We start from the raw sequence: 115,343 nt of genomic DNA, 5'->3' as shown, positions 1-115,343 counted from the left end.
CGTCTTGATCCGGGTGATCTTGTCGGTGGCCACGTCGTACTCGACCAGCCCGTTGAAGAAGGAGACCTGGAAGTAGAGCTTCGACTCGTCCGGGGTGAACGCGACCGGCCGGACGGAGTCGGACAGGTCCTTGCGGCCGAACGCGTCCAGCCGGGGCCGCATGTCGATCTCCTTCACCTTCTGGAAGGTGGTGGTGTCGACGATGGTGATCTTGCGGTCGCCCTTGGTCCAGTCCAGCCAGGGCTCGTCGAGGGCGGTGTTGACCTCACCGATGGAGCTGGTCCACAGGTACCGGCCGCCGTTGGTGAAGGTGTTCTCGTGCGGCTTGTCGCCGGTCTGGTACGAACCGAGTTGCTGTCCGGTGCGGATGTCGAGCACGTGCACGGTGTTGGAGGTCGACGCGGAGACGGCGACGCGTTCGCCGTCGGGGGAGACGGCCATGTGGTCGGCGCGATAGCCGGACACGGGGAACCGCCAGCCGACCTGGCCGGTGGTGAGGTTGACCGACACCACGTCGGCGAAGCTGGGGCGCGACACCACCACCCAGTTGCCGTCCGGAGTCGTGTACAGGTCGTCGACGTACTGGTCGTGGCCCTCGCCGACCGAGGCGCGAATGCCGAGGAAGTAGCCGAGCCGGATCGGGTCCGCGTAGATCTCGGCCAAGCGTTGATCCTTGTCCGGGATGAGATTGATCCGGCCGAGCTTGGTCAGGTCGGCGGTCGGCGCGACCACATCGGCGGTGCCTTCCCAGTTGTTGCCGACGAACAAGACGGGCTTGGTCGCTGCGGCTGTGGAGGCGGCGGCGGACGGAAGCATGGTGGTGGCGAGGGCGGCGACGGTGAGCCACAGGGCGGTACGGCGAGGCTTCGGCATGGCACCAGGTAACCAACGAGTAGCGTTGGGTTGCTAGGCCGCAGCCGCCAACGAGGACGGGCGTGATTGTGGCTCGTCGACAAACAGGGCCGATCGACAGTGAGGGGTCGCGATGGCCATCGATCAGCAGGGGCGCGCCCTGTTCACGGAGATCGTCCGCGCGATGGCGAGCGACGCCGAGGTGATCGAGGCGGTTGTCGAGGCGGCCAGAAGTGATTCGCCGGCGGTGGCTGGGCTGCCGATCGCCGAGAACCGCCGGCACATCGCGCTGATGGTCACCGCGGGGCTGACCGCGTTCGCCGACCGGGCGAGCCTACGGTCGGAGGATTTCGCCGCTGCTGTCCAACTGGGTGCCGACCGCGCGGCCCAGGGAATCGGCCTGACCGAGCTGCTCCGCGGCGTGCACGCGGGACGGAGCCGGGCCATCGCACTCACCATGGAGCGGAGCCGGGCGTCAGGAGTTCCGGCCGGCCTGCTGGTCGACGTGATGCTCGACTTCGAGCGGTACGCCGGTGAGCTCGAACGCCACGTGGTGAGCGGCTACCACGCCGCCGAGCTGCGCCTGGCCCGCACACCACGCGACACCCGCATCCGCCTGTTGCGCCGGCTCTTCCTCGAAGACCTACCGCTGGAGGAACTCGGCCGTGCCGGCTTGTCACTCGATCGGACCTACTGCTGCGTCGTGACCAACGTCGCCGATCCGGGCCACGCGCAAGCAGTTGAGCGGCGCCTCGCCTGCCCGGACGGACTCTTCGGGCTCGTCGAGGGAAAGCTGGCCGGACTCGTGACGCGCAGTCCATCGCCCGACCAGGTCACTGCCCGAGAACTGGTCGTCGTCGCGCCCCCGACACCGTTGAGAGAGATCCCGAAGGTCTACTCGACCGCTCGGGCGGCTCTTGCCGCAGCAGGCGATCGCCGGGGCCTGCACAACCTGACCGACCTAGCCGTGGAGACTGCGCTGGCCACCCAACCTGTCCTGGCCACCATCCTCGCGCAGGAGCTGATGGGCGTGCTCGACCGAGCCGACCGCTATCACCGCCAACTGGTCAGCACGGCCCTCACCTACCTCGATACGGGCAGACGCCTCGACCAGACCGCCGCCGCCCTGCACCTGCATCCCAACACGGTTCGCTACCGCCTCAGCCGTCTCACCGCTCTCACCGGCTGGTCCCCGGACGGATCAGACCCTGGCCCGTTGCAGGTAGCTCGCGACTGGTGGGCACTCAGGACCTGGCTCGCCACCTCCTAGCCCTTCGTCACATCTCGCCGGCCTGCGTCGTCAGTGGGGTGTGAATGGGTCTCTAGGTGTGAGGAAGGACGTCATGAGTTCAGCGCTGGAAGCACTCCGTCAGGACTTTGGTGGGGACATCGTCGAGCCGGGCGGGGCGGAGTACGAGGCGGTCAGTGGGTCGGTGCTGGTGCCGGGGAGTCCGGCGTACGTGCTTCGGCCGGTGAGTGTTCAGGATGTGCAGGCCGGGGTCCGGTTCGCTGTCGACACCGGGCTGAAGTTGTCGGTGCGTGGTGGCGGACATGCGTTCGCGGGATTCGGCACCAACGACGGTGGGGTGGTGATCGAGCTGAGCCGGCTCGCGAGCGTCGAGGTCGTCGACAAGGAACGGCACCTGGTACGAATCGGCGGTGGCGCCGTCTGGGGTCAGGTCGCGGCCGCGCTCGCCCCGCACGACCTGGCCATCTCGTCGGGCGACACGAAGAGCGTGGGCGTCGGCGGGCTGACCTTGAGTGGCGGCATCGGCTGGAAGGTTCGGAAGTACGGACTGGCCTTGGACAGCCTGGTCGCCGTGGAGCTGGTGACTGCCGACGGCGAGGTTGTGCGGGCGAGTGATGAGGAGAATCAGGAACTGTTCTGGGCGGTCCGTGGTGGCGGCGGCAACTTCGGGATCGTCACCTCCTTCGAGTTCACGGCGCATCCGACCACGGACGTGTTCTTCGGCAAGATCTCCTTCCCTGCAACGGAGTTGACGACCGTGCTGCAGGGCTGGGCGGACTACCTGCGGACGGCGCCCGAGGAGCTGACCAGCATCGTGGACTTCGCCAACCCGTTCCTCGGCGGGCCGAACGCGCCGGTCGAGATCAGCGTCGCGTACGACGGTAACGATCCGGAGCTGGCCGCGCAGGCGATCGACCCGATCCGCCGGCTCGGCACGGTGCTCAGCGACGAGGTGACGCTGAAGCCGTACCCGGACGTCCTGGTGGATGGCATGACTCCGCCGCCGGGCATCCAGATCGTGACTCGCAGCGGCTTCGTGAACACAGAGTCGGTGCCCGAGGTGCTGTCGATCCTCGCCGAGGCCGCAGCGATGGGACGATCGCCGATCATGTCCGTTCGCAGCGTCGGCGGCGCGGTGGCACGGGTTGCCGACGACGCCACCGCCTTCGCGCATCGCGAAGCGGAGTTGATGTTCGCGACCACCGTGATCGGCCCGAAGCCGGCCATCGAGGCGGCCAGTGCAGGGCTGGTCGCGATCTGGGTGAGGCTCGCACCGCACGTCAGCGGCGCCTACGCCAACTTCCTCAGCTCGGCGACCGACGAGGCCGTCGGGACGGTCTATCCCGCCACCACCCGTGAGCGGCTCGCGGCGGTCAAGGCGCAGTACGACGCCGGCAACCTGTTCGCCGGCAACCACAACATCCAGCCTGGGTGAGTTGGCCTGTACGTTGCTGGGGTGGATGAGGAGTTCATCGAGTTGCTGCTCGGCCTGGCCAAGGACGAGCTGGGGGCGGACCTCGACAACTGGCAGCCCGGCCAGCTGACGACCGTCCTGTACGACCTGCTTCCGTACTCCGGCAGCGTCCGGCCCGGCTGGATCGACGAACTGCGGGCCGCGTTCCCGCAGTTCGTCACCATCCTCCGCCAGACCGGGCGGCTTCAGCTGGCAGATCTGCTCGAGGGCGAGGCCGAGGCCGCACTCAACGATCCGGGCCTCGGCCGGACCGATCCGGTGGACTGGTGCCGGTACCGCCGCCGGCAGAACGCGTTGGGCGGGACGGTCGAGGGCCGGGCCGAGCTGCCGGTGGAGCGCCGGGCTGAACTGCCAGCGGAGCCGCTGCCTGGTTCGCCGACGCCGGTTGCTTTGATGCCCAGCCGCCTGGCGGCCGCCGCTGCGGGATCGGAACTGCTCGGCGATCTGCATGAGTTCGCGCTTGAGGTCTACCGGACCAAGAAGGAGCAGCCCGAGCACAGGTTGTGGCGGATCGCGGTGCTGGCCGGGTGGATCTGCCCGAGCCCGGTCAGCCCGCAGTACGGGCCATCGATGCACGCGTGGTCTCCGGACGACCCGGAGCTCACTCCGGCGCGGCCGCTGGTCGCTTGGCTGGAGACGTATCGGGTGGTGCTCACTGAGTCGCCCTCGTTGATCGAGGTGCTGTTGACCGCCTTTCGCGATGGCACGGCGGCTGCTGCGGAGGGGACTGAGCAGCTCGAGCGGCTGGGGGCGGTCACGGTCGTCGAAGGGCGACTGGGGCTGACGGCGATCGGCGTACGGGGGTTGTTCACGCGGGGGAGGTGGGCGGATCCGGAGTACTGGCTGCTCGACCCGGGGCAGTGGTGGGCGAATCTGCGGTCGGAGGATCTGATCGCGTTCATGACCGCGGCGTCGAAGCTGTGCCTGGTCGAGCAGGCGTGGAGTGTGCAGCGCTGGTTCGAGCAGGCTGATCCGCTGGAGTTCGCGTATCAGTTGGTGCGGCTGGGCAGTCAGGTGCATGGCGCGGTGCTCAACACGGTCTTCGGCTATCTGCTGCGGATCGGGCTCGAAGCGGCGCCTGCCGTCGAAGAGTGGCTGGTGACCGAGGAGTTGTCGGGGCTGGGCTGGGTCTGGTTCGACGCGATCGGCGCGCCGATGGCCGGGATCCCCACCGAGCACGCGCAGTACCTGGCGACGACCGAGATGGTGCGATCGCTCGACGACCTGCGAGCACTGCTCGACTGGTACGCCGAGTATCCGCCGGAGCCGCCGTTGCCCGGGACGACGATCGACGAGCTGATGTTCGCCGTCCCGCTGCGGATCGGGACGGCGCGGGTCAACACCTTGGTGCAGCGAGTGCTCAATGCCGAACTGGCCGAGGAGCCCGGCGATCGCGACGAGCTGTTCGGGATCATCGCGGCCGCCCGCGAGCAGTTGCTGGAATAGCAATTTTCTTTGTCGGACCGGAGCCGACCGCAGATGCTGGAGTCATGACTGTGGACGACAGAACCGCCGGAGAGTACTGGAACGACCGCTACCGCGAGAGCACCCGCATCTGGAGCGGCAACCCCAATGTGGAGCTGGTGAAGGAGGTCTCCGGGCTGACGCCGGGCACCGCTCTCGACCTCGGCTCCGGCGAAGGCGGCGACGCCATCTGGCTGGCCAAGCAGGGCTGGCGGGTGACCGCTGTCGATGTGTCGGCGGTGGCGCTGGAGCGCGCGGAGCGGCACGCGGTGGAAGCGGGCGTGGCCGGGCAGATCGACTGGCAACAGCACGAGCTGGGCAAGTCGTTCCCGGAGGGCACCTTCGATCTGGTGTCGGCGCAGTTCCTGCACTCGACCGTCGAGCTGCCCCGCGAGGAGATCTTGCGGACGGCGGCCGGGGCGGTGGCGCCTGGTGGGATCCTGCTGATCGAAGGGCACCTCGACTGGCCGGACTCGCTGCGGCACACCGACCACCCGGACGTGCACTTCCCGACCCCGGACGAGGTGATCTCCGATCTGTCGCTGGACGACGGCCGCTGGGAGATCCTGGTCAGCCGTGCCCACGACCGCGAGCAGATCGTCGACGGCGAGACACTGACCCGTCGTGACTCCACGGTGAAGGCGCGCCGTCTGCCGGGCTGAGGCACCGCCGGGGAGTGGGTGTTCATCCCGCGGCCAGTCCAAGTTCACCGACGACGCGCCTGGTCCGGCGAATGTTGGGGCCATGAGCGCCCCTGATCTGGTCCAGGAATTCGGGTTCCGAGTATTGGACGAGGAAGACGACGACCCGGTGCTGCTGCGCGGCGACGGTACGCCGGTCGACACCTGGCGGGAGGGCTATCCGTACGGCGAACGCCTGGCCCGCGAGGTCTACGACCGGGACAAGCGGCTGCTGCAGATCGAGCTGCTCAAACTCCAGTACTGGGTGAAGCGCTCCAAGCAGAAGCTCGTGATCATCTTCGAAGGCCGGGACGCGGCCGGCAAGGGCGGCACGATCAAACGGTTCATGGAGCACCTGAACCCGCGCGGCGCCCGGATCGTCGCGCTGGAGAAGCCGACCGACCGCGAGCAGACGCAGTGGTACTTCCAGCGGTACGTCGAGCACCTGCCGGCGGCCGGCGAGATGGTGCTGTTCGACCGCTCCTGGTACAACCGGGCGTGCGTCGAGCGGGTGATGGGGTTCTGCAGCGATGCGCAGTACGAGGAGTTCATGCGGCAGGCGCCGGAGTTCGAGCGGATGCTCGTGCGGTCGGACACGCACCTGGTGAAGCTGTGGTTCTCGGTGTCGCAGGCCGAGCAGCAGACCCGCTTCATGATCCGGCAGATCGACCCGGTCCGGCAGTGGAAGCTGTCGCCGACGGACCTGGCGTCACTCGACAAATGGAAGGACTACACCGAGGCGAAGGAGGCGATGTTCCACTACACCGACACGCCGCACGCGCCCTGGACCGTGGTCAAGAGCAACGACAAGAAGCGCGCCCGGCTAGAGGCGATGCGCCACGTGCTGAGCCTCTACGAGTACGACAACAAGGACCACGAGCTGGTCGCCCAAGCTGACCCCAAGATCCTCGGCCCAGCTGCCCAGATCTTCGAACACGGCGAGTCAACCAACCGCCAGTTCCCCCAGCTGTAGTCACCGGCTCCCTGTCGCCAGACGATGACTGGGGAACGTCGGCCTCTCCACCGCTAGGCGATGGTGGGGAGCGCCGGCCTCCCTGTCGTCAGGTGATGATGGGGAGGTGAACGGTGAAGGTGGCGCCGTGGGGGAGAGTGTCGGTGACGGTGACCTTGCCGCCGTGCGCTGCCACCAGGGCGGCGACGATGGAGAGGCCCAGACCTGAGCCGCCGGTGGAGCGGGTCCGGGCGGAGTCGGCGCGGTAGAAGCGTTCGAAGACCTTCACCTTCTGCTCTTCACTGAGACCGGGACCGGTGTCGGCGACCTCGACGATCGCTTCGCCGGCGCGGGTGCCGACCGAGATGGTGATGGGTGCGTCGACCGGCGTGTGATGCAGCGCGTTGCTGACGAGATTGCCGAGTACTTGCCTGAGACGAGCCTCGTCGCCGCTGACGACCGGCGCGCCGGAGTCCGGCAGGATCTGCAGCCTCATCTCGCGACCCGGCTGAACAGCCTGTACGTCGTGCACCGAGTCACCCGCCAGCGTCAGCAGATCCACCGGCTGGTGCTGCAACGGCCGCTGCTGGTCAAGCCGCGCGAGCAGCAACAGGTCGTCGACCAGCAACCCCATCCGCTTCGCCTCGTCCTCGATCCGCTTCATCGTCGCCGGATCGGCCGCCGCGCCCTTCTGCCGGGTCAGCTCCGCAAATCCCCGGATCGACGTCAACGGCGTCCGCAGCTCATGGCTGGCGTCGGCGATGAACCGCCGCATCCGCTCCTCCGACTGCCTCGCGTTCTCCTCCGAACGCCGAGCGGCATCCTCCGACCGCCGAGCCGCGAACTCCGAAGCAGTCCGCTGCGCGAACGCCCCCTCGATCTGCCCCAACATCTGATTCAGCGCCAGCGACAACCGCCCCACCTCAGTCCGGGGATCCCGCTGAGGCACCCGCCTGCTGAGATCCCCACCCGCAATAGCCACCGCCGTATGCTCCACATCCTCAAGCCCCCGAAGACTCCGCCGTACTACGTACGTCCCGACCCCGGCCAGCAAGATCAGCAAGATCACCCCGGCGGCAATCTGCACCCCGACCAGCTTCTGGAGGGTCTGATTCATGTCGCCGAGACTCTGGGCGACCATCAGGTAGCCGCCATCTTGAGTCGGCGTTGCGACGACCCGGAAGGTTTCGTCGCCGGAGGTCGCCGCGGCATTGAACGCCTTGGTGCCGATGCCCTCGACCTGGGTCAGTGTCAGCGTCGGAAACTGCGGTAGCGCGGCGGTCTGGTTGAGCGGTTCACGGATCGGATCGTCGATCCGGGCACCGGTCGAGTCGAAGCGCTGCACCAGGAAGACGCTGGGAAGTCTCGGGCCGCGCGGGCCGGGCTGTTGTGCCTCGTTCTGCCACGGTCGCGGAGGTTTGCTGAGTATCTTCGCGGCGTCCTGCAACTGCCCGTCGACCCGGTCGATCAGGTAGCCCCGCATGATCGTCGTCGCAACCAGACCGGAGGCGAGCAGCGCGGCCGTCACCAACGCGGCCAGCACCAGCACGATCGTGACGCGCAGCGGGTACCGGTCGGTGATGCGGCGGTGGGGGTGCATTAGTTGGGGCCTCGGGGGGTGCGGAGGACGTAGCCGACGCCGCGGACTGTGTGGAGGAGTTTCTGGTCGCCGGTGTCGACCTTGCGGCGGAGGTAGGACATGTAGGACTCGACCACTCCGGCGTCGCCGGCGAAGTCGTAGTTCCAGACGGCCGACAGGATCTGGCCCTTGGACATGACGCGCTCGGCGTTCTCGAGGAGGCAGCGGAGGAGTTTGAACTCGGTCAAGGACAGTTGGACCGCTTCGCCTGCTTTGAAGACTTCGTAGGAGTCTTCGTTGAGCTCTAGGTCGGCGTACCGGAGTACGGCGGGCTCTGTCGTCGTCTGCTCGCGATGGCCCGAGCGGCGCAAGAGGGCGCGGACGCGGGCGACCAGCTCGTCGAGGCTGAACGGTTTGGTGACGTAGTCGTCGCCGCCGGTGTGCAGGCCGAGGACCTTGTCCTCGACCGCGTCGCGCGCGGTGAGGAACAGCACCGGTACGTGCCGGTCCTCACCGCGCAGCCGGCGGACCACCTCGAAGCCGTCCAGGCCGGGCATCATCACGTCCAGCACGACGAGGTCGGGTTCGACCTCGCGGGCCTTGCGCAACGCCTCGGCGCCGTGCGTCGCCGTGGTCACGTCGTACCCGGCGAAGCGCAGACTCGCGGACAGCAGCTCGACGATGTTCGGTTCGTCGTCGACGACCAGCAGGTGCGGGCTCATGGTCCCAGTCTTAACCCCGCACCCTGCCTAACCCTGGGAGATTCCTGGCAATCGACTGTGAGTGTCAGCGTGGATCAGCGCGGCCCGCGCTCGCCGAAGCCGAACTTCTTGTGCGACGCGTCGCGCTGGGTGCCGTCGGAGACGCTGGTCGCCGTCGACTTGCCGTCGGCCACGATCGCCGAGATGTTGACCGTGTTGCCGGTCTTGATGCTGGTGATCCCGTCGCGGGTCGCGTTGACGAGCGTGTCGGCGGTGACCGCGTACTCCTTGCTGTAGCCGTCAGCGCTCTTCACCGTGATCGAGTCCTTGCTGACCGCCGACACGGTGCCGGTCTGGGTCGCGACGGTCTGGTAGCCGCCGCCGTCCTTCTCCACGGTGAACTCGCCGTGGAGCGCCTTCCCGAACCCGAACTCACCGTGCCGCCCGAATCCGCCAGGGCCACCAGGTCCCTCGGGCTTCGGTGGCTTGGCCGGGTTCGCCGGGTCGGCGGGCGCCGACGGCGAGGTGAACGGGCTGGGGGTGGGATCGGCGTTGGTGGCCGCCCAGGCGACTCCACCGGCTCCGGTGGTGACCACGATCGCCGCCACGGTCCCGACCAGCCGCCAGCGGTGGTCGGTGAGCTTCTGCTTCGACGCCATGTGTGTACTGCCTCCCGAGACTGCGTACCAGGCTGATCACCTGGCACTGGTCATCCCACGATCCGCGCCGGACCTGAGACGAGCCTTGGCCGTACCTGGCAAAACCCTGGCAACCCGGGACCTGGGCTCAGACCAGGAAGAGCACGGCGACGAGCCAGACGGCGGCCGCGAGCGAAGTACCGACGAATTCGATCAGGATCGAGAGACCGGTCGCTCGCAGAGCGTGTTTGGTCGACGTCCACGCCTGGTCGTGGGTGCCGAGACGCTGCCGCTCGGACAGGTACACACCGACCGGGAAGCCGACGAACATGCCGACCACCGGGATCACGAAGAACCCGACGATCCCGAGCACCACGCCGACCAGCATCGATCGTCGCGGTACGCCGGACTCGCGCAGCCGCCGCTCCGGGACGATGTACTTGACCACCTGGCTGGCCCCGATCAGCACCACCGCGGCGGCCAGCACGATCCAGCCGGTCGCGCTCTGCACCTCCAGCGCCCAGACCAGGATCGCGGCGAGACTGAGGATGGCGCCGGGCAGCACCGGGATCACGATGCCGAGAATGCCGGCGAAGATCACCACGCCGACCAGGAACGTCGCAACGCTGTTCACGGCCCCCACTCTGCCGTAGTCGGGCGGTCTTAGGGTGGACCTATGCCTGACCTTCACGATCTCGTCACCACGCTCGCCGCTCCCTGGGTGGTGTTGTCACCGCGATCGGGGCAGTTGACCGGTGCCGGAGCCGAAGGCGTGTACGCCCGCGATCGCCGGATCCTGTCGCGGCTGGAGGTGACTGTCGACGGCCGCCCGCCGAAGCCGGTGCACGTGGACGAGCCGGCCACCGGCACCACCCGGTACGGCGCTGTGCTCGACGGCCTGGGCGACGCCGGCCACGACCCGACGGTGACGCTGCGACGTACTCGGCAGGTGGACGGCACCGGTCTCACCGAGGAGATCACGCTCGTGAACCGCTCTCACGAGACCGTCGACTGCGAACTGGTCGTTGCCCTAGGCACCGACCTGGCCGGTACGGCGGCCGTCCGCTCCGGAGCCGCCGCCGACCTCCCGCGCCTCGAGCCGCTGGCTGACGGTGACGGTCTGCGGTGGGAGGACGGTTCAGGGACGCGCGTGAGCGTCACCTTCGACCCGGCCCCAGGCCTCAACCAGAGCTGGAGGTTGAAGGTCGAGCCCGGCCAGTCGGCAACCGTGACGCTCAGGTTGACCGCGAGCTTCCCGGCCACTGAAGGCTTCACCATCGAACCGCCCGCGAGCAGGCCGACGTACGACGAGGTCGAGCTCGACTGCGACGACCAGCGGATCAGCCGCTGGATCCGCCGCTCACTGGACGACGTCGCCGGGCTGCAACTGTCAGCCGACGGGGGAGAGCGCTATCTCGGCGCCGGCCCACCGTGGTACCTGACCCTCTTCGGCCGCGACTCGCTTATCTCCGCCGGCATGCTGATCCCGGTCGACCCGCAACTCGCAGCCGGCACCTTGCGAGCGCTCGCCGCACACCAAGGCACCCGGGTCGACCCAGCAGCGGCCGAGCAGCCTGGCAAGATCCCGCACGAGCTGCGGTCCGAAGTCGCCGACCACGGCGGCGGCCTGGTCCTGCCCGCGGCGTACTACGGGACACACGACGCCACCCAACTCTGGATCACCACGCTGCACAAAGCCTGGCGCTGGGGGATGCCCGCGGACGAAGTACAGGCGTTGCTCCCCAACCTGCAGAGAGCGCTCGCCTGGATCCGCGACTATGCGGACCCCGACGGCGACGGCTTCCTCGAGTACATCGACGAGACCGGCCACGGCCTGGCCAACCAGGGCTGGAAGGACTCCAGCGACTCGGTCCAATGGCCCGACGGCACCATCGCGACCGCGCCGATCGCGCTCTGCGAAGTACAGGGCTATGCCTATGCCGCCGCGATCGCCGGCGCCGACCTGCTGGACGCCTTCGACCTCGAAGGCGGAGCTGACTGGCGGGACTGGGCCGCGACCCTCAAAGAGCGCTTCCGTGCATCCTTCTGGGTGGACGGCTACCCCGCGATCGCCCTGGACTCCGAGAAGCGCCCAGTCGCCGGCCCCGCCTCCAACATGGGTCATCTGCTCGGCACCGGTCTGCTCGACCCGGCCGAGGAGACCGCAGTGGCCGAGCACCTCGCAGACTTCGACCTCAACAGTGGCTTCGGGCTGAGGACGTTGTCCAAGGCAATGACCCACTTCAACCCACTCGGCTACCACACCGGCAGCGTCTGGCCCCACGACACCGCCATGGCCGTCCAGGGCCTGTACGCCGCAGGCCACGCCGCGACCGCAACGTCGTACGTGCAGGGCCTGCTCACCGCCGCCGAAGCCTTCGACTACAGATTGCCGGAGCTGTACGGCGGCGAAGGCACCGACCACGAGCTGACCCCGACGCCCTACCCGCTCTCCTGCCGTCCGCAAGCCTGGGCCGCCGCCTCAGCGATCGCCGTCGTGGTCGCAGCGCTGGGCATCGAACCCAACGTCCCCGCGGGCACCCTCGACCTGACGCCCGCCACCGTCCTGCCATGGAGGCGCATCAAGCTCAAGGGAGTACGCGCCGGCGACCACACCCTGTCGATCGAGCTCAACGACGGCGTACTGACGGTCGCCTAGCGCAGCACGCCCAGTGCGGCGATCGCGGCGATGGTCAGATAGATGCCGGCCACAACGTACTTGCGCAGGCCGGCGAACCGTCCGCCGGTCCGCATCCGGCGACCGATGGCGTCGGCTCCGAGGGCGTAACAGAGATCGAGGGCCAGGCCGATGACCAGGACGGCGAGGCCGAGCAGCAGCATCTCGTCGCGCACTTGCCCGGTACCGGCGCCACGGCTGGTGAACTGGGGGAGGAAGGCAAGGAAGAACAGCGCGGCCTTCGGATTCAGCAGATTGACGAGCACGCCGTCGCGGAAGACCCGGCCGAGCGTGGTGACCTTGATCCCGCCCACACCCTGCGACTCGGAGGCTCGAAGGGTCCGCACTCCCAGGAACGCCAGATAGCCGGCGCCCGCGAGCGAGATCATCGTGAAGACCAGCGGCGATGCCTGCACCACGGCGGCCAGGCCGAGCGCGGCGAGCAGGATGTAGACGATCGAGCCGGTCTCGATCGCGAACGCCGAGACCACTCCCGCGCGCCGGCCCTGGGTGAGGCTGCGGAGGGAGATGTAGATGTTGTTCGGTCCCGGCATCCCGACCAGTACCACCGTCGCTCCGACGAACCCGAGCGCCTGCCCGATCCCCATCCACTGACCTCCACTCTCGAATTGGACTGCCTGCGACTAGCCTGACCAGATCGACAGCAGTCCACCCGAGCCAATGAGGAGAGAAGTGGACCGTTCTGGCGACCCGGCCGCTCTCGCGTCGTTGATCGGGCATCAGCTGACCGAGCACTCGGGCGGGCTCTACCGTCGCCTCGCCGACGCGATCGGTGCGCTGATCGGATCGGCCGAGTTGCCGGTGGGTGCACGGTTGCCGGCCGAGCGGCCGCTGGCCGAAGCGTTGGCGATCAGCCGGTCGACGGTCGTCGCGGCGTACGACGAACTGCGCGCCCGTGGACTCGTCGAGAGCCGCCGAGGCAGTGGTACGACGGTCGCGCCGGCCGCGTCCAAGGGCCGATCGCGCGCCGACAAACGGATGCCCACCGGGTACGGCGAATCGCTCTTCCATCGGATCGCCCACGGCCCGAGCGAAGTGATCGCGATGACGTACGCCGTCGACCCCGGCATCCCCGAGCTGGCCGCCGAAGTGGAAGACCTCGCCCGCACCGAGCTCCCATTGCTCCTCCAAGGAGTCGGCTACCACCCCCGCGGCCTGCAGGTACTCCGTGAGCGCATCGCCGACCACTTCGCGGAATCAGGTCTGCCGACCACCCCCGACGAGATCGTGGTGACGAGTGGAGCGCATCAGGCGATTGCCTTGGTCACCCAGATGTATCTGCGAACGGGTGCCGCCGTCGTGATCGAGCAACCGAGTTGGCCGGGCTGCTTCGACCTGTTCGGGGCCGCGGGCGGTCGCGTGGTCGGCGTACCGCTGGACGATGCCGGCGTGCGGCCTGATCTGCTGGCGGTCGCGTTCCGGGAACATCAGCCGGCGATGCTGTTCGTGATGCCGACCTTCCACAACCCGACCGGTCGATTGATGTCGTCGGCCCGGCGTCGCCAGGTCGCCGAGCTGGCGGCCAGGCATGGCGTGGTGGTTGTCGAGGACAACGCGTACTCGGCGTGGGACCCGGCCGGTCCCGACGTACCGGCGCCGCTCGCCGCGTATGCCCCGAAGGACGCCGAGGTCCTCACGATCGGGTCGGTGTCGAAGGCCGTCTGGGGCGGCCTGCGGATCGGCTGGATCCGCGCGCCGCGCCCGTTGGCCGAACGTCTGGCCCGGCACAAGGCACTCGCCGATCTCGGGAGTCCGGTGATCGAGCAAGCACTCACCGCGCGATTGTTGCCGAGGCTCACCGAACTCACCGCGGCCCGCGCGACAATGGCCACGGTGAGAAAGCAGTTGATGGGTCAGTTGCTGACAAAGCGCCTACCGGAATGGGTTTGGGAAGAACCTGTCGGCGGGTCCGCATTGTGGATCCGGTTGCCGGATACCGATGCGCGAATCTTCGCCCAGGTCGCATTGCGGCATGGCGTCGAGGTGGTGGCCGGCCGGGCGATGGATCCGACGGGGGAGCACGACGACCATCTGCGGGTGCCGTTCAGCTACTCCGCCGAGGTGATGTCGGAGGCGGTCGATCGGCTGGCGTCCGCCTGGCGTGAGCTGCGCCGGCACGGCCCGGCGGACGTAGTACCGGAGATCGTCTGAGAAATGACGGATGGCGGCCACCCTGTCCGGGTGACCGCCATCGAAGACTAGTCGTTGGGAGCGCCCTCGTTGGCGCCGCGAGGCCGGGTTACCGGTCGCCCTCCGCAGGGACCGACTCGGCGGGCTTGTCTTCGAGCTTGCCCGTCTCGTCGTGAATGGTGATCGCGATGTTGCGCAGCTTGTCCGCGTGCTCACGTCCGTGGTGGGCGCAGAAAAGTAGCTCCCCACCGGAGGTCAGGGTCACACGAACGTAGGCCTGCGCGCCGCAGCGGTCACAACGGTCCGCAGCCGACAGGGTCGAACTCGGGGCGAGTGCTGTAGTCACTTGAGGCCTCATCTCATCTAGTTCCGTACTCACCAGATAGCAACATCCTGACATGCGGTTCGCTTCCCGGTAGGGCCAGCGTGTCCGTATGTGAGACGAACCACCTGTTCCCTTATGACGCATATTGACGGGGAATCGTTTCGGATTCGGGTGATCTGCTGTTTCCAACGGGTGTCGGGCGTGTCTTCTTTCACTGTGCGCTACATCTTCGTCACTGCGTGCGCATGAGCGGAGTGTCGTAAAACACGTCGATCGAGTCCGGATCGATATCTGCTGTAACACCTTTCTCTGCCCACCGTATCTGGTGCTGGGTCAGTACCCAGGAGACTGGCCCGATACACCGGCCGCCACAAGGTGACCCTCCCGGATTTTGGGGGCGCGGCTGCGTAGGCTGTTCACGTGCGACGGCTCCCGGGCCGCGCACGCTGTTCTGCTTGTGAACCAGAGAAGGAGCCCTGTGGCCGCCCCGACGCCTCGCAGTACCGAGCTCGACCCGACGTACAACGCCCGCAACCTCTTGGTGCTCGAAGGCCTGGAGGCGGTCCGCAAACGGCCGGGGATGTACATCGGCTCGACCGACAGTCGCGGCCTGATGCACTGCCTGTGGGAGATCATCGACAACGCCGTCGACGAGGCGCTGGCCGGTCACGGCGAGCGGATCGACGTGGTGCTGCACAACGACGGCTCGGTCGAGGTCCGCGACAAGGCCCGCGGCATCCCGGTCGACATCGAGCCGAAGACGCAGCTCAGCGGTGTCGAGGTGGTCTTCACCAAACTGCACGCCGGCGGCAAGTTCGGCGGCGGGTCGTACAACGCCTCCGGTGGTCTGCACGGTGTCGGCGCCTCCGTCGTGAACGCGCTGTCCGCGCGGCTCGACGTCGAGGTCGACCGTGGCGGCGTCACCTGGACCACCTCGTTCCGGCGTGGTGTGGCCGGCGAGTTCGACGGCGAGGGCGCGAACGCGGGCTTCACTCCGTCGGTCGGCCTGCGCAAGGCGGGTCGCGCCAAGCGGGGCTCGGTCGGCACCCGGATCCGGTACTGGGCGGACCGGCAGATCTTCACCAAGGACGCCACCTTCAACTACGACGAGCTGGTCACCCGGGCGCGGCAGACGTCGTTCCTGGTGCCCGGCCTCGAGCTGGTCGTGCGGGACGAGCGCGGCGACGAGCCGACCGAGGAGTCGTTCAAGCACGAGGGCGGGATCAGCGAGTTCTGCGAGTTCCTGGCCACCGACCAGCCGGTCACCGAGGTGGTCCGGCTGACCGGAACCGGTCACTTCACCGAGACCGTGCCGATGCTCGACGACGCCGGCCACATGACGCCGACCGACGTCGAGCGCGACCTCGAGGTCGACATCGCGGTCCGCTGGGGCGACGGCTACGAGACCGAGCTGCGGTCGTTCGTGAACATCGTGGCGACGCCCAAGGGCGGCACCCACGTGGCCGGCTTCGAGCGGGCGCTGCCGAAGGTGTTCACCAGCGCGCTGACCGGCACCCGGCTGCTGAAGAGCGGCGAGGAGCTGATCAAGGACGACGTGCTCGAGGGCATGACGTCGGTGGTGACGGTCCGGCTGTCCGAGCCGCAGTTCGACGGCCAGACCAAGGAAGTACTCGGTACTCCGGCCGCTTCGCGGATCGTCGCGAAGGTCGTGCAGACCGAGCTGGAGGCGTTCCTCAGCTCGACCAAGGGCGCGGCGAAGGCGCAGGCGCGCGCGGTGATGGAGAAGGTCGTCGCGGCCTCCCGGACGCGGGTCGCGGCCCGCCAGCACCGCGAGCTGCAGCGGCGCAAGACGGCGCTGGAGTCGTCGGCGCTGCCGGCCAAGCTCGCCGACTGCCGCAGCAACGACGTCGACCGGTCCGAGCTGTTCATCGTCGAGGGTGATTCGGCCCTCGGTACGGCGAAGCTGGCCCGGAGCTCGGAGTTCCAGGCACTGCTGCCGATCCGGGGCAAGATCCTGAACGTCCAGAAGGCCTCGGTCGGCGACATGCTGAAGAACACCGAGTGCGCCTCCATCATCCAGGTGGTCGGCGCCGGCTCGGGCCGCAGCTTCGACCTGGAGCAGGCGCGCTATGGCAAGATCATCTTCATGGCCGACGCCGACTCCGACGGCGCGCACATCCGCTGCCTGCTGGCGACGCTGTTCTTCCGCTACATGCGCCCGCTGGTCGACGCGGGCCGGGTCTACACCGCCGTACCGCCGCTGCACCGCTTCGAGCTGACCAACCCGAAGAAGGGGCAGGAGAAGTACATCTACACGTACTCCGACGCGGAGTACCAGCGGAAGTCGGCCGAGCTGATGAAGAAGGGCGTCAAGTGGAAAGAGCCCCCGCAGCGCTACAAGGGTCTCGGTGAGATGGACGCCGACCAGCTCGCGGAAACCACCATGGACCCCCGCCACCGCACGCTGCGCCGGATCACCGTCGACGACGGCGAAGCAGCAGCCGGCGTCTTCGACCTGCTGATGGGCAACGACGTGGCCCCCCGCAAGGAGTTCATCGTCCAGGGCGCCTACGAACTGGACGAGAACCGGATCGACGCCTAGGCGTTGTCTTCGGAGCGGTGTGCGGCGTCGAGCCAACTGGTCACGACGCCGTATGCCGCTTGTCTGGCTTCCAGCTGGCTGAGGAAGACGTCGTGGCGGGTGCCGGGGACGACCTCGACGGTCGTCCGCGGGCCGAGGCTGGGTGCCCAGCGGGCGATCTGCTTGACGTCGAGGACGAGGTCGGCCCGGTCCGCGGCCTCGGTGTACGACTTGGTGAAGTGGGTCTTGTCGGAGTGCAGGACGAGGGTCGGCACGCCGGTGTCGATGCCTTGGTGGACCGTGCGGTGGCCTCGGCGGACGGCGTTGAGCCAGCCGACGGTGACCGGGAAGCCGATCAGCGGTTTGAGGGCCGTGTCGAAGTCCCATTCGCCGGTGCCGGAGACGTGGATCGAGTTTCCGTAGACGCCGCCGACGGGGGCGGGCAGGACGCGCTTCGGGATGACGCGGGCCAGGGGGATCAGTGCCCAGGTGATCGGGCCACGGAGCATCGCGCTGCCTTGCTGGTCGAGCCAGGGGCTGTTGAGGACCGCTGAGTCGACGGGAGCCGGGCGGCCGTTGCGGCGTCGGCGGTTCAGCCAGAGCGGGACGATGAGGCCGCCGGTCGAGTGGGCGACGACCGTGATCGGCAGTTCGGGGTGCGCGCTGGTGATGAGCTCGATGCTTTGGTCGAGCTCATCGTCGTACAGGGCCAGGTCTGAGACGTAGTGGGCGATCTGGCCCGGGCGGCGGGCCCGGCCGCACTTGCGGAGGTCGAGCGCGTAGAAGGCCGCGCCGCGGTCGGTGAAGAAATCGGCGAGGCCGGTCTGGAAGAAGTAGTCGGCGAAGCCGTGCACGTAGAGCACCACGCGGCTGGGCTCGGCCGGTGGCGTGCGTCGTACCAGGGTTGCTTCGACCTCGCCTTCGCCGTCCGGGTCGGCGCCGAGGGCGATGGTGTGCTGCTGGTAGTCGTCGCCGAGGACGTCAGGCTTCCAGGTGGGAGTCATCGGGAACTTTCTCGCTCGATGGACCGGACAAGGGGGAGGAAGATCTCGTCCACGATCTCTGTGATCACGTCGTCCGGGACCGGTTTGAGGGTCATCAGGGCTTCGTGGCGGTACAGGTCGAAGGGTAGGGAGCGGATCCGCGGGGTGAGGCAGGCGGGGTCCAGCTCGCCGCGGGCGGCCGCACGGTCAAGGATCACGTCCGTGCCGGTCGCCCTGTCCTGGAAGGCGTTCTCGCGCAGGTCGGCCGGGCTGGTGCCGGTCTCCTGGAAGTACGGGCCGAGGTAGTACGTGAGCAACACCGTGAAGCCTGCCCGGTGCTGGTTGGCGAAATGCATCAGCTCGATCAGGTCTCCGCGCAGCGAGCCGGTGTCGGGTGGCAGTGGGAGGTCGCGCAGCATCCTGTGGTCGACGGCGGCGCGGACCAGGTCGGCCTTGGTCGGCCAGCGACGGTAGATGACCGGGCGGCTGGTGCCGGCCCGGTGGGCCACGGCGTCGATGGTCAGCGCGGCGTACCCGGTCTCGATGAGCTCGTCCCAGGCGGCCGCCAGCAGCGCCTGTTCGAGTTCGGCACCACGGCGGCGGCGTACCGGCTCTGTCTCAAGATCCACTTGCGTATCTTATCGCATCGACCTATCGTAGGGATAAGAAACAGTCGCGTATCTAATAGGGGCCGCCACGTGTCCGAGCAAACCGCCACCACCGGCATCGATCCACAGCTCAAGAAGCTGGCGATCGCCCTCGTGACGGGGGTGATGGCGGTCATCCTCGACACGACGATCGTCAGCGTCGGGCTGCACGACCTGGGTGCAGCGCTCGGCGCGTCGGTGTCGACCTTGCAGTGGGTCAGTACGGCGTACCTGATCGCCATGTTCGTCACGATGCCGATCACCGGCTGGGCGCAGAGCCGGCTGGGCAGCAAGCGGCTGTGGTTGATCGCGCTGAGCGTCTTCACCATCGGCTCGCTGCTGTGCGCGCTGGCCTGGGATGTGACGAGCCTGATCGTGTTCCGCGCTCTGCAAGGCGTCGGTGGCGGCGTGATGCTGCCGCTGATGTCGACGATCCTGATGCAGGCGGCGAAGGGCCGGAACCTCGGTCGCTTGATGGCAGCCGTCAGCCTGCCCGCCGCTATCGGCCCGATCCTCGGTCCGGTGGTCGGCGGCATCATCCTGCACTACGTCAGCTGGCACTGGATGTTCCTCGTCAACCTCCCGCTCGGGGTCGCCGGTCTGCTGCTCGCGCTCCGGTTGTTCCCGGCGGGGGAGCCGGGCCGGCGGGTGCGGCTGGACGTCGTCGGGCTCTTGCTGGTCTCGCCGGGTGTGGTCGGGGTGATCTACGGGCTCAGCAAGGTCGGCGAGAGCGGCGGGTTCGGCCATTCCGAAGTACTGGTGCCGATGATCGCCGGGCTCGCTCTGCTGGTGGCGTTCTGGTGGTGGGCGGCTCGGCGTGGCGAGCAGGCTCTCATCGATCTGCAGTTGTTTCGCCATCGCGCGCTCGCCGTCTCGACCGCCTTGCTGTTCCTCACCGGCATCGCCCTGTACGGCGCGATGCTGTTGCTCCCGCTGTACTGGCAACAGATCCGGGGCGAGGACGCGTTGGGCGCCGGCCTCCTCTTGGTGCCGCAGGGGATCGGCGCGCTGGCCTCTCGCTCGCTGGCCGGCCGGCTGACCGACAAGATCGGCGGACGCTGGGTGGCCGTCACCGGCTTCGCGGTGATGACGATCGCGACCGTGCCGTTCGCCTTCGCGTCGGAAGAGACGAACACCTGGTTCCTGATGGTGGTCCTGCTCGTCCGCGGCCTGGGCCTGGGAGCAGTCGTCATCCCGCTGATGACCGGAGCGTACGTCGGCCTCGACCATGACGAGATGCCGGACGCCAGCATCATCACCCGGATCGCCCAGCAGGTCGGCGGCTCGTTCGGCACCGCAGTCCTGGCCGTCATCCTCACCACCGCGGCGACCACATCCGCCAAACTCTCCGATGCCTACGGCACAGCCTTCTGGTGGGCCACCGGCTTCACAGCCGTCGCAGCGTTACTCTCCCTGCTCCTCCCGAAACAGAGTGTGAAACCCTGAGCAGGTGCCCCGCCTCGCCTGCTTCGACCTGGACAACACGCTGATCGATCGGGATCGGGCCTTCCGCGACTGGGTCGAGTGGTGGGTGCGGCGCGAAGGGCTCGGGCCGGAGGCGGTGGACTGGCTGCACGAGCACGACGGCGGTGGATACCGGCCGCGCGAAGAACTGTTCGCGAGCGTGAAAGAACGCTTCGGGCTCGAAGCCGACATCGCCACGCTGGTCGATGCCTACGACCGCGAGTACCCGGTGTTCGCCTCGATCGACCCTGCCGTGGTGCCCGGACTGGCCTCGCTCCGTACTGCGGGGTGGCGCGTCGCCGTGATCACCAACGGCGGCGTTGCTCAGCAATCGATCAAACTGGAGCGGACCGGGATCGCGGCGGTCGTCGACTACTGCTGCATCTCCGAGGCGGTCGGGGTGCGGAAGCCCGATCCGCGGATCTTCAAGATCGCCGCCGCTCGGACGGGCGCGACGGTGGCCGATGGCTGGATGGTGGGGGACCACCCCGCGTATGACATCGCCGGCGGGATCGCGGCTGGGCTGTCCACGATCCTGATCGGCAACCATCATCCGGCAGCGGCTACGCCGGATCGGGTGCCCACGCATCACTTCGCGTCGGTGCTGCAGGCGTTCCCGGTGATTCTCGCGTCCTGAGCCGTGGTCGAGGGCGGCCCGGCTGGTACAGGATGTCCGCCATGAGCTACCTGCCGCCGCATGGGCGTGTGCTGACGCCGTACTTGTGTTGCCGCGATGCTGCCAAGGCGATCGACTGGTACGGCGAGGTGTTCGGCGCGCGGCCGACCGAGACGCCGTTCGTCGGTGCGGACGGCCGGATCGGTCATGCCGAACTGGAGATCGACGGGACCGCCTTCATGCTGTCCGACAGCTACCCCGAAGCCGGTGTCGAGGCACCTGCCACGGACAGCCTGCCGACCTATGCGTTGAACCTGTACGTCCCGGATGTCGACGCTACGGTCGCCGCTGCCGAGAAGGCCGGCGCGGTGATCGAGAAGCCGCCGGCCGACACCTTCTTCGGAGCCCGGTCCGCCACCTTGCGCGATCCCTTCGGCATCCGCTGGTCGGTGGCCACTCACCTTCGCGACGTCGGGCAGGAGGCCCTGGATGCCGCGAAGGCGAGTTTCGCCGGGGGTTAGCCGAGGGCGGCACGCAGTACCGCGTGGGCGCCTTCGACGATCTGGTCGCGGTTGGCTTCGTACGTCGGGTCGGTGATCGCCGTCGTGTTGGCGGCGTCGAACTTGAGCACCGGCACGTGCAGATGACCGGCCGGCATCGACGGATCGCGAAGGTCGCGCTGCAGGGTGTTGCGGTACGCGACCTCGTTGCTGAGGTAGCCACCACCGGCGCCCTCGGAGGCGATCGAGCCCGGGGTCGGACCGTCGGGGCGGCGTACCGGGAGAGTCTCGCCGGCCGGGATCTCCAGGACCGAGGTGTTCACGCGGGTCCGGAACTGGGCCGGCACCGTCGCGCCCGCCATCCGGGCGAGCGGCAGGCTCGAGGTGAGCCACTCCGGTCCGGCCGGCATGCTCGGTGAGACGACCGGCGCGTTGATCGTGCCGCCACCCCACAGGTTGTTGTTGTCGCCGATCGAGCTGACCGAGCGGCGACGCCCGTTGAACGCCTCCAGGTCGAAGATCCCGACCCGGCCCTGGCTCATCGTCACCACGAGATCCGCGTGCTGGGGACCGCCGCGGTAGTGCGGGGCGAGCGCGTTCTCGACCATGTTCTCGTCGAAGTCGGTGTAGCGGACCGGGAAGACGACGGTCTGGATCTCGTAGGTCTTGCCGTTCACCTTCCAGCGCTGACCGTCGAGCGTGAGCGCGTTCGCGCCGGACGGGTTGCCGATCCGGATGTCCGCGTCGAGCGTGAACGGATCGAACCCGGTGACCAGGATCTTCTGGACGCCGGGGGAGAACCGCGTGCTGGTGATGCCACGCGACGAGTACTCGAGGGTGCGGATCAGCTCCGCGCGTTCCGCCGTACCGAGGGTGAAGTGGTCCGGCTGCCACTGGCGGAGTGCGAGCGCCATCGAGATGCGGGCCCAGTACAGGCCGCGGTCGTCGGTGGACGGCAGGGCTGGCGCAGCCTGCGGGTGCTGGGCTCGGTGGGTGGCAGTGCGCCACAGCACCTCACCCTGGACGCGCACGAGAGCGCTCGCGGCGGCGCGGTTCGGCGCTGCGCACAGCAGCTTGCTGAACAAGGCCACCTGGTGGTCGAATCCGGACCGGGCCAGGATCTCGGCCGGTACCGAGGGGCCACCGGCGACACCGCGGCCGAGGCGCTGCTCCTCGACCGTCCCGGCGGTGCCGGAGTCGAAGCAGGTGGGCTTGAGGGTCTGGTCGGCCACCGGGGTCGCGGTGGCGACGGGAGCGGTGGTCAGCGCGGTCGTGAGGGCCAGCGCGCCGAGCAGGACGAGGCGGGGAAGAGAGCTTGGGCGGAGTCTCATACGTGATGTCTATCAGATTCCGGGAGCGATACCGAGAGATCCGAACAGACTTGTCTATGGCAGACAGTATGCAACGCATTACCGTCTGAGGTGGCGTCGCCCAACGCCGTGTGTCCTGTGAGGAGCTTTCCGTGACCGAACCTGCCCCGACCCGCCGCCACTTCCTGACGGCAACCGCCCTGGCCGCCGCCGGTACGACGCTCGGCGCCGCCGCCCTGACCGCGTGCGCCGCCAACGACCAAGGCGCCAAGAGCAACACGACCCAGACCCCGGCGGCTGCAGCGCCCGCCGGAGGTGGTGGACCGGCCGTCGAGCCACCGGTCACGACCGGCGAGCAAGCCCTGGAACGGCTCCAGGAGGGCAACGCCCGATTCGTCTCCGACCAGGCCGGACATGACGACGAGGGCACCGAGCGCCGGGTCGCCGTGAGTCAGGCCCAGCACCCGTTCGCGACGGTGCTCGGCTGCGTCGACTCCCGGGTGCCGATCGAGCTGGTCTTCGACCGTGGCCTCGGCGATCTCGTCGTGGTGCGCAGCGCCGGCGAAGTACTCGACCACTCGGTCACCGGCAGTCTGGAGTTCGGTGTCGCCGAGCTCGGTACACCGCTCCTGTTGGTGCTCGGCCATCAACGCTGCGGTGCAGTCGACGCCACCATCAAGGCCCTCGACGCCGAAGGCGACATCAGCTACCTCGTGAAAGCACTCCAGCCGGCCGTCCAGCAAGCCGCCGGCCGCCCGGGCGACCGGCTCACCAACGCGATCCACGCCAACGTAGAACTCGTGCTTGCCCAACTCCGCAAGTCCGCCGTCATCGGCCCACTGGAGAAGTCGGGCAAGCTCAAACTCGCCGGCGCGTACTACGAACTCGACACCGGCAAGGTGATCATCAGCTGACCGGCCCGAACCGCGCCCTGGTCGCCGCCGAGTACACGTCATCCATCCGGGTCAGCGACTCCTGGGTGGTGAGTCGCTGGGCGTCCCTGCCCGCCTTCGGTGGCAGGAAGTCGACCAGCGGCGGCTCCACCCAATCGAGGGCACCGGTCAGCTTGCGGGCGACCGTGGTGCAGGTCAACGTGATCCGTGCGCCGGCCGGGATCGCAGCAGGCGCCGTCCAGGTGGCGACCGGACGGCCGACCACCTCGGTGCGCCGGGGAAGCCCGTTGACCTTGTGCCCGAGTGAATCGCTCGCGGCGCTGACTGAAACCGACTCGAAGACGGCGCCGTCGAGGGTGACGCGAATCCGGGAACCGGCGGGGATCGCACCCGGGCCGACCGAGTGGACCGTGATTGTTGCCGGGTGCCACGCGTAGTACTGGTCACTCCAAGCCGCTTGCAGCCAGCCGGCGCCCAGCTGAACTCCCCAGGGCAGCCCGGCCTTGGCTGCTGGCTTGCTGAGGGTCTGGGCGGTGACGGCGCCACCAGGCTCAGAGAGCTTGACAGCGGTTGGCCGTGGGTCCGTGATCAGGTCGGTGGGGTACCGGTCGCGAACGAGCCCGCCGGCCCGGACCGTGTAGATACCCGCCGACAACTCAGGGAGACGCAGCTCAAGCTGCCCGCTGGCCGTGCTGGAAGCAACAGGGTGAGCCCGCACCGGGATGACCCGCTCACCACTGACGAGGACGGCACTCGGCGCGGCGGAGTAGAGGCGGCTGTCGTACGTGATCGTGAGGGCCGTGCCCGCGGCTACACCACTCGCGCCAACCGTGAGCAATGCCCCCAGCTCAGCCGGCATCCGGACAGCAGAGCCGTCCTTGCTGTGAACCAGCGCTGCAGCCTGCGAGCCAAGGCCATTCACGCCAGGCCCCGCAACAGCCGTCGCCGCGGCGAGCGCCGGCTCGAGCACAGGCACGGCAACCACCGCAGTACCAGCCAGCGCGCCGGCCAGAACCGTACGGCGCTGGACTCCATCGGTAGAAATAGTCATCAGCAGCCTTCCGTGTGGATCGTCGTCGTCATCCCTGCGCCGCCAGCATCCGCGCGAACACCTGTCCACAGATCCGCGCTTCCTCGGGAGTAGGCAGGGAGTCCGCGCCGGCGGCCTGCAGCAGCAGGAAATCCGTGACCGGGAAGTTGTGCCCGATGAGGTCGATGCCGTCGGCCACCTTGCTGAAGGCGGCGATCACGTTCGCCTCCGACCGGTCGAAGCGATCGGCGTAGAACTTGGCGACCCGGGCGCCGGCACCGAGCTTCAGCACCTCGCGCGACGCCGCGGACAACCCCTGGCTGTGTTCGACGATCGGGCGGCCGATCAGGTACGCGTCGCAATCGGCGACGACGTCCGCCCACTCGAACCCGCCGGCGCCCTTCGGAACACCGATCCGTGCCGTCAGATACTGCGCCAGGTCGAGGCCCGGGTCTGTCTTCCGGTCCCGGTCGTACGATCCCCAGACCTGCAGCAGATCCAGCGGCCAGCCGCCCAGGTCGCCATAGCTGTAGTCGTCCTTGGCAGTGGAGACTCCCCAGTTGGTGTACCCACGCAGGGTCGCCGCGAAATGCTCGAAATCGCGGGCCGTGGCCGGCTTGTTCGGGCTGAGCCGGCCGAGCTCCGCTTCGCACGCGGACCGGGCGAGCACCTCGAGGCCGTCGTCCTGGGTCGCCGTGTAGACCGGCCAGAGCGCGCCGCCCCAGTACCGCGGCTTCTGCATCCAGTGCGCGATGTAGTCGTGGATCCGGTGGGCGAACTGTTTGATGTCCTGCCCGGGTGTACTGCCCTCGATCAGGGCGCGCTCGCAGGCGATCTCTGCGCGGCAGACCCACTCGAAGAAGGCGTCGAAACCGGTGGGGCTGGCTGAGCCGTCGCGCTCGATCGGGGGTGAGACGACCGAGGACAGGTTGATCGGGGTGGCCCGGTTCGACACCACGTCCTTGTCGATCCCGAACGGCCGGCTGCCCGGGAAGTTGTTGTCGATCTCGACGATCTGGTTGTAGTGCCACTTGGCCGGCATCGGGAAGCCCATGTTGCCGGAGAAGCCGGTGGACATCCCGGCGACGAAAGCACCCTCGGCCAGTTGCTTGTCATCGATGATGATCGAGCAGACGTTCCGGGTGCCGTAGACGCCGACCCGCAGGTGCATGCTGAGCGAGGTCTCGAAGGCGTCGTTGACGCCCTGGAAGTAGTCGGCCACCGGTCCGTGGATCGTCTCGCCCAGGGCATCGAAGTCGACCGAGAAGAACACCAGGCTGTCGGCCGGCAGCCCGAGCGTGCGGCAGCGCTCGAGCGCTTCGATGCCGTGCGTATGGCCGTTGATCCAGTTCATCTCGGCGGGTGAGTCGTTGAAGCGCTGGTGGATGGGCAGCAGGGTGAGGCCCGCGTCGCGCAGCCCGTCGAGCTCGGCCGCGGTGATGAACTTGCCCGCTCCCACCGTGTAGCGCCCGACCGTGGTGTACCCGGCCTGCACGGCGCCGACCGCCTCGGACGGCGTGAGCTGCTGGTTGGTGTCGAACCCCTTGGTGGCGATGTTGGTGTCGCCGGAGGAGACGACCAGCGCACACCAGGTGCTGTAGTCGCCGGCCAGGGTGACGGGCAACTCCATGAACGACTGGAAGCTGCGGGTGTGTTCGAGGGTGGCGTTGTCGAAGGTCCCGTTGAAGGGGCTGTCGTACCCGTTGAACCGCAGGCTCGCCTGGTACAGCCGGACGAACCGCTTGGGGCCGTCGGTGGCGCCCGGGGTGACGGTCGCCTTGGTCCGGATGCCTTCCCGGGTCCCCGGCCCGAAGTTGCCGTTGGCAACACCGTCGGCCATCCCGATCTCGTACTGCAGCGCGTACAGCATCGCGGTCTGCACCGCGCGGCCGTAGATCCCGTCGCAGGGCACGACCGCGAAGTCGGCACGGTCGAGGTACGTCCCGTTCAGCCAGCGCTGGACGTCGCGCACCGACGCGCTGCCCGGGCCGAGCTTGATGTAGGCGTCCATCGTCAGCAGCGAGGCCATCAGCTTCACGTCGACGTACGGGTTCGAGTCGCCGAGACCGATGTCGTCACGGACCCAGCCGACCGACTGGGCCAGCGGCCCCCAGCTGACCGTGGTGCCGGGCAGACCCGGATAGCCCTTGCACCACAGCGCCGCGCTGAGCAGCCGCAGGACGTTCTCGCTGGTCGTCCCGCCGTCGATCCGGCCGATCTGGGACTTGAACCGCGCGGTCGTCGTCGGCCCGAACCCGGACGTGACCGGCGAGATGCCGAGCTCGTGCTGCAGCCCGCGGGTCAGTCCGTACATCGTCGGCCAGCCGGTCTGTCCGTCCTGGTCCAGGGTCACCCACCCGTCGACGCCGCCGTAGGTCTGGTTGAGCCATTGCTGCGCCGCTAGTACCTGGGAATCCACCTATGCACCTTTCCAGCTGGGAAGTCGACAGACTGTAACCAGCTGGTCCGGATGCGTGGGAGGCGTTTCGAGCCAGATCTAAGCGTTCGATTCAGGTGATCTGGTCGAGCAGGCCGGTGTCGACGTCGTACATGAAACCGCCGACCAGGATGTCGTCGCCGATCAGCGGGTGCTCGCGGACGGCGGCCACGTCGTGGCGCAGCGCCTCGAGCTGATCCGGGATGACGTTGAGCGGCAGGTAGCCGGCCGGTTTGCCGGCCGCCAGCTCGACCTTGGCGCGCATCTCGTCCTCGGTCATCGAGGCCATCGCGCAGCGGGTGTGCGGCACGACCATGATCCGCTTCACGCCGAGCAGCTGGACGCCGAGCACCAGGCCGGTCAGGGTCAGCTCGGTGACCCGGGCGCCGGCGCTGCGCAGTACCTTCATGTCGCCCGGCTTCAGGCCGAGCAACTCCAGCGGCGGGATCCGGGAGTCCATACAGGTGACGAAACCGATGCCCGCGTGGGCGATCCCGTCGAAGCCGCTGTACTGGAAGTTCCTGCTGTACTCCGCGTTGGCGGCCAGCAGATCGTCGAAGTTGCGGGGCGTCGGGCTCATCGGACTGGTCCGGGGGTGACTGATGCGGCACGCAGGATCGACATGGCGAAGGGTTCCTTTCCGCAGGACTCCGGGCGGGGTGGATCGGCGGACTCGCTGATCACCTCGACGGTCCACAGCCGCCCGTCGCGGTGCCTGACCGTCACGGTCTCCAGGTCTTCCGCCACGACGCGGAGGGCGTCGAGTCCGGCCTCGCCGATGAGGTCGCGGACAGTGATCTCGGCGAGCTGGCCGCGCTTGGTCCAGGTGGACCGGCCGCGCAGCTTCTCGAGGACGGTCTCACCGCGGTCGGCCGCGGTGAGAATGGCTCCGGCCGTCTCCACGTCGAGCTGGCCGTACATGATCCCTGCGGGCAGCAGAGTAGCGGTCGGCGCGAACCGGTGCCCGCCGAGGTGGTTCGCCTCCCACACCCGGCCGGGCGCCTGGGCGGCCAGCGCCGTGACGATCGGCCGGCCGAGCAGAGCGCAGCATTCGTCGCGCTTGCCGTTGGTACAGACCAGCAGGATCGGTTCGTTGACCGGGGCAAGCTCTGGCAGCGACCGGATCGCCGCGTCGCGGTCGCCGCGGCTGACGGCTTGGAGGTCGAGCGCCAGGAGCTGCTTCGGGTCGGCGACGCAGCCGCCGAGCAGCCAGGTCTGGCCCGGCACCGTGCTCGCGACGTACACCTGGTGTGAGCGCGGTACGGCGTCCGCGTGCCTGCCGGGGGAGCGGATCAGCCCGAAGCGCAGGTCCGCCTTCTTGGCGTCGGCGTCGATCTTGGCGCCGAACCCCGGATCGAGGTGGCTCTGGGTGGGTGCCTTGTTACCCCACGGGCCCGGTTGCTCGACGACCAGCCAGCCGGTGGCGACCACCGCCGTACCGGGCATCGGCTCCCGCAGGTCACGGCAGAACGTCGAGCACAGGCCCGGTCTGCCGCTGACTGTTGCACTCACAAGCATCACGGTACGCGAGCGGACACCTTGTCCCCATGACCACCGTCACCTGTGGACAGCGCCACGCCGTCCGAGCAGGAGGACGGCAAGTACCGCGGCCGCGAACGCGCAGACCGCCGCTCCGGCGAAGATCGTGTGAACTTGTGAAATGGCCGCGTCCTGCAGTGCGTCGATGAACGGACGGCAGCTGGTCGGGGCCTTGCCCGGGCACAGGTCGTTCGGCGCCGGCAGGTCGTCGACGATCGTGTAGTAGCGGCGCAGCCCGAGGGCGGTCAGCGCCGAGACTCCGATCAGCATGCCGACCATCCGGGCGACGACGACCAGGGCGCTGACGAGTCCGTGGCTGTCTGGTCTCGTGGCGCCGAGGATGGCGGTGTTGACCGGTGACAGGGCGAGACCGAAGCCGAAGCCGCAGACGAGCAGCGCGATGGTGGCCGGTGCGTGCTTGAGCGCGTCCTTGTCCCACAACGCCATCAGGACGAACATGGCCCCGGCCAGGCTGAGTCCTGCGCCGGTGATGAGGCCTAGTCCGTACCGACGGGTCAGCCAGCCGCCGACTACTGCGCCGATGGGCAATGCGATCAGGAAGCGCAGCAGGACGAGCGCGGCCGCGAGTTGGCCGCCGCGCTGCGTAGTACGGGCGAAGACGGGGACGTCGACCAATGCAGCGATCAGGGCCGAGCCGATGAGGAAGCTGACCACCAGGGAACCCCAGGCCGGCCTGGCGCTGAGCAGACCGGGCGGGACGATCGCCAGTGGGCTGCGGCGCTGCCAGAGCGCGAAGAGGCCGGCGAAGACTGCAGCGCCGGCCAGTAGCCACGGTCCGGCGGGTGCCATGACCTCACGCTCAGGATCAGCGGTAGCGAAGGCCAGCACGACGCCCGCCAACGCGCAGGCGAGGAGGAGCGCGCCTAGCAGATCCACGCGCTTCACCAGGTCCTTCAGGCTCCCGCGCGCTTTGAAGAGGATCAGAGCGAGCCACAGGACCAGCAGTACGAGTGAGACGACACCGATGGGCGTAAGCAGCCGGGAGTCGCCAGTGAACGGTACGAAGGGCAGGCCTAATGTGATGCCGGTGGCTAGTCGCTCTGGTGCCGTCAGTGTGAGCCCGAGAGCTATGCAGGCCAGCAACCCGACTGCTGCCGACAGCGGCGGTCGCTGGAGCCCGCGGAGCAGCAGGGCGAGGACGACGGCGACTGTGAGGTTGAGCCAGAAGATGTAGCGCCAGTCGGCGATAGCGAGCACGGCTGCACCCAGCAACGGACCCAGGACCGAGCCGAGCTCCTGGACCGCTCCCACGATGCCCAGTGGGAGTCCTCGCTTCTCCGCAGGCCAGAGGTCGGCCACGAGGGCAAGCGTCGCCGGTACGAGACCACCGCCGCCGACACCTTGCAGGAAGCGGCCGGTGACCACCAACGACAGGTCGTAGGCGCTTGCGGTGATGAGGGAGCCCACTGCGAAGAGGACCAGCGCGCCGACCAGTACCGGCGTACGGCCGACCACGTCCGCGATCCGGCCGATCAGGGGGAGTACTGCTATGTAGCCGAGCAGGAAGCCCGACAGGATCGGGGCGGCCCGCTGCAGTTCGTCCGCAGACAAGCCGACCCCGGACATCATGTCGGGCAATGCCAGGACGACGACGTAGGTGTCCGCCGCCGCGAAGGCGACCGCGACCGACGCGAGAGTCAGCCGCGCCCTGGGGCTCGCCGTCACGGCTTGGTGATCTCTACCTGCTCGCCGTACTTGTCGAAGGTCACGTCATAGCTGCTGGTGGCGCCGTCGTAGTACGGGCCGGTGATCGTCGCCGACACCAGCTGCTTGGTGTCCTTGTCGATCTTGAAGGTGCTCGGGAAGTCCTGGTCGCCCGGCGCCTTCGGGAAGATGCCTTGCAGCGTCTTGCCTTCGACTGAGCCGGTGACCTCGGTCAGCACCTTCGCGCCGTCGCGGGTCTCGCCCTTGATCTTGGCGTCCTTCAGCGTCGGCAGCACCGACGTGAGGCCCTTGGCCGGGTCGAGCAGGACGGCCGGGTCAGGCGCGCCCAGACCCGCCAGCTGCGACGGCGGTAGTTCGGTGTACTTCGGCAGGAACGGCAGCTTGGCGTAGACCTTGCTGCCGACCGCGACGACCTCCGCGTCGATCGGCGAGCCTGCGGTACGTACCGTCAGCTTGCCCTTGAACGCCGGAGCGTGGGTGGCGACGCCGTCGCCGCTGGCGAGCACCTGACCGGTGCTCGGCAGATCCCGTCCGGTGATCACGATGTGCACGCTCGCGGCGTCGTCGATCGTCTTCTTGACGTCGGTCAGCAGGGAGACCGCGTCGTCACCGGTCTTGGCCCCGGCATCGTCCTTCTTGTCGCTGCAGCCGGCCAGTGACACCGTCAGCACGAGGGCCGCGCCGAGCGCGACGAGCTTCTTCATGGGGTCAGCCTGCCAGGTCTGCGGCGACCGCCGCGATCGGCTGAGCCACCGGTACGCCGGAACCGTCGCGGCGGGGGTCCAGCGGGGGAAGGTCGACCGGGGCGCCGCTGTTGGCGCTGGCCTTGACCGGGGCCGCGCCGGCGAAGGCGAGCAGCAGCCCGTCCTCGCCCTTGAGCAGCCGGTGGCACCGGACACCGCCGGTCGCCCGGCCCTTGCCCGGGTACTCGCTGAAGGGCGTCACCTTGACCTGGCCGACCTCGGTGCCCGGCAGCGCCGACGACGAGCCCGAGATGGTGACCAGGACCGACTCCTTGGCCGGGTCGACGGCGCCGAAGTACACGACCTTCTGGCCGGCCGCCAACCGGATGCCGGCCATACCGCCCGCGGTCCGGCCCTGCGGACGTACCGCGGAAGCGCTGTAGTGCAGCAGTTGCGCGTCGCTGGAGACGAAGACGAGCTCTTCCTCACCCGTGGTCAGCTCGACCGCGCCGACGACCTCGTCGCCGTCGTTGAGCCGGATGATCTCCCACGAGTCGCGGTTGCTCAGGTGATCCGGAGTGACCCGCTTGACGACACCTGTCGCCGTACCGAGCGCGACGCCGACCGATTCCGGGTCCATCGTGGTGAGCGCCAGCGCCTTCTCGCCCGCGTCCAGCGAGATGAACTCGGCAACCGGCGCACCGCCTTGCAGGTTCGGCGCGGAGGCGGTCGTGGGGATCCCGGGCAGGTCGAGCGACTCCAACCGGATCAACCGCCCGGCACTGGTGATCAGCCCGTACTGACCGCGCGCGGTGCTCTTGATCGCGGAGACGATCGCATCGTGCTTGGCGCGGCCTTCGCCGGTACCGAACGGCTCGACGCCGTTGGTCCGCGCGAGCAACCCGGTGGAGCTCAGCAGCACCCAGCACGGGTCGTCGGTGACCTCGAGCGGCACGGCGGCGGTCTTGGTCGCGCCGGACGACTCCAGCAGGACCGTCCGCCGGGGAGTGCCGTAGGTCTTGGCGACGTCGGCGAGCTCCTCGGAGACGGTCTTCTTCAGCAGCGTCTCGTCGTCCAGGATCGCCGACAGCTTCTCGATCTCGCGCTCGAGCTCGCCCTTCTCGGTCTCCAGTTCGAGCTTGGAGAACTTGGTCAGCCGGCGCAGCGGCATGTCCAGGATGTAGTTGGTCTGCACCTCGGACAGGTCGTAGATGTCCATCAACCGGGTCCGCGCGGCGGCCGCGTCGTCGCTGGTCCGGATGATCTGGATGACCTCGTCGATGTCGAGGATCGCGACCAGCAGACCGTCGACGATGTGCAGCCGGTCCTGCGCCTTCTTGCGGCGGAACTCGGTGCGCCGGCGCGTCACGTCGTAGCGGTGGCCCAGGTAGACCTCGAGCAGTTCCTTCAGGCCGAGGGTGCGCGGCTGGCCGTCGACCAGGCAGACCGCGTTGATGGAGAACGAGTCCTCCAGCGGCGTCATCTTGTAGAGCTGCTCGAGCAGCGCCTCGGGCACGAAGCCGTTCTTGACCTCGATCACCAGCTGGGTGCCGTGCGCCCGGTCGGTCAGGTCCTTGACGTCCGCGATGCCCTGCAGCTTCTTGGCCTGGACCAGCGTCTTGATCTTCTCGATCACCTTCTCCGGGCCGACCGTGTAGGGCAGCTCGGTGACCACGATGCCCTTGCGCCGCGGGGTGACGTTCTCGATCCGGGCGGTGGCGCGCATCTTGAAGCTGCCGCGGCCGGTCAGGTAGGCGTCCTTGATGCCTTCCAGGCCGACGATCTTGCCGCCGGTCGGCAGATCCGGGCCGGGGATGAAACGCATCAGGTCGTCGACATCGGCGCCCGGCGTCTTGATCAGGTGCCGCAGCGCCTGGATCACCTCGACCAGGTTGTGCGGGGCCATGTTGGTCGCCATGCCCACCGCGATGCCGGCGGCGCCGTTGACCAGCAGGTTCGGGAAGGCGGCCGGGAGTACGGACGGCTCTTCCTCGCGGCCGTCGTAGTTCGGCTTGTAGTCGACGACGTTCTCGTCCAGGCCGTTCGTCATCGCGATCGCGGACGGGGCCATCCGGCACTCCGTGTACCGCATCGCGGCGGGGCCGTCGTCGAGCGAGCCGAAGTTCCCGTGGCCGTCGATCAGCGGCAGCCGCATCGACCACGGCTGCGCGGTCCGGACCAGCGCGTCGTAGATCGCGCCGTCACCGTGCGGGTGGTACTTACCCATCACCTCGCCGACGACGCGGGCGCTCTTGACGTGACCGCGGTCGGGCCGGATGTTGTTCTCGGCCATCGAGAACAGGATCCGGCGCTGGACCGGCTTCAGTCCGTCGCGGGCGTCCGGCAGGGCCCGGGAGTAGATCACCGAGTAGGCGTACTCCAGGAAACTGCTGCGCATCTCGTCGGAGACGTCGACATCGAGGATGTGCTCCTCGAAGTCCTCGGGTTCGGCGGTGCTGCTGGTACGGCGTGCCATGCGGGTCTACGTACTCCTCAATGACAGCAACTCGGCGCGAGCTGCTTGGCGGCTGGGGGCCATTGTCACCGGCCGGGGTGCCCGATCCCAGCACCGACCCGGCCATCCGGCGGATTCGGTCGCCCAGCGTACGCCGTACCGGCTGATCCGGCCGCTTAAACCAGACAGCTGTTGCTTTGTCAATCACTTAGATGGAGATGGTAGCGATACGGCGCTGGACCATTTCGATTGGTCTACTTCCTCCCGAATTCATCAGGGGAGGATGCGAATGCGTACGAGATCTGTCCGGAGCAGGTGGGCCAAGGCCGTCACCGGCTCGATCGTGCTGGCGCTGGCAGCGGTCACGCTGCCGGTGGGAAACGCCGGCGCCGTCCAGCCACCGAAGCCACCTACCGTCGCGCCGAAGGCCGAGCCCATACCGAAGGTGAAGGCGGCGCCGAACGAGGCGCAGGCCCGCGCGGCCGCCGACCGGCAGGGCACGCCGGTGGAGGTGTCGGCGCTGCGCACCGAGACGCGCACGGTGGTCGCCGAGCCGAACGGTGAACTGAGCCTGGAGATCAGCGCCGTCCCGGTCCGCGCCAGGAAAGGCGACGCCTGGGCGGCGGTCGAGACCGGCCTGGTACGCCGTACCGACGGCGCCTGGGCTCCGAGGTCGACGACCGTCGACCTCGCCTTCAGCGGGGGCGGGTCGAAGCTCCCGATGGTGAGCTACGCCAAGGACGGCAAGCGACTCGCGCTGACCTGGCCGGGCAGCCTGCCCAAACCCACGGTCAGTGACGACACCGCGACGTACGCCGAAGTCCTCCCCGGCACTGACCTGGTCCTCAAGGCCACCGCGACCGGCTACACCCAGCACCTGGTGGTCAAGACCGCGGTGGCGGCGAAGAACCCGGCGCTGGAACGCATCCGGCTCGGACTGACCACCACCAGCCTGGCGATCAGCAGCACCACCAACGGCGGGCTGGAAGCGCGCGATCCCAAGGGAGCGGTCGTCTTCACGGCACCGCCGTCGGCGATGTGGGACGCCGGCACTGGTCGAGCGGTGGCGGGCGTCAAGGTCGACGCTCGGTCGCTGACGCTGCTCCCGGACCTGGCGCTGCTGCGTGGCTCGAAGACCGTCTACCCGGTGACGATCGACCCGGACTGGCGGACGTTCGACAAGACGTACTGGACCTCGGTGGTCTCGGGTAACGGTGGTACGGCGTACCCCAACACCAGCCCGGGCGGCAGTGATGTCGCACAGGTCGGCCTGTGTAACTTCAGTGGCTGCAACGGCATCGGAGTCGCCCGGTCGTACTTCCAGTTCGACACCGGTGCCTGGGGCTTCCTGCAGGGCAAGCGGATCATGGGCGGCACGCTCGACAGCGCGGTGGTCCACAGCGGTGCCTGCGTGGACAGCCGGCACAACCTGTACGGCAGCTCCGCGGTCGGTGGTGGCACGACCTGGAACAACAAGCCCAGCGGACCGCACCTGGCCGGTGTGGACGTACCGCGGTCGAACGCGGCCGGCAACTGTGGCGGCTGGAAGGAGGTGCATTTCCCCGTACCGGCCAGCGCGATCAGCACGGTCGGCCTGTCGACGTACTACATCCAGGCGGGCAGCGAGTCCGACAGCAGCTACTGGCGCAAGTACGACCCAGGCGCGACCAAGCTGCGCGTCCGCTACAACACTGCTCCGACCACCCCGCAGGACACCGCCACCGAGCCGACGCTGCCCGCGCCGTGCAAGTGGTGTGAGGGCAAGGTCTACTTCAGCGGCAACACGATCAGCCTCAAGACGACTTTGTCGGATCCCGACAACAACGCGGTGCAGCCGCAGTGGGACATCTACACCAACGGCGTCGTGGAGAACCGGTACGGCAGCTTCCAGGGGTCAGGTTTCCGGCACGACACCAGCGTCGCGCTGACCGACGGCGCCGAGATGGACTGGTACGTCCGCGGCTGGGACGCCGACGAGGACAACGGGAACCGGCTGGACTACGGCCCGTGGGTGCGCGGTCCGGGGCCGTTCACGGTCGACAAGACCGCACCGAGCTCGATGCCCAAGGTCACCGGCTCGCTGTATCGCGAGGACAACCAGTGGCACGGCGGCGTCGGCGTACCGGGCATCTTCACCCTCGAGCGGACCGAGAAGGCACTGCCCGACGAGGGGACCAAGGACGTCGACCACTACTTGTGGGGCACCACCTTCCCGCCGACCAGGCCGGCCGAGGCGAACGGTCTGGGCGGCTCGGCGAGCTTCGAGTTCGTCCCGGAGGCCGACGGGCCGCAGGACATCTTCGTGCAGTCCGTCGACCGGGCCGGCAACCGCAGTGAGACCAAGACCGTCCACGTGTACGTCCGGGCCGGTAACGGCGCGCTCAGCGCGTACCCGTTCAACGGCAGCACCACGGACGATGCCTACCTCGGGGACAAGGACGGGACGCTGCAGGGCGCACCGACGTACGGACCGGGCGCGGTCGGCAACGCACTGCGGCTCGACGGGGTGAACGACTACTTCACCGCGCCGAGTGCCGCGCGGACCGACAACAGCTTCACCGTGTCGGCATGGGTGAAGCCTGAGTCGCAGTCGGACACCCGTGGGATGGCGATCGCCTCCCAGCAGGGCAACCGGGCCAGTGGCTTCTACCTGAACTACCGCGGTGACACCAAGAAGACCACCTTCATGCTGGCTGCCTCGGACACCGACAACCCGGCTACCGCCGCCGCTGAGGGTCCGGCCCTGCAGCGTGGCGTGTGGACCCAGGTGACCGGCGTCTACGACAAGCCGGCCAACCGCCTCCGCCTCTACCACAACGGCGTCAAGGTGGGCGACACCCAGCTCCCCGCGAACTTCACCACGTGGCATGCGGCTGGGCCGTTGACGGTCGGCCGCGAGAAGTGGAACGGCCTGATCGGCAGCCCTTGGCAAGGTGCGATCGACGAGGTCCAGGTCTTCGACCGGGTGCTCAGCGACGCCGAGGTGCGGGCCGCTGTCGGCCGGGACAACGTCCGTACCGCGCACTGGAAGTTCGACGAGCTCACCGGCAAGACCGCCCGCAACGACGTCGACGGCAGCCCTGACCTGGTGCTGTCCGGCAAGGCGGCATTCACCGGGACAACGGGCGGAGCGCTCTCCGGTGCGCTGCGGCTGCCCGGCAGCGACCCGCTGGACTTCGCCTCCGGTGGTCCGGTGGTCCGTACCGACCAGAGCTTCACCACTGCTGCCTGGGTCAACCTGGCCGAGGCTCCGTCCGATGGCAACAACCGGACGGCGCTGTCGGTGGAGGGGGACGTCAACAGCGCGCTCTTCCTCGGCTACCGCGCGGCGGACGGTGGCAAGTGGGAGGCCCACATGCCGTCCGAGGACAAGGTCAGGCCGAGACTCGCCGACGCCGTGGTCCGCTCCGACGTCGCCGCGAGCCTGAACACCTGGACCCACCTCGCCGCGGTGTACGACGCGCCCGCACACCAGTTGCGGATCTACGTGAACGGCAAGCACGCCGGGACTGTGGCCCAGAACAACGGCTACAACGCGTCCGGCCCGCTGACCATCGGCCGGGGCAAATACGAAGGCGCCCAGACCAACCCCTGGAAGGGCCTGGTCGACGACGTCCGCGCCTACAACCGGGAACTGTCCGAGGCCGAGCTCGCCGGAATCGTTGCTAGAAGCAACGTCACGGTCGCGAACTGGAAGCTGGACGGCAACCCGAACGAGAGCTCCGGCCGGACGCCGCCGCTGACCGGTACGCTGGTCGGCTCCCCGGCCTGGACCGGCGGCCAGACGAACGTACCGGCCGATTCCGACCTCGGCCTCAAGCTGACCGGCAATGGCGCCCACTTGTCTGCTTCGAGCCCGCTCCCGGATCTGCGGAACAGCTTCTCGGTGGCCGCGTGGGCCAGGCTCGACACGGACACCGGCCGGGCCTCCGTGGTCTCGCAGGATGCCGGCGGGCTGAGCGTCTTCAATCTGCACGCATCGTGGGACAACCGGTGGGTCGTGGTGATGCGCAGCTGCGACGCCGCTATGAACTGTGCCGAGACCAGAGCCGCCGGTCCCGCGCCGCAGCCCGGCGTCTGGACCCACCTGGCCGCCGTGTACGACGCCTCGGCCGGCCTGCTGTCCCTGTACGTGAACGGCGTGCTCGCCGGCACTCAGGACTATCGGCACACCGGAACGCAGAGCGAGCCGACCATGCGGGTCGGCCGGGCAACCTGGTCGAACGGCGCGGGGGTCGACGCGTTCACGGGAGCGATCGACGACGTCTCCGTCTACAACCGGGTGCTGTTCGCCGACGAGATCCGGACGATGGCCGGTCGCGACCTGACCCTGGCCCATAACTGGCGGCTGGACGAGCCGAGCGGTCCGACCGCCTCGGACGCGGTCGGCGCCCGGGCCGGCACGCTGGCCGGACCCACGCGGGTACCGGGCCGGCTCGGCAACGCGCTGAGCTTCAACGGCACGAGCGACACGGTCAGTACGACCGCCGTCGACGTCGACACCGCCAAGAGCTTCACGGTGTCGTCCTGGGTCAAGCTGCGCGAGCTGTGTGAGCCCGGAGCCGACCAGGTTTGCCACACGACGGCAGTCAGCCTCGATGGCGGTGCCACGAGCAAGTTCCGGCTGGGGCACGTCCGTGACACGGACAACAACCAGTTCGGCGCCTGGACGTTCGAGATGCCAGAGGCCAACGGCACGGTCACCAAGGCGTCTGTCTCCGCGACGGACTCGGACGTGGACCAGTGGGTGCACCTGGTCGGCGTGTACGACGCCCCGGCGCACAGGCTCTGGCTGTACGTGAACGCGACCCGTCAGGGCGACGGCACGCTCCAGACGCCCTGGGCTGCATCTGGTGGACTGCAACTCGGGCGGGGCCGGGTGGCGAACGCTGCTGCCGAGTACTGGCCCGGCGCGATCGATGACGTCCGGGTGTACGCCGGCGCCCTCGACAAATCCCGGATCGAGAGCCTGGTCGCGTCGTACCCGAAGCAAGGCGGTACTCCGGCGCTGCCGACCGACACGGCCGCTCATTGGAAGTTCGACGAGAACCAGGGCACGGTCGGCGCCGACTCGTCCGGTCACGGCCTGACCGCCACAATGAAGGGCGGCAGCGGCTGGATCCCCGGGCGGCAGGGGACGGGCGCATGGTTCGACGGCACCAGCGGGTACGCCGAGACGGCTGCTCCGGTGGTCGACACGACTGCCGGCTTCTCCGCCGGAGCCTGGGTCTACCTGACCCAGACCGACCAGGGGAGCCGGACGGTCCTCGCGCAGGACGGCAACCGGGCCAGCGGCTTCCTCCTGCAGTTCAACGGCGCGTCGGGCAAGTGGGCGGTCGTGGTCCCGTCCGCGGACCAGGACAACCCGGAGAACAACCTCGTGCTGACGTCAGCGCAGAAGGCCGCGGTGGGTCAGTGGGTCCATCTGGGCCTGGTCTACGACGGCCGGGTGAATTCGACGAAGCAGCTCAGGCTGTACGTGAACGGCGTGCTGTCGGCTGCCCAGACAGGTGTGACGATGCCGGCCGCCAACGGGCCGACCACGATCGGCCGGGGCAAGTGGAACGGCGGCGCGACGGACTTCTTCCCGCGGGGCGTCGACGACGTGCGGATCTTCACCCGGGCGCTGTCGGACGGCGAGATGCGCAAGCTGCACGACGACGTCGGCTACCCGGGGATGGGCTTCTGGCGCTTCGACGACGACACGCCACGCGACTGGAACTGGCGCAACAACGCCAGCACGGTGTCCGGCACGGTGTCGTACCCGGTCAGCCCGATCGCGGGCAAGGCACTCCAGCTGGACGGCGCCTCCGCGATCACCACGCAGTGGTGGGCCGCTCAGCCGCAGGACAGCTTCACCGTGTCCGGTTGGGCCAAGCTGGACCGTACGGACAAGGTCGCGACCATTGCGGCTCAGGACGGGGACCAGCTCAGTACCTTCGTCCTGCAGTACCGGCCGACCCTGGGCAAGTGGGTGTTCGGCGCACCGGGCCGTGACGAGGACGGCGCGAAGTCGCGGTACGCGGTGGCGAACCAACTCGCGGCGGCTGGTCAGTGGACACACGTCGCCGGCGTGTACGACTACGCGGCACACCAGTTGCGGCTGTACGTGAACGGGGCACTGTCGGGAACCTTGAACGACATGGTCCTGGGCGACAAGTCGGGACCGTTCAGCATCGGTCGCGCCAAGGTGAACGGTGTCCCCGGCGACTTCTTCACCGGTCAACTGGACGACGTCCGCACGGATCTCGGGATGGTCGCGGACTCTGAGCTGGCTATCCGCGGCGGGTACCCGCGGCCGGCCGACGGGCAGCTGGGTCGCTACGTCAACGACGGGACGGGGGAGCGGTACACGGCGGTCACCGCGGCCAGCGTCCGACCGGGCTTCCGCTTCGAGAGGTCGCTGGGAGCACCGGTCCCGGCCGGCCAGAACACGACCCCACTGGTCGAGGGCGGCCTGGTCTACTCGGTCCGGCCGACCAACGTGCCGGTGCAGCCGGTGTACCGGTGCAAGCAGGGTGCCAATGCGTTCGACTCGCTCGATGTGGGTTGCGAGGGCGGTACCAAGCTGGAACTGGCCGGGTACGCGCTGGCCTACGCCCGAATGGCCCGCTACTACAGCGCGATCGCAGCCGACCACACGAGCACGGTGGACAACCCGCCGGCCGGCCACCGGTACGAGGGTTCTCAGGGGTGGTTGACCAGGGCGACCGGTACTGCCGGTACCCAGCCGCTCTACTCCTGCCGCGACGGCGTGGACAACTTCTTGTCGAACCAGTCCGACTGCGAAGGCAAGCTCGCGCTCGGTGCCATCGGCAACGTCTGGAGCCAGGCTCCCGACGGCCTGACCAGTACGCCGATCGTCCGCTGCAACGTCAACGGGCAGCGCTTCATCTCGCTCTCGACGGCCTGCGAGGGCTTCGCAATGGAGCGCACGCTCGGCTACACCCTCACCGCCCTGCCCACTGTCACCCCGACGTTCGCCTGAGTGCAGAGGACTCCCATGCGTAGATCTCTAGTTCGTCCTGCCCGCAAACCCGCGGCTGTACTGGCCGCGCTGGTGCTGACGGCGACCCTGACCACCACGGTCGCCACCCCGACGGTAGCGGCCGCCACCAGCGGTCCGTCCGTTCCTTTGCCCGGCACCACCTCGGTGCCGTCGACCAAGCAGACGATGTCGGCACGGCCAGAGGACCAGGCCAGCAGCCAAGCCCTGCAGGGTGACCAGGCGACGTCCGCTGCCCCGAAGGAAGGGTCAGGAACCTCCTCGGCCACCTCCTTGTCGCAGTCGGCAACCTGGTCTGTCTCAGCCCAGTCCGGCGACTTCAGGTGGTCCTACCCGCTACGGGTACCGCCTGCGCCGGGTGGGCTCCAGCCGAGCCTGGCGTTGTCGTACTCCAGCTCGGCGGTTGATGGCCGGACCAGCGCCACCAACAACCAGGCGTCCTGGGCCGGCGACGGCTGGTCGCTCGAGCCCGGGTTCATCGAGCGCTCGTACTCGGGCTGCGCCGACGACAAGGAAGGCAGTACCAAGGGTCAGAACACTCCCGACCTCTGCTGGCGCTCCGACAACGCGTCGGCCGTCTACGGCGGCAGCGGCGGCCAGCTGATCCTCGGGGCGAACGGCTGGCGGAGCAAGCAGGACGACGGCTCCCGGATCGAGCGGCTCAATGGCGCGGACAACGGGGACGCCGACAAGGAGTACTGGCGGATCACCGACGTCGGCGGCACGCAGTACTACTTCGGCTCGCGGAAGGAGTCTAAGTCGACCTGGACCGTACCGGTGTACGGCGACGACACCGGCGAGCCCTGCCACGGCGCCACCTTCGAGGCGTCGTCCTGCACACAGGCCTGGCGCTGGCAGCTCGACAAGGTCGTGGACCGGCTCGGCAACGTGATGATCTACAACTACGTGCCGGAGATGGGTACCTACGGGCAGAACCTCAAGGACACCGCCGTCTCCTACACCCGCGGCGGCTACCTGTCTTCGATCGAGTACGGCCTGAACGAGGCGGTCGATGCCCCGGCGACCGGCCGGGTCGACTTCGCAGTGGCGGACCGCTGCGTGCCAGGCAGCACCTGCACGCTGGACAAGAAGGACAACTTCCCGGACGTCCCGCTGGACGAGCAGTGCGCGGCGAACTGCAAGGACCACTATGTCCCGACCTTCTGGACCACCAAGCGGCTCGCCTCGGTCACCACGAGCGTGCGACGTACCGACGGCTTCGCCGAGGTGGACCGCTGGACTCTCGACCACCAGTTCCCAAACCCCGGTGACGGCGAGAAGGCCGCTCTCTGGCTGAAGTCGATCACCCACACCGGCCTGGCCGGCCCAACTGCGATCACCCTGGACCCGGTCACCTTCGAGGGCTCCAAGTTCGCCAACCGGGTGTACCAGGGCGGCGACAACCTGTCCCCGCTGATCCGCTACCGGCTCACCGGCATCGTGTCCGAGGCCGGCGGGGTCACCACGGTCAACTACGCGGCCCCCGACTGCCTGTCGGCGCCCACTAACGCCGAGACCAACACCAAGCGGTGCTTCCCGGTCCGCTGGACCAAGAAGAACTTCGCCGAGCGCACCGACTACTTCAACAAGTACGTCGTCGCCTCGGTGGTGCAGTCCGACCGGATCAGCGCCAACCCACAGCAGCAGACCAGCTACGAGTACCTCGACGGCGCCGCCTGGCACTACGACGACTCCGAGTTCACCCCGGCCGACAAGAAGACCTGGAACGACTACCGCGGCTACGGCCGGGTCCGGATCCGCAGCGGCGTACCCAACGACCCATCCGGCCCGGTGACGATGTCGGAGCAGCGGTTCTACCGGGGCATGCACGACGACCACCTGCCCACCGGCAAACGGACAGTCAACGTCACCGACTCCGAGGGCGTCAATCACTCCGACCATGACTGGCTGAACAGCGCCCCGCTCGAAACCATCACCTACCTGGGCGACAGCGACACCGTAGTCAGCAAGTCGATCACAGAGCCCGTCTGGCAAGGCCCCACCGCCACCCGAGGCGACTACAAGGCCTACATCGTCAACCAAGGCACCACCACGAACTACACCGCACTCGACAACAACCGCGGCTGGCTGAAGGCCAAGGTGTCGACGAAATACGACGACCGCGGTCTGGCGACCGAATCCGACGACCAGGGCGACCTCAGCCGCAGCGACGACGACAAGTGCACCCGGACGACGTACGCCCGGAACACCGACAAGTGGATCCTCGACCTGGCGTCGCGCGTCGAGACCGTCGCTGTCGGCTGCGGCACGGCAGCGACGTACCCGGCCGATGCCTTGTCCGACGTACTGCAGACGTACGACGGGACCGGCAGCCTCACCAAGTCGGAGCGGATGGACAAGTATCCGGCGTCCGGCCCTGTCTACGTCACCGACGAGACTCGCACCTACGACGTGTACGGCCGTCAGCTCACCAGCACCGACGCTCTCGGGGCCACTTCGACGACGACCTACACGCCGGCGACCGGTGGAGCACTGACCCAACTGGTGGCCAGGAACGCCGCCGGCCACACGACGACCCAGACCCTCGACCCCGCCTGGGACAAGCCGCTCACCAACGTCGACCCGAACGAGCGGAAGTCGGAGACCGCGTACGACGCACTGGGCCGCGCCGTCGAGGCGTGGCAACCCAACCGGCTGCGCAGCACCAATCCGACCGGCAGCGAGCGGATCAGCTACACGATCCGCAGCACCGGTCCGTCGGTGATCAGCAGCAGCAAGATCGGCCCGAACGGCATCTACACCACATCGAACCAGCTGTACGACGGCCTGCTCCGGGTACGCCAGGTCCAGTCACCGGCCCCTGGCGGCGGGCGTCTACTCACCGACTCCCGTTACGACTCGCAGGGCCGGACGTACAAGTCCACTCAGCCGTACTTCAACGACGCGCCCGTCGACGACCAGCTGTGGACGGCGAGCAGCGAGGCGGACGTCCCCGGCCTGACAGTGACGCAGTACGACGGCGCCGGGCGTCCGGTCGAGCAGATCTACCAGGGTGGAACGACCGAGAAGTGGCGAACGAGCACCCGCTACGGCGGTGACCGGGTCGACATCACGCCCCCGGCCGGTGGTACTCCGACCACCCGGATCACCGACATGGACGGCCAGACGACCGAGCTGCGGCAGTACAAGGCAGCGACGCCGACCGGTGCGTACGACTCGACCAAATACACCTACACGCGGGCCGGCCGGCTCGCCTCCGTGCAGAACCCCGCTGGCAGTACCTGGAACGTCGAGTACGACCTGGCCGGCCGGCAGACGAAGGTCGACGACCCGGACAAGGGCGTGTCGACCAAGACGTACGACGTCGATGGGCGGCTGCTCACCGAAAGCGACGCCCGGGGCGTCACCGTGACCAACAGCTACGACGTTCTGGGCCGGAAGTTGTCGACCAGCAGCGGCGGCACCGTGCTGGCGAAGTGGACCTACGACACCGCGTCGTTCGGCAAGGGCCTGCCCGCGTCGGAGACCCGGTACGACGGCGGAAAGGCGTACACGAGCGCGGTCACGTCGTACAACGCGCTGAACCAGCCGCTGCAGACCAAGTTCACCATTCCGGAGGAAGAGGCCGAGCTGGCCGGGACCTACACGACGACGACCAAGTACAACGTCGACGGCAGTCAGATGAGCACCACCTACCCGGCCGCCGGGGACCTGCCTGCCGAGACGCTCAACCACACCTACGACGACGCGGGCCGTCCAGTCCAGACCTTCGGCGGTCTCGACGGTGCGACTGTCGAGTACGCGCTCAACACCGAGTACACCCGCTACGGCGAGGTGCAGCGGGTGCATCTGGGGGAGGGCACCCAGCGGGCGTGGCTGTCCTACTACTACGACGATCACACCCGCCAACTGAACCGCAAGATCGTCGACGCCGAGGTCACCCGGCCGATGCAGTCCGACATCCGCTACTCCCGCGACCCGAGCGGCAACCTCACCTCGATCTCCGACACCCCGCAAGACCAGACCGGCGATGTGCAGTGCTTCCGGTACGACTACTTGCAGCGCTTGACGGAGGCATGGACTCCCGGCTCGGATTGCTCGGCCGAACCGACTACTGCTGGGCTCAGCGGCCCCGCGCCGTACTGGCAGTCCTTCGGCTACGACAAGTCGGGCAACCGGGTCACCGAGACCCAACACGCGACCGGCGGCGACGTCACGCGGAACTACACCTACCCGGCCGCCGTCGCCGACCGTCCACATTCGCTGACCTCGGTGACCAGTGGGACCCGCACCGACAGCTACGGGTACGACGCTGCCGGGAACACCACGTCCCGCAAGGTCGGTGCCCGCGACGACACGCTGGCCTGGAACCCCGAAGGCCGGCTCGCCGAGGTCACCGACAAGGCCGGCCGCAAGACGTCCTTCGTCTATGACAACAGCGGCAACCGCCTCATCCGCCGCGAGGCCTCCACGGTGAAGCTGACCTTGCCCGGCCAGGAACTGAAGCTCGATCGGGCCACCGGCACTGTCAAGGCGACGCGCTACTACATGCATGGCGGTGCGACCGTCGCCGCTCGGACGGGCAGCACCCTGACCTGGTTGTCCGACGACCATCAGGGCACTGCTCAGGTCAGCATCGACGCCGCCACCCAGGCGGTGACCAAGCGCAGGCAAACCCCCTTCGGCGCCTCTCGGGGCACCCCGGTCGGCTGGCACGACGAGAAGGGCTTCGTCGGCGGTACGAACGACCCGTCCACCGCACTGACTCACATCGGCGCCCGGGAGTACGAGCCGGAGACCGGCCGCTTCGTCTCGGTCGACCCGATCATGGATGTCGCGGACCCCCAGCAGATGCAGGGCTACGCGTACGCCAACAACAGCCCGATCACCAACTCGGATCCGTCTGGTCAGAAGTTCTGCGGCTCGGAGGAGTGCACCGAGGTGGCCTCGGGTGGCCACTGCTCGTGCAACCCGCCGCCGCGGCCGCTGTCGGTCGACGTCCAGCCGGACATCCCGCAGAAACCCAAGGCGCAGAAGCCGAAGGTGCAGAACCAGCGACTCGACCGCATCCTCACCCACATCTACCCGGAGGCGACGGACAAGAACTGGATCGGCAGCGGCAAACAGGCCGATGCCTTGCGCAACGAACTGCTGACCGGCCGGGCCACCAAGGGCGTCTACCACGCCGACGCCGTGGCCCGTGACCTGTCGGCCCTGGTCACCCTGCTGCAGGACGACGACGTCGACACCAGCAAGGGCCAGCCGCTGCTGACCCAGATCGAGCGTGCGCGCGCCATCTCCGAGGCCAGAGAGTTGCTCGGCGGCCTGAACCAGGAGGATCGCACCGGTATGGTCACCCGGGCGATCAACGAGGATGCGAACAAGAACAAAGGGTTCAGGGACGCGATGAGCAGCGCCAAGGAGAAGCCCGCCTTCCGGCACGTCAGCGACGCGAGCTTCAACCTCGGCGGGCCGAAGGAGAACGGCGTGGTCCGCCAGTGGTACCCCGAGAAGGGCGCCACGACCAGAGGGTTCATCAAGGGGATGGGTGCGCTCGGCGTGGTGCCGACGGTGATCGACCTGGCGAAGATCAACCTGGGCTCGGACGGGAACCAGAAGGAGAAGTTCGTCGGCAACCTGTGCGCGATCGGCGACCCGGTCGGGATCATGTGTGGCCCGGAAGGAATGGGCGCGGTGTTACTTCGGAGCAAGGAGGACATGTCGGGATGACAGCTGACGACGAGATCGAGGTCGACACCGCCGCCGGACCGATGACGGTCAGCCGGCGCAGCCCGACGGCGCAAGCCCTGGCGGCCGGCCGGCTGGCGGCGGTCCAGCACGAGCAGGTCGGCCGCGGGCTGATGGACTGGAGTCTCGGCAGCGAGCTCGCCGACCTGCTGTGGATGACGGTCCCTGTGGCGCGCTCTGCGCTGGCGGCTCTGGCCGGCCGGGAGCTGGCCGACGCCGCAGAGTACGGGCGGTTCCTGAACGGTCCGTTGTACGGCGACGTGGCCAGCCTCGTCCACGCCGACGTACTGCTCCCAGCGCTGGCCGAGGGCCGGCGCGAGGTTGTGGTCGCGACCCTCGCGGTGCTGCACCGGGTGATCGCCGGGTCGGACGGCGACTTCCGCTGGGAGACGATCGACGGCTACGTGATCCGGATGCTCGAGAAGGAGGGGCACGGTGAGGTGCTGCAGGAGATCGACCCGGCCCTGATGGAGCTCGTCCGGGAGACCAGGCGGAGGTTGGGTCAGGACTGAAGGGCGGCTGACGGTTGGGAGCGGCGCAGGATTACTGCTGTGGGGAGTAGCGCCGCTCCGACCGCCAGTGCGAGGCAGACCGTGCCGATGGAGAGCAGGGTGGTCCACGGCACGGTCACCGGTACGTCGGTGAGGCCCACTGACATTGCATGCCGGATCAGTAGGCCCACCGTCACCGTGATCACCGTGCCGAGGGTCAGGGCGACGGCGCCGACGAGGGCGGACTCCCAGAGGACCATGCGGCGGATCTGGGCGGGGGTGGCGCCGAGGAGGCGGGAGGTGACGAACTCGTGGCGGCGTTGGAGGCTGCCCATCAGGAGGGTGTTGGCGATCGCGATGGCGCTGTACAACGCGGCTGGGCCCAGTAGGAGGATCAGGCCGAGTTGGTTGCCCTTGCGCAGGCCCTCGCTCTCGGTCCGCTCCCAGTCGGCAGCCGGTACTACGGCCGCGCCGGTGCCGGTGAGCCTCTCGCCGAGAGTTGTGATCAGCGCGGCGGCCCCGACCCCGTCAGCCGGCTGAACGAACCAGCGGGCCGGCGTGGCCTGCGCAGCGTGCTCCCGGGCCAGGTCCGTCGACACGAACATCAGCGGGTTCACCTCTGGGGCGGCCTTGAGGATCGCGACCACCTCGAGCTGGTCGGTACTCCGGTCGAGGAAGGTGACGCCGATCTTGTCGCCGACCCGGTACTTGTGGCCGTCCGACTCATTGCTCACGGCAACCGATTTGCCGGTCAGCTTCGTCAGGTCCCCGGTGATCGGGATGATAGCCCGGGTCTTGGTGGCGACGGCCGGGTCGATCGCTTCGGCCTCCTCGAGTTCGGCGCTGTCGGTGTCGGTGCGGATGAGCTGGACCGGGATCGCGCCGTCGGCCAGCGCGACTCCCGGCGTACGGCGGATCTGTTCTCCGACTGCCGGGGTGCCCGGCGGCGCGGTGATGACGATCGGGGCTCGAACGGTCTCCCGGATCGTCGCGGTGGAGGCGTCGGCGGCGAAGCTGAGGGTGAGCACCATCGAGCCGGCGATCGCCGAGATGGCCAGGATCGGGGAAGCGAGTGACGCGCTCCGGCGGGGTGCTGCGACCACGTTGCTGCGGGCAAGTCGTCCGGACACCTGGGTCCAGGCGATCAACGGCGTCGCCAGCAGCCGGGCGATCAGCGGAACGACGAGGGGTGCGAGCAGGGTCAGCGCGACGACCAGCAGCATCGGCGTGAACATGGCCAGCGGGACGACCGCGTCGCCGGTGCCGGGGCGGATCAGGGCTAGCAGGACGATGGCTCCGGCCAGGACCAGTACGCCGAAGACCACCCGGACGGGTCCGATGCGGGGTGGCTCCAGGGCCGCCTCACGCAGGGCATCCACGGCACCGACCCGGCCGGCGCGCCTGGCCGCCGACCGGGCGCCGAGCATCGCGACGATCAGCCCGGCCGCGACGGCGATCGCCAACGGCACCCACGGGCTGGCCGGCTCGAGCTTCACCGGCGCCAACTCCGTGTAGGACGCCTTGGCCAGCACCAGGGGAGTAACCAGCTGAGCCAGTATCGCGCCCGTGATCGACGCGGCGAGCGCGACGACCAATGCCTCGCCGAGGACCATCCGCTTGACCTGCCTCGGAGTCGCGCCGATCAGCCGGATCAGGCCGACCTCCCGGCGCCGCGACGCGACGGCGAAGGCGAAGGTGCTCGCGATGACGAAGACGGTGATGAAGCCACAGATCACTCCGACCATGCTCAGGACGACCTGCAGCCCGGACGCGTCCGCACCCGAAGTGAGCACCTTCGCGGTGGTCGGCGGGTCTGCGTTGGGCAGGTTGACGGTGATGGTCTCCATGCCCGGGCCGTGGTAGGCGATGGTGGCGGCGGTTGCGGTAGCGGCCAGCCCGAGGAGGAAGACGCCGACGGCCAGGGCGACGAAGGATCCGGCGTACAGGGACAGATGGCGGCGGACCGTCTGCCGGCTGAGGAAGAACATCAGCGCTCCAGCTCGCTCATGGCCGCGGCGATCTGCGCGGGCGTGCCGCGGTCGATCGAGCCGGCGACCAGGCCGTCGGAGAGGAACAGGACGCGTTCGGCGTACGCCGCGGCGACCGGGTCGTGGGTGACCATGACCACGGTCTGGCCGGCCCGATCGGTTGCCTCACGCAACAACCCGAGGATCTGCCGGCTGGTGCTGCTGTCCAGCGCGCCGGTCGGCTCGTCGGCGAAGAAGACGGCGGGCTGGGTGATCAGGGCCCGGGCGATCGCCACGCGTTGCTGCTGGCCGCCGGAGAGTTCGGCCGGGCGGCGCCGGGCCTTGCCTTCCAGACCGACCTGGTCGAGTACACGGTGTACTTCGTCGCGGCGCGGCTTGCGTCCGGTCAGCCGCAGCGGCAGCGCGATGTTGTCGTAGACGGTGAGCGACGGCAGCAGGTTGTAGGCCTGGAAGACGAAGCCCATCTGCTCCCGGCGCAGCTTGGTGAGCGCTACCTCGTTGAGCCCGCGCAGACTGTTCCCACCCAGCATCACGTCGCCGGAGGTCGGCTGGTCGAGCCCGGCCGCGCACTGCAGCAGGGTCGACTTGCCGGAGCCGGACGGCCCCATGACGGCGGTGAACGAGCCGCGGACGAAGTGGTACGTGACGCCCCGCAGCGCCTCGACCGAGCCGGCCTTGGAGCGGTACGTCTTGGTGATCCCGTCCAGGAGCAGGGCGGGCGGTTCACTCGGTACGACGGAGGGGCGCATCGGCGCGGTGCTGGTCATGGTTCCAGCAAACGTGGTCGGCAGCCACTGCACCCTGGCCTGCGCGGGACACCTGGAGTAGCGCGCACGCTACCGACCTGGGGCCTGTTGCGGACCTAGTGTTGAGCAAGTGGAGCAACCGAAGACGGCCTGGGCCGCCCTGGCATCGAGCCGGTTCCTCGTCTCGTCCTGGCCGTGGCGCAGCTATGCCTACCTGCTCAGTTCGGTTCCCTTCGGCGCCGTGACGATCGTCCTGCTGATGGCTGCGGCTGGTCTGAGCCTGCTGCTCAGCCCACTGATCATCGGCATCATGATGCTGATGGCGTTCCCGCTGGCCGGGACCCTGATCGGCGTCGTCGAGCGATGGCGGGTCCGGTTGATGATCCCGGGTGGGGTGCGGTCGCCGCATGCTGTGATTCCCCCGGGATTCACGGTCCGGGCCCGGCTGACCTTCCGCCGCCGGGAACAGGCGTCGGTGCGGGCGCTCGGGTACGGGCTCTTGCTGGGCGTCTTCGTCTGGCCGTTGAGCGCGATGTTCGCCGGGATCAGCGCGACCGCTCTCGTCCTGTCCTTGGGCGCGCCCTGGATCGCCGCGCACGAAGAGATGGGGATGGGGCCGTGGACGCTGGACACCGCTGGCGAGGGCTGGCTGTTCCTGGTCTTGTTCGCTCCGCCCTTCTACGTTGTCAGCTCGTACATCCTCGGTGCGCTCGCCGGGGCTGAGGCGGAGTTGGCGAAGGCATTGCTCGGGCCGCGTGAGGACGAGTTGCGACGCAACGTGGCCGAGCTGCGCCGGTCCCGGCTCGATCTGGTCGACGCGTTCGAGACCGAGCGGGCGCGGATCGAGAGGCATCTGCACGACGGCGTACAGCAGCGCCTGGTCGGGCTGACGATGACGTTGGGACTCGCTGAACTTGACCTGCCCCAGGGGGAGGGCCGCAGGCTGGTGATCAAGGCGCATGCCGAGGCCGAGGCCGCGTTGGCGGATCTGCGCGAGGCCGTGCGCGGGATCCATCCACGGGTCCTGGTCGACCACGGATTGGAGGCTGCGGTACGAGAGGTTGCCGACCGTAGCCCGCTGCCGGTGAGCGTGCGGATGGCGTTGCCGGGCCGGCTCCCGACGCCGATCGAGGCGGCCGCGTACTTCGTGGTGAGCGAGGCCCTCGGAAACGTGGCCAAGCACGCCCAGGCCACCCGGTGTGAGGTCGAGGGCTGGATCGCCGGCGATCGGCTGGTCGTCGCGATCACCGACGACGGGATCGGTGGCGCGAGCTTCGAGGACAAGCAGGGGACCGGATTGACCGGGCTGGTGACGCGGCTGGATGCGTTGGGAGGCACACTCGACCTGTCCAGCCCACCCGGTGGGCCGACTCGACTGAGGATGGAGTGCCCGTGCCGGCTCGACGACTGAGCATCGTCCTGGCTGAAGACTCACTGCTGTTGCGCGAAGGGCTGGCCAGCATCCTGGACCGGGCCGGCCATGAGGTCCGCGACACCGTCGGCGACGCGGACACGTTGCTGGCCGTCGTCCGCAAGGAGCCGCCGGACGTGGTCATCACGGACGTACGGATGCCACCCGGCCACAGCGACGAAGGGCTGCGGGCGGCTGCGGCGATCCGGGCCGAGTTGCCGCAGATCGGCATCCTGGTGCTCTCGCAGTACGTCGCCGACGCGTACCTGTCCTCGTTGCTGGAGACAACGACCGGCGGCATCGGCTACCTCCTCAAGGACCGAGTCGGCCACGTCACCGAGTTCCTCGCCTCCCTCGACCGGGTCGCCGAAGGCGGAACCGTCGTAGACCCCGAGGTAGTCCGCCAGCTCCTCGCTCGCCGCCGCGACGACGGTCCGCTCTCAGCGTTGACCCCGCGCGAACTCGAAGTACTGGCCCTGATGGCCGAGGGCCGAGTCAACTCCTCGATCGCCTCAGAACTGGTCGTCAGCGAAGCAGCAGTCCGCAAACACGTCGGCAACATCTTCGCCAAACTCCGGCTGGACGACGGGCGGGACCGGCGGGTGTCCGCAGTGCTGACCTATCTGCGGAGCTGACCCTGCCGGTGCTGATCTGCCGGTGCTGACCGGTGCGGGCCGGCTTGTCCGGCGGGGGAGGATTGTGCCGTGACGTGGGCTGATGAGAGTGACATCCGGAAGGTGCTGGCTGACTGCGAGACGTGGGCGGTGGTGGGACTGTCGAACAACACGCAGCGGGCGGCGTACGGGGTGGCCCGGTTCCTGCAGAGCAGGGGCAAGCGGATCGTGCCGGTGCATCCGGCGGCGGAGACCGTGCACGGCGAGCAGGGTTATGCGTCGCTGGCCGACATCCCGTTCCCGGTGGACTGCGTGGATGTCTTCGTACGGTCCGAGCTCGCCGGCTCCGTGGCAGACCAGGCGGTGGGAATCAACGCGCGCGCGGTCTGGTTCCAGCTGGATGTGGTGGATCCGGACGCCTACACCCGGACGACGGCCGCGGGTCTGACGATGGTGATGAACCGCTGCCCGGCGATCGAGTGGAGCCGGCTGGGTCCGTCCTGACCCGTTCCGGCGAGACCTGAGGGGCCCATATGTTCACCATCGACAACTCCACCGAGTTCGGCGCGCGGATCGAGCGCCAACTGAACGACGAGCTGGTCATCTGGCTGACCACCGTCGGCAAGTCCGGTACGCCGCAGCCCAACCCGGTCTGGTTCAGCTGGAACGGTTCGGAGATCCTCGTGTTCAGTCAGCCCGGCAAGGCGAAGGTGCACAACATCGCCGATCAGTCCCGGGTGGCGCTCAACTTCAACGCGACCCACACCGGCGGCGACGTCGGCGTGATCACCGGCGAGGCCGTGCTCGACGGCAAGCCCGCCACGGACGAGGAGTTCGCCGCGTACAACGCGAAGTACGCGGACGGCATGGCCGGCCTCGACCTGACCGCGGACGCATTCCACAGGGACTACTCGGTGCTGATCCGGATCCGCCCGGACAGCCTCCGCGGTTTCTGACTTCGTCACCGGGGTGGGCCTTGCTGAGGCCCACCCCGGTGACGTCCTAGTTGAGGTAACCCTCGACGATCTCGCCCGAGCGGGCCTGGGCATCCTCGGGGTTCTCGCCGAACTCACGCTTGGCACGGCGCTGGCGCAGCAGGTCCCAGCACTGGTCCAGCTCGACCTCGAGCTTGCGCAGGCGGTCCTTCTCGTCAGCGTCGTTGATCTCACCGGCCGCGTGCTTGCTCCGGAGTTCGTGCTCCTCGGCAACAAGCTCATCGATCCGGCTGAAAAGGCTCTTGTCGTCGGTCATGAGGAAACCGTACGCCCGTCCGGAAGGGATGAGCGGGCAAGGAGCTCGGTTGTGATCAGGATGGCGATCGAGCCCGCCGCTAGCAGACCGATCAGTACTACGAGTTGCAACGCCGCAGCAGCTGTCGGTGAAGCGCCGCCCAGGACCATGCCGACGAACGCGCCGGGGAGCGTGACGAGGCCCACTGTGCGGGTCTGGTCGAGAGACGGGAGCAGCGCGTCCCCGGCGACCGGGCCGGCGACGAGTTTGAACGCGTCCGCTTGCATCAGGCCGATCGACAGTCCGGCCTCGAACTCGCCGTACCGGCTGCCGTACTCCGAGAGCAGGCGCCGGCCGGCCAGCGTGGTCGCGTTCATCGCGCCGCCGACGATGATGCCGCCCATGGGCAGGATGCTGCCGGGATTGCGCGGCACCACGCCGGGGAGGACGAGCAGTAGAAGGACCAGGGTTGCGCCACCGGCGATCGAGGCTGCGCAGTACAGGTACTGACGCGGGACCACGGCGACGTGGCGCAGGCGGCGGGCGCTCGTGATCGTGGCGACGACCATCATCAGCAGGACGAAGCCGAGCGTGCCCCAGATCGACTGCAGCGCGAAACCGACGACGGCACCGACCGCGGCCAGCTGGACCAGCGCGCGCAGGGCGGCTGTGACGATGCCCTTCTCGTGGCGCAGGGAGGCCAGCCGTGATGCCACCACCGCGATCGCGACCAGCAGCGGCAGCACCACGACGGCCGCGATGCCGAGGCCCGTGTCGGTAGACATTGGGCCATTGCAGCACGGCGTACCGACAAACCCCGGGATCAGCCCGTCTTGAAGTCCGCTTCGTCGTAGGCGTGCTCGGTGGGCCGGCCGTTCTCGACCTTGGCGGCTTCGTCCGCGCGCAGCTCGACCCGGCGGATCTTGCCCGAGATCGTCTTCGGCAGCTCCGCGAACTCGATCCGCCGGATCCGCTTGTACGGCGCCAGGTGCTCGCGGCAGAACTCGAGGATCTCCTTGGCCAGCTCGCGCGACGGCTCACGCCCGGCCGCCAGTACGACGTACGCCTTGGGCACCGACAGCCGGACCGGGTCTGGTGACGGTACGACGGCTGCTTCCGCCACGGCCGGGTGCTCGATCAGCACCGACTCCAGCTCGAACGGCGAGATCCGGTAGTCGCTCGCCTTGAACACGTCGTCGGAGCGGCCGACATAGGTGATGTAGCCGTCGTCGTCCCGGCTCGCGACGTCGCCGGTGTGGTAGAAACCGCCGCGCATCGCCTCCGCCGTCATCTCCTCGGCGTCGCGGTAGCCACGCATCAACGGGACCGGTGCGGGCGCGAGCTCGATGCAGATCTCGCCGTCGTCGCCGACCTCGTCGGTGGTCGGGTCGACCAAGGCGATCCGGTACCCCGGGAGCGGCCGGCCCATCGAGCCGAGCTTGACCGGCTGGCCGGGCGGGTTGCCGATCTGCGCGGTCGTCTCGGTCTGGCCGTAGCCGTCGCGGATGGTGATGTCCCAGGCGTGGCGGACCTGATCGATCACCTCCGGGTTGAGCGGCTCGCCGGCCGAGATGCACTCGCGGATCTTGATGTCCACCACCGACAGATCGGCCTGGATCAGCATCCGCCAGACGGTCGGCGGCGCGCAGAAGGTCGTCACGCCGTACGTCTGCAGGACCTGCAGCATCTTCTCGGCGTCGAAGCGCGTGTAGTTGTAGAGGAAGACGGTCGCGCCGGCGTTCCAGGGCGCGAAGACATTGCTCCAGGAGTGCTTGGCCCAGCCGGGGGACGAGACGTTGAGGTGCACGTCGCCGGGCTGCAGGCCGATCCAGTACATCGTGGAGAGGTGACCGACCGGGTAGCTGACCTGGGTGTGCTCGACGAGCTTGGGCTGACTCGTCGTACCGGAGGTGAAGTACAGCAGGAGCGAGTCGTCGGCCTTCGTGTCCGGTGCCGGAACAGGGCCGTCGTAGGTCTTCGAATCCTCGTAGTCGAGCCAGTTGTCCACAGCACCGCCGACGCTGACCCGGATGCAGTGATCGGCGATACGTTCGTACCTGGGTGCGTCTTGCGCGGTCGTGACGACGGCCCGTACCGCGCCGCGCGTGATCCGGTCGGCCAGATCGGCGTCGGTGAGCAGCGTCGTCGCGGGGATCATCACGGCGCCGGCCCGGATGCAGCCGAGCATCACCTCCCAGAGCGGGACCATGTTGCCGAGCACGATCAGCACCCGATCGCCTGGCTGCAGCCCGGCCTCGGTGAGCCAGCCGGCCACCTGGCGGGAGCGCTCGGCCATCTCCGCGTAGGTCAGCGAGTTGACCTCGCCGTCCTCCTCGACGATGGTCAGCGCGGCCACCTCGGCCTGCTCGACGGCGAGCGCGTCGAACCAGTCGCGGGCCCAGTTGAAGTGATCGAACGCGGGCCAGCTGAACTCGCGGTACGCGGTGTCGTAGTCCTCGCGATGGGCGACCAGGAAGTCGCGCGCCTCACGGAACGTGCGGGTGTTGTCCGAGGTGCTCTGTTCCTCGCTCATGGTCCGCACTATTGCCGAGCGCACCGAGATCGGCAACGCGACATCCGGTTTGCGCAACGCCACCCGGGGTGACTAAAGTCGAACGCATGTTCGATCCAGCGTCCTTCCCGTGGCTTTGCTGGCAGTCAGGCGAGGCTGACTGCGAGCACGGCACCGGTGAGGACGAGCGGGGTCAGGATCAGCCCGCGCCACAGGAACGACCACCAGGAGATGTGGACTCCGGCGGCACGGCAGCGATCCCGCCACAGGAGGGTGGCGAGCGAGCCCCAGAGGGTGAGCAGGCAGCCGCAGTTGACCCCGATCAGCAGCAGCATCATCCGGGTGCCGTCCGCCGAGGCCACCGGCTCCATCGCCAGGTACGCCGGAAGGTTGTCGACGGCGTTCGCGCCGAGCGCTGCCGTGCCGGTCAGTCGCAGGTGTGCGGCCAGGTTTCCACCGCTGCCGGCGATGTCACTGAGCAGGCCTTCGAGGCCGTGGGCCGTGAGCGCGCCGACGACGAGGAACAGTCCGACCACCGTGATGACGAGGCGCCACGGCACCAGGGCCCAGGTGAGCTGTGTTCGGCGGCGGACGGCGAAGAGCACGACGAGGATGAGCGCGCCGGCGCCGGCCGGCCAGGCGACGTCGATGCCGGTGACGAAGGCGGGGCCGAGCGCCAGGCAGACCGCCGCGGAGCCCCAGAAGAGGACCTTGTCGTCCAGGGCGGGCGTCGGCCGCACGTCGTACGACCGGCGCAGATCCTTGTGGAAGAGCCCGGCCAGGACGGCGACCGTGACCAGGATCGCAGCGATCGCCGGTCGCCAGCTGAGGCCGACGTAGTCGCGCAGCCCCAGACCGAGCCGGTCGAACTGGTGCAGCGCGAGCAGGTTGGTGAGATTCGACACCGGCAGCAGCATCGAAGCGGTGCCGGCCAGCCAGACGGTCGTGAACGCGAACAGCTTCGGCGGGATCTCGAGCTGGCGCGCCATCGCGAGCACCACGGGGGTGAGCAGCACGGCGCAGGTGTCCAGCGACAGAACGATGGTCAGCGCGGTCGCGAGCACGACCACGAGCAGCCAGAGCCGCCACATCCGGCCGCGAGCGAGGTGGGCCGCCTCACGTGCCGCCACGTCGAAGACCTTGGCCGCGTCGGCGAGCCCGGCGATCACCGTGACAGCTATCAGGAAGACGAGCACCGGCGCGATCCGCTCGATCACGTCGAGCGCGTCCGACGGGACCAGCAGACCGGTGGCCAGCGCGACGATGCCACCGAGCGCACTCAGCCACCACATGGAATTGCCATCCTCCGAAGTCCGGTGAGTGAGTACGCTGGCCGCGTGACAGTGCCGGACCAGCCTCAGCGACCGGCCCAGTATGTCCTGGAGTACCCAGAGGGCTATCCAGCGGTGTACGAAGCGGACGTTGTGCTGCGCGACGGGGCGACAGCGCACTTGCGGCCGATCACGCCTGGTGACGCGGACCTGCTGGTGGCGTTCTACGGCCGTGTCTCGGAGCAGTCGAAGTACTACCGGTTCTTCGCTCCGTACCCGCAGCTGTCCGACCGCGACGTGGCGCGCTTCACCCAGGTCGACTACGTGGACAGGCTCGCGCTGATCGTGACGGTCGGCGACGACATGATCGGCGTCGGCCGGTACGAGCGCACCGGCCGGCGGACCGCCGAGGTCGCGTTCCTGATCGAGGACGCGCACCAGGGCCGTGGCCTCGGGCAACTGTTGCTCGAGCACCTCGCCCAGGCGGCCCGCGAGCACGGCATCGCCCGGTTCATCGCCGAGGTGCTGCCGGACAACCGCAAGATGATCACCGTCTTCACGGAGGCCGGCTACAAGGTCGCCCGGGAGTTCGAGGACGGCGTGATCATGGTCGAGTTCGACATCGCGCCGACCGACACCTCGTTCGGGGTGATGCAGGCGCGCGAGCAGCGGTCCGAGGCGCTCTCGATCGCCCGGCTGCTGACCCCGGCCGGGGTCGCGGTGATCGGCGCGTCGCGTCGTGAGGGCACGATCGGCAACGCATTGCTGCGGAATCTTCGGGACGGGGGTTTCCCGGGACGGCTGTACGCGGTCAACACCGACACGCAGGCCAGTGAGATCGACGGCGTACCGGCGTACCCGACGATCCGGGACGTGGACGGGCCGGTCGACCTGGCCGTCGTCGCGGTGCGGGCCGAGATGGTGGCCGACGTGATCCTGGACTGCGCGGCCAAGGGCGTGCGCGGGCTGGTGGTGGTCTCGAGCGGGTTTGCCGAGATCGGTGACGAGGGGCGCAAGCGACAGCGGTACCTGGTCGGCCTCGCCCGGTCGTACGGGATGCGCGTGATCGGCCCGAACGCGCTCGGTGTGATCAACACGGCGCCCGGCGTCAGCCTGAACGCGACGCTCTCGCCGTTGATGCCGAGCCGGGGCCGGGTCGCCTTCTTCTGCCAGTCCGGCGCGCTCGGCGTGTCGATCCTGGCGGACATGGTCGGGCGCGGGCTCGGACTGTCGAGTTTCGTCTCGGCCGGCAACCGTGCCGATGTCTCCGGCAACGACCTGATGCAGTTCTGGTACTCCGACGAGGCGACAGAGGTCGTCCTGCTCTACCTGGAGTCGCTCGGCAACCCGCGCAAGTTCAGCCGGGTGGCGCGACGGCTGGCCGGCCGCAAGCCGGTGGTCGCGCTCAAGTCCGGCCGGGCCACTCAGGGCGTGCCGCTCGGGCACACGGTCCGTCGCAGCACGTTGCCCCCGGCAACGGTCGATTCGCTGTTCCGGCAGAGCGGGCTGATCGGCGTCGACACGCCGGGGGAGCTGTTCGACGTCGCTCAGCTGCTCGCGCACCAGCCGCTGCCGAAGGGTCGCCGGGTGGCGATCGTCAGCAACTCGGACGCGCTGACGCTGCTCGCGCTCGATTCGGTCGCGGCGTGCGGGCTCGCCGTGGCGGGGGAGCCGCGCACGCTCAACGCCGAGGCGACGGCCGCCGATTTCGGCGCAGCGCTGAGCGAGGTGTTCGCGGACGACCGGGTCCACTCGGTCGTGGTGATCTTCACCCCGCCGGTCCAGTCGAACGGTGCCGAGGTCGCGCGCGTCCTCGCCGCGGCGGCTGCTGGGTCCGACAAGCCTGTCGTGTCCACCTTCCTCGCGTCGCGCAGCGTTCCCGAGCAGCTTCGCGTGCCCGATGAGCACGGTGGCGCTGCTCGCGGCTCGATTCCGTCGTTCTCCTCACCGCAGTACGCGGTGGGCGCACTGGCGAAGGCGACGACGTACGCCGAGTGGCGACGACGCGCCGACAGCCGGATCCCCGATCTGCCCGGTATCGACACGGCCGGCGCGGAAGACTTCGTCGCCGAGTTCCTGCAACGGCACCCCCATGGCGCCGACCTGGACGATGCGGACCGCCAGCGCCTCCTGAGCTTCTACGACATCAGCGTGCTGCCCGCCTTCCCCGTCCTGTCCGCCGACGAAGCGGTCGACCGCGCCGCCGACCTCGGCTTCGAGGTCATCCTCAAAGCGACCGCCGAGCAATGGCGGATGCGCCCCGACCTCGCCGACATCTGGCGCCACATCCACGACGAAGACGACATGCGCGAGGCCTGGGCCGAGATGACCCGCACCTTCGGCGTGGCCTCCGACCCCGCCCGAGCCCAATTCGTCGTTCAGAAGATGGCCCCACCCGGCGTCCCCGTAGTCATCTCTGCCCTAGAGGATGTCTCCTACGGCCCGGTGGTCACCTTCGGCCTCTCCGGAGTAGCCACCGACCTACTCGGCGACCGCTCGTACCGCATGCCACCCCTCACCACCACCGACGCCGCCGAAATGGTCCGCGAGGTCCGCGCGGCCCCCCTCCTCTACGGCTACCGAGGCTCCGACCCGGTCGACATCCCAGCCATCGAAAACCTCCTCCACCGAGTCTCCCGCCTGACCCTGGAACTCGAAGAGGTAGTCCGCTGCGACCTCCGCTCAGTCCTGGTAGCAGCCCAAGGCGCCACCGTCCTCGACACCACCATCCGCATAGCCCCCAACGAAAAACCCCGCCAAGACACCCCCGCCCGCCGCCTCACCTGAGCACGACGGTGACGCCGTACCGTTCGAGAAGCCGCACGACCTCCTCGAAGTAGGTCAGGCGCTCGCCCCGGCCACCTGCGAACGCCTGCCGTGCCACATCGGAGTCATGCCAGTTGAGCGTGAACGGCGGCACCACGCCGAATCCACCGCAGAGGCAGTCGCTGAAGGCGTTCCGCTCGCGGCCGAAGTAGCTGCCAGGTCCGAGCAGAGCTTCCGCCATCGCGCAGTGGAGCCCGGGGTGATCCGTGACGAAGCGGCCATCGAGGTGGTACTCGCCTCCGGAGAGATCGGGACCTGGCGGCGGTGTCCGCCAGGCATGGGTGCTGAGTTCGATCCACGCGGATCTGCCTTGCGAGTCGTACGGTGCCCAGAGGTTGGGCTCCGCCGGTGGGCTCTCGTACCACCGGTCCCAGATCGGGCGAACCGCCGGCAGCGGCCGCTCATCACCGCCGTCGGTGAGCGTGATGTCGACGAACGCCGCTCCGATCACGGACGGCCGCACCTCGGCGATGTCCAGCCCCAGGGCGACGGCTGCCATCACGGCACCGTCTCGGTCCAGCACCAGGAGACGACCCCAGCCCGACGTGTCTGCTCGGCCAAGCAGCAACTCAGTCGGTTCGCAGCCGATGAGTTCCAGCGGCACAGCCGCCGGATCTGGACGTGACCTGAACAGACCATCGATAGCGGAGCAGCGGCTGCCACCAACCGTCTGGCCCGGGGCGAACAGTTCGAAACCTGGGGCCTTCGGCGGTCGGCAGGAGTCGGCGTCGGGAACGACGCCCGCTCCGATCACAAGGTCGTACAAGCCCGAGTCGCCTGAATCCGGCAGCTGAGCCAGCACAGCAACGTCCTTGAGCGTCCACCACTGCACTGGCTGGTCACCATCCCAGACATCGACACCGACGTCGCCGAGTCCTTGGTATGAAGCCTCCGCGGCGGCGAGCGCCTCCTTGAACGCGCCGTCAGGTTTGCATCCCCGCACGGTAAGTACCTCGCGTGGCGGCGACGGCGGCGCGACGAACAGGCCCTCGGCGGCCGTACAACTCGCCCAAAGCTGCTCCTCGTCGTCAGCGTCGACGGCGACCAGGAGAAACCTCAACGGCAACGCGTGCTGCCATGTGTGGCGCTTCACCCAACCCCCGGCGTATTCGAGCAATGGTCCGGTCACGATACGTCCCGCACCCGGGCGAGTGACCCTGCCACGAAAGAAGGTAGTGGTGTGGAGATCGCCGCTCACCTTGCCGAGTCATTCGAGATCGGATGGGTGACAGGGTGGCATGAGGTCGCGCGTGGAGCGATGGGAGCTATCTGGCGGCTGGAAACGTCAGCCGGAGTGTTCGCTGCGAAGAACCTGTTCTGGGCCCAAGGTGATGCGGCGTCTCTTCAGACCGAGGTGGCCTTCCGGGCGGCGTGTGCGGAGGCTGGAGTGCGGAGTCCGTTGCCGCTGGTGGCGGTCGACGGGCAGTACGTCGTACAGGTCGGTGATGAGCGGTGGCGGATGTACGAGTGGGTCGACGGCGAGGTCCCGCACTGGCAGGATGCCGAGACAGCCGCTTGGCTTGCCGAGCAGATGGCGGTGATCCACGCTCTCGACTGGCCCGGAGGCTCAACTGAGGTTGTGCCCTGGTACCACCGGGTCGACGTTGACTGGCCGTCGCTGTTCGATGCGGCGGAGACCGCACAGGTCGAGTGGGCGGCGGCCCTCACCAAACTGCACCCACGACTGGACGAACTCACCGCTCTCGTCAACACCGCGCCGATCGGCGACCAGGTCTGGTGTCACCGCGACCTCAGAAACGCGAATGTGCTCCGCTCCGCCACCCGCAACTACCTGGTCGACTGGGACAACGTCGGCACCCTGGCCCCTTGGCGAGAGCTGGGCGCACTGCTGATGCACCACCTCGACCAGCCCAAGAACCTCCGCCAAATCATCATCGCCTACCGAACCGCGGGCGGCCCCGCAAACCTCGACGGCCCGGCCGGTTTCGCGACCGGCGTGGCGATCTCCCTCAACTTCCTCCACGGCCAGGCAAGCGCGGCGCTGGATGTCGGCCTGGCCGACGAGCATCGAGCATTCGCTGCTCGTCAGGTCGCTGACCTGCTCATCTCGCTACCGACCCTCGACTTGCTCGAGCAAGCCGCCGGCGTGGTCCGCTCCACCTAGCCCTGCGGGGCCGCGGCGTCGGGGCGACGGAGGCTGCGGGTGATCAATCCGCCGATCACCAAGCAGCCACCAACGAACAGACCGGCCGCCATCGTGATCAACCCCGCGGTGCTGTGTGGCTTGCTGCTCTCCCCGTGGTTCCGGCTGATGCGCTCCGAAAGGTCCGTCAGCCGACGCTGGTCCGCCTTGTCGACGGTGCCATCGCTCGCCAGCTCCGTGACCAGGTTGACGGCCTCCTCGAGCTCGTCACCGCTGAACCCGTCAACCCCGACAAACCCGCTCCCCTCGCACAGCGAGATGGTGCCGCCGTCCTTGAAGACAAGGTGACGGCTGTCGGTACACATCACCTCGTGCGTGCCGTTGTAGCTGACGGTATGGACCTGCCGCTCGCCCAAGCCGAACAGCCCGACATACACCCCCCCACCAATCGCCAGCAGACACAGCCCAGCCATACCGATCACCACCACCCGGCGCCAGACCAACCGCCCCGACACACCCGCCGAATTCTCCATCCCCGAAGTCAACCGCCTGCCTACCCCCGCAAACGCCCAATAGCAGCTTTAGGCCAGCCAGCTACCAGACATCACCGACCGAGGGGTTATCCGGTGGGCCGGTGGTAGATGCCGTCGGTTCGGGTGAGGAGGCGGTTGTCGACCAGGAGGCGGCGGAGGGCTGCGTGGTCTTCGTGCCACGTGTTGAGGATCGTGTTGACCTCGGACTCCGGGTAGGCGCGGTTCGGCTCGAAGGACTGCACCAAGTACTCGAGCACGATGCGGGTTTTGGCGGGGAAGGTGGGGAAGTGGGTCAGCCGGCCGTCGCGGATGAAGGCGCGCAGGACGGCGTCGCGGGCCGGATCGGGGTCGAGTGGTTCGACCTCGCGGCGACCGCTGCGGGCGACCTCCTTGAAGACGTCCTCGACCGCATGGAACCCATCGGCAGTCGCTGTGAGCAAGCCGGTCTTGATCAGGCGCTGGGCCGACTTGCCGACGACCGCGGGGGAGAGGCCGGTGGCTGCTGCGATCTGGTCCGGCGTACGGGCGCCGAGGACGACGGCGGAGTACGTGCGCAAGCGAGACGGTTCGGCCAAGGAACCACAGAGCAGGTCGGCATTCATACTGTCCAACGTAATGTCGGCAGCAACTGAATTTCGCTGTGGTGCTAGACAGTTCCCATGACGAGTGAGCAGCCGCAGCCCGGTCCGCACAACGCGATCACCGACGTCCCCGGCGTACTGGTCGGTCAGGTCGAGCGCACCGACGCGCCATACCTGACCGGTACTACGGTCATCCATGTCCCCGACACCGCAGTAGCCGGCGTCGACGTCCGCGGTGGCGCCCCCGGCACTCGCGAGACCGACCTGCTCGATCCGGTCAACTCCAATGCCGGCGTGAACGCGATCGTGCTCACCGGCGGCAGCGCGTACGGGCTCGACGCGGCCACCGGTGTGATGGCGGCACTCGAAGAGCGCGGGCAGGGCGTGCGCGTCGGGGCGGGGGAGAAGGACGTCGTACCGATCGTCCCGACCGCGGTGATCTTCGACCTCGGTCGCGGCGGTGGATTCCAGGCCAGGCCGACCGCGGACTGGGGACGCCAGGCGCTCGAGGCAGCCACCGACGGGCCGGTTGCTCAAGGCAACTATGGCGCCGGGGCGGGGGCGTATGTCGGCGGGCTCAAGGGCGGCGTCGGCTCGGCCAGTGTGCGCCTCGCGGACGGTACGACGGTCGGCGCGCTGGTGATCGTCAACGCCGCCGGCTCAGCCGTCGATCCGCAAGGACGCCTGTCGGCCGAGCGCTACGGCTTCCCAGGCGAGTTCCCCGTACTACGAACCCCCACCGACCCGCCCCCGGACCTCCCCGGCCGCATGCCCGGCATGAACACCGTCATCGCCGTAGTCGCCACCGACGCCTCCCTGGACAAGGCCGCCACCAAACGCATGGCGATGATCGCCCACGACGGCCTGGCCCGCGCGATCGACCCGATCCACACCCTGGTCGACGGCGACAGCATCTTCGCCCTGTCCACCGGCAAAGCAACACCACGCCTCGCCGTCACCGACCCAACCACCCTGCTCCAACTCGAAACCATCTTCGCCGCCGGCGCCCGCACCCTCACCCGAGCCATCGCCCACGCCGTCCTGTCCGCCCAAACGGTAGAAACCGCCACCGCCCGCACCCTCAGCTACCGAGACGCCTACCCCTCAGCCTTCCCAACCACCTAGCCCTCACCTCAACGGCGACCAACGCTGGCGACCTTGAACACCATCCGGTGACCTCGGACATGAAATAGCGTGTTCAAGCCCACCAGTTGGTGTTCAAGGTCGCCACAGCTCATCGGGTACGGCCGTGTACGACTCCGGTACTACGGAACGGGGCTCGCTGGCGCCGAAAGGCGCAGGGAAGACCGGTCCCGGGGCCGACGTACCAGCAGGCGGAACCCGGAAAGCTACCGGGTATGAGCTACCCAGGCGTCCCCAGCACCAACCAGAACCCCCAGCCCATCCCAGGCCGGCCCCCAGCCCCGCGGCCAACCGCCCAGCATCCGCACCATGCGCAGCCGTCTACGCAGCAGCTTGCTAGTCAGGGCAACCAGCATCCGGCGTCGCAGGCATACCCTCACGCCGCGCGGCATCCGGCGCCGCAGGCCGACCAGTACTCTGCCCAGCCGCCGGTGCTTGCCGGACGTGGACTCGTCAAGTACTACGGCGACGTAGTCGGCCTAGCCGGCGTTGACGTTCAGGTCCGTGCAGGGGAAGCCCTGGCGGTCATGGGCCCGTCCGGCAACGGTAAGACCACGCTGCTGCATGTGCTGGCCGGCATCCTCAGCCCCGACCAGGGCGAGGTCTGGCTAGGCAACGATCGAGTGGATCAGCTCAACGATGCAGCCCGCACCGTGCTGCGCCGTCGCCGCCTGGGCTTTGTCTTCCAAGACAATCAACTCCTCGCCGAGCTGCCCGCCGACGAGAACGTCGCACTCCCGCTCATGGTCGACGGCGTCTCCCGCCGCGAGGCCATCAAGCGTGCCCGCGCCACCCTCGCCCAGGTCGGCCTCGCCAACGAAGCCGGCCGCCGCCCCGGCGAACTCTCCGGCGGCCAGGCCCAACGCGTAGCCATCGCCCGAGCCCTGGTCGGCGAACCCCAAGCCGTCTTCGCCGACGAACCCACCGGCGCGCTCGACGCCGCCACCGGCGCCCAGGTGATCGACCTCCTGGTCGGCGCCGCCACCCACCGAGGCGCGGCGGTCGTAGTCGTCACCCACGACGACGCCGTAGCCGCCCGCTGCCACCGCGTACTCCGCATCGTCGACGGCCGGGTGAGCGACCGATGAGCCGCTGCGCCGACCTGCGGATCGACGGCAAAGGGAGCGACCGATGAATCCGATGACTGATCTGGGTCTGCGGTTCGTACGCCGCCCAGGCCCCGGCGGACGTGCGGCCAACCTGGCGGCCCTTGGCGCGACCGCGATCGTCGCTCTCCTCGTCACCTTCCTCATCGCCGGATCGCTCGGCCTGACCCATCGCTCCGACCGCATCGGCTGGCGTACCACCGACGACGGCGACCAGAAGACCGCCGTCGGCGTCGTCAACGAGATCGAGGACATGGCCGGCGGTATCCCGATCACCCGGTACGACGTCGCCATCAACAACCCGCAAAAGCAGGTCGCACCACCACCCGGCCTGGCCGCCGCGCCGAAACCCGGCGAGGTGTTCGTCTCGCCCGAGGTCGCCAAGCACTGGTCCGACGACCTGGCCAAGCGCTTCAACACGAAAACGCCGACCGGAGTCATCACCGACAAAGGCCTGTCCTCACCCAACGAGTGGGTGATCATCCACGGCGTCGAGAAGAACTCACCCGGCGTCGCCCCAACCGACCACCCGAAGTACCTCGACAGCTGGAACGGTAAAGCCCTCGATGAGCGCATGGCTGTCCTGCTGGTCCTCGTGGCGTTCGGCATCACCCTCGTCCTCTTCCCGCTCCTCAGCCTGGTCGGCCAAGCAGCAGGAGTCGCCGCCAAACGCCGCGAACACCGCCTAGCCGCACTAAGACTCGCGGGCGCAACCCGCAGCCAGGTCCTCTGGCTGAGCGCAGTAGAGCAAGCAGTACTCGGCCTGCTAGGCGCCATCGCCGGCCTGATCGGCTACACCCTGCTCACCCCGCTCATCGCCCGCATCCCGCTAGGCGGCGGCCGCTGGTACGTCCACGACCTCACCCCCAGCTGGTGGGTCGCACTGATCGTCCTGATCGCAGTACCGGTCCTCTCAGTGATCAGCGCGCTCATCGGCCTAGGCCGCGTCAGCATCACCCCGCTCGGCGTAGTCCGCGGTCAGACCAGGAAGGCAACGAGCGCACTCCGCCTGGGCCTGCTGGTCGTCGGCCCGATCATGCTCGCCATCCTCGGCACCGGCGGCGCGATCATCCCCCTGCTGATCGGCATCGGCCTGGCCGCCCTAGCGGTCCGAATCGTCGGCCCGTTCGCAGTACAGCTCATCGGCAAGTTCATGGCCCGTACTGCGAAAGGCCCCGTCGCCCTCCTGGCTGGCCGACGCCTCGCCGACGACCCCAAAGCAGCGTTCCGCCCGGTCGCCGCGCTGGTCCTGAGCGGCTTCGTCACCGGATTCCTCGCCCTGTTCATGCCGTACGGAATGAACAGCACCGCCGCGGACCAAGCCTTCGAGTTCAGCCCGAAGCAAGGACAAGTAGCCGCCGTCGCCAAGGACGCCAGACAATTGCTGGCAGACGCGAAGATCAGCGGCAAGGTCACTACCGACGACCACTCGGTGATCATCTCCATCCCACCTGCCGACCATGAGAAGGCCCGCACAGCCCTCTACAACCTCGTACCCGGCAAAGTCCCGCTCACCAACGCCGAGCGCGACGAGCAGGACGCCGGGATGTACAAGGACCTGAGACTCGGCGTCGCCCTCCTGCTCGGCCTGGTCTTCGTCACCGGCGCAGCATCCACAGCGGCCGGTGCAGTCGGCACCGCACTCGACCAGGCCGGCCCTGCGAAGGCCCTCAGGCGGTCCGGCGTACCACTCAAGGTGATCGAACGATCCGCCCGCCTCGCGGCCGTCGTACCGGTCATCGGGGTCGGTCTCCCGGTCGTCGGATTCGGAGCGCTGACCGGGCTCGCGTTGAGCGGTGGCGAGGTGCTCACCAAGGGGAGCTCGGGCGTCATCCTGCTCGGTGCCCAGGTGATCATCGGCCTCGTCCTGGTCGCCGTCGCCGGTGCCGCGGGCGCGCCGGTACTGCGCAAAGCCAGCGTCGGCTGACCCCGGACGCACAACTGTCCACAGCCACCAATCGGGCTCCGGGCCCGGCGCATGCAAGGATGAGGTCATGCGTGACCTGAATGCGCCGGTCCCGGAGCTCGTGGACGTCGCGTCCGACCTTCGCGACGCGATCGACCGGTGCGGCTACTACCCAGACGTTGTGACGGACTCTCTCGCCGTGGCCATCGCCGGCGAACCGATCCGGGCTTTCGTGCTGCAACACGAGCCGACCTTCGACCGCGACGAGGTCCGGCGCCACATCACCATCCTGGCGCTGACCCCGAGCCGGCTGATCGTCGGCCATACCGACGAGCATGCCGCCGACGACCTGATCCGGGCGCCCTACGCGTCCACCTCGACCGAGGCGATCCCGCTCAACCGGGTGAACGCGGTCGTGGTGAACCGGGTCGTGCCGAACCCGGCCGGCTACGGCGCCGCCGGCGGCAAGGGCGAGCCGGTGGCGGGCGGCGAGGTCGTACTGACCATCGGCTGGGGCATGGTGAACCGGATCGACCTCGAGCCGGCCGTCTGTGCCGACCCGAACTGCGAGGCCGACCACGGCTACACCGGTTCCGTCGCCGCCGACGACATCTCGCTGCGGATCTCGGCCGCCGCGGACGGCCCGGCGGGGATTCAGCAGGTGCTCGACTTCGCTTCGGCGCTCTCGTTCGCGACGACCAGTAGGTAGTGCGGTGGCCGACCCGACGCCCGTCCTCCCTGCATACGGCGGCGGGTCCCTCGCAGACGTGCTGCCCTCCGTTGCCGGTGCCCTCGCGGTCCCCGGCGAGCAGAACGTGCTCGACTTGCCACCCTCACCCCGGTACGCCGTATTGCTCCTCGACGGCCTCGGCTGGAACCTCCTCCGCCGCAACGCGGAGACGGCGCCCTATCTCTCGTCGCTGGCCGCCCGCAGCCTGACCGCCGGAGTCCCGTCGACGACGGCCGCAAGCCTGACCAGCCTCGGCACCGGACTCCCACCGGGCGCGCACGGAATCGTCGGCTACACGTCGATCGTGCCCGAGACGGGTGCGCTGCTGAACGCGTTGCAGTGGGACGCTCCGGTCGACCCACGCCGCTGGCAACCGCATCAGACCGTGTTCGAGCGGGTCGCAGCGGCTGGTGTCGCGACTCGTAACGTCAGCAAGGCGCGTTTCGACAGCTCCGGACTGACCGCGGCAGCGTTCCGGGGCAGCAAGCATCGCGGCGCCGACACCATCGAGGACCGCCTCGACGCGACCCGATTCGCCAGCCGCGAAGGCTCTTCCTCGCTCGTCTACGTCTACGACTCGCAACTCGACTACACCGGGCACGGGCAGGGGAGTGAGTCGTGGCAGTGGCGCAAGGAGCTCGCTGCGGCTGACGCCTTCGCCAGCCAGGTCAGGTCGGCGTTGCCGCGTGACGCAGTACTGGTCGTCGTCGCCGATCACGGCATGATCGACGTCGCCCCCGAGAACCGGGTCGACCTCGACTCCGAGCCGGCGCTGACGGATGGCGTGCGCGTCATCGGCGGGGAGTCCCGCTTCAGGCACCTGTACTGCGTCGACGGCGCGGCTGACGACGTACTGGCGACCTACCGGGAGCGCGTGGGTGACAAAGCCCTCGTGCTCAGCCGGGACGAAGCGGTCGGACGCGGCTGGTTCGGCGAGGTCGAGGAGCGAGTCGAGCCACGGCTCGGCGACGTCATCGTCGCCTCACTGGGACCGATCGCGCTGGTCGCCGGCCGACGTTATCCGCAGGAGGCCGGACTGATCGGCCTGCACGGATCGCTCACCGACGACGAGATGCTCATCCCGCTGCTGATCGACGCGGGCTAGAAGCTCCACACGTTCCAGTAGAAGCTCGCTTCCGCGGTCTTCGCGTCCGCGTCCCTGGCTGTCACGGTCACCTTGTACCGCCCCGCACCCGGTGTGAGGACGCCGACGATCCAGCCGCGCTCGCGGTCGATGCTGAGGCCGGGCGGCAAGCCGGTGGCGGTGTAGCTGATCGAGCCCTCGCTGCTCATCCCCTTGAGCAGCAAGGGAACCGCGGGTGCGCCGCCGAACCCGATCTGCTCGCCAGGCTTGGTGATGGTCACGCCTGACGCCGGTGCCTTGCTCGACGCGCCGACAGCTTTGGCCGCGTCGACGAGGCCCTCGCCGTAAAACGAGTTCAGCGTGTCGGGTCCCTTGCAGACAGCTCCTGCTGCCGCCGGGCAAGCGATGTCATCGGCCTGCGCGGCGAGTCTGGCGCGCACCTGCTCGGGCGTCAGCTTGGGATTCGCGCTGCGGAGCAACGCGGCCACACCGGCCACGTGCGGCGACGCCATCGACGTACCGTCCAGAGACTGGTATCCGCCGCCTGGGACGGTCGAGTAGACGTCCTGGCCGGGCGCCGCGATCTTAATCTTGCCTTCGCCGTAGTTGGAGAAGCTCGCTTTGGTTCCCTGCGGGCTGAGCGCGGAGACGACGATCACGTCCGGCAGCTCGGTCGGCAGGCTGATGCACTGGGTGGTGACGGAGCGGGCGGCGGGAGTCGAGTCGTTCGGGCTGCTCGAGTCGGTGGTCTTGTTGGCGAGGTCGGTGTTCTCGTTGCCCGCGGCGGCGACGTTCACGACGCCCTTGGAGTCGGCGTACGCGACAGCGCGGCGTACCGCTTCCTGGATCGCGTCCTGGTCGGGGTCGGTCGGGCAGAGGAACATCCACGGGTCGACGTAGTAGCTGTTGTTGGTGACCGAGACGCCCTTGTCGGCGGCGAAGACGAACGCGCAGACGGTGTTCTCGGGGAAGAACAGCTGCTGCCCCTCGGGCTCGGCGACCCGGATCGACGAGACCTTCACACCCGGCGCGACGCCGGTCATGCCCTTGCCGTCCTTGGCTGCGGCGATCGTGCCGGCGACGTGGGTGCCGTGCTCGGCGACCGGCCTCCAGGCACCCGGCCTGATGTCGGCCTTGCCGTAGGCGCAGGACGCCGACTTGCTCGCGTCGAAGTTCGCCTTCAGATCCTGGTGCTGGTCGTCGACGCCGGTGTCGAGCACGCCGACGGTGATCGACTTCGATCCCGGGTTCACCGCCCAGGCCTTGTCGGCGCCGATCATCGCCATATCGGGCCGGACCTGGTCGGGCGCGTTGTCCGGATGCTCGACCGGCGCCGGCGGGATCGCCGGATTGGCGACGGCGGGCGGGAGATCCGACGTACGGGTCGCCCCGACCTTCTGCACACCTTTCACCGTCCGCATCGCGCCGGCGAACCCGGCGTTGGCCGAGTGCACGACAAGCACGCCGATGGCGTCGTACGCCGCGTAGATGGTCCCCGCGTTGGCCGCTACCCCGGCCGCCACTGCTGCGGTCTGCTTGGGCGCGGTGATCACGAAGTACGCACGCAGCCCCGCCTCGACCCGCAGTGGAGCCGCCATCGACTGAACGGCCGTACCAGCGAGAGTCAGCCACACCGTAAGAACCAGAACCAGAGCTTTGCGCACGCCCAAGTAGACCCCGCCGACCCCGCAGAACAAAAGCCGACGCACCCCGGCATACCTGCCCGGCAGGCGACTTTGGCAGGATGAGCGCTCGTGGCTGAGCTGCTCTACTTCACCGGGACCATGGACTGCGGCAAGTCGACGCTGGCGCTCCAGATGGATCACAACCACGCGGCCCGTGGGCGGCTGGGGAGGATTTTCACCAGCAACGACCGGGCCGGCGAGTCCGTACTGTCGTCGCGGCTGGGGCTGGAGGCCGAGGCGATCGAGGTCAAACCCGACTTCGACTTCTGGCAGTACGTCGTCGACGAGCTGACCCAGGGTGGGCGGATCGACTACGTGGTCGCCGACGAGGCGCAGTTCTACCAGGCGGAGCAGGTGGATCAGCTCGCCCGGCTGGTCGACGAGTTGCAGATCGATGTCTTCTGCTTCGGCATCCTGACCGACTTCCGGGCGACTCTGTTTCCCGGCTCGGCCCGGCTGGTCGAGCTGGCCGACCGGATGGAGCTGTTGCAGGTCGAGGCGTTGTGCTGGTGCGGTGAGCGTGCCACCCACAACGCCCGTACGGTCGGTGGTGAGATGGTCACCGAAGGCGAGCAACTGGTCGTCGGGGACATGGTCACCAACGCGGCCCAGGTCGCCTACGAGGTGCTCTGCCGTCGCCATCACCGGCGCCGGCTGACTGCCGCGCGTGCTCGTGCCACCCTGTCACCCGAGGTACTCCCGTTCGGAGGCGCACTGTGAACCCGCTGATCTCTGCCGACTCGTTGCTCGCGGCTACCACCAGGCCGGTACTGATCGACGTCACCTGGAACCTCTCGGTACCGTCCGGCCCGCCCGCGCCTCCCGGTCGCGACGCCTACGCAGCCGGTCACCTCCCCGGCGCGTACTACGTCGACCTCGACGCCGAGCTGGCCGGCCCGCCCGGCGACGGCGGACGCCATCCGTTGCCCTCAGCAACAACTGTCGAGGCGGCGCTGCGCCGGGCCGGTGTCTGCGAGGACACCCCGGTGGTCGTCTACGACGCCGCGAACTCGATGGCTGCCGCCCGCGCCTGGTGGATCTTCCGGTACTTCGGTGTGCGCGACGTCCGTGTTCTCGACGGCGGCTTCGCGGCCTGGCGGGCTGCCGGGGGAGAGGTCACCACCGACGTACCCGCGGACGGCAACGGCACCTTCACCGCCTCGCCCGGCCACGTCCCGATGCTCGACGCCGAGAGCGCCGCCAAACTGGCCTCCACCGGTGTCCTCCTGGACGCCCGCGCCCCCGAACGCTTCGCCGGCGAAACCGAACCGATCGACAAGGTCGCCGGCCACATCCCCGGCGCCGTCAACGCCCCCACCACCGCCAACGTCACCCCCGACGGCCATTTCCTCCCCGCAGCCGACCTCCAGGCCCGCTTCACCGCCCTGGGCGCCGACGGTTCGACGGCGGTCGGCGCGTACTGCGGCTCCGGCGTAACCGCAGCCCACGAAGCCCTGGCCCTCCAAGTAGCCGGCATCGGAGCCGCCGTCTACGTCGGCTCCTGGTCCGAATGGATCACCGACCCCGACCGCCCCATCGCCACCGGCACCGCCTGACCGACCCGCCAACCGCCAGGCCATCAAACGCAGGCCAGGCAGCCTCGCCGCGCCGAGCTCCACCCACAGCGGCCGCCCATTGATGGCCTGGCGGTCGGCCGCGCCGCAGTTCCACGCCGGGGCGGGCTGCGGTTAGTAGGCGTGCCCAGGCGGCGGCGACCGGACCGCCGTCTTCGGCGATGACTCCGAAGTCGCCAGGCGTGGTCTTCGCCGGACAGCTGCTCCAGGGTGAAGCGGGGCTGGCCGTCCCAGTTGTACGCCTCGAGCAGCATCTGCTCCAGGAACCCGCGGTCGTCGGCTGTCGCCGGTCTGATCAACACCTCGCCATCTTCTCCCGAACCGTGATCAGCCCGGGGATTGATAAAGTAACACGCATGGTTTAACTTACTCGAAATTGGGCTTCTGTGGCCCAGACCACACCCCTGGACCGCCCGGTACGCAGGGGTGTACCCGGAAACCTGAGGAGTTCCGATGACGAGAACGGCACGGTTTGCCGCGACGTGTGCGTCGGCCGCCCTGCTGCTGGCGACGGCAGCCTGCGCGGACGGCACCGACCCGTCGGCGAGTAGTAGCGGCGGCGCGATCGACGAGAACGCACCCGTCACCATCACGGTGGGGAACAAGCCCAAGCCGGACAAGCCGGCCGACGTCGCCGCCTTCGAGCGCAACGTCAAGAAGTTCACCGACGCACACCCGAACATCACGGTGAAGTCGACCGAGACGTCGTGGGACCCGCAGACCTTCCAAGCTCAGGTGGCAGGTGGCTCGCTCCCGACCGTGATGAGTATCAGCTTCACCGAGCCGCTGAACATGATCCCGAACAAGCAGCTGCCCGACATCACCGACGAGCTCAAGCTCGTCGACATGACCAAGGACCTCAACCCCGAGACGCTCAAGCTGGTCCAGGACGCCAACGGCCGGATCTACGGCGTCCCGTTCGAGGCGTTCTCGGTCGGCCTGGCCTACAACCGCGCGCTGTTCAAGCAGGCCGGCCTCGACCCGGACAAGCCGCCGACGACCTGGGACGAGGTCCGGCAGTACGCCAAGCAGATCACCGAGAAGACCGGCAAGGCCGGCTACGCGCAGCTGACCAAGGACAACACCGGTGGCTGGATGCTCACCACGATGACCTACAGCATGGGCGGCAAGGTCCAGAGCGACGACGGCAAGAAGAGCGTCTTCAACGACGCGCCGACCAAGAAGGCGCTGCAGCTGCTGAAGGACATGCGCTGGATCGACAACACGATGGGCACCAACTTCCTCTACAACCAGGAGGAGGCGCGCCAGGACTTCGCGGCCGGCAAGATCGGGATGATCATGCAGGCGCCGGACGCCTACGACATGGCGGTGAAGAACTTCGGCATGAAGCCCGCCGACTTCGGCGAGGGCGCGCTGCCGCAGGACGGCGGACCGTTCGGCACGCTGACCGGTGGCTCGATCAAGATGATCAACCCGAAGTCGACCAAGAACGAGATCGTCGCCGCGCTGAAGTGGATCAAGTCGCAGGAGTTCGACAAGTACACGTCCGAGGCGCTGGCCGTCCAGGACGCCAAGAACGCGATCTCCGACAAGGGCTTCGTCGGCCGTCCCGGGGTCACCCCGCTGAGCCAGGCGACCTACGACCAGTACAACAAGTGGCGTGAGCCCTACAACAACGTGCCGGTGAAGCAGTTCCAGGGCTACATCGACTCGACCAAGACGCTCAAGCTGCTGCCCGAGCCGTCGAACAAGGGCCAGGAGGTCTACGCGCTGCTCGACCCGGTCGTCCAGCAGGTGCTGACCAAGAAGGACGCGGACATCGACAAGTTACTCTCCGAAGCCTCCTCGAAGATCGACGCCCGCTTGTCCAGGTAGTCCGATGGCTGTCCTGACGAGAACCCCCGCCGCCCCACGCACGACCGCGCAGTCCGGCCGGAGCCTGACCACCTGGTTTCGCTCCGGCGGGCTGAGCGCCATCGTCTTCGCGCTGCCCCTGGTACTGACCTTCCTGTACTTCTCCTGGGGCCCGATCGTGCGCGGGCTGGTGCTGTCGTTGCAGAAGACCAACCTGGTCACCCCGGCCGAGTGGGTCGGGATGTCCAACTTCAGCTACGTGCTGACCGACCCGCAGTTGCCGCAAGCAACGATCAACACCCTGTACTTCGCCCTGCTGGCGTTGATCTTCGGCTTCCCGGTGCCGCTGTTCCTGGCGGTCTTCATCAGCGAACTGCGCAAGACCGGGTGGCTCTACAACGTGATCTCGTACCTGCCGGCGGTCGTCCCGCCGGTGGTCGCGATCCTGTTGTGGAAGTACTTCTACGACCCCGGCTCCGGTGTCTTCAACGCGATCCTCGGCTGGTTCGGCCTCGGCCCGTACGCCTGGCTGAACTCGCCCAACCTGGCGATGCCGGCGATCGTGCTGGAGGCGACCTGGGCCGGCGCCGGGGCCACCTCGATCATCTACCTGGCGGCGCTCACCGGCGTACGCAACGAGCTGTACGAGGCGGCCGAGCTGGACGGCGCCGGGATCTGGCGCCGGGTCTGGCACGTCACGATCCCGCAGATCCGCGGAATCATCCTGATCATGATGCTGCTGCAGCTGATCGGGACGTTCCAGGTCTTCACCGAGCCGTTCCTGTTCACCGGCGGCGGCCCGGACAACGCGACCACCACGATCCTGCTGCTGATCTACCGGTACGCGTTCATCAACGGCGACTTCGGTGCCGCCACGGCGCTCAGCGTGCTGCTCGCGCTGGTGCTGTGCGTGCTGTCGGTCGTCTACCACTTCCTCACCAGACGTTGGAGCACGACATGACGGCGGAGGCGCCCGAGCGCGGGATCATCTCGTCCATGGACCGGCGCCGGCCGCTGGTCCGGTACGGGCTGCCGATCATCCAGGTCTTGCTGTTCATCGGCGTCGTCATCGCCGGCGTCGGCCCGTTGCTGTGGCTGCTGAAGTCCGGGTTGTCGACCAGCCAGGACATCCTGCGCGGGCCGATGCAGTTGTGGCCGAGTGGGATCCAGTGGCACAACGTGCCGGACGCGTGGAACCAGGTCCAGATCGGCTCGTACCTGGGCAACACCGCGATCATCGCGATCGGCTCGCTGCTGTCCACGTTGTTCGTCTGTACGACGGGCGCCTTCGTGCTCAGCGTGCTGCGCCCGAAGTGGGGACCCGTGATCACCGGCCTGGTGCTGGCCACGTTGTTCCTGCCTGGCGTGATCTCGCTGGTCCCGCTGTACCTGACCATCCTCAAGATGCCGGTGTTCGGCTGGAACCTGCAGAACACGTTCTGGGCGGTCTGGCTGCCACAAGCGGCCGGCGCGTTCAACATCTTGGTGATGAAGCGGTACTTCGACGCGATCCCGCGCGAGCTGATCGAGGCGGCGCGGATCGACGGGGCCAGCAACCTGCGGCTGTTCACGGCTCTGATCCTGCCGATGTCGAAGCCGATCATCGGAGTGGTCGCACTGCTCACCGTGATCGGTTCGTGGAAGGACTACCTCTGGCCGCTGCTGGTGCTGCCCGATCCGAAGCTGCAGCCGATCTCGGTCGCCCTGCCGCGGGTCCAGAAGACGACTGATCTCTCCTTGCAGATGAGCGCTTTGTTCCTGGCGGTCCTGATCCCCGTGGTGCTGTTCTTGATCTTCCAGAAGCAGTTCCTGCGCGGTGTCGGGATGTCAGGAGGAATCAAGGAATGACGTCTTCTCTCAATGGTCGCCGCGTCCTCGTCACGGGCGCGGCGGGCCGGATAGGCCTGGTCACCACACGTCATCTGACGGAGCTCGGCGCGCTGGTGACAGCGATGGAGCTCGTCGAGCATGACGAGCTGAAGGCCGACCGGATCGTGATCGGCGACACCAGGTCGGAGGACGACGTGGCGAAGGCGCTCGACGGCGTCGATACCGTCGTCCACCTGGCCGCTCTGGCGCACCCGTCGGCCGGTACGCCGTACGAGGTCTACACCACCAATGTCGTGTCGACCTTCAACGTGCTGGCCCAGGCGGGCGCGGCCGGGATCAAGCGGGCGGTCGTCGCCAGCAGCATCAATGCGTTCGGCGTGCCGTTCAACCCGGCCGATATCCGGCCGGCCTACTACCCGCTCGACGAGAAGATTCCGGCCGACGTCGCCGACTGGTACTCCCTGTCGAAACAGAACGACGAGAACACCTGCCGGATGGCCTGGCGCCGCTGGGGCATCGACGTGGTCGCGTTCCGCTTCCCGCATGTGAACTCGGCCGAGGTGCTCGAGCGGGTCGCGAACGGCTTCGTCGAAGATCCGGCGCCGGGCGTCCGGGAGGGCTGGTCCTACCTCGACACCCGCGACGCGGCGTACGCGATCGAGTTGGGGCTGACGGCGAAGCTGTCCGGCGCCCACGTCTTCTTCGCCGCGGCCAGTACCACCAACGCGCCGTACGAGACCGAGGCTCTGCTCGACAAGTACGCGCCCGGCGTGCCGCGCCTGCGGCGGTTCGTCGGGCGCGAAGTACCGATCGACCTGACCGCGATCCGGACCGTGCTCGGCTTCCAGGCTCGCCACGAGCTCGACCTCCCCACCAAAACTCTGGAGACCTGAATGGCGCACGAGACCCCCGCCACCTTCGCCCAGCCCTGGCCGGTCCGCGACGACATCCGGATCCGCGCGGTGCAGGCGATCGTCACTGCGCCGCAGGGCATCCCCCTGGTGGTGGTGAAGATCGACACCACCGAGCCAGGCCTGTACGGACTCGGCTGCGCCACCTTCACGCAACGCTGGAAGGCCGTGAAGACCTTCGTCGACGAGCACCTCGCCCGGCTGCTGATCGGCCGGTACCCGGGCGACATCGGCGACTTGGTCCGACTGGCCGGGTTCTCCGGCTACTGGCGCGGCGGACCGGTCACCAACAACGCCATCTCCGGTATCGACCAGGCGCTCTGGGACATCGCGGGCAAGCGGGCCGGCATGCCGGTCTACGAGTTGCTCGGCGGCAAGGTCCGCGCCGCGGCCGACACCTATATCCACGCCGGCGGCATCACCATCGAGCAGACGCTGGAGCAGGCGAAGGAGTTCGTCGCGCAGGGCTGGCGCCACATCCGGCTGCAGGTGTCCACGCCGGGCGGCGGCGGGTACGGGGCTCCGCGACTCGCGACGCTCTACCCGGAAGCGCCCTACCGCAACGGCTGGAGCGCGCGCGACTACCTCCGTACTACGCCCGACCTGTTCGCCGCGGCTCGTCAGTCGTTGCCGGACAACATCGAGCTGCTGCATGACGTGCATTCGCGGCTGACGCCCAAGGAAGCCGTGTTGCTCGCCCGGTCGCTCGAACCGTACCGGCTGTTCTTCCTCGAAGACGTCCTGCCGCCGGAGCACTGGGATCGACTGCCGGAGGTCCGGGCCGCGTCGCCGGTGCCGCTGGCGGTCGGTGAGCTGACGACGTCGATGGGCGACGCGGTACGGCTGGTCCGCGACGGTGGCGTCGACTTCATCCGCTCGCACGTCTCCGACATCGGCGGGCTCACCGCGGCACGCAAGGTCGCGGATCTCGCTGAGCTGTGCGGAGTGAAGACCGCCTGGCACGGGCCGGGGGACACCTCGCCGATCGGTGCCGCGGCCAATGTCGCGCTCGACGTCAGTTCTGTTGCCTTCGGCATCCAAGAGGGGCACATCTACAACGACGCCACCCATGAGGTGTTCCCGGGCACGCTGCGGATCGAGGACGGCTGGCTGCGGCCGAACGAGACTCCGGGCTGGGGCATCGACATCGACCTCGAGGCGGCCGCGCAGTACCCGGCGGAGTTGTCCGGGCATGACGAGTGGGCGGCCGGCGTACGGCGTATCGACGGGGCCCTGGAGGCGCCGTGAAGTTCGCCGTGTTCACCGATTCGACGCCGGAGTGGGCTCCTGAGGAGGCCGCGAAGATCCTGGCCGAGCAGGGCTGGCACGGGATCGAGTGGCGGATCACGGACCCGGTGGAGTCGTCGCGGCCCACGTTCTGGGCGGGGAACCGCGCGACGTGGCCGCTGACCGGACTCGAGGCCCACCTCGGCGACATCCGCTCGGTCACCCAGTCGGCCGGGTTGGCGATGCCTGCGCTCGGTGGGTATGTGACGCCGAGGCAGCGTGAGGACGCCGAGCGGATGCTGGCCGCGGCGGCTGCGCTCGACGCCGGGCAGGTCCGCTTCCTCGGAGTGAACACGGAGAAGGGCCAGTCGTATCGGGAGGCGTTCGCGGCGTACCGGGCTGACTGGGAGTGGCTCGAGGGCCGCGCCCGGCATCACGGCGTACGGGCGTTGCTCGAGTTGCACCACGAGAGCCTGACCGCGAGCGCGTCCGCGGCGCGGAGGCTGGTGGAGGGGCTCGATCCACGGTACGTCGGGGTGCTGCACGACATCGGCAACACGGTGATCGAAGGCTGGGAGGAGCCGGCCCACGCGCTCGACCTGCTCGGTGAGTACCTTGCGCACGTACACGTCAAAAACGTGGCATTTCACCTCTCCGGCGTGCAAAACGACGGCACCCTGCGGTGGGAACCGAAATGGGTGCCGCTGCGCGAAGGGCGGGCCGACCTGGCGGAATTCTTCAAAGCACTGGCCGTGGCCGGCTACGCCAGCTGGGTGACGGTCGAGGATTTCTCCGTCGCCTTGCCACTGGCCGAAAGAACGGCGGCGAACCTGGAATACCTGACCGGCCTGGCGAGGGCTGCGGGGTACGATCTCGGCTAGTTCGGGGCGGAATTCGGTGAACGGGGAAAGTAATGCAGACAGAGGAGGTGGGCGATGGTCACGCCAGAGACTGACTCGGCGGTGCTCGACGAGCCGACGCGTTCCGGTGCGAACCAGTACGACCTCGGCTCCTTCAACGAGGCCGTGATCATCGAGACGATCCGGCTGGCCGGCATCATCAGCCGGACGGAGATCTCCCGGCGGACCGGGCTGACCCAGCAATCGGTGTCGCGGATCCTGCGCGTCCTGCTGCAGCAGGGACTGCTCGTCGAGGAGGCGCAGGAGCGCGCCGAGCGGCTCGGCAAACCCCGTACTCCGGTGCGGCTGCGCTCGAACGCGGCCCATGCCGTCGGCATCCACATCGACCCCGAGCTGCTCACCGTCGCGGTGGTCGATCTGGACGGCACGATCGTGCGCCGGGAGACGGTCGACCTGCCGGCCGATCTCGACGCGGTCCGCCTGGTCGACCTGGCGGCGGCGACCGTGACAGCGGCCCTGAGCATCAGCCAGGTGGACGTGAACTCCATGCTGGGCGTGGGGGTCGCGGTGCCCGGGCCGATCAACGCCGACGGCACCTTGCTCGACCTCCCGCTGCAGCCGGCCTGGCGTGGACTGAAGATCCGGCACCTCCTGCAGGGCAAGCTGAACCACCCGGTCCTGGTCGAGAAGGACGGCACCGCGGCGGCGATCGGCGAGCGCTGGATCGGCCGCTCCGCGCGGGCCCGCGACTTCGCCTACCTGTACGTCGGCAGCGGGGTCGGCAGCGGCCTGATCCTGAACGGCTCGATCTATCGCGGGCTGACCGCGAACGCCGGCGAGTTCGGCCAGCTGTGCGCGCTGAAGATGGGCGAGTGGGACGAGCAGACCGGCCCGAAGATGATGGCCGAATGCAATCCGACCGCCGGGCTGCCGGTGATCGCGGCCGGCTTCGGATATGTCGAGACCGACAGCAGCGCGAACGACGAGGCAAAGCGCTACAAAGCGGTCTGCAAAGCCGCCGCGAACGGTGACGCCGCGGCCCAGAAGGCGGTCACCCAGGTCGCATCGGTGATTGCGCAGGGTGCGGTCGGCCTGGTCGATCTACTCGATATCGATTTGATCGTGCTCGGCGGCCCGGCGTTCGAAAAGGAAATCGCCGGGGTGTTCCTTTCCGAAATCAGCCGGGCGGTGAATTCGCACCCGATCGCGAAAGGCACCCGGACGGTCGCGGTGGAGGAGTCGATGCTGCAGGCCGACGCGGCCGCGGTCGGCGCCGCCTCGACGATCTTCCACGACGCCTTCACCCCGCGGGTCGGAGGTTCCAGCCAGGCTCGTAGGCTGCCGAAGTGACCCTGGACAGACCCCTCACTGACGATGTCGAGATGCGAGTGGCGACGCTTGACGATGCCGCCGCCTTCGCCGAGGCGCAGGTCCGCAATCGCGAGCACCTGAAGCCGTGGGAACCGGTCCGGTCGGACCGCTGGTTCACCACGGCCGGCCAGGTTGACCGGCTCGGCCAGCAGCTCGAGCGCTACCAGCGGGCTGAGGTCGTGCCCTGGTTCCTGTTCCAGGGCGACCGGGTGGTGGGCGCGATGACGCTGACCGACATCGTGCCCGGCCCGTTCCGGAGTGCGAGCCTCGGCTACTGGATCGACGCCGACATGCTGGGCAAGGGCCTCGCGACGATCGCAGTACAGGCAGTGGCCGAGGCCGCCGACAAGGAACTGCTCCTGCACCGGATCGAGGCCAGCACCCTCACCCACAACCTGCCCTCGCAGAAGGTGTTGAGGAAGGCCGGCTTCAGCCAGATCGGCACCGCTCCCGACTATCTCCACATCGACGGCGCCTGGCGCGACTGCCACCTCTTCCAGCGCATCCTCAACACCAGGCTGCCCGGCACCAAGCCCTGATCACACCGTGAGTACCGCCAGGTCCAGCTGCTCCAGACGGGCCGGATCGGTCACGATGTCGATCTCGCGGATCGTGCGGCCGTCGATCGTGAAGCGGATGGCTCGTTCCAGGTGGCCCGCGGGTGCGACCACGAACCCGACAGCGCCGTCCACCAACGCCAGGTGAGCAGACGGCGCACTGGCTGCCGCCGCAGCGAGCGCACCACTAGCGGCACTCTTCGCGCCGCGGATCGCGCGGGTGACTCCGCCGATGTCGGTGCGGACGAGCACCTCGGGGTCGAGCACCTCGAGCAACGCCTCGAAGTCACCCTCACGGGCAGCAGCCAGGAAGGCTTCGATGACCTCGCGTTGAGCGACCTGATCGGCCTCGGCGACCACCGTCCGGCCCTGAACCCGGCGGCGAGCCCGGCTGGCGAGTTGCCTGGCCGCGACCGGCGTACGGTCCACAATCGGCGCGATCTCCTCGAACGGCACCGCGAAGAGGTCGTGCAACACGAACGTCAGCCGCTCGGCCGGAGTCAGCGTCTCCAGTACAACCAGCAACGCAACCCCGACCGAATCAGCCAGCAGCGCCTCGCGCTCCGGATCGACCGCACCGAGTGCGGGCGGCGCCTCGTCGAGCGACCGCTCGTGCCGCGCCCGCCGGGCCTGCAACTGGTCCAGACAGATCCGCGACACCACAGTCGTCAACCAGCCACCGAGGTTGTCGATCCCCTCCGCACCGGCCCGATTCAGCCGTAGCCAGGCTTCTTGCACGGCGTCATCGGCCTCAGCGCCGGATCCGAGCATCCGGTAGGCCACCCCGCGCAGTTGCGCCCGCTGCTCCTCGAACCGCTGGGCCAGCCACTCGTTGTCGTTCATCAGCATCCTCAGCTCGTCGGCACCGTCACCTGTCTGACTGTGCCGACGGCCGAAGTGTGACAGTCAGGCCGGTGGCAGCCGGATTCCGCGGCTGACGTCGACGTCGTCGTAGCGGCCTTCGAGGACGTCGACGAACCTGACCGGGCGCTGCAGGGTCGAGGCGATGTAGACCGCGCGGACGGTCGCCAGCGCGTCGATCGCGTCGTGGACGGTGATACCGGGCTGTTCGCCGTTGCCGATGGCGCTGAAGATGTCGTCGTACTGCGCAACGTGACCGCCCGGCCGCTCGGCGTCGATGGGCTGGTCGTCCTTCGAGCCGTCCACGTTGAACCGGCGGAGCAGGTCGTCCTCGACCTCCGCGCCGCCCTCTGTGCCGTGGACCGAGACGCGGGTGCGGCCGCCGGGGAAAGCCGCTGTCGTCGCGTGCAGGGTGGCGACCGAGCCGTTCTCGAAGGTCAGGGTCGCGACGACGGTGTCCTCGACCTCGATCTCGTGGTGGGCCGCGCGGAGCACCTGGGCCTGGATGTTGACCGGGCGGCCCATGAACCACAGCAGCAGGTCGACCGTGTGGACGCCCTGGTTCATGAGTGCGCCGCCGCCGTCCTGGGCCCAGGTGCCGCGCCAGCCGGCGGAGGCGTAGTACTCGTCGCTCCGCCACCAGGCGACCGTCGCGACGGCTGAGGTGAGCTGGCCGAAGCGGCCGGCCTTGATCGCCTCGGAGACCTGGGCGCTGCCCGGGTCGAACCGGTGCTGGCTGATCACCGACGAGACGACGCCGTGGCCGGCCGCCCGGGTGGCCGCCGCGCCGAGACGGCGGGCCCGGGGGAGGTCGACGTCGAGCGGCTTCTCGATCACGACGTGCTTCTTCTCGTTGAGCGCCTGCTCGGCGAGCGCGGCGTGCGTGCCGCTCGGCGTGCAGATCGCGACGAGCGAGATGTCCGAACCCGACAGGGCCGCACCGAGATCGCCGTACACCTTCGGCTCCGGCTGCCCGGCCTCCCTCAGCCGGACGGCCAGTGCTTCGGCGGCAGCGGTGTCGCCGTCGACCAGTGCGGTGACCGAGGCATCCGGCCGGGCCGCGATGGTGTCGGCGTGGGTGCGGCCGATGATCCCGCAGCCCACGATGGCGACCTGGTGTGTGTTCGTCGAGTCAGACATCTCGCCCTTTCGGTCGTTCTACCTCGGTGCGAAGTTCGCCGTCAGTACCTGGTCCGCGGTCACCCCGAAGGAGTACGACGCGTCGGTCGAGACCACCACGCCGCCCACGGTCCAGTTCTGGAAAACGCTATCCGACGCAGCCGTGGCTGTCACGGTCACCTGCGCGCCGACCTCGTACGTTCCCGGTTCCGACTCGTTCCCGGCGATCGTGGCGGTACCGTTCCCGGCCGCCGCGACCGAGACGTGCCGCTGGACGACGTTGATCACCATCACGTTGTGCAGCGTCACCGGCCCGGTGCTGGTCGCGCCGTTGTAGCGGGCCAGGTTGGTCGCCTCGACGTCACCCTTGACCACCTTCACCGTGAAGCCGTCGCCGCCGAGGTTGTCGGTACCCAGGTTGAACGCGTCGACCTGGCCGTCGTTGACGACCAGCCCGTCGTGGAACCCGTAGGCGAACACGTTGAACAGGGTCAGGCCGGTCGCGCCGTCGACGGTGACGATCTTGGCCGTCTTGCGCATGTACTTGTCGATCACCAGCTCGAAGATGCTGCCCTCGTTCATCCAGTTCGGCTGCTGGTAGCCGATCCGGGTGACCGCGTTGCCGTTCGACAGCACCCCCTCGATCCGCCCGCCGGTACTGCGGCCGACGGCGATCGCGTGGTCGAAGAAGGCGCCGGCGATCTTGCGGACCACGAACCCGTCGTTGCGGAACGTCGTGAAGTCGACGCCGTTCCATGCGTTCGGGAACCCGGCGTTGATGACGTAGGTCGAGGCGCCCTTGCCGCGCACGGCGTACGGGTAGGGAACGACGCCCTCGGCCTTGCCCGGGTTCTGCTCGGGATAGAAGACCCGCAGCCCGCGGACGCCGGACTTCTTGCCATCCAAAGTGAGCAGCGCGGTTGCCGTGTCGGGAGCGGCCGTTGCCCGTCCCTCGAAGGCGTGCAGGACCGTACCTCCGCTGTTACCGCCCTGATCGCGGTTCGGGACAGCAGATGCGCCGCGCAACTCGACCTTCGCGGGGATGGTGAGGTGCGTGCTGATCCGGTACCAGCCGGCCGGGAGATAGACGATCCCGCCGCCCGCACGACCGGCCTTGTCCAGGGTCTTCTGTACTGCGCTCGTCGCGTCCGCCGCCGGGAGGTAGCCGACCCCGTGCGGTGCGTCCGCGACGTACAGGGCATCCTCCGCCGGGCTGGGGAGTGCTCTGGCTGTATAGGTCGGAGCGACTCCGGCCATCCGGTGCACGATCCCCGCGACCGTCCCGGTCACTGTCGTGCCGGTGACCTTCACATAGCCGCGGGAGTCGTTCTGAATGCCCTGGTCGCCCTCGAGACGGCCGCCGGCCAGGGTGAGACCCCACCGGTCGTCCATCACGTCGACCTTGAGCGCCGTACCGGTGCGCTGGACATCGGGCTGCAGGAAGCTCCCGGTGAACTGCGCGCGCTGCCCGGCGACGACGTGGATGCCGACCTTGTAGTCGGAGAGCGTGATCTTGTGGAACTGGTCCCACTCGAGGTCGCCGAGCACCAGGCCGGTGCCGTTGGCCCGGGTCCAGGCGTCGAGCGTCGCGCGGGCCGGCGGGTCGAAGTCGCGCGCCGCCGCCCAGTACGCGTTGCTGAAGGTCACGTTCTCCCAGGTGCCGACGTCGGCGCCGTTGTAGGCGCGGGCGCCTTCGAAGAGAGCGGTTCCCCGGATGTTGCGGATCGTCGTCGACTCGTGCACCTGGCCGGAGCTCGGCGCGTTGCCGTGGTCGTTGGGGAAGGTGCTGATCCCGATCCCGCGGTACGAGTTGAGCATCGTGACGTCGGAGACGGTCGACATCATGTAGTTCTCGTTGCCGATCCACGCGCCGCCGGGGATCTCGAAGGTGTAGCCGTACGGGATCGGCGTCGTGGCGCTCTGGCGCGGGTAGTACGTCGTCACGCCGATCACGCCGGCCGAGCCACCGATCCGGAACAACGCCGGGCCATCGTTGCCTGAGGCAATGTCCGCGATGACGGTGGTGCCGTAGTCGCCGTGGTGATTACCGGGCTTGTCCGGGTCTCGACGGTCGCCGCGCAGGGTGCAGAACGCGTGCACCTCGACGGTGTCGGTGACCCGGTACTTGCCCGCAGGCAGCCAGATCGTGCCGCCGCCCGCGTCGACGCAGGCGTAGATGGCGTTCTGGATCGCCTTCGTCGAGTCCTTCACGCCGGTACGGTCCGCGCCGAACTCGGTCGCGTCGAAGTCGGCGACGACCAGGTCCTCCGTCGGGTTGCCGGTGTCGACCAGCTTCGGCTTGGGCACCACGACCGGCGACTCGCGCAGCTGCAGTTCCTTCACCGTGTAGTTGTCGGCACCGGTCAGGGCGACCCGGACATACCGAGCCTGCACGGTCGCGAAGCGGGTCTTGCTGAACTGGTTGGCACCCGGCGAGCCAGTCCTGCCGATCGTCGTGAACGCAACGCCGTCATCCGAGACCTGCACGGTGTAGTCGGGCGAGGAGACCGGACCCCATTCGACCCGGACGTCGTTGACCGCACGCTTCGTCCCCAGATCCAGCTGCAACCAGGAGTCTCCGGGACCGCTCGTCCAGGTGCTCTGATGGTTGCCGTCGTTGACGTTCCCCGCGTTGGCGCCGCTGCTGGCGCTCGCAGTACCGGTTGCGGCGAAGTTGGTGTCGACGATCGAGGCGTTGAAGGCATTGAGCTTCGTCTGCAGAGCCTGCAGCGCCGCCTTCACCTGTACGTCGGTGACGCCCGGCGCCGTGGCGACCGTCCGGGCGTCGTTGATCGCCTGCAGGAAGCTCGCGCGGCTTCCCACCGGGAACTGGCCGTCGCGCGACCCTTCCCGCGCGGCCTTCTGCACCCGGGCCGCCTCGTCGATGAGGTCGTTCAGCCCTTCGGTGACGTCGAGAACGGTAGCGACCTTCGCCACCCGAACCGCGGCGACCTTCAGGTCGACCGCGCCGTCACCGATGTGGATCCGGAAGTCCGACCCGTTGGACCGGTTCGTCATGATCGCGTCGGTCAGCGCGAATGTGTAGGTCTTCCAGGTCTTGGTGTTGCCGTAGGTGACGACCGGCGAGTTCTTGAACATCTCCGGGATCGTCGTGCCAGGGGAGTCGTAGTGCAGCCCGAACTGGCCGTTGCCCTCGTCGAAGTAGTCGATGCTGACCAGCACGAGGTTGCGGTTGTCGTAGAGGTAGGTGTCCGAGACGTTCAGGTAGAAGAAGTTCATCCCGGGCGACGGCGCCGTCCGGTCGGTCTGCCAGTAGGACCGGCCGTCCTGGACGCCGGTGATCAGGTTCTCCCCACGGTCACCAGGCCGCGGGGTGATGCCGTTCTGGGCCGGGGACGCGCCGAGGTCGACGGTCGCTCCCGCAGTACTGATCCGCAGACCCGCGACGGTGATGTCCTCGCTGCCCTGCAACCGCAGGTCGCCGCCACCGAGGCGGTTGGCGAATTCGATGTCGTTCAGCGCGAACGTACCGGTCTGCCAGGTGCCGGTGTTCTTCAGTTGGACGTTGTCGGCGTGCGCGGCTGGGTCGGCGGCCGCGTCGTACTGGAGCTGCAGAGTGCCCGTGCCGCTGTCGAGATAGGTCACGGTGACCACGACGTCGTCGGTGTTCAGCTCGCCGACGTAGTCGCCGTCGACATCGAAGGTGAAGTAGCTGGTGTCGGCGGCCTGGTCAGTGCGCCAGAACGTACGGCCTTGCTCCGTACCGGTCCGCAGACCGGCCGGATCCGCGCCGGCGGACGGCTTCACACCCAGCGTCGTCGGAGTGGCACCGAGGTCGGCGCCGACCCCGCTCGGATACATGGTTGCCGCGTGCGCGGGGGTCGCGACGAGCGCGCCGCCCAGCAGGAGAGCGGGCAACAGACCCGCTAGCAGGCGTCTTGAAGACATGACAGGAACCTCCAGGTGGCGGGCCCAGGAGTAAGGGTGCGTGTAAGTTAAACCATGCGTGTTACTTATTCAAGAGTCCGTGTCTCCGGTCGGCTGGATAGGCTTTTTCCGTGCCCAACGAAAGCTTCCCCGAGATCCAGCAGTGGCTGTCCGGTACTGCGCGCCCGCTGACCAGCCTGGTCGCGGGGTCCTCCACCGAGGATCTGGCCCCATTGGGCGAGGCGCTGGGCGACGTGAGGGTGCTCGGGATGGGGGAGGCCACCCACGGCACCCGCGAGTTCTTCCAGCTGAAGCACCGCCTCTTCGAGTACCTGGTCACCGAGCTCGGGTACTCCGTGCTGGCGATGGAGGCGAGCGAATCGGCCGCGCCGGCCGTCGACGCGTATGTGCGCGATGGTGTCGGCGACGCGGCGACCGCGGTGGCTGGGCTCGGCTTCTGGACCTGGCAAACCGAGGAGGTCGTCGCGCTGGTCGAGTGGATGCGGACCTATAACTCGGGACGGCCGGCGGCTGAGCAGGTTCGCTTCGCGGGGATCGACCCGCAGCGGTGCTCGGCGTCGGTCGCGGCGGTACGGGAGTTCCTGGCCTCGTCGGTGCCTGACCGGCTGGCAGCGTTCGACGAGGGGTTCGGATATCTGTCTGATGCCCAGCCGGGCTCGGCGCCGGACAAGGACCGGCTGGTGGTGCGGGAGGCTCAGCAGCTGATTCCGTTCCTGGAGGCCAAGGGCGCCGACGCGGATGTGCTGAACCATGCGCGGATTCTCGAGCGGGCCGGCGACCTGGTGTGCCGGGCGAAGGAGAACAAGGATCCGGCGGAGACGTTGTTCGCGGTCCGGGATGCCTACATGGCCGAGGCGATCGGGCGGCTGGCCGACGAGGATCCGAAGCGGCGGATCGCGGTGTGGGCGCACAACGGCCATCTCGCCGCCAGCCGCCAATCCGCCGAGCTACGGCCGATGGGACAGCATTTGCGGGAGCGGTTCGGGGCGGAGTACTACGCGTTGGCGCTGTTGTTCGGCTCTGGTGCGTTTCGCGCTCGGCGGCTGCGGCCCGGTCCGTGGCCGGGGCCGATGGACGGTCCGGTCGTTGCCAACAGCATCGATCGGGGTGGCTTCAATGCGCTGGAAGGTCAGTTGGCGGCGGCGAGTCCGGGTGATCACTGGCTGAACCTGCGTGGTTCCGAGGACGCGCCGGAGCCGGTGAAGCGGTGGCTGGCCGAGCCGCAGATGTTCCGGAGCTTTGGCGCGTACGTGCAGCGCTGGACGTACCGGATGCAGTTCACGCCGACGCTGCTGACCCGGGAGTACGACGGTTTGATCTACGTGGCGACCTCTACTCCGTCGGTCCCGCTACCCGAAACTGTGCCGGCGCAGTGACGCGGCTGGCGCTGTCCCGCCGATCGCTGTTCGCGGCGAGCCTCTCGGCGGCGGTGCCACTGGTGGTGAAGCCGCACGCCAAGCCACTTGCTGCGTTGTGGGCGGTGAGTGACGGCGAGAAGGTCGAAGCCGACGACCTCGCGAATCCTCACAAGCGTCGCAACAGCGCGTGGGACGGCCATACTGCCCGGACCTTCGGGGCGCGCAACGAGGTGGTCGCGTTTCAGCTTGTCGCGGAGGCCGGCGCGGCAGGCATCGGCGCTCTGTCCGTTCGGCTCCCGATCCTGCGGCAGGTCGGTGGGTCGGGAGTGATCCGGTATGCGCCGCCGGTGGCGGATCCGACGGACACGGTCGGTCGGCAGATCCAGGTCTTCTCCGAGCGGTACATGACCATTGCCGAGCGGTCCAACGCCGACTGGATCTACCTGCGCGACTCACCGGCCGAACCGCCGGATCCGCTGGGACCCAAGCCGGTCCAGCTCGTCCCGGAGAACGCGGCGCAGGGTGGATTCCCGCTCGCCGTACCGGCCGCTCGCAATCAGGCTTTCTGGTTCGACATCTACATTCCGCGGCGCGCACCGGCGGGCGTCTACCGCGGTCGCATCGAGGTACGCGCCGATGATCAGGTCCGGATGGTGCCGGTCGAGCTGACGGTCTTTCCTTTCACGCTGCCTGACGAGAACAGCATCGACGCGATGTTCTACTTCGAGAGTTCGCAGGTCGAGCTGCGGTACGGCCGCAATCTGGACCCGGTGTTCCACCGCTTCGCCCATCGCCACCGGGTCGAGTTCGTGGATGCCTATGACATCGCTACCGCCACCGCTGCCCGGTCTCGCTTCACCGGTACGGACTTCACGAAGTCGAACGGGTACGAAGGCCCTGGCGAAGGCGTTGGGAACACCCTGATCCCGCACACCTTCTACGGCCCGGAGCCCGACTTCGACACCCCTGAGAAGGCGAAGGCCAACGCTCCGCTCTGGACTGACTGGCTGTCGAAGAACCTGCCGGGCAAGAAGACCTTCGTCTACATGCCTGACGAGCCCAGCGCCGAGGATTACGACTACATCCGCTCGCTGTCCTCGGCCGTCCGGGCATCGGGCGCGCCCCTGCCGATCTTCACCACGCACGCCTACGACGCCGCGCTGGACGGGCCGGACAAGGCGATCGACATCTGGGCGACCGTCGCCGACCTGTACGACTCCAAAGCCGCTGCGACGCTTCGCAAGGATGGCCGGGACATGTGGTTCTACAACGGTCAGCGCCCGAACGTCGGCTCGGTGGTGATCGAGTCACCGGCCACCGACCCACGCGCCAACCTCTGGGCCGCGTTCAAGCACAACGTCTCGACGTACTTCTACTGGCACACCAACCACTGGCGCCACAATCGGCAGGTCCTGCCAGGCCGCGAGCGCAACCAGAACGTCTGGCTCGACCCGGTCACCTTCTACAACAAACGCGGCTGGTGGGCCAACGGCGACGGTGTCCTGATGTACCCCGGCGAAGACCTCATCTACCCCGACCAGGACCGAGGCATCGCCGGCCCCATCTCCACGATCCAGCTGGCCAACTTCCGCCGAGGCATCCAGGACCACCTGTACCTGACCATGGCCCGCAACCTCGGCCTCCACCACCTAGCCGACCAAACAGTCGACCAGATCGTCCCCGCAGTCCTCGACGAAGCCGGCCCAAGCGTCTCTTACCCCCAACAAGCCAACCCCTACGAACAAGCCCGCCTAAAACTCGCCCAAGCCATCGCGGCCCGAAGCTGAAAGCCGTCAGGCTCAGGCGACGCTGACGAGGGTGCGGGTGGGCTCCAGGAGGGGGAGCAGGGTGAAGAAGTGGGGGAGGGCGTCGGGGAGGCGGAGGGCGCCGGCCTCGTAGCCGGTCCAGCCGAAGACCAGTTCGCCGTCCAGGACGTGCTCGGACAGCGGCTGCGCGAAGGCGCTCAGGGTGACGCGGTCCGGGCCGGTCTGCGGGTGGTGGTCACCGCAGCCGCATTCGGGGGCGATCGTGATCGACGTCAGGGCGTCGGGGGAGTAGTGCCGCAGGCGCAGCGTCGTACCGCGGGCGGTGAACCGCGCGATCGTTGCATCGGGCAACTGAACGAGCAGCTCGACGGGCACCGGGTGGGAGCCGGGCAGCAGTCGCAGACCGCGGGCGGCAAGGAGGTCGGACAGAGCGGAGAGTTTCATCGCGGGAATCCTGTGTGGCTGGTGTCGGCGGGCGGGCCTGTGAAAAAGGGCAGGGCCTCGTGCGCCTCAGACGGCGCGCGTCAGCGACAACAACAGCGACAACACAGCGGGATTCGCATGCGGAGACTATGGCAGACGTCACCCGGCGCTGCCAAACATCGCCCGCCATCTGAGACAACTGTCCACGAGCTGTGCGCGACAGCTGCTGGCGAAGGCGGTGGGAGCGGTTGCCTGGTCAGGCAGATCCGGGCGGGCAGACCCGCCGGCTGTTCGGTCAGTACTCCGCGCAGAACCGCGGAATCACTCCCGCACCCTGCCTACGGTCGTCGGAACAGAGCTCACCGAGAGGCAGGAATCCGCCGATGCCCACCGATTCACCCAGCACAGCCCAGCACTACGACGTGGTCGTCGTCGGCGCCGGATTCGCCGGCCTGTACGCCCTGCACAAGTTCCGCGACCAGCTCGGGTTGCGGGTCCGCGTGATCGAGCAGGCCGGGGACGTCGGCGGGACCTGGTACTACAACCGCTATCCCGGCGCGCGCTGCGACATCGAGAGCTTCAACTACTCGTACTCGTTCTCCGAGGAGCTGCAGCAGGAGTGGGTGTGGACCGAGCGGTTCGCCGGCCAGCCGGAGATCCTGCGCTACCTCAACCACGTCGCCGACCGGTTCGACCTGCGGCGCGACATCGCCTTCAGCACCGTGGTCGAGTCGGCCGAGTTCACCGGCGACGGCTGGTCGATCAACACGACCAACGGCACCTTCACCGCGCAGCACTTCGTCGCCGCCGCGGGCAATCTGTCGGTCGCCAAGGATCCTGGCCTGGTCGGACTCGACGACTTCGAGGGTGAGGTCTACACCAGCTCGGCCTGGCCGCATGAGGGCGTCGACTTCACCGGCAAGCGGGTCGCCGTCATCGGTACCGGCGCCAGCGGCACCCAGTTGATCCCCGAGCTCGCCGCCCAGGCTCTGGAACTGACCGTCTTCCAGCGCACCCCGAACTACGCCACGCCGATCGGCAACGGACCGATGGACCATGAGTTGCAGCAGCAACTCAAACCCAACTACGCCAAGCTGCGCGAGCGCTCCCGGGCGAACTTCGGCGGCTTCCCCTACGAGCAGTCCCAGCCGTCCGCGCTGGCGGTGAGCCCGGCCGAACGGCGCCAGACGTTCGAGGCGCGCTGGTCGCAGGGCGGGTTCCGGCTGTTCCTCGACAGCTATCAGGACCTGCTGGTCGATCCGGTCGCGAACGAGACCGCGGCAGAGTTCATCCGGGAGAAGATCCGCGAGCGGGTCACCGATCCGGCGATCGCCGAGCTGCTCACACCGACCGGCTATCCGTACGGCACCAAGCGGCCGCCGCTGGAGACCAACTACTACGAGACGTTCAACCGCCCCAACGTCCAGCTCGTCGACCTGCGACGCGAGCCGCTCGAGCGGTTCACCGCCAAGGGGATCGAGACGTCCGACGGTGTCCGCGAGTTCGACGCGGTCGTGCTCGCGACCGGCTTCGACGCGATGACCGGGCCGGTGCTACGCCTCGGCATCCGCGGCCGCGACGGCAAGGCACTGACGGAGCACTGGTCCGAAGGGCCGCGAACCTACCTAGGCCTGATGGTTAACGGCTTCCCGAACCTGTACCTGGTCACCGGCCCACAAAGCCCCTCGGTCCTCTACAACGGCCCGCTGGCCGTCGAAGACCACGTCGACTGGATCGCGGACAGCATCAGCCACCTGCGCGCCGACGGCCTGACCACGATCGAACCGTCCGCCGAGGCGGAGACCGACTGGATCGAGCAGACCCTCGCGATCGCCGAGCAGACCCTCTTACCGCAGACCGACTCCTGGTACATGGGCGCAAACATCGAAGGCAAGCCGCGCGTGTGCATGGTCTACCTCGGCGGCGTCCCGCAGTACCGCCAGATCTGCGCCGAAATCGTCGCCGACAACTACCGAGGCTTCCACCTCAGCTGACAGCTCAGTCGGCCTTCTTGCCGAACATGATCTCGTCCCAGCTAGGCACACTGGCCCGCTTCGACCCCCGCTTAGCCGGCTTCTTCTTCTCCTCAGCCGGAGCCTCAGCAGCCGGCGCCGCGCCGGCCGGCTCAGCTGCGGGCGCCTGCCCAGGAGCTGCCTGGCCGGCGGCTGGCTGAGCGGGACCGGGCTGCCCAGCAGGCTGTCCACCAACGGGCTCGGCCGAACGCCGCGGATCCGCAGGCTTCGGCGCCGCCGGACGTACACCACCCAAGCCGTGGCCTTCGGCCGGCCCCGACTCGCGCGCAGCCGGCCGCGGATCCGCAGGACGGGGCGCATCCCGCCGAGGCTCGGCAGGTCGCGCGGCCTCACGGGCAGCCGGTGGCTGCTCGGCCGGTGCCGGACGGTCGGGGGGTGGCATGCGGCGTTCGGTGAAGCGGTTTTCGGGGGCGGCGGCGCGTTCCTCCGGGGAAGATAGCGGCGGGGCCTCGACTGGGAGCTGGGCGGGGCGTTCGACCGCGCGGACTGCGGGGCGCAGGGTTGGCGGGGGCTCGATCGGTACGTCGATCAGGGTCGGCTCTTCGTCGGGGCTCGGCACCGAGTGCACCCGGCGCGGCCCGCGCTCCACGTCACGAGCGGTGCCGTACTCCGGGTCCCGCCCGAACCCACGTCCCGTGTCCCGGTTCGCGTCCCGATCCGCCTGGGCCGCGCGACCGCGCGGCAAACTGATCGTGTCCTCGAAGCCGGCCTCATAGCTGTCAGCCCCGTGATCAGGCGCCAGACTCAGATCGAAGTCGGCCACCGCGGTGAGCCGGCGCTCCGAGGTCGGCTGCGGCGCGATCACCTGCGCCTGCTCTCCGACCAGCCAGCGCGCCTCGTCGTCGTCCGGGACCGCGTAGCGCCCCGGAGCGTCGTAGGCGAACATCGCGACCTTCTCGTCGTTCTCCTCGACGAAGTACGAAACGCGCACGGCCCACCGGCCGTCGTCGCGCCGCCAGGCGTCCCACTCGGCCGACGCCGGGTCGACGCCACGGATCCGCAGCCGCTCGGTCACCCACGCACCGAGGTTGCGGGTCGGGGCGTCGCCACCGCCACGACGGCGGACGGACGCGCGCTGGGCAAGGCTCGCGACGTGATCGCGCTCGGCCAGCACGGGACCGGCGAACGCCATCACCCGCTCCATCGGCATCTGCGCGACGGCAGCGACCGCCTCGGGACTCTCGCCGGCCCGGATCCTGGCCTGGATGTCTCGTGGGCGGAGCGCGCTCTCCATTTGAATCTCCAGCTGGCCGAGTCGGGCACGGTCGCCGCGCAGGGCCGCACGCAACCGGTCGTCGACCGGGACGGCGAACTCCTCACCCGTCTCTGCCAGCGCCAGGATGAGCTGTTTGCCATCCTGGCTCAGACCGACGAGCCTCGCCTCGCGCATTGCCTATGTTCTCCTGTGCGGTTCTGAACAGTCTCTCCCGATACCTGCGCCTCGACCAAGACCGGCGCGCCGTGCCCGCCGATCAGTGTGGAGGTTGCGTCACAAAACCCCATTCTGCCTGCTCAGAAGGGTCCTTGTCGTCACATCAGTCACACTAGTCACAACCGCCAGTGATCACGACACCGAGGTGACGCAAACCGGTCGGTTCCCATCTCAGCCGAGCGGGTACGCCGCCCGCACCGCGAGCGCGCGGAGCAGGTCGTCGTGGTGATCCCCGACCGCCCGCCGGATCCCGGCCGGGACATCCTCGTCGGCGACCAGCCCGGCCGCCAGCTCGGCGACCCGTTCGTCGATCGCGTAGATCGGGAACGCCAGCAGCGCGGTCCGCGCGACCACCCAGCCCGAGCGCAGCTTCTCGGTGCCCGCGATCTCCGCGAAGTACCGGTCCACGTACGGCGCCGTGAGCTCGATCTGCGAGTGATGCCAGAACCCCTCGCACGCCGCGTAGAGCTCGTAGTTGGCGATGTCGGCGTCGGTGCTGATCTGTGCCCAGGCCCGTTCCTTCGCCTCGGCCGTCGGCAGCGCGGCGCGGCATCGGGTCGCGTGCACGGCACCTTCCGACGACGCGTCCCGAGCCAGCTCCGCGTCGATCCCGGCGTCATCGATCGCCCCGAGCGCCGCCAGCTGGAGCGTGATCACCCAGCGCAGCTCGGCATCGACTGCCAGCCCGTCCGGTACGCCGTCGCCCGCGAGCCACCCGTTCAGCAGCTGCACGTCATCGGTCGCCGCGACCACGCGCCGCGCGACCGCGAGTTGCAGGCTGCTCCCGGCCGGCGCGGACTGAAGGCGCTCGGTCAGTACGGCGGCCAGCCGCGCGCGATACGGCTCCACCGGGAGGTACCGGCCGAGTACTGCGGTCGCCCAGCCGGCCATCGTGCTGAAGGCGATGTCGTTGGTCTCGGCCGGCAGCGCGGCGAGCACCACGTCGAAGGCGAGCCGCGGGTCGAGCTCGGCGTCGGCGGTCGAGTCACGCAGGCTGTTCAGGATGACCGCGCGGGTCACACCGTCCTCGATCTTCGGCATCACCGCGGACAACTTGCCCAGGCTCTGCGCGTCGAACCGGATCTTCGCCCAGGTGTCGTCGGCCGCGTCCGGGACGACAACCGCGATCGACGGGTCCAGCTCGACCTCGACCGAATCGGCGTCGAGCAGGACCGGTACGGACACGCCCTGGCCGGACTCGTCGTACCCGCCGATGGTCAGCTGGTGCGGACGGTCGGCCGGGTGGGCGGCCGGGGCCTTGCGGTGCAGCTTGATGCCGGTGGCCGTGCGCTCGGCGGTGATGGTGTCCATGCCCGGCGTACGGAGCCAGTTCTGCGCCCACGCGTCGAGGCCGACCGCGCCGGCCTCGGTCCACTTGGCGACCAGGTCGGCGAAGGTCGCGTTGCCGAACTCGTTCGCGTTGATGTGCGCCTTGACACCGTTCAGGAACACTTCGTCGCCGAGATAGGCGTTGAGCTGCTTCAGCACCGCCGCGCCCTTGGCGTAGGAGATGCCGTCGAAGTCGTCGAGTGAGGCGAGCGCGTCCTTGACCGCGTCGGCGGCGACCGGGTGGCTCGACGAGCGCTGGTCGGCCTGCAGTCCCCACCACTTGCGCATGAACCCGAAGTCGATCCAGTTGTCGGTGTAGCGCGTCGCGGCGGTCGCCACCCGGTGGGCCATGTACTCCGCGAACGACTCGTTCAGCCACAGGTCGTTCCACCACTGCATGGTCACCGTGTCGCCGAACCACTGATGCGCCATCTCGTGCACGACGGTCCGGGCCCGGTTGCTGCGCTCGCCCTCGGTCACCGTGGACCGGAACACCATCTGGTCGCGGAACGTCACGCAGCCTGGGTTCTCCATCGCGCCGGCGTTGAACTCGGGCACGAACGCCTGGTGGTACTCACCGAACGGGTAGCGGTAGCCGAAGAGCCGGTGGAATTCGTCGAAGGCCTGCCCGGTCACCTCGAACAGGTCCTCGGCCTCCCGGTCGAGTGCCTCGGCCAGCGACTGCCGCGAGACGAGCCCGAGCGGGATGCCGTCGTGCTCACCGAGGATCTGGTGGTACGGCCCGGCGACCAGCGTCACGAAGTACGTCGAGAGTGGCTTCGTCTCCGCCAGCTCCCAGCGCCCCGGCGACACCTGGGTGGCCGCGCCGTTGCCGAGCACGATCCAGTCCGTCGGCGTGGTCACGGTCATCCGGTACGGCGCCTTGAGGTCGGGTTGGTCGAAACACGCGAAGAACCGGGGCGCGGCGTCCAGGAACGACATCGCGTAGAGATAGGTCAGCCCGTCGGCGGCGTCGACACTGCGGTGCAGGCCCTCGCCGTCGTTGGAGTACAGCATCTTCGCCACCACGACGAGCTCGTTCTCCGCGCGCAGCCCGGTCAGGCCGAGCCGGCCGTCGGCCAGGCCGGCCACGTCGACCGGCTGACCGTTCAGCGTGACCGACACCAGCTCGTCGGGTTTCACGTCGAGCCAGCTGGACTGCTCGGCGGCGGAGAAGACGATCCTGGTGGTCGATCCGAACGTCCGCTCGCCCTGGGTGAGGTCGAGGTCGACGTCGTACGAATGAACGGAGAGTGCGGCGGCCCGGGTACGGGCGCCGGCGACGGTGAGGCTCGGCATGCCGAGCACTCTATGCGCTCGTCCCAGCCGACGGCGGCGGCATCGATACAGTTTGCCCATGACCGAGATGGAGTATCGCCAGCTGGGTGACTCCGGCCTCACCGTGAGTGTGGTCGGCCTGGGTTGCAACAACTTCGGCGGCCGGATCGACGCGGGCCAGGCCGAGGCTGTCGTCGGAGCCGCGCTGGATGCGGGCATCACCTTGTTCGACACCGCCGACGTGTACCGCGGCGAGCACGGGTCGAGCGAGGAGATCCTCGGCAAGGCGCTCGGCGCCCGCCGCGACGACGTGGTGATCGCCACCAAGTTCGGCGGTGACATGAAGGGCGAGAACGGGCCCGACTGGGGTGTCCGCGGCTCCCGCCGGTACATCCGCAAGGCGGTCGAGTCGAGCCTGCGCCGGCTGGGCACCGACTGGATCGACCTCTACCAGCTGCACGTGCCGGACGAGGTCACCCCGATCGAGGAGACCCTGGCCGCACTGTCCGAACTGGTTGCCGAGGGCAAGGTTCGCTATCTGGGCAGTTCGCAGTTCGCGGGCTGGCAGGTGGTCGACGCCGACTGGGCAGCGCGGACCAATGGCTCGCAGCACTTCATCAGCGCGCAGAACCGGTACAACCTGCTCGAGCGTGAGGTCGAGGACGAGCTGATCCCGGCCTGCGAGCACCTCGGCATCGGCGTACTGCCGTTCTTCCCGCTCGCGGCCGGCCTGCTGACGGGTAAGTACAAGCGCGGCGCCGAGCCGCCTGCCGGGACCCGGCTGGCCAAGCAGCCCGAGCGGCTGGCGCGGGCCGACTTCGACAAGATCGAGGCGCTCGAGACTTTCGCCGCCGAGCGCGATCTCACCCTGCTGGACGTCGCCATCGGCGGGCTCGCGGCGCAGCCGACCGTCGCGTCGGTGATCGCCGGCGCCACCCGGCCCGAGCAGATCGAACAGAACGTCGCGGCCGGCCTGTGGGAGCCGACCTTCGAGGACCTGGCGACCCTGGACGAGCTGACCTGATGCTCATCCTGCTACCACCGTCCGAGGGCAAGTCGGGCCGCGCGCGCGGCAACGCGGTGCACTTGCCCTCGCTGTCGTTCCCCGAGCTCAACGACGTCCGCGAGACCGTGCTGGAGTCCCTGGCCAAGGTGAGTTCGACGGAGGACGCGTACGGCGTACTGAACGTCGGCGCCTCGCTGGCGAGCGAGGTCGAGCGGAACACCCGGTGGCGGTCCGAGCCGTCGGTGCCGGTCTCGGAGTTGTACTCGGGAGTCCTGTACGACGCACTGGGCTACTCGACGCTGTCGCCGGGCACCAAGCGCCGGGCCAACACCCGGCTGCTGGTGATGTCGGCGGCGTGGGGTGCGTTGCGGATGGCGGACCGCGTACCGGCGTACCGGCTGTCGATGGGTACGACGCTGCCCGGGCTCGGGCCGATGGCGTCGGTGTGGCGAGACCCGCTGGCCGCGACGCTCGAGGCGGTCGCTGGGAACTCGGTGATCGTCGACTGCCGCTCGTCGACCTACGCCGCCGCGTGGAAGCCGGTGGGTGAGCAGGCGGCCAAGTGGGTGGCGGTGTCCGTCGTGCGCGAGCGCGGGGGAGTCCGCTCGGTCGTCTCGCACAACGCGAAGCACACGCGGGGCCTGGTCGCACGCCATCTGCTGGAGTCGGGCAAGGACCCCGGTACGCCGAAGGCCCTGCACAAGCTGATCGCCGAGCGCTGGAACGCCGAGCTCGACCGGACTGGCGCTGCATGGACTCTCACCGTCGTAGAGCACGACTAGCTTTCATCCGGCATTAACGCGCAGGTGGTTTCTCTGGTCATGCGGCCGGGGAAGGGTTAGGCAGCGCAGTTCGTCAGGGGGGCCGAAGAAGTCACCGCCCAACCTCGGAGGCCTGAAGATGCGTCGCCTACTTGCCTGCTCGATCAGCGTTGTCGCAGCGACGACAGCCTGGATCGTCGGTACCCAACCAGCTCTCGCCTACCCACCGACCCCGCCGTCCGCCAGCACCGCACAGACCCAGCTGAACTCCTTGACGGTGAAGGCGGAAGGCAGCACGACCGGCTACAGCCGCGACAAGTTCCCGCACTGGCACACGGTCTCGGGGACCTGCGACACCCGCGAGATGGTGCTCAAACGCGACGGCACCGGCGTCACCGTCGACAGCAGCTGCCAGCCGACGGCCGGCAAGTGGTACAGCGTGTACGACGCCACCTACGTCACCACCTCCTCGGGGGTGGACATCGATCACATCGTGCCGCTGGCCGAGGCCTGGAAGTCCGGGGCGAGCACCTGGACCACTGCCAAGCGCGAAGAGTTCGCCAACAACCTGACCATCGCGCAGCTGATCGCGGTCTCGGCGTCGAGCAACCGCTCCAAGGGCGACAGCGACCCGGCGTCCTGGCAGCCGGCCAACGCCTCGGTGCACTGCATCTACGCCCGCGAGTGGATCTGGGTGAAGTACACCTACGGCCTGTCGCTGCAGTCGGCCGAGAAGACCGCGCTGCAACAGATGCTCGCGGCCTGCTGATTATTCGGCTACTCCCGGTCTACCCTGTGGGACCACAGCGTGACAGACCCTGGGAGGCAGCATGAGTGACACCGCTAGTGCACCCACCGCGACCGAGGATCGTCCCGAACTGAAACGCGTGATGGGCCCCGGGCTGCTCCTGCTGTTCGTGGTCGGCGACATCCTCGGCACCGGTGTCTACGCCCTGACCGGCAAGGTGGCGGGCGAGGTGGGCGGCGCGGTCTGGCTGCCGTTCCTGTGCGCGTTCGTCGTCGCGATGCTGACGGCGACGAGCTACCTCGAGCTCGTCACGAAGTACCCGAAGGCCGGTGGCGCCGCGGTCTACACGCACAAGGCGTTCGGCATCCACTTCCTCACCTTCCTGCTCACCTTCGCGGTGATGTGCTCGGGGCTGACCTCGGCCTCGAGCGCGTCGAAGGCGTTCTCGGAGAACTTCTTCAAAGCCGTCAAGATCGACTCCTCGCACGGCTCGATCCTGATGATCACCGCGCTGTCGTTCATGGCGCTGATCGCCCTGGTCAACCTGCGCGGCGTCGGCGAGAGCGTCAAGGCGAACGTCGTACTGACCCTGGTCGAGCTGTCCGGTCTGCTGATCGTGATCGCGATCGGCGCCTGGGCACTGGCCAACGGCGACGGCGACACCTCCCGGCTGACCGACTTCAACACGCCGTCGGGTGAGTCGCCGTTCAGCGCGGTCACCGCGGCGACGGCACTGGCGTTCTTCGCGATGGTCGGCTTCGAGGACTCGGTGAACATGGCCGAGGAGACCAAGGACCCGGTCAGGATCTTCCCCAAGATCATGCTGATCGGGCTCAGCATCACCGGCGTGATCTACGTTCTGGTCGCGATCTCTGCGGTCGCGCTGGTCTCTCCGGATGAGCTGAACAAGGGCGCCACCCCGCTGCTGAAGGTGATCCAGGCCGGCGCTCCGGGATTCCCGCTCCAGATCTTCGCCTGGATCACGATGTTCGCCGTGGCGAACTCGGCGCTGATCAACATGCTGATGGCCAGCCGCCTGCTCTACGGCATGTCCCACGAGAAGGTCCTGCCCGGCCCGCTCGGCCGCGTCCTGCACAAGCGCCGCACGCCGTGGGTGGCGATCCTGTTCACCACCCTGCTCGCGTTCTTCCTGATCGGGTACGCCGACCTGGCCGCGCTCGGCGGCACGACCGCGTTCCTCTTGCTGTGCGTGTTCGCGGTCGTCAACGTCGCCGTCCTGGTACTGCGTCGCGACCGGGTCGAGCACAGGCACTTCCACGCGCCGACGGCGTTGCCGGTGCTCGGCTTCATCCTGTGCGTCTATCTGGCCAGTCCGCTGTCCGGCCGCGCCGGCGACGACTACAAGATCGCCGGCTACCTGATGATCGTCGGCGTCGGGCTGTGGGCGATCACCTGGCTGCTGAACAAGTACGTGTTCAAGCGCAAGGCCGACTTCGACCCGAGCCACCTCGACCCGAGCGGTCCGGTGAACTAACCCTCGGTGCTCTGTGCGGTGGTCATCCTCGGGGTGTCCACCGCACGCGGCCGGGCGACCGGGTGGAGCGGGAGCAGCGCGGCGAGGACGACCGTGCCGAGCGCGGCCAGGCCGAGCCCGACGGCGAGCCAGCCGAGCGCCTGGTAGCCGGCGCCGGCGTCGATGGCCAGCCCACCGATCCACGGGCCGATCGTGATGCCGACGTTGAACGACGAGAAGTTGACCGCCGTCGCCAGGGTCGGCGCGTCACCGGCCAGGCTGAACACCCGCGCGTTCAGAGCCGGGTTCACCGCGAAGCCGAAGCCGCCGAGCAGGAAGATCGAGCCGATCGCGACCACCGGGGTGCCGGCCCAGACCGCGAGCGTGGCCGACATCGCGCACAGTCCGGTGATCCCGACCGCCAGGGTGCGGAAGGGCAGCGCATCGGAGTACCGGCCGCCGATCGTGATGCCGATCAGCGAGCCCACGCCGTACAGGGCGAGCACGGCCGGTACGGCGCTCGGGTGCAGGCCGGCCGTGTCGGTGAGCAGGGGAGCGAGGTAGCTGAAGACCACCAGGATCGCGGCGGTGACCAGCGCGGTGGTGGCGTACGAGAGCCAGAGCCGGGGGTTGACCATCGCGCGCAGCTCGGTCGAGATCCGTGGGGTCTGGCTGGTGTCGGGGCGGCCGAGCGGGATGGTGGCCAGGATGCCTGCCATCGCGCAGACCGACATGATCGCTACGGTCCAGAACGCGGCCCGCCAGCCGAAGTGCTGGCCGATGATCGTGCCGGCCGGCAGCCCGACGATGGTCGCGATCGTGAGGCCGCCGGTGACGACGCTCATCGCCCGGGCACGCGACGTCACCGGTACCAGCCCGACGGCGGTCACCGCGGCGACGGCCCAGAACCCGGCGTACACGAAGGCGCCGATCACGCGGGTGACGAGCAGGAACTCGTAGTTCGGGGTGAGCGCGCCGGCGACGTGGCTGAGCGCGAAGAGCGCGAGGAACACCAGCAACGCCGTCCGCCGGGACCAGCGCAGCGTGACGACCGCGAGGACCGGGGCGCCGATCAGCATGCCGACCGCGAACGCCGAGATCAGCAGGCCCGCATCCGGGATGGACACGCCGAGGTCGGTCGCCAGCTCCGGCAGCAGGCCGGCCAGCATCAGCTCGGACGTGCCCTGGGCGAAGATGGCCAGGCCCAGGATGTAGACAGCGATCGGCATCGCGCGGTGTTCCCTCCGGATTCTGGGTCGTGCAGGGCGGCTCAGAAACGGTCACCGCTGTCACCGCTGTCACCGCTGGTGACGGCGAGTATCGGGACCGTGGCATCCAGTGTGACCGAGCCACTCCGATCACGCAGCGCCACGCCCAGACCCCGGACAGTTGTTGCAGCTTCCTGCAACCGGTACGCCCCGGCGAGTCCGCTGTTTCGTGACGCGCGCCACGCCGCTTTCGTTTGGCCGGATCGGGCAGAGTTGAGACATGAGCTACCCGACTCCAGCGCGACGCACCCGCGGCGTCGTCGACGGCGCCAAGATCAGCAGCGGGCTCAAGCTGCTGGTCCTGTTCGTCGGGCTGATGTGGGTCAGTGAGACCGTCGACACCGCCCTGAACGGCCGGCTCGATCAGTACGGGATCATCGCCCGCGACCCCGACGGACTGTTCGGCATCCTGACCGCGCCGTTCCTGCACCTGGGGTTCGGGCACCTGATCTCCAACACGCTGCCGCTCGTCACGCTCGGCGCGCTGATCGCGGTCAGCGGCGCGAAACAGTTGTTCTACGTCACCGCGATCGTGGCGGTGCTCAGCGGGTTCGGCACCTGGCTGATCTCACCACCGCACACGATCACGATCGGCGCGAGCGGGGTGGTCTTCGGGTACGCGGCGTATTTGATCGCCCGCGGCATCTTCAACCGCCGCCTCGGCCAGGTCGCGGTCGGCGTGATCGTCATCGTCGTCTGGGGCAGCGCCCTGCTGTCCAGCCTCCTGCCACAAGACGGCATCTCCTGGCAGGGTCACCTCTGCGGCGGCCTGGCCGGCATCTTCGCCGCCTGGGTCCTGTCGGACGACCGCCCGAAAGCCATCACCCAACGCCCGGTGATCTAACCCGGCTCCGGCGCCGGCCCGAGCCAACTGGTTTGACGGTCGGAGTCGGGTTGCGGTTGGCTGCGGCGGTGAGTCTCCGGATCGAGCACGTCATGGACGGCCCAGGGCTGTCGGACTGGCAGTTGGTGCACAACGAGATCATCCCGACGGATCCGCTCCCGCTGGACGTCATCAGTGAGCGGGCGCAGCGTCGGCGCCTGACGGTCGCCTACGACGGCGACGTACCGGTCGGCTGCGCGACCGTGCGCCCACCAGAGGACGACACCCCGGCCGCCACCCTGATCGTCCGGGTATTGCCCGCCCACCGCCGCCAAGGCTTCGGCGACCAGTTCTACCGGGCCGAACTGCCCCACGCCCTGGCCCTGTCCGACTCGGTGGATACGATCGTCCTCGAGTCCAACCAGGACGGCCTGCGCTTCGCCCTCTCCCACGGCTTCGTCGAGATCGAGCGTTACCTGCTGCCAGGTGACACGATCCCCTTCATCACCCTGCGCTCAACTGATCGTTGAGAGGTCGGTGTTGGCGCCGCAGATGACTGCTACTACGTGCTCTCCCTCGGCCGGCTGGTAGGCACCGGTCTGCAAGGCCGCGTACGTGACGGCGGCACCGTGCTCGACGGCGAGCTGGTACTCGCGCCAGAGCTCATTGCGAGCGGCAACGATCGACTCCTCGGTGACCAGCACCGACTCGACCTTGTTCGCCTGGACCGCCTCTAAGGCGAGGGCTCCGAAGCGGCGGGCGCCGAGTGAATCGGCCGCCACACCACCGACCGCAACGTCGATCAGCTCACCTGCGTCGAGCGTCTTCGCCAGGGTCGGGGCCAGTTCGGGCTCGATGCCGACGACCTGGGCGCGGTCTCCGAGCGCGGTCGCGATGCCTCCGATCAGCCCGCCACCGCCGACGGCGACGAGCACGGTGTCGAAGTCTTCGAGGTCCTCCAGCAACTCCAGCCCGATCGTCCCCTGACCGGCCACGACCTCCGGCTGGTCGTACGCATGCAACAGCAGCGCACCCGACTTGCCTGCCTCGGCGACGGCGGCTTCGTACGCCTCGGCGTACTCGTTGCCGACCTGCACGACATCCGCGTCGAGAGTCCGCAGCCGCGCAACCTTGGCGGCCGGCGCCGTGGTGGGGACGAAGATACGAGCCGGTACGCCGAGCTCGCGAGCGGCGTACGCGCCGGCCAGGCCCGCGTTGCCACCGGACGCGGTGACGATGCCCTGTCCGGTGAGAGCGCCTTGCTCCTTCGCGACGAGCAGCCGGTTGAACGCGCCGCGCGGCTTGAAGGAGCCGACGTGCTGGACGAGCTCCAGCTTGAAGGTCAGCGTCGGGGATACGCGCAGTACCGGCGTACGGCGGACGCGCCCGGCGATCCGGTCGGCGGCGAGCTGGATGTCGGCAGGAGTCACGGTCATGTATCCCACCCTGCCACGCCGATCGGGACTACCGTGGTTCGAGCTTCTCTACTGAGTTGGAGGCGACTCGATGGGCGCATACGAGGACAGCTATCGCCGCAGCCTGGCGGACCCGGAGGGGTTCTGGCTCGAGGCGGCCGGCGCGATCACCTGGACCCGGCCGCCCACGCGAGCGCTGGACGACTCGGCGGCACCGATCTATCGCTGGTTCCCCGATGGCGAGCTCAACACGTCGTACAACGCGCTCGATCGCCATATCGAGGCCGGGCTCGGTGACCGCACCGCCTTGATCTACGACTCACCCGTCACCGACTACACGCGCAGCTATACCTATGCCGAACTGCGCGACGAGGTCGCCCTCTTCGCGGGCGCGCTGCGCGACCAGGGCGTGCGGAAGGGCGATCGGGTCATCGTGTACCTTCCGATGATCCCCGAGGCCGTCATCACGATGCTCGCCTGCGCCCGGCTCGGCGCGATCCATTCGGTGGTGTTCGGCGGGTTCGCCCCGAAGGAACTGGCGGCCCGGATCGACGACGCGCGCCCGAAGGTGATCGTCGCCGCCTCGTGCGGGATCGAGCCGTCCCGGCTGGTCGAGTACAAGCCGATCGTCGACGCCGCGCTCGAGCTCGCCCGGCACCGGCCGGACCGGACCATCCTGCTGCAACGCGAGTTCCTGCCCGGCCGGCTCGGCGAAGGCGACATCGCCTGGTCTGACGCGGTCGCGAACGCCACCCCGGCCGATCCGGTGCCGGTCGCGGCGACCGACCCGCTGTACGTGCTCTACACGTCCGGCACGACAGGGAAACCGAAGGGCGTCGTCCGCGACAACGGCGGGCACGCCGTCGCGCTCGCCTGGACGATGGGCGCCGTCTACGACATCAAGCCCGGCGACGTCTGGTGGACCGCCTCCGACGTCGGCTGGGTCGTCGGGCATTCGTACATCGTCTACGCGCCACTGCTCATCGGCGCCACGACTGTCCTCTACGAGGGCAAGCCGGTCGGTACGCCGGACGCGGGCGCCTTCTGGCGAGTGATCTCCGACCACGGTGTCAAGGCGCTCTTCACCGCGCCGACAGCGTTGCGGGCGATCAAGAAGGTCGATCCGGAGGCGGCCGAGCTGGCGAAGTACCGGCTGGACGGGTTCAGCACGCTCTTCCTGGCCGGTGAGCGGCTCGATCCGGAGACGTACCACTGGGCGCACGAGAAGCTCGGCGTACCGGTGGTCGATCACTGGTGGCAGACCGAGACGGGCTGGCCCATCGTCGCGAACCCGCGCGGGCTGGAGCCACTGCCGGTGAAGCCCGGATCGGCGACCGTGCCACTGCCCGGCTGGGATGTACAGGTGCTCGATGCCGATGGGTCGCGACTGCCGGCAGGGGAGGAGGGCTCGATCGCGATCAAGCTGCCGCTGCCGCCGGGGGCGTTGCCGACGCTGTGGGGTGACGACCAGCGCTACATCGACAACTACCTGAGCCGGTTCGACGGGTACTACCTCACTGGCGACTCCGGGTACGTCGATGCCGACGGCTACGTCTTCGTGATGGGCCGGACCGACGACGTGATCAACGTGGCCGGGCATCGCCTGTCGACCGGGAGCATGGAAGCGGTGCTCGCTTCGCATCCCGCCGTCGCCGAGTGCGCAGTGATCGGTGTGCACGACGCTCTGAAAGGGCAACTGCCGCGTGGGCTGGTCGTCCTGAAGGCGGGCGCGACCATCTCGCCTGAGGTTCTGCAGGGGGAGTTGGTGGCGGCCATACGTCGCGACATCGGCCCGGTGGCCGCGTTCCGCGACGTCTCGGTGGTCGACGCGCTGCCGAAGACCCGCTCGGGCAAGATCCTCCGCAAGACGATGCGCGGAATCGCCGACGGCCGCGACGAACCGGTCCCGTCGACGATCGAGGACGCGACGGTGCTCGACGCGCTCCGGCCGATCCTCCGGCAAGAGCCCTGACAAACGTGTGAACTAGGCTCGGGGGTATGCGAGTCGTCATAGCTGGTGGACATGGACAGATCGCGCTGCGGCTGACGAAGCTGCTCGCCGCGGACGGGCACTCGATCGTCGGGCTGGTGCGCAACCCCGCGCACGAGGCCGACATCGCGGCGGCCGGCGGCGAGGCGGCGGTACTGGACCTCGAGTCGGCCGATGTCGAGTCGGTGGCGAAGGTGCTGGAGGGCGCGGATGTCGCGATCTTCTCGGCCGGCGCGGGACCCGGGAGCGGCAACGACCGCAAGGACACCGTCGACCGTGGCGCGGCCGCGCTGCTGGCTGATGCGGCCGAGCAGGCCGGCGTACGGCGTCACATCCAGGTCAGCTCGATGGGCGCCGACCGCGTCGACCAGCTGGATCCGAACGAGTCCTTCACGATCTATCTGAAGGCCAAGAAGGCTGCCGAGGACGACCTGCGTGCCCGCGACGGGCTGGACTGGACGGTCCTGCGGCCGGGCTCGCTGACCAACGACCCCGGTACCGGCCTGGTGCTGCTCGCGGACAAGACCGGTCGCGGCAGCGTCACCCGTGACGACGTCGCGCTCATCCTGGCAGGCCTGTGCGGCACCCCGGCCGCGATCGGCCGGACCCTGGAACTGATCGGCGGCGACACCCCTGCCGCCGAGGCACTGGCCACTCTCTGACGTTGCTGACAGCAACAGATTGCGATTGATATGGGCGACGACAACCACCGGTACGTGCAGTTCGAGCGCACCGCCAACAGCAAGTACGAGGTCCGCAACGTCCGCGGCGGCAGCATCTCGGTCGGCTCCGGCGCCGACACCGACTTCACCCCGGTCGAGCTCCTGCTGGCGGCGATCGGCACCTGCTCGGCGATCGACGTCGACATCGTGACGAGCCGCCGCGCCGAGCCGACCGAGTTCCGCGCGACGGTCAGCGGCGACAAGCTCCGCGACACCGAGCAGGGCAACCGCCTCGAGAACCTTGCGGTCGAGTTCACCATCCACTTCCCCGAGGGCGAAGACGGCGACAAGGCCCGTGAGGCGCTGCCGCGAGCGGTGAAGATGTCGCACGACCGCCTCTGCACAGTCAGCCGGACGGTCGAGCTGGGCACCCCAGTCACCACGACCCTGTTCGACTGACCCTGGATCACAGCTCTGGCGGCGGGGCCTGCGGGCCCCGGTACGGCTGGGTCTGGCTGTAGACGAGGTTCGTGGTGGTGCTGCCGAACTCGGTCAGTTCGTTGACGAGTTCTTCCAGGTGGGCCATCGAGCCGGCGGCGAGCTTGAGGGTGTAGCAGTCGTCGCCGGTGGTACGGAGGCATTCGAGGATCTCAGGGCGCTTCTCGAGGAGTTGCTTCAGCGGTTCGTGCTTGTTGCCGGGGTACTTCAGCCGTACGACGGCCAGCACGGCGAACCCGACCTTCGCCAGATCGACGTCCGCGCGGTAGCCGCTGATGACGCCGGTCGACTCCAGCCGCTTCAAGCGCTCGGTCGTCGCCGAGGCGCTGAGGTTGATCCGGCGGCCCAGCTCCGTCAGCGGGATCCGGCCGTCGCGCTGCACCTCGACCAGGATGGCCCAGTCGGTCTGATCGAGAGTCACGGTCATCGGGCCAATCTACCGGTGAATCCATGGCTGCGAACCCGGTTTTCGGCGAGGAATCTCTTCAGGGACGGCCTTTCGGCTGGATAGCCTGAGGGGGTGAAACTCGGTGTGAACGTCCCCAACTTCGGCCCCGGCGCCGACCCCGGCCGGCTCCGCGACTGGGCCCAGACGGTCGAGGGCCTCGGCTACGACCGGCTGCTGGTCTCCGACCATGTCGCGGTCACGCCTGACGTCGCGGCGCAGTACCCGGCGCCCTTCTACGAGCCCTTCACCACGCTGAGCTGGTTAGCGGGATTCACCTCGATCGGGCTCGGTACGACGGTACTGATCGCGCCGTACCGGCACCCGCTGCTGGTCGCCCGGATGGCGGCCAACCTCAACTCATTGAGCGGCGGGCGACTGGTGCTCGGGATCGGGGTGGGATGGGCGCGGCAGGAGTTCGAGGCGCTCGGCGTCGACTTCAGCCGTCGCGGCAAGCTCACCGACGAGCTGATCCGCGAGGTCCGCGCGGCCTGGTCCAACGAGTCGGACTACCGTGCCGGTGACATCCCGATCTGGGTCGGCGGTGGAAGCGACGCCGGCCTGCGCCGCGCAGTACGGCTCGGAGACGCGTGGCATCCGCTGCGCCAACGCGTCGACTGGATGCGGGCCGGACTCGACCGGCTGAAGGAACTGGCTGTCGAGGAAGGCCGACCGGTGCCGGGCTTCGCGCCGCGGATCGTTCTTCGGCTCACCGTGGAGCCGTTGCCCGAGGGCGAGCGGGTAACGGGGGAGGGATCGCTCGAGCAGGTACTGGGCGATCTCGAGGAGCTCCGGCAGCTCGGGGCTACGGAGGTAGTACTGGACCCGTTCGGCGGCGATCCGGCCGAGACCGAGCGGCCGCAGAACGCCTGGAAGGACCTCGCGACCGTCGCGGCGTCCCTGGATGGAGTGGAGCAACAGTGACCTCAGCAACAGCGTCAGCCAAGGAAGACTTCCTGCGCCGTGCGATCGCCCTCGCCGCGGCGGCCCGGGAGTCCGGGAACCCGCCGTTCGGCTCACTGCTGGTCGGTCCTGACGGCACGGTGATCGCCGAGGACCACAACACCAGCATCACCGACAACGACATCAGCGCCCACCCGGAGCTCAAACTCGCCAAGTGGGCCGCGCGAGAGCTGGACGCCGACGCGGCCGCCGGCACCACGATGTACACGAGCTGCCAGCCGTGCGGGATGTGCACGGGCGCCATCGAGCGCTCCGGGCTGGGCCGTGTCGTCTATGCCCTGTCCGGTGAGCAGCTCAACGGGCTCAAGCCTGGCGGCGGCTTCGCTGCGGTTCCGCAGGAGGGTCCCGCCCTGTACGACGAGGCGCGGGCGCCTGTAGACGGGTACTACAACTGAGCTGGCTCTGCCCAGCCGGTGGGCTGGGCAGAGCGCAGTACTAGTTGGGGGTCAGGCAGAGGGTGAACTTCGCCTTCCGGTCCGTGTACGACACGGTCGAGTCCTGGAACTTGGCGCACTTGTCGCCGTCCACGGTGTTGTCGAGCCGGCCGATCACCTTGTAGTCGGCGTCGCTGGACGAGCAGTCGACGACCTTCACGTTCGGCTTGTCGGCGGTGCCCTTGTTGTAGACGCAGGAGCCGATCGTGGCCTCGGGGTCCTTGTTCAGGTTGGCGACGACGATCAGCGCGATGACGGCGATCGGGATCAGCAGACCGATTACGGCCGGGCGCTGGAACAGCGGCTTGCCCGGTTCCATCGGACGGCCGGGCGCACCCGGGGCGGGCTCGGGCAGGTTCTTGAACTTCGAGGAGGTACCGAGGTTCATCAGCATCGTGATCGGGTTGATGATCATCGACCCGACACCCCACCAGCCCTGCCACATGCTCTTCGCGGTCATGTCACGGGTCGCCGCGGTGCCACAGGTCTTGCAGAACGGCCCCTGCAACTTCAGGAACCGCATCATCACCAAGAACCCCTGATGCCCCCGCACAGTAGCCTCAACAGCCGGCACCCCACCACAGAACCGGCACTGCAACGTCTGTCCCGGCTGCCCCTGAGCGAACTGCTGCCCCTGCGGGAACTGCCCCGGCTGCTGCTGCGGCGGCGTGTAGTTCTGCTGCCCGTACTGCGGCTGCGGACCACCCGGCCCCGGCTGGCCGTACTGCGGAGCACCCTGACCCGGCTGCGCGTATTGCGGCGCACCCTGCTCCGGCTGCCCGTAGTGAGGCTGCTGCGGTGGCGGGAACTGGGGCTGTCCTTGCGGCTGGCCCTGGGGCGGGCCGTACTGGGGGAACTGCTGAGGGTGCTGGCCCGGTTGCTGCGGGTGCGGAGGGTACTGCTGGCCGGGCGGCGGCGTAGTGGTCACAAAGTTTCCTGTTAACTCGATTCGGGAAAAACCGACACCGCACCCTACTCACCGGCCTGGTTCACCAGAACCCTCCGGTATGAAACGGTGACCTGGTGACCGAGCCACCCACAGCCCCCGAAAAGCCCGCCGGCCTCACCATCGGCCCGCTCGAGCCGGCCGACCGCAAGACCTGGGAGGAGCTCTTCGCCGGCTACAACGAATTCTACGGACGCACCATGCCGGCCGAATTCTTCGACCATTCCTGGGCGGAATTCACCACCGGTACCCGAATGCACGCGCTGGCCGCCAGAATCGACGGCGAGCTGGTCGGCATCGTCCACTTCCTCACCCACGCGAGCACCACGGCGGCCGATTCCTGTTACCTGCAAGACCTTTTCACCGCTCCGGCGGCCCGCGGCCGCGGCGTCGGACGCGCATTGATCGACACCGTCACCGACTGGGCCCGCACCCAGAACTGCGGCCGCGTCTACTGGTCGACCCACGAGTCCAACGCGACCGCCCGCCGTCTCTACGACCAGGTCGCCGAGAACCGCGGCTTCATCATCTACTCCATTCCGCTGTAGCGAGCCGCCAGCTCCTTGCCGAGCCGCGCCAGCTCAGCCTGCACCGACGGCGGATCCAGCACCTCGATCATCGCGCCCCAGCCGGCCAGATGCTGCGCGATCATCAGGGGAGTGGGCGCGGTCAGCCGCAGCTTGATCCGCCCGTCGTCGACCGGACCGACCACCTCGACATGCCGGCCGTGCCGATCCTGCATCACCCACAGGTAGCGCTCCTCGATCAGCAACGTCGCCGCCAGCAACGACCGTCGCTGCTCCATTTCCTCGACCACCCGGCTCCACGCCTCGGACAGATCGAAGTCGTCCGGCCGCTCAGCCGGTACGCCGGTGAGCTCCGCCTCCGTGATCCGCTCGACCCGAAAGGTGCGCTGCCCCTTCTCGGTCCCCGCGATCAGGTACCAGATGTCGTCCTTGTCGATCAGCCCGAGTGGGTCGACCAGCCGTTCCGACTCGGCGCGGCCGCGTCCGGCGTACCGGAGTCTGACCTTGACCCTCCGGACGACGGCGTCCTGCAACCGGCGGACCAGCTCGGGCCGTTCCTTGACGTGCTCACCCCAGCGCGCCGGGTCGATCACCACCGCCTCGGCGGCCGCCTCAGCATCCGCGCGGAATGTATCGGGCAGCGCCCGCACCAACTTCCGCAGCGCGGCCTTCGCCTCCGGAGCAACCGACGCCGCCGGCCCGACGAGCAGGAACAACGCCTGCGCCTCGGTCGCATTGAGCCCACTGAGATCGGTCCGCGCCCCGCCCAGCAACGACCATCCACCGTTGCGCCCGGGCTGTGGATAAACCGGGATCCCCGCGGTCGACAACGCCTCGAGATCCCGTCGCGCCGTCGCCACCGAGATCTCCAGCTCCTCGGCCAGCTCGGCCGCGGTCACCCGACCGCGCGCCTGCATCAGCAACAGCGTCGCCACCAACCGATCAGCCCGCATGAACCGATCCTCCCAAACAAACTGCTCACCCGGTGACTACTTTCGCCGGGTTTTGTCGGCGGCCGTTCCTAGCATGGGCCCCAACAGTCGGCGAGTGGGTGGAAGGGGATCGTGATGACGACGCTGGAGGGCCGGACGGAGTCCGCGCTGATCGTGATCGACGTGCAGAACGGCGTGATGGAGGGTGCCCACGACCGGGACGCCGTGGTCGCGAACATCGCCACCCTGGTCGACCAGGCACGCGCCGGCGACGTACCGGTGATCTGGGTGCAGCACTCCAGCGAGCACATGCCGATCGACAGCGACGGCTGGCAGTACGTCCCGGAGCTGAAGCTGGGGGAGTCCGAGCCCGTCGTCCACAAGCGCTACCCCGACTCCTTCGAGGACACCGACCTCGACTCCGTCCTCGCCGACCGCAAGATCGGCCGCCTCGTCGTCACCGGCGCGCAGACCGACGAGTGCATCCGCTCGACCCTGCACGGCGCGATCGTCCGCGGCTACGACACCCTCCTGGTCAGCGACGCCCACACCACCGAAGATCTCTCCGAGTGGGGCGCGCCGACTCCCGACAAGGTCATCTCCCACACCAACCTCTACTGGTCCAACCACCAAGCTCCCGGCCGAACCGCCGGCACCGCCACCACCGCAGAGGTAAGCCTTGGAGATTCACCTTCACACTGACGCTTCAGGACTGGCCGACGAGATCTGGCCGATCTACCAGGAGGTCTTCGGTGACTTCGACACCTTCGATCAGTGGCGCACCGACCTGTACGACCACCATGCCGCCCGCGACGGCTACCGCCTCGTGACAGCGGTCGATGACTCGCTCGCCGATGACTCAGCTGTCGACGGCTCGGGTGTTGTCGGGTTCGGTTGGGGATACACGGGTCAGCGAGGCCAGTACTGGAGCGACCTGGTCTGCCAAGCACTGCCGGCCGTCATCACCGACGAATGGGTCGGCGGACACTTCGAGCTGGTCGAGCTTGCGGTCCTGCCTGCCTACCGCGGCAGAGGTCTCGGCCGCGCCCTCCACGACAAGCTGCTCGAATCCGTCACAACCCGCTGCCTGCTCAGCACCAGCGACTCTGCAGACGACCCCGCTGTCCAGCTCTACACGTCCGCGGGCTGGTGGAAGCTCGGGGTGCTCCGCCCAGGAGTTCAAGTGATGGGCAGACTTGCCGCATGACCTTGGATCAACGGCAGCGTGACCTTCTGGCCGAGTGGTTGCCCCGGGCCGAGGTGGTCAAGGACCTCAGCTGGGGCCTGGTCGGCACGACCGTCCTGGAGTTGCTGCAGGACGGTGATCGGTACATCGCCAAGGCCGGCGACGCCGCCGACGGCAACATCGCCACCGAGATCGAGGCACACCAAACCTGGCTGAAGCCGTGGACAGCGCACAACCGCGCACCGGAACTCGTCCACAGCGACGAGCAGGCCAAGTTGCTCGTCACCGGCTACCTGCCAGGACACCTGGTCGAAGGCACCGACCACGAACACAACCCGGAGACCTACCGCCAAGCCGGCGAACTACTAGCCCAACTCCACGCCCAATCCGCCGTCACCGACGACTTCGAAGCGGGCGAAAACGAGAAGGCACTCGCCTGGCTCACCAGACCGCACCGCATCGCACCCGACGTCGTCGACCGACTCCGCACCCTCATCACCTCCTGGCCGACCCCAACCACTGAGCTGGTCCCGGCCCACGGCGACTGGCAACCCCGCAACTGGCTGATCCACAACGGCACAGTCAGCGTGATCGACTTCGGCCGAGCCGCCCTCCGCCCGGCGTACACAGACTTCGGCCGCCTAGCCGCCCAGCAATTCCGCACCAACCCATCCTTGGAACAAGCCTTCCTGTCCGGCTACGGCCCTGACCCTCGCGACCCCGACTCCTGGCACCGCCAACGAGTCCGCGAAGCCATCGGCACCACAGCCTGGGCCCACCAGGTAGGCGCCGCCCCCTACGAACAACAAGGCCTCCGCATGCTCACCGAAGTCCTCGACTCCTGACCCGACAGGGGAGGGGTCCTCATCTAATCGTGTTGCCCGGTGACTGCTGGAGCACCTAGCGTCGTGGGTATGACGTCTCGGTTGGTTGGGCTCGAGTTCGATGCGAATGATCCGGTTCGGCTCACGCGGTTCTGGGCCGGCGTGCTTGGCCGTGAGGTGGCCGCGGACGGCGTCACCTTGCTGGCGGGTGCGAAGACCGAGTTCGCGATTCGGTTCCTGCCGACCGGCGAGGCGAAGACGGAGCCCAACCAGATGCATTTCGATCTGACGAGTGAGTCGCTCGAGGGCCAGCAGCAGAAGGTGGCGAAGGCGCTGGAGCTGGGTGGCCGGCACATCGATATCGGGCAGACGCCGGATGACGGTCATGTCGTGCTGGCCGATCCTGAGGGCAACGAGTTCTGCGTGATCGAGCCTGGCAACAACTTCCTCGCCGACACCGCAGTGATCGGTGCGCTGTCGTCAGACGGGAGCCAGGCGGTCGGGTACTTCTGGAGTGAGGCACTCGGTTGGCCGCTGGTGTGGGATCAGGACGAGGAGACAGCGATCCAGTCACCCGAAGGCGGCTCGAAGATCAGCTGGGGTGGGCCACCGGTACGCCCGAAGACCGGGAAGAACCGGCTGCGCCTGGACCTCACCCCGGGCGTCGGCGGCGATCAGCAGGCCGAGGTCGATCGGCTGGTGTCCCTCGGTGCGAAGCTCAGCGAAACCGGCCCGGGGGAGGACGGCTCGATCGAGCTGACCGACCCCGACGGCAACGAGTTCAGCGTCCTGCGGTGAACTGATCGAAGCCGCGTCCAGCCGTCAGACTCGGCCGAGTTGGTCGCGGCGGCGGATCAGGTACGCGGTCTCGGCGGTGTTGCCGGCCAGCTCGATGGCCTTGTCGTACGCCGCCCGCGACTCCTGACTCCGCCCCAACCGCCGCAAGAAGTCAGCCCGAGTCGCGTGGTAGGCGTGATATCCCGCCAACTTCTCCTCGAGACGATCCACCGCCGCCAACGCCACCTCCGGACCATCCAGCTCGGCGACCGCGATCGCCCGGTTCAGCGCGACGATCGCCGACGAATCGAGGCGTATCAACTGGTCGTACAAGGCAACCACCTGCGACCAATCCGTATCACCGACCGCCCGAGCCGACGTATGCACAGCGTTGATCGCCGCCAGGATCTGATACCGCCCCGGCGCCACCCCAGCAGCCAGCCGCTCGCGTACCAACTGATGCCCCTCGCCGATCATAGCCACGTCCCACGCCCCGCGATCCTGTTCAACGAGCGTGACCAACTCCCCAGTCGCCGACACCCGAGCAGCGCTACGCGCCTCGGTCAGCAGCATCAGCGCCAACAACCCGGCCACCTCACCGTCGTCCGGCATCAGCGCCCGGATCAGCCGCGTGAGCCGGATCGCCTCAGCGGTCAGCTCGTGACGTACAGGATCCGTATCCGGTCCGGTCGCCAGATACCCCTCGTTGAAAACCAGGAACAACACAGCCAGTACGCCGGACACCCGGGCCGGCAGATCCTCCGCGGCCGGCACCCGATAGGGGATCCGCGCCGCCTTGATCTTCGCCTTCGCGCGAGTGATCCGCTGACCCATCGCGGTCTCCTGCACCAGGAACGCCCGGGCGATCTCCGGCACGGTCAGCCCACCGACCATCCGCAGCGTCAGCGCCATCCGGGTCTCCATCGCCAGCGCCGGGTGGCAACACGTGAAGATCAGCCGGAGCCGCTCGTCGTCGATCGCGCCAAGGGACTCGGGCGGTTCGTCGTCGGACAACATCTGAGCCTCCTTGTGCTTGTCGTCGCGCTTGCTCTCCCGGCGGATCCGGTCGATCGCCTTGCGATTGGCAGTGGTCGTCAGCCAGGCGCCGGGATTCGGCGGTACGCCGTCCGCCGGCCACTTCTCGACCGCGACCGCGAACGCCTCGGCCGCCGCCTCCTCGGCGATGTCGAGATCACCGAACCGTCTGGCCAGGGAGGCAACCACCCGCGCCCACTCCTCGTGGTGGACCCGGGTGATCGCCGCCTCGACCTCGGTCACAGGAACGGCCGCACCTCGACGCGACGGTTGCAGACCTTCGACCCCTCGGCGGCCAGCTTGAGCGCCTCGTCGAGATCGGCCGCCTCCATCACCCAGAACCCGGCGAGGAACTCCTTCGACTCCACGAACGGCCCGTCGGTGAACACCGCCTCGGCACCGCGGTTGTCGATCACCGTCGCCGAGCTCGGTCCGGCGAGTCCACCCGCGAAGACCCAGTTGCCGTCGGCGATGATCCGCTCGTTGAACACGCTGATCGCCGCCCGCTCCTCCGGCGTACCGGCGTGGGTGGCCTCGTCGGCGATCACAGAAACCAGATACTGCATCTCAACTCATCTCCTGTGGTTCCAGGCGTCCCTGCCGGGCAGCCGCTCACCCCTGCAACGAACTCCCGGATCCGTATCCGACACCGGCTCAGAACTTCCCCAAAGAATCTTTCCAGAAAGAAGGGCCGACCTTTCCTTTCCTAGGAGAGGGATAGCTGTGGGGGATCAGCTCAAGGCTGCGACAGCGCGGGCTGCCAGCTGTTCGGC

General features: G+C 68.5%; 98 protein-coding genes (2 of these 98 running past the window's edge). 56 read left to right on the top strand and 42 right to left on the bottom strand.

Features of this window, described 5'->3' with window-relative positions; all coding sequences use genetic code 11:
• On the bottom strand, positions 1–873 hold the 5' portion of the coding sequence (locus ABD768_RS02965; RefSeq protein WP_344837018.1) for a YncE family protein. The gene continues 363 nt to the left of window position 1, outside the view; the window shows 873 of its 1,236 coding nt (coding positions 1–873); it begins with the start codon at positions 871–873; the stop codon falls past the left edge of the window.
• A 112-nt stretch (positions 874–985) separates the two neighbouring features.
• Between ABD768_RS02965 and ABD768_RS02960 the strand changes: the two genes are divergently transcribed.
• The 5 genes from ABD768_RS02960 to ppk2 all read left to right on the top strand — a co-directional run bounded on the left by ABD768_RS02960 (position 986) and on the right by ppk2 (position 6,692).
• The gene (locus ABD768_RS02960) at positions 986–2,122 is read left to right on the top strand and encodes a PucR family transcriptional regulator (RefSeq protein WP_344837015.1); all 1,137 of its coding nucleotides are present in this window, start codon (positions 986–988) and stop codon (positions 2,120–2,122) included.
• A gap of 73 nt (positions 2,123–2,195) precedes the next feature.
• On the top strand, positions 2,196–3,536 hold the full coding sequence (locus ABD768_RS02955; protein ID WP_344837013.1) for an FAD-binding oxidoreductase: 1,341 nt from the start codon (positions 2,196–2,198) through the stop codon (positions 3,534–3,536).
• 21 nt (positions 3,537–3,557) lie between these two features.
• Entirely contained in the window at positions 3,558–5,021 is a 1,464-nt protein-coding gene (locus ABD768_RS02950; protein ID WP_344837010.1) for a hypothetical protein, read from the top strand.
• Positions 5,022–5,065: 44 nt separating this feature from the next.
• Entirely contained in the window at positions 5,066–5,701 is a 636-nt protein-coding gene (locus tag ABD768_RS02945; RefSeq protein WP_344837007.1) for a class I SAM-dependent methyltransferase, read from the top strand.
• Positions 5,702–5,783: 82 nt separating this feature from the next.
• The gene (gene ppk2, locus ABD768_RS02940) at positions 5,784–6,692 is read left to right on the top strand and encodes a polyphosphate kinase 2 (RefSeq protein WP_344837004.1); all 909 of its coding nucleotides are present in this window, start codon (positions 5,784–5,786) and stop codon (positions 6,690–6,692) included.
• An 88-nt stretch (positions 6,693–6,780) separates the two neighbouring features.
• Here the strand turns inward: ppk2 and ABD768_RS02935 are convergent, their stop codons facing one another.
• The 4 genes from ABD768_RS02935 to ABD768_RS02920 form a co-directional block, all read right to left on the bottom strand.
• On the bottom strand, positions 6,781–8,271 hold the full coding sequence (locus tag ABD768_RS02935; RefSeq protein WP_343979054.1) for a sensor histidine kinase: 1,491 nt from the start codon (positions 8,269–8,271) through the stop codon (positions 6,781–6,783).
• Entirely contained in the window at positions 8,271–8,972 is a 702-nt protein-coding gene (locus tag ABD768_RS02930; RefSeq protein ID WP_343979056.1) for a response regulator transcription factor, read from the bottom strand. The genes ABD768_RS02935 and ABD768_RS02930 overlap by 1 nt, the downstream gene beginning before the upstream one ends.
• A gap of 74 nt (positions 8,973–9,046) precedes the next feature.
• The gene (locus ABD768_RS02925) at positions 9,047–9,610 is read right to left on the bottom strand and encodes a hypothetical protein (RefSeq protein WP_344837000.1); all 564 of its coding nucleotides are present in this window, start codon (positions 9,608–9,610) and stop codon (positions 9,047–9,049) included.
• A gap of 127 nt (positions 9,611–9,737) precedes the next feature.
• Entirely contained in the window at positions 9,738–10,223 is a 486-nt protein-coding gene (locus ABD768_RS02920; protein WP_343979062.1) for a DUF456 domain-containing protein, read from the bottom strand.
• Positions 10,224–10,265: 42 nt separating this feature from the next.
• On the opposite strand from ABD768_RS02920, the gene ABD768_RS02915 reads away from it, so the two are divergent.
• A complete protein-coding gene (locus tag ABD768_RS02915) occupies positions 10,266–12,248 on the top strand; it encodes an amylo-alpha-1,6-glucosidase (RefSeq protein ID WP_344836997.1) in 1,983 nt (660 codons plus the stop codon).
• Here ABD768_RS02915 and ABD768_RS02910 read toward each other — a convergent pair.
• The gene (locus tag ABD768_RS02910; protein ID WP_343979068.1) at positions 12,245–12,874 is read right to left on the bottom strand and encodes a LysE family translocator; all 630 of its coding nucleotides are present in this window, start codon (positions 12,872–12,874) and stop codon (positions 12,245–12,247) included. The genes ABD768_RS02915 and ABD768_RS02910 overlap by 4 nt on opposite strands.
• 85 nt (positions 12,875–12,959) lie before the next feature.
• On the opposite strand from ABD768_RS02910, the gene ABD768_RS02905 reads away from it, so the two are divergent.
• Positions 12,960–14,438 (top strand): aminotransferase-like domain-containing protein, encoded by a 1,479-nt coding sequence (locus ABD768_RS02905; RefSeq protein WP_344836993.1) that lies wholly within the window; start codon positions 12,960–12,962, stop codon positions 14,436–14,438.
• An 88-nt stretch (positions 14,439–14,526) separates the two neighbouring features.
• Here the strand turns inward: ABD768_RS02905 and ABD768_RS02900 are convergent, their stop codons facing one another.
• Positions 14,527–14,775, bottom strand: a complete 249-nt coding sequence (locus tag ABD768_RS02900; RefSeq protein ID WP_203590115.1) for a DUF7455 domain-containing protein — start codon at positions 14,773–14,775, stop codon at positions 14,527–14,529.
• 445 nt (positions 14,776–15,220) lie between these two features.
• On the opposite strand from ABD768_RS02900, the gene ABD768_RS02895 reads away from it, so the two are divergent.
• Positions 15,221–17,305, top strand: a complete 2,085-nt coding sequence (locus ABD768_RS02895; RefSeq protein WP_344836990.1) for a DNA gyrase/topoisomerase IV subunit B — start codon at positions 15,221–15,223, stop codon at positions 17,303–17,305.
• Here ABD768_RS02895 and ABD768_RS02890 read toward each other — a convergent pair.
• Together ABD768_RS02890 and ABD768_RS02885 are read right to left on the bottom strand one after the other, a co-directional pair.
• Positions 17,302–18,288, bottom strand: coding sequence for an alpha/beta hydrolase (locus ABD768_RS02890; RefSeq protein WP_344836987.1), 987 nt, complete (start codon positions 18,286–18,288; stop codon positions 17,302–17,304). The two genes, ABD768_RS02895 and ABD768_RS02890, sit on opposite strands and share 4 nt — an antisense overlap.
• On the bottom strand, positions 18,285–18,896 hold the full coding sequence (locus ABD768_RS02885; protein ID WP_344836985.1) for a TetR/AcrR family transcriptional regulator: 612 nt from the start codon (positions 18,894–18,896) through the stop codon (positions 18,285–18,287). Before ABD768_RS02885 ends, ABD768_RS02890 begins: the two co-directional genes overlap by 4 nt.
• Positions 18,897–18,965: 69 nt before the next feature.
• Between ABD768_RS02885 and ABD768_RS02880 the strand changes: the two genes are divergently transcribed.
• The 3 genes from ABD768_RS02880 to ABD768_RS02870 are packed head-to-tail and all read left to right on the top strand — an operon-like array spanning position 18,966 to position 21,515.
• Complete coding sequence (locus tag ABD768_RS02880) at positions 18,966–20,360, top strand: MDR family MFS transporter (RefSeq protein WP_344836983.1); 1,395 nt, start codon at positions 18,966–18,968, stop codon at positions 20,358–20,360.
• 4 nt (positions 20,361–20,364) lie between these two features.
• On the top strand, positions 20,365–21,015 hold the full coding sequence (locus ABD768_RS02875) for an HAD family hydrolase (RefSeq protein WP_344836981.1): 651 nt from the start codon (positions 20,365–20,367) through the stop codon (positions 21,013–21,015).
• A gap of 41 nt (positions 21,016–21,056) precedes the next feature.
• Positions 21,057–21,515 carry a VOC family protein gene (locus tag ABD768_RS02870; protein WP_343979084.1) on the top strand — a complete coding sequence of 153 codons (459 nt, stop codon included), beginning with the start codon at positions 21,057–21,059 and terminating at the stop codon, positions 21,513–21,515.
• Here ABD768_RS02870 and ABD768_RS02865 read toward each other — a convergent pair.
• Entirely contained in the window at positions 21,512–22,825 is a 1,314-nt protein-coding gene (locus ABD768_RS02865; RefSeq protein WP_344836979.1) for a pyroglutamyl-peptidase I, read from the bottom strand. The genes ABD768_RS02870 and ABD768_RS02865 overlap by 4 nt on opposite strands.
• A 131-nt stretch (positions 22,826–22,956) precedes the next feature.
• Between ABD768_RS02865 and ABD768_RS02860 the strand changes: the two genes are divergently transcribed.
• Positions 22,957–23,718 carry a carbonic anhydrase gene (locus ABD768_RS02860; protein ID WP_344836976.1) on the top strand — a complete coding sequence of 254 codons (762 nt, stop codon included), beginning with the start codon at positions 22,957–22,959 and terminating at the stop codon, positions 23,716–23,718.
• Here the strand turns inward: ABD768_RS02860 and ABD768_RS02855 are convergent.
• From ABD768_RS02855 to ABD768_RS02825, 7 genes are all read right to left on the bottom strand, one after another.
• Positions 23,711–24,748, bottom strand: a complete 1,038-nt coding sequence (locus ABD768_RS02855; protein WP_344836974.1) for a hypothetical protein — start codon at positions 24,746–24,748, stop codon at positions 23,711–23,713. The two genes, ABD768_RS02860 and ABD768_RS02855, sit on opposite strands and share 8 nt — an antisense overlap.
• Before the next feature lie 28 nt (positions 24,749–24,776).
• Positions 24,777–27,146, bottom strand: a complete 2,370-nt coding sequence (locus ABD768_RS02850; RefSeq protein WP_344836972.1) for a glycoside hydrolase domain-containing protein — start codon at positions 27,144–27,146, stop codon at positions 24,777–24,779.
• 91 nt (positions 27,147–27,237) lie between these two features.
• The gene (locus ABD768_RS02845) at positions 27,238–27,744 is read right to left on the bottom strand and encodes a beta-class carbonic anhydrase (protein WP_344836970.1); all 507 of its coding nucleotides are present in this window, start codon (positions 27,742–27,744) and stop codon (positions 27,238–27,240) included.
• Positions 27,741–28,682, bottom strand: a complete 942-nt coding sequence (locus tag ABD768_RS02840) for a ferredoxin family protein (protein ID WP_344838650.1) — start codon at positions 28,680–28,682, stop codon at positions 27,741–27,743. Before ABD768_RS02840 ends, ABD768_RS02845 begins: the two co-directional genes overlap by 4 nt.
• A 39-nt stretch (positions 28,683–28,721) precedes the next feature.
• Positions 28,722–30,389 carry an MFS transporter gene (locus tag ABD768_RS02835; protein WP_344836968.1) on the bottom strand — a complete coding sequence of 556 codons (1,668 nt, stop codon included), beginning with the start codon at positions 30,387–30,389 and terminating at the stop codon, positions 28,722–28,724.
• Positions 30,386–31,093 carry an LppX_LprAFG lipoprotein gene (locus tag ABD768_RS02830; protein WP_344836965.1) on the bottom strand — a complete coding sequence of 236 codons (708 nt, stop codon included), beginning with the start codon at positions 31,091–31,093 and terminating at the stop codon, positions 30,386–30,388. The genes ABD768_RS02835 and ABD768_RS02830 overlap by 4 nt, the downstream gene beginning before the upstream one ends.
• 4 nt (positions 31,094–31,097) lie before the next feature.
• On the bottom strand, positions 31,098–33,548 hold the full coding sequence (locus ABD768_RS02825; protein ID WP_343979105.1) for a DNA gyrase/topoisomerase IV subunit A: 2,451 nt from the start codon (positions 33,546–33,548) through the stop codon (positions 31,098–31,100).
• Between the two features lie 268 nt (positions 33,549–33,816).
• On the opposite strand from ABD768_RS02825, the gene ABD768_RS02820 reads away from it, so the two are divergent.
• From ABD768_RS02820 to ABD768_RS02810, 3 genes are read left to right on the top strand one after another with little or no spacing between them, the layout of a single operon-like run.
• Positions 33,817–40,515, top strand: coding sequence for a LamG domain-containing protein (locus tag ABD768_RS02820; protein ID WP_344836963.1), 6,699 nt, complete (start codon positions 33,817–33,819; stop codon positions 40,513–40,515).
• Positions 40,516–40,530: 15 nt separating this feature from the next.
• Positions 40,531–46,224: an RHS repeat-associated core domain-containing protein gene (locus ABD768_RS02815; RefSeq protein WP_344836961.1), complete on the top strand. Its 5,694-nt coding sequence runs from the start codon at positions 40,531–40,533 to the stop codon at positions 46,222–46,224.
• On the top strand, positions 46,221–46,754 hold the full coding sequence (locus tag ABD768_RS02810) for a hypothetical protein (protein WP_344836958.1): 534 nt from the start codon (positions 46,221–46,223) through the stop codon (positions 46,752–46,754). Before ABD768_RS02815 ends, ABD768_RS02810 begins: the two co-directional genes overlap by 4 nt.
• Here the strand turns inward: ABD768_RS02810 and ABD768_RS02805 are convergent.
• Together ABD768_RS02805 and ABD768_RS02800 are read right to left on the bottom strand one after the other, a co-directional pair.
• The gene (locus ABD768_RS02805; protein ID WP_344836956.1) at positions 46,745–48,721 is read right to left on the bottom strand and encodes an FtsX-like permease family protein; all 1,977 of its coding nucleotides are present in this window, start codon (positions 48,719–48,721) and stop codon (positions 46,745–46,747) included. The genes ABD768_RS02810 and ABD768_RS02805 overlap by 10 nt on opposite strands.
• Positions 48,721–49,488: an ABC transporter ATP-binding protein gene (locus tag ABD768_RS02800; RefSeq protein WP_344836954.1), complete on the bottom strand. Its 768-nt coding sequence runs from the start codon at positions 49,486–49,488 to the stop codon at positions 48,721–48,723. Before ABD768_RS02800 ends, ABD768_RS02805 begins: the two co-directional genes overlap by 1 nt.
• Before the next feature lie 109 nt (positions 49,489–49,597).
• Between ABD768_RS02800 and ABD768_RS02795 the strand changes: the two genes are divergently transcribed.
• The 4 genes from ABD768_RS02795 to ABD768_RS02780 all read left to right on the top strand — a co-directional run bounded on the left by ABD768_RS02795 (position 49,598) and on the right by ABD768_RS02780 (position 52,448).
• On the top strand, positions 49,598–50,878 hold the full coding sequence (locus tag ABD768_RS02795) for a sensor histidine kinase (RefSeq protein WP_344836951.1): 1,281 nt from the start codon (positions 49,598–49,600) through the stop codon (positions 50,876–50,878).
• Positions 50,860–51,513, top strand: coding sequence for a response regulator (locus ABD768_RS02790; RefSeq protein ID WP_343979116.1), 654 nt, complete (start codon positions 50,860–50,862; stop codon positions 51,511–51,513). The genes ABD768_RS02795 and ABD768_RS02790 overlap by 19 nt, the downstream gene beginning before the upstream one ends.
• Before the next feature lie 69 nt (positions 51,514–51,582).
• A complete protein-coding gene (locus ABD768_RS02785; RefSeq protein WP_343979120.1) occupies positions 51,583–51,996 on the top strand; it encodes a CoA-binding protein in 414 nt (137 codons plus the stop codon).
• Positions 51,997–52,025: 29 nt separating this feature from the next.
• Positions 52,026–52,448 (top strand): TIGR03667 family PPOX class F420-dependent oxidoreductase, encoded by a 423-nt coding sequence (locus tag ABD768_RS02780; protein ID WP_344836948.1) that lies wholly within the window; start codon positions 52,026–52,028, stop codon positions 52,446–52,448.
• Between the two features lie 46 nt (positions 52,449–52,494).
• Here ABD768_RS02780 and ABD768_RS02775 read toward each other — a convergent pair whose 3' ends face one another.
• The 4 genes from ABD768_RS02775 to ABD768_RS02760 all read right to left on the bottom strand — a co-directional run bounded on the left by ABD768_RS02775 (position 52,495) and on the right by ABD768_RS02760 (position 56,526).
• Positions 52,495–52,743 (bottom strand): DUF2630 family protein, encoded by a 249-nt coding sequence (locus ABD768_RS02775; protein WP_343979126.1) that lies wholly within the window; start codon positions 52,741–52,743, stop codon positions 52,495–52,497.
• Entirely contained in the window at positions 52,740–53,507 is a 768-nt protein-coding gene (locus ABD768_RS02770; RefSeq protein WP_344836945.1) for an ABC transporter permease, read from the bottom strand. Before ABD768_RS02770 ends, ABD768_RS02775 begins: the two co-directional genes overlap by 4 nt.
• A 38-nt stretch (positions 53,508–53,545) precedes the next feature.
• Positions 53,546–55,255 carry an AMP-binding protein gene (locus ABD768_RS02765; protein ID WP_344836942.1) on the bottom strand — a complete coding sequence of 570 codons (1,710 nt, stop codon included), beginning with the start codon at positions 55,253–55,255 and terminating at the stop codon, positions 53,546–53,548.
• A 125-nt stretch (positions 55,256–55,380) separates the two neighbouring features.
• On the bottom strand, positions 55,381–56,526 hold the full coding sequence (locus ABD768_RS02760) for an ArsB/NhaD family transporter (protein ID WP_344836939.1): 1,146 nt from the start codon (positions 56,524–56,526) through the stop codon (positions 55,381–55,383).
• 45 nt (positions 56,527–56,571) lie between these two features.
• Between ABD768_RS02760 and ABD768_RS02755 the strand changes: the two genes are divergently transcribed.
• Positions 56,572–59,292, top strand: a complete 2,721-nt coding sequence (locus tag ABD768_RS02755; RefSeq protein WP_343979136.1) for a bifunctional acetate--CoA ligase family protein/GNAT family N-acetyltransferase — start codon at positions 56,572–56,574, stop codon at positions 59,290–59,292.
• Here ABD768_RS02755 and ABD768_RS02750 read toward each other — a convergent pair.
• Positions 59,285–60,424, bottom strand: a complete 1,140-nt coding sequence (locus tag ABD768_RS02750; RefSeq protein ID WP_344836937.1) for a barstar family protein — start codon at positions 60,422–60,424, stop codon at positions 59,285–59,287. The genes ABD768_RS02755 and ABD768_RS02750 overlap by 8 nt on opposite strands.
• 165 nt (positions 60,425–60,589) lie before the next feature.
• Between ABD768_RS02750 and ABD768_RS02745 the strand changes: the two genes are divergently transcribed.
• Complete coding sequence (locus tag ABD768_RS02745; RefSeq protein WP_343979142.1) at positions 60,590–61,456, top strand: phosphotransferase enzyme family protein; 867 nt, start codon at positions 60,590–60,592, stop codon at positions 61,454–61,456.
• On the opposite strand, the gene ABD768_RS02740 is transcribed toward ABD768_RS02745, so the two are convergent.
• Both ABD768_RS02740 and ABD768_RS02735 read right to left on the bottom strand, forming a co-directional pair.
• The gene (locus tag ABD768_RS02740; protein ID WP_344836934.1) at positions 61,453–61,968 is read right to left on the bottom strand and encodes a hypothetical protein; all 516 of its coding nucleotides are present in this window, start codon (positions 61,966–61,968) and stop codon (positions 61,453–61,455) included. The two genes, ABD768_RS02745 and ABD768_RS02740, sit on opposite strands and share 4 nt — an antisense overlap.
• A gap of 86 nt (positions 61,969–62,054) precedes the next feature.
• On the bottom strand, positions 62,055–62,570 hold the full coding sequence (locus ABD768_RS02735) for a DUF2087 domain-containing protein (RefSeq protein WP_343979148.1): 516 nt from the start codon (positions 62,568–62,570) through the stop codon (positions 62,055–62,057).
• A gap of 57 nt (positions 62,571–62,627) precedes the next feature.
• Between ABD768_RS02735 and ABD768_RS02730 the strand changes: the two genes are divergently transcribed.
• From ABD768_RS02730 to ABD768_RS02710, 5 genes are all read left to right on the top strand, one after another.
• Positions 62,628–63,674: a P1 family peptidase gene (locus tag ABD768_RS02730; protein WP_344836931.1), complete on the top strand. Its 1,047-nt coding sequence runs from the start codon at positions 62,628–62,630 to the stop codon at positions 63,672–63,674.
• Positions 63,675–64,123: 449 nt separating this feature from the next.
• Positions 64,124–64,780 carry an ABC transporter ATP-binding protein gene (locus tag ABD768_RS02725; RefSeq protein WP_344836928.1) on the top strand — a complete coding sequence of 219 codons (657 nt, stop codon included), beginning with the start codon at positions 64,124–64,126 and terminating at the stop codon, positions 64,778–64,780.
• Between the two features lie 43 nt (positions 64,781–64,823).
• On the top strand, positions 64,824–66,725 hold the full coding sequence (locus ABD768_RS02720; RefSeq protein ID WP_344836925.1) for an FtsX-like permease family protein: 1,902 nt from the start codon (positions 64,824–64,826) through the stop codon (positions 66,723–66,725).
• A 67-nt stretch (positions 66,726–66,792) separates the two neighbouring features.
• Positions 66,793–67,413, top strand: coding sequence for a DUF5998 family protein (locus ABD768_RS02715; protein WP_343979159.1), 621 nt, complete (start codon positions 66,793–66,795; stop codon positions 67,411–67,413).
• 4 nt (positions 67,414–67,417) lie between these two features.
• Positions 67,418–68,539 carry an alkaline phosphatase family protein gene (locus ABD768_RS02710; RefSeq protein WP_344836923.1) on the top strand — a complete coding sequence of 374 codons (1,122 nt, stop codon included), beginning with the start codon at positions 67,418–67,420 and terminating at the stop codon, positions 68,537–68,539.
• Here ABD768_RS02710 and ABD768_RS02705 read toward each other — a convergent pair.
• Positions 68,536–70,152: a S8 family peptidase gene (locus ABD768_RS02705; RefSeq protein WP_344836921.1), complete on the bottom strand. Its 1,617-nt coding sequence runs from the start codon at positions 70,150–70,152 to the stop codon at positions 68,536–68,538. The genes ABD768_RS02710 and ABD768_RS02705 overlap by 4 nt on opposite strands.
• Before the next feature lie 120 nt (positions 70,153–70,272).
• Between ABD768_RS02705 and ABD768_RS02700 the strand changes: the two genes are divergently transcribed.
• Together ABD768_RS02700 and ABD768_RS02695 are read left to right on the top strand one after the other, a co-directional pair.
• Positions 70,273–70,923, top strand: a complete 651-nt coding sequence (locus ABD768_RS02700; protein ID WP_343979169.1) for a thymidine kinase — start codon at positions 70,273–70,275, stop codon at positions 70,921–70,923.
• Positions 70,920–71,759, top strand: a complete 840-nt coding sequence (locus tag ABD768_RS02695; RefSeq protein WP_344836918.1) for a sulfurtransferase — start codon at positions 70,920–70,922, stop codon at positions 71,757–71,759. The genes ABD768_RS02700 and ABD768_RS02695 overlap by 4 nt, the downstream gene beginning before the upstream one ends.
• A 23-nt stretch (positions 71,760–71,782) precedes the next feature.
• On the opposite strand, the gene ABD768_RS02690 is transcribed toward ABD768_RS02695, so the two are convergent.
• Positions 71,783–72,079, bottom strand: a complete 297-nt coding sequence (locus ABD768_RS02690) for a hypothetical protein (protein WP_344836916.1) — start codon at positions 72,077–72,079, stop codon at positions 71,783–71,785.
• Between the two features lie 151 nt (positions 72,080–72,230).
• On the opposite strand from ABD768_RS02690, the gene ABD768_RS02685 reads away from it, so the two are divergent.
• From ABD768_RS02685 to ABD768_RS02650, 8 genes are read left to right on the top strand one after another with little or no spacing between them, the layout of a single operon-like run.
• On the top strand, positions 72,231–73,613 hold the full coding sequence (locus ABD768_RS02685; protein ID WP_344836913.1) for an ABC transporter substrate-binding protein: 1,383 nt from the start codon (positions 72,231–72,233) through the stop codon (positions 73,611–73,613).
• Between the two features lie 4 nt (positions 73,614–73,617).
• Positions 73,618–74,553 carry a carbohydrate ABC transporter permease gene (locus ABD768_RS02680; protein WP_344836910.1) on the top strand — a complete coding sequence of 312 codons (936 nt, stop codon included), beginning with the start codon at positions 73,618–73,620 and terminating at the stop codon, positions 74,551–74,553.
• Entirely contained in the window at positions 74,550–75,440 is an 891-nt protein-coding gene (locus ABD768_RS02675; protein WP_343979183.1) for a carbohydrate ABC transporter permease, read from the top strand. The genes ABD768_RS02680 and ABD768_RS02675 overlap by 4 nt, the downstream gene beginning before the upstream one ends.
• Positions 75,437–76,315, top strand: coding sequence for an NAD-dependent epimerase/dehydratase family protein (locus ABD768_RS02670; protein WP_344836907.1), 879 nt, complete (start codon positions 75,437–75,439; stop codon positions 76,313–76,315). The genes ABD768_RS02675 and ABD768_RS02670 overlap by 4 nt, the downstream gene beginning before the upstream one ends.
• Positions 76,316–77,581 carry an enolase C-terminal domain-like protein gene (locus ABD768_RS02665; protein WP_343979189.1) on the top strand — a complete coding sequence of 422 codons (1,266 nt, stop codon included), beginning with the start codon at positions 76,316–76,318 and terminating at the stop codon, positions 77,579–77,581.
• Complete coding sequence (locus ABD768_RS02660; protein WP_344836904.1) at positions 77,578–78,441, top strand: sugar phosphate isomerase/epimerase family protein; 864 nt, start codon at positions 77,578–77,580, stop codon at positions 78,439–78,441. Before ABD768_RS02665 ends, ABD768_RS02660 begins: the two co-directional genes overlap by 4 nt.
• 54 nt (positions 78,442–78,495) lie before the next feature.
• Positions 78,496–79,770 (top strand): ROK family transcriptional regulator, encoded by a 1,275-nt coding sequence (locus tag ABD768_RS02655; RefSeq protein ID WP_344836901.1) that lies wholly within the window; start codon positions 78,496–78,498, stop codon positions 79,768–79,770.
• Positions 79,767–80,330, top strand: a complete 564-nt coding sequence (locus ABD768_RS02650; protein WP_344836899.1) for a GNAT family N-acetyltransferase — start codon at positions 79,767–79,769, stop codon at positions 80,328–80,330. Before ABD768_RS02655 ends, ABD768_RS02650 begins: the two co-directional genes overlap by 4 nt.
• Here ABD768_RS02650 and ABD768_RS02645 read toward each other — a convergent pair whose 3' ends face one another.
• From ABD768_RS02645 to ABD768_RS02635, 3 genes are all read right to left on the bottom strand, one after another.
• Complete coding sequence (locus ABD768_RS02645) at positions 80,331–81,191, bottom strand: sigma-70 family RNA polymerase sigma factor (protein ID WP_344836896.1); 861 nt, start codon at positions 81,189–81,191, stop codon at positions 80,331–80,333.
• Between the two features lie 63 nt (positions 81,192–81,254).
• Positions 81,255–82,349 carry a Gfo/Idh/MocA family protein gene (locus ABD768_RS02640; protein WP_344836894.1) on the bottom strand — a complete coding sequence of 365 codons (1,095 nt, stop codon included), beginning with the start codon at positions 82,347–82,349 and terminating at the stop codon, positions 81,255–81,257.
• An 18-nt stretch (positions 82,350–82,367) separates the two neighbouring features.
• On the bottom strand, positions 82,368–86,237 hold the full coding sequence (locus ABD768_RS02635) for a glycosyl hydrolase family 28-related protein (RefSeq protein WP_344836891.1): 3,870 nt from the start codon (positions 86,235–86,237) through the stop codon (positions 82,368–82,370).
• Between the two features lie 110 nt (positions 86,238–86,347).
• Between ABD768_RS02635 and ABD768_RS02630 the strand changes: the two genes are divergently transcribed.
• Both ABD768_RS02630 and ABD768_RS02625 read left to right on the top strand, forming a co-directional pair.
• Complete coding sequence (locus tag ABD768_RS02630; protein WP_344836889.1) at positions 86,348–87,613, top strand: erythromycin esterase family protein; 1,266 nt, start codon at positions 86,348–86,350, stop codon at positions 87,611–87,613.
• Positions 87,610–89,382, top strand: coding sequence for a DUF4091 domain-containing protein (locus tag ABD768_RS02625; protein WP_344836886.1), 1,773 nt, complete (start codon positions 87,610–87,612; stop codon positions 89,380–89,382). Before ABD768_RS02630 ends, ABD768_RS02625 begins: the two co-directional genes overlap by 4 nt.
• A 12-nt stretch (positions 89,383–89,394) precedes the next feature.
• Here the strand turns inward: ABD768_RS02625 and ABD768_RS02620 are convergent, their stop codons facing one another.
• Positions 89,395–89,805: a hypothetical protein gene (locus ABD768_RS02620; protein WP_344836883.1), complete on the bottom strand. Its 411-nt coding sequence runs from the start codon at positions 89,803–89,805 to the stop codon at positions 89,395–89,397.
• A gap of 362 nt (positions 89,806–90,167) precedes the next feature.
• Here ABD768_RS02620 and ABD768_RS02615 point away from each other — a divergent pair, with 362 nt between their 5' ends.
• Positions 90,168–91,778 (top strand): flavin-containing monooxygenase, encoded by a 1,611-nt coding sequence (locus tag ABD768_RS02615; protein WP_344836880.1) that lies wholly within the window; start codon positions 90,168–90,170, stop codon positions 91,776–91,778.
• 4 nt (positions 91,779–91,782) lie between these two features.
• Here the strand turns inward: ABD768_RS02615 and sepH are convergent, their stop codons facing one another.
• On the bottom strand, positions 91,783–93,207 hold the full coding sequence (gene sepH, locus ABD768_RS02610) for a septation protein SepH (protein ID WP_344836877.1): 1,425 nt from the start codon (positions 93,205–93,207) through the stop codon (positions 91,783–91,785).
• A gap of 213 nt (positions 93,208–93,420) precedes the next feature.
• On the bottom strand, positions 93,421–95,877 hold the full coding sequence (pepN, locus tag ABD768_RS02605; protein WP_344836874.1) for an aminopeptidase N: 2,457 nt from the start codon (positions 95,875–95,877) through the stop codon (positions 93,421–93,423).
• A gap of 58 nt (positions 95,878–95,935) precedes the next feature.
• Between pepN and ABD768_RS02600 the strand changes: the two genes are divergently transcribed.
• The 4 genes from ABD768_RS02600 to ABD768_RS02585 all read left to right on the top strand — a co-directional run bounded on the left by ABD768_RS02600 (position 95,936) and on the right by ABD768_RS02585 (position 99,866).
• Positions 95,936–96,880, top strand: a complete 945-nt coding sequence (locus tag ABD768_RS02600) for an aldo/keto reductase (RefSeq protein WP_344836871.1) — start codon at positions 95,936–95,938, stop codon at positions 96,878–96,880.
• Complete coding sequence (locus tag ABD768_RS02595) at positions 96,880–97,644, top strand: YaaA family protein (RefSeq protein WP_344836868.1); 765 nt, start codon at positions 96,880–96,882, stop codon at positions 97,642–97,644. The genes ABD768_RS02600 and ABD768_RS02595 overlap by 1 nt, the downstream gene beginning before the upstream one ends.
• Before the next feature lie 118 nt (positions 97,645–97,762).
• Positions 97,763–98,392 (top strand): HNH endonuclease family protein, encoded by a 630-nt coding sequence (locus ABD768_RS02590; protein ID WP_344836865.1) that lies wholly within the window; start codon positions 97,763–97,765, stop codon positions 98,390–98,392.
• Positions 98,393–98,453: 61 nt separating this feature from the next.
• Positions 98,454–99,866 carry an APC family permease gene (locus ABD768_RS02585; RefSeq protein WP_344836862.1) on the top strand — a complete coding sequence of 471 codons (1,413 nt, stop codon included), beginning with the start codon at positions 98,454–98,456 and terminating at the stop codon, positions 99,864–99,866.
• Here ABD768_RS02585 and ABD768_RS02580 read toward each other — a convergent pair.
• On the bottom strand, positions 99,863–101,074 hold the full coding sequence (locus tag ABD768_RS02580) for a Cmx/CmrA family chloramphenicol efflux MFS transporter (protein WP_343979236.1): 1,212 nt from the start codon (positions 101,072–101,074) through the stop codon (positions 99,863–99,865). The genes ABD768_RS02585 and ABD768_RS02580 overlap by 4 nt on opposite strands.
• Positions 101,075–101,333: 259 nt before the next feature.
• Between ABD768_RS02580 and ABD768_RS02575 the strand changes: the two genes are divergently transcribed.
• Together ABD768_RS02575 and ABD768_RS02570 are read left to right on the top strand one after the other, a co-directional pair.
• Positions 101,334–101,957: a rhomboid family intramembrane serine protease gene (locus ABD768_RS02575; RefSeq protein WP_343979239.1), complete on the top strand. Its 624-nt coding sequence runs from the start codon at positions 101,334–101,336 to the stop codon at positions 101,955–101,957.
• A gap of 68 nt (positions 101,958–102,025) precedes the next feature.
• On the top strand, positions 102,026–102,466 hold the full coding sequence (locus ABD768_RS02570) for a GNAT family N-acetyltransferase (RefSeq protein WP_344836861.1): 441 nt from the start codon (positions 102,026–102,028) through the stop codon (positions 102,464–102,466).
• Here ABD768_RS02570 and ABD768_RS02565 read toward each other — a convergent pair.
• Positions 102,452–103,372 (bottom strand): threonine/serine dehydratase, encoded by a 921-nt coding sequence (locus ABD768_RS02565; protein ID WP_344836858.1) that lies wholly within the window; start codon positions 103,370–103,372, stop codon positions 102,452–102,454. The genes ABD768_RS02570 and ABD768_RS02565 overlap by 15 nt on opposite strands.
• Before the next feature lie 70 nt (positions 103,373–103,442).
• On the opposite strand from ABD768_RS02565, the gene ABD768_RS02560 reads away from it, so the two are divergent.
• The 3 genes from ABD768_RS02560 to ABD768_RS02550 are packed head-to-tail and all read left to right on the top strand — an operon-like array spanning position 103,443 to position 106,462.
• On the top strand, positions 103,443–105,323 hold the full coding sequence (locus tag ABD768_RS02560) for a propionyl-CoA synthetase (protein ID WP_344836855.1): 1,881 nt from the start codon (positions 103,443–103,445) through the stop codon (positions 105,321–105,323).
• A gap of 26 nt (positions 105,324–105,349) precedes the next feature.
• Entirely contained in the window at positions 105,350–106,003 is a 654-nt protein-coding gene (locus ABD768_RS02555; protein ID WP_344836853.1) for an SDR family oxidoreductase, read from the top strand.
• Positions 106,004–106,033: 30 nt separating this feature from the next.
• Complete coding sequence (locus ABD768_RS02550; RefSeq protein WP_344836851.1) at positions 106,034–106,462, top strand: OsmC family protein; 429 nt, start codon at positions 106,034–106,036, stop codon at positions 106,460–106,462.
• 7 nt (positions 106,463–106,469) lie between these two features.
• Here the strand turns inward: ABD768_RS02550 and ABD768_RS02545 are convergent, their stop codons facing one another.
• Positions 106,470–106,928: an Lrp/AsnC family transcriptional regulator gene (locus ABD768_RS02545; protein WP_344836849.1), complete on the bottom strand. Its 459-nt coding sequence runs from the start codon at positions 106,926–106,928 to the stop codon at positions 106,470–106,472.
• Positions 106,929–107,021: 93 nt separating this feature from the next.
• On the opposite strand from ABD768_RS02545, the gene ABD768_RS02540 reads away from it, so the two are divergent.
• Positions 107,022–107,870 carry an LLM class flavin-dependent oxidoreductase gene (locus ABD768_RS02540; protein ID WP_344836847.1) on the top strand — a complete coding sequence of 283 codons (849 nt, stop codon included), beginning with the start codon at positions 107,022–107,024 and terminating at the stop codon, positions 107,868–107,870.
• Positions 107,867–108,304, top strand: a complete 438-nt coding sequence (locus ABD768_RS02535) for a nucleoside deaminase (protein ID WP_343979262.1) — start codon at positions 107,867–107,869, stop codon at positions 108,302–108,304. Before ABD768_RS02540 ends, ABD768_RS02535 begins: the two co-directional genes overlap by 4 nt.
• Before the next feature lie 40 nt (positions 108,305–108,344).
• Here ABD768_RS02535 and ABD768_RS02530 read toward each other — a convergent pair whose 3' ends face one another.
• Positions 108,345–108,869 carry an LppU/SCO3897 family protein gene (locus tag ABD768_RS02530; protein WP_344836844.1) on the bottom strand — a complete coding sequence of 175 codons (525 nt, stop codon included), beginning with the start codon at positions 108,867–108,869 and terminating at the stop codon, positions 108,345–108,347.
• A gap of 15 nt (positions 108,870–108,884) precedes the next feature.
• Between ABD768_RS02530 and ABD768_RS02525 the strand changes: the two genes are divergently transcribed.
• Complete coding sequence (locus ABD768_RS02525) at positions 108,885–109,286, top strand: hypothetical protein (protein ID WP_344836842.1); 402 nt, start codon at positions 108,885–108,887, stop codon at positions 109,284–109,286.
• A gap of 80 nt (positions 109,287–109,366) precedes the next feature.
• Positions 109,367–109,837, top strand: coding sequence for a GNAT family N-acetyltransferase (locus ABD768_RS02520; RefSeq protein WP_343979270.1), 471 nt, complete (start codon positions 109,367–109,369; stop codon positions 109,835–109,837).
• On the opposite strand, the gene ABD768_RS02515 is transcribed toward ABD768_RS02520, so the two are convergent.
• Entirely contained in the window at positions 109,819–110,769 is a 951-nt protein-coding gene (locus tag ABD768_RS02515) for a helix-turn-helix transcriptional regulator (RefSeq protein ID WP_344836840.1), read from the bottom strand. The genes ABD768_RS02520 and ABD768_RS02515 overlap by 19 nt on opposite strands.
• A 114-nt stretch (positions 110,770–110,883) precedes the next feature.
• On the opposite strand from ABD768_RS02515, the gene ABD768_RS02510 reads away from it, so the two are divergent.
• From ABD768_RS02510 to ABD768_RS02495, 4 genes are all read left to right on the top strand, one after another.
• On the top strand, positions 110,884–111,450 hold the full coding sequence (locus ABD768_RS02510; protein WP_344836837.1) for a cysteine hydrolase family protein: 567 nt from the start codon (positions 110,884–110,886) through the stop codon (positions 111,448–111,450).
• Entirely contained in the window at positions 111,428–111,955 is a 528-nt protein-coding gene (locus tag ABD768_RS02505) for a GNAT family N-acetyltransferase (protein WP_343979280.1), read from the top strand. The genes ABD768_RS02510 and ABD768_RS02505 overlap by 23 nt, the downstream gene beginning before the upstream one ends.
• On the top strand, positions 111,952–112,779 hold the full coding sequence (locus ABD768_RS02500; RefSeq protein WP_344836834.1) for a phosphotransferase: 828 nt from the start codon (positions 111,952–111,954) through the stop codon (positions 112,777–112,779). The genes ABD768_RS02505 and ABD768_RS02500 overlap by 4 nt, the downstream gene beginning before the upstream one ends.
• A gap of 69 nt (positions 112,780–112,848) precedes the next feature.
• Positions 112,849–113,556, top strand: a complete 708-nt coding sequence (locus ABD768_RS02495) for a VOC family protein (RefSeq protein ID WP_344836831.1) — start codon at positions 112,849–112,851, stop codon at positions 113,554–113,556.
• Between the two features lie 24 nt (positions 113,557–113,580).
• On the opposite strand, the gene ABD768_RS02490 is transcribed toward ABD768_RS02495, so the two are convergent.
• The 3 genes from ABD768_RS02490 to ABD768_RS02480 all read right to left on the bottom strand — a co-directional run.
• Positions 113,581–114,813, bottom strand: coding sequence for an RNA polymerase sigma factor (locus ABD768_RS02490; protein ID WP_344836828.1), 1,233 nt, complete (start codon positions 114,811–114,813; stop codon positions 113,581–113,583).
• Positions 114,810–115,136 carry a YciI family protein gene (locus ABD768_RS02485; RefSeq protein ID WP_343979293.1) on the bottom strand — a complete coding sequence of 109 codons (327 nt, stop codon included), beginning with the start codon at positions 115,134–115,136 and terminating at the stop codon, positions 114,810–114,812. The genes ABD768_RS02490 and ABD768_RS02485 overlap by 4 nt, the downstream gene beginning before the upstream one ends.
• 165 nt (positions 115,137–115,301) lie before the next feature.
• Positions 115,302–115,343: the 3' end of a phosphotransferase enzyme family protein gene (locus ABD768_RS02480; protein WP_344836826.1), read on the bottom strand. Its footprint extends 1,089 nt past the window's final position; 42 of the gene's 1,131 nt are visible here — the last part of the coding sequence; its start codon lies off the right edge, out of view; the stop codon is at positions 115,302–115,304.

The organism is Kribbella ginsengisoli (genome assembly GCF_039537185.1).
Lineage (GTDB): Bacteria > Actinomycetota > Actinomycetes > Propionibacteriales > Kribbellaceae > Kribbella > Kribbella koreensis.
The sequence above is the reverse complement of the archived record's forward strand: the minus strand, read 5'-3'. Positions and strand labels throughout refer to the sequence as shown.

Bases quoted from the DNA above. Each gene is read 5' to 3' on its own strand.
- ABD768_RS02960 (WP_344837015.1), top strand. From the start codon at position 986: ATGGCCATCGATCAGCAGGGGCGCGCCCTGTTCACGGAGATCGTCCGC.
- ABD768_RS02955 (WP_344837013.1), top strand. From the start codon at position 2,196: ATGAGTTCAGCGCTGGAAGCACTCCGTCAGGACTTTGGTGGGGACATC.
- ABD768_RS02945 (WP_344837007.1), top strand. From the start codon at position 5,066: ATGACTGTGGACGACAGAACCGCCGGAGAGTACTGGAACGACCGCTAC.
- ppk2 (WP_344837004.1), top strand. From the start codon at position 5,784: ATGAGCGCCCCTGATCTGGTCCAGGAATTCGGGTTCCGAGTATTGGAC.
- ABD768_RS02935 (WP_343979054.1), bottom strand. From the start codon at position 8,271: ATGCACCCCCACCGCCGCATCACCGACCGGTACCCGCTGCGCGTCACG.
- ABD768_RS02930 (WP_343979056.1), bottom strand. From the start codon at position 8,972: ATGAGCCCGCACCTGCTGGTCGTCGACGACGAACCGAACATCGTCGAG.
- ABD768_RS02925 (WP_344837000.1), bottom strand. From the start codon at position 9,610: ATGGCGTCGAAGCAGAAGCTCACCGACCACCGCTGGCGGCTGGTCGGG.
- ABD768_RS02915 (WP_344836997.1), top strand. From the start codon at position 10,266: ATGCCTGACCTTCACGATCTCGTCACCACGCTCGCCGCTCCCTGGGTG.
- ABD768_RS02910 (WP_343979068.1), bottom strand. From the start codon at position 12,874: ATGGGGATCGGGCAGGCGCTCGGGTTCGTCGGAGCGACGGTGGTACTG.
- ABD768_RS02900 (WP_203590115.1), bottom strand. From the start codon at position 14,775: ATGAGGCCTCAAGTGACTACAGCACTCGCCCCGAGTTCGACCCTGTCG.
- ABD768_RS02890 (WP_344836987.1), bottom strand. From the start codon at position 18,288: ATGACTCCCACCTGGAAGCCTGACGTCCTCGGCGACGACTACCAGCAG.
- ABD768_RS02870 (WP_343979084.1), top strand. From the start codon at position 21,057: ATGAGCTACCTGCCGCCGCATGGGCGTGTGCTGACGCCGTACTTGTGT.
- ABD768_RS02865 (WP_344836979.1), bottom strand. From the start codon at position 22,825: ATGAGACTCCGCCCAAGCTCTCTTCCCCGCCTCGTCCTGCTCGGCGCG.
- ABD768_RS02855 (WP_344836974.1), bottom strand. From the start codon at position 24,748: ATGACTATTTCTACCGATGGAGTCCAGCGCCGTACGGTTCTGGCCGGC.
- ABD768_RS02845 (WP_344836970.1), bottom strand. From the start codon at position 27,744: ATGAGCCCGACGCCCCGCAACTTCGACGATCTGCTGGCCGCCAACGCG.
- ABD768_RS02840 (WP_344838650.1), bottom strand. From the start codon at position 28,682: ATGCTTGTGAGTGCAACAGTCAGCGGCAGACCGGGCCTGTGCTCGACG.
- ABD768_RS02830 (WP_344836965.1), bottom strand. From the start codon at position 31,093: ATGAAGAAGCTCGTCGCGCTCGGCGCGGCCCTCGTGCTGACGGTGTCA.
- ABD768_RS02825 (WP_343979105.1), bottom strand. From the start codon at position 33,548: ATGGCACGCCGTACCAGCAGCACCGCCGAACCCGAGGACTTCGAGGAG.
- ABD768_RS02820 (WP_344836963.1), top strand. From the start codon at position 33,817: ATGCGTACGAGATCTGTCCGGAGCAGGTGGGCCAAGGCCGTCACCGGC.
- ABD768_RS02815 (WP_344836961.1), top strand. From the start codon at position 40,531: ATGCGTAGATCTCTAGTTCGTCCTGCCCGCAAACCCGCGGCTGTACTG.
- ABD768_RS02810 (WP_344836958.1), top strand. From the start codon at position 46,221: ATGACAGCTGACGACGAGATCGAGGTCGACACCGCCGCCGGACCGATG.
- ABD768_RS02805 (WP_344836956.1), bottom strand. From the start codon at position 48,721: ATGTTCTTCCTCAGCCGGCAGACGGTCCGCCGCCATCTGTCCCTGTAC.
- ABD768_RS02800 (WP_344836954.1), bottom strand. From the start codon at position 49,488: ATGACCAGCACCGCGCCGATGCGCCCCTCCGTCGTACCGAGTGAACCG.
- ABD768_RS02780 (WP_344836948.1), top strand. From the start codon at position 52,026: ATGTTCACCATCGACAACTCCACCGAGTTCGGCGCGCGGATCGAGCGC.
- ABD768_RS02775 (WP_343979126.1), bottom strand. From the start codon at position 52,743: ATGACCGACGACAAGAGCCTTTTCAGCCGGATCGATGAGCTTGTTGCC.
- ABD768_RS02770 (WP_344836945.1), bottom strand. From the start codon at position 53,507: ATGTCTACCGACACGGGCCTCGGCATCGCGGCCGTCGTGGTGCTGCCG.
- ABD768_RS02765 (WP_344836942.1), bottom strand. From the start codon at position 55,255: ATGAGCGAGGAACAGAGCACCTCGGACAACACCCGCACGTTCCGTGAG.
- ABD768_RS02760 (WP_344836939.1), bottom strand. From the start codon at position 56,526: ATGTGGTGGCTGAGTGCGCTCGGTGGCATCGTCGCGCTGGCCACCGGT.
- ABD768_RS02745 (WP_343979142.1), top strand. From the start codon at position 60,590: ATGGGAGCTATCTGGCGGCTGGAAACGTCAGCCGGAGTGTTCGCTGCG.
- ABD768_RS02740 (WP_344836934.1), bottom strand. From the start codon at position 61,968: ATGGAGAATTCGGCGGGTGTGTCGGGGCGGTTGGTCTGGCGCCGGGTG.
- ABD768_RS02735 (WP_343979148.1), bottom strand. From the start codon at position 62,570: ATGAATGCCGACCTGCTCTGTGGTTCCTTGGCCGAACCGTCTCGCTTG.
- ABD768_RS02730 (WP_344836931.1), top strand. From the start codon at position 62,628: ATGACGAGTGAGCAGCCGCAGCCCGGTCCGCACAACGCGATCACCGAC.
- ABD768_RS02720 (WP_344836925.1), top strand. From the start codon at position 64,824: ATGAATCCGATGACTGATCTGGGTCTGCGGTTCGTACGCCGCCCAGGC.
- ABD768_RS02715 (WP_343979159.1), top strand. From the start codon at position 66,793: ATGCGTGACCTGAATGCGCCGGTCCCGGAGCTCGTGGACGTCGCGTCC.
- ABD768_RS02685 (WP_344836913.1), top strand. From the start codon at position 72,231: ATGACGAGAACGGCACGGTTTGCCGCGACGTGTGCGTCGGCCGCCCTG.
- ABD768_RS02680 (WP_344836910.1), top strand. From the start codon at position 73,618: ATGGCTGTCCTGACGAGAACCCCCGCCGCCCCACGCACGACCGCGCAG.
- ABD768_RS02675 (WP_343979183.1), top strand. From the start codon at position 74,550: ATGACGGCGGAGGCGCCCGAGCGCGGGATCATCTCGTCCATGGACCGG.
- ABD768_RS02670 (WP_344836907.1), top strand. From the start codon at position 75,437: ATGACGTCTTCTCTCAATGGTCGCCGCGTCCTCGTCACGGGCGCGGCG.
- ABD768_RS02665 (WP_343979189.1), top strand. From the start codon at position 76,316: ATGGCGCACGAGACCCCCGCCACCTTCGCCCAGCCCTGGCCGGTCCGC.
- ABD768_RS02655 (WP_344836901.1), top strand. From the start codon at position 78,496: ATGGTCACGCCAGAGACTGACTCGGCGGTGCTCGACGAGCCGACGCGT.
- ABD768_RS02645 (WP_344836896.1), bottom strand. From the start codon at position 81,191: ATGAACGACAACGAGTGGCTGGCCCAGCGGTTCGAGGAGCAGCGGGCG.
- ABD768_RS02640 (WP_344836894.1), bottom strand. From the start codon at position 82,349: ATGTCTGACTCGACGAACACACACCAGGTCGCCATCGTGGGCTGCGGG.
- ABD768_RS02635 (WP_344836891.1), bottom strand. From the start codon at position 86,237: ATGTCTTCAAGACGCCTGCTAGCGGGTCTGTTGCCCGCTCTCCTGCTG.
- ABD768_RS02620 (WP_344836883.1), bottom strand. From the start codon at position 89,805: ATGAAACTCTCCGCTCTGTCCGACCTCCTTGCCGCCCGCGGTCTGCGA.
- ABD768_RS02615 (WP_344836880.1), top strand. From the start codon at position 90,168: ATGCCCACCGATTCACCCAGCACAGCCCAGCACTACGACGTGGTCGTC.
- sepH (WP_344836877.1), bottom strand. From the start codon at position 93,207: ATGCGCGAGGCGAGGCTCGTCGGTCTGAGCCAGGATGGCAAACAGCTC.
- pepN (WP_344836874.1), bottom strand. From the start codon at position 95,877: ATGCCGAGCCTCACCGTCGCCGGCGCCCGTACCCGGGCCGCCGCACTC.
- ABD768_RS02600 (WP_344836871.1), top strand. From the start codon at position 95,936: ATGACCGAGATGGAGTATCGCCAGCTGGGTGACTCCGGCCTCACCGTG.
- ABD768_RS02595 (WP_344836868.1), top strand. From the start codon at position 96,880: ATGCTCATCCTGCTACCACCGTCCGAGGGCAAGTCGGGCCGCGCGCGC.
- ABD768_RS02590 (WP_344836865.1), top strand. From the start codon at position 97,763: ATGCGTCGCCTACTTGCCTGCTCGATCAGCGTTGTCGCAGCGACGACA.
- ABD768_RS02585 (WP_344836862.1), top strand. From the start codon at position 98,454: ATGAGTGACACCGCTAGTGCACCCACCGCGACCGAGGATCGTCCCGAA.
- ABD768_RS02580 (WP_343979236.1), bottom strand. From the start codon at position 101,074: ATGCCGATCGCTGTCTACATCCTGGGCCTGGCCATCTTCGCCCAGGGC.
- ABD768_RS02575 (WP_343979239.1), top strand. From the start codon at position 101,334: ATGAGCTACCCGACTCCAGCGCGACGCACCCGCGGCGTCGTCGACGGC.
- ABD768_RS02565 (WP_344836858.1), bottom strand. From the start codon at position 103,372: ATGACCGTGACTCCTGCCGACATCCAGCTCGCCGCCGACCGGATCGCC.
- ABD768_RS02560 (WP_344836855.1), top strand. From the start codon at position 103,443: ATGGGCGCATACGAGGACAGCTATCGCCGCAGCCTGGCGGACCCGGAG.
- ABD768_RS02555 (WP_344836853.1), top strand. From the start codon at position 105,350: ATGCGAGTCGTCATAGCTGGTGGACATGGACAGATCGCGCTGCGGCTG.
- ABD768_RS02550 (WP_344836851.1), top strand. From the start codon at position 106,034: ATGGGCGACGACAACCACCGGTACGTGCAGTTCGAGCGCACCGCCAAC.
- ABD768_RS02545 (WP_344836849.1), bottom strand. From the start codon at position 106,928: ATGACCGTGACTCTCGATCAGACCGACTGGGCCATCCTGGTCGAGGTG.
- ABD768_RS02530 (WP_344836844.1), bottom strand. From the start codon at position 108,869: ATGATGCGGTTCCTGAAGTTGCAGGGGCCGTTCTGCAAGACCTGTGGC.
- ABD768_RS02525 (WP_344836842.1), top strand. From the start codon at position 108,885: ATGCCCCCGCACAGTAGCCTCAACAGCCGGCACCCCACCACAGAACCG.
- ABD768_RS02515 (WP_344836840.1), bottom strand. From the start codon at position 110,769: ATGCGGGCTGATCGGTTGGTGGCGACGCTGTTGCTGATGCAGGCGCGC.
- ABD768_RS02510 (WP_344836837.1), top strand. From the start codon at position 110,884: ATGACGACGCTGGAGGGCCGGACGGAGTCCGCGCTGATCGTGATCGAC.
- ABD768_RS02500 (WP_344836834.1), top strand. From the start codon at position 111,952: ATGACCTTGGATCAACGGCAGCGTGACCTTCTGGCCGAGTGGTTGCCC.
- ABD768_RS02495 (WP_344836831.1), top strand. From the start codon at position 112,849: ATGACGTCTCGGTTGGTTGGGCTCGAGTTCGATGCGAATGATCCGGTT.
- ABD768_RS02485 (WP_343979293.1), bottom strand. From the start codon at position 115,136: ATGCAGTATCTGGTTTCTGTGATCGCCGACGAGGCCACCCACGCCGGT.